Below are 115,343 nucleotides of genomic sequence, written 5' to 3' on the forward strand. Positions count from 1 at the left end.
CGCGCCGCCGACGCCTTGGCGGCGAGGGCCGGGAATCGTTTCTCCACGATTCCCGGCCCTCGTACGTTCCGGCTCAGCGGTCGAACAGCAACCGGTCGAAGTCGAGCCGGACGACCGGCCAGTCCCACGTGGTCAGCGCGTGCTCGGTGGCCAGTTTCCCGGCGTTGCGCCAGCTCTCGTCGGACGCCGTGAGCGACAGCACCCGCTCGACCGCGGCCTCGGGCGTCCCCACGATCCATTCGGCCGGGTAGAGGGTGCCCGCACCGTTCTCACGGCCCGCGAAGAACGGCCAGTCGCGGACCACCGGAACCGCGCCGCTGGCCGCACCCTCCATGAGGCCCACGTGGCAGCCCTCGCGTACCGACGTACTGAGGATGACGCCGACGTCCTCCAGCGCCCCGGGCACGTCGTCGGTGGAGCCGACCCGTACGACGGCGCCCGAGGCCACGAGCGGCTTGAGCGCCTTCTCCAGCTTGCGCGCGTACGCCTTGGCCGCGTTGCTCGGGCGGCCCATGTCCCCGCCGATCAGGAACAGGCGGTACCGCTCGTCCCGTTCCCGGAGCTGCTTGAGGACCTTCAGGGCCCACAGCGGGTCCTTCGCCACCTGGCCGATGCCGACGAGCCCGAGGTTGAAGCGGGTGGCCGGGTCCTTCGTACGCCGGAAGTTGGCGAGGTCCATGCCGTTGTCGATCACGTGCGTACGGGGGGCGTGCTCGCCGCCCAGTCCGGGGATCGACGCCACCGCCAGATCACGGATGTGATCGGCGACGAACACCACGTCGTCGACGCGCGAGAAGTCCATCATGTGCGGCCAGCGGGTGAACGTCTCGTAGCTGTGGAGCCGGACGACGATCCGGGTGTCTCCGGGGTCGACCACGGTGAACAGGGCGGCCGGAGCCACACACCAGTCCACGAACACGGTGTCGGCCCAGTCCAGATACGGCCGCAGCTGCTGCTCGACGCCGTGGGCGAAGAGCGGCTCCCCGCCCAGACGGTGCTCCATGTGACGCTGCGCGGCGCCGTTGAGCCGCTTCATGCCCGGGTGCTCCGCCATGTCGAGGAAGCGCAGCTCGACGTCGGGGTTGGCCTCGTAGTACGAGCGGATCAGGTGCAGGAAGTTCGCGTTGGAGGTCGTCGCGACGAGAAGCCGCAGCGGCCGGTCCCGGGGCGGGGCCGCGGCCGGGGTCAGCCGGCCCTTCGGCCGGACCAGGGCGGAGGCGGCCGTGGACTTCCGGAACGGGGCGATGAACTTGGCCGGATCCGCGGCCAGGGGGCTGTGGACCTGGTCGATGTGGACGACGCGGTGGAAGGCCAGCTTCGTGGCGTGCAGCAGGGCGTCGGCGGCGGCGGTCAGGTCACCGGCCGCGTGGCGCAGGTCGGCCAGGTCCAGATAGGCCGTGACCGCGTCGGTGAGGTTGGCAGGCGTCCGGCCGTTCCTGATGATCCTCGACGCCACGTTGTCCAGCAGCTGGGCCTTTATGGCCGGATCGGCGAGCTTCTCGGCGGCCGCACGGGCGGTGACGAGCGCCCCGGACTGTCGTCCGGCCAGCCACATTCCCTCGATGACCTGCTCGGTGGCCGTCATCCGCAGCGAGTCCGGCACACCCGGTGCCGAGACCGCGGCGCGCCAGGCGCGGGCTCCGACGCGGCTCCGCAGGGCGAGCGGCCCGGTGGCGTTGCGCAGCAGGGCGGCCGGCAGGGTCCGCACGCGGCGGCGCAGCCCGTCCGTGGCCACCGTGAGGGCGCCGGGGACGTGCTCGGGCTGTGCGGCGCCCGTCTCCAGCCGCTTCTCCAGGGCACGCAGCCCCGCGGCGAGCCCGAAGCACACCTCGGGCTGTCGCCTGAACTGCGCGATGCGCCACGCGCTGTACACAGCACGGTGGTCGAGAGCCACGACGAGGTCGGCGGAGCGGACGGCCGCCTGGGCCGTCCGGTCGCGCTCCAGGTGGAACCAGAGCCGCTCCGGGAAGCGCATCGCGTCCGTCTTGCGCTGCAGGTGCTTGCTCGCCGGGCCTCCGGCGGGCACCTTGCGCACGGTGGCCCAGCCCAGGTCGGCGTCGATGTCGGCTGCCTTGAAGTTGCCGACGAGGTGGACGCGGGCCCCGAGCTGCCGGAACTTGTCCACCGCCGCGGCCACCACGGTCGCCTTCGGGGTCGAACCCGCGATCATCAGTACATCGGTCATGACCCGGAACCTCCGGAAAGTGCGGGCTTCTGGCCGAGCACCAGAGCGGTCAGGCCCTCCACGGCGCTCGCCATCAGGGAATCACGGGCGTAGCCGGTGCCGTGGTCACGGGCGGCCGCGCGTTGCGCGGGGGTGGCCTCCACGACCATCCGTGCCGCCTCGCAGAACGCGTCCGCGAGCCGCTCCTCGTCCAGCCCCCGGGGGCCGGTCCAGAGCGGGCGGCCGTCCAGCAGACGCGAGGCGTCGTGGTCGGCGGCGTGCATGGAGACGATCGGCAGTCCGGTGGCCATGTACTCGTAGACCTTGCCGGAGGTCATGAACGGCCCGCCGATGATGACGAGCACGAGGGCGTCCCAGGCGCCGTACACGTCGGCGACCTCGGCCTTCGGAACCGCACCGCCCACCACGACGCCGTCGTCGGCCGCCGCGCGCAGGACCTCGACGTGCCGGTTGGCCTCGCGGTTGGAGCCCGCGCCGATGTGCCCGCGCACCTCGAACCGGGCGTCGGCGAGCAGCGGCTCCCGCTCCCGGGCGGTGCGCCAGGCGGCGAGGACCGACTCCAGCAGCTGGACGGAGAAACTGACCGTGCCGAGGTGGCCGAAGACGAGGTTCCGCCCGGCGGAGGGCCGGAGCTCGACCTCCGGCACGCTGTCCCGGTCGTAGCCGTTGCGCACCACGTGGATGCGGTCCGCGTGCTCCGGGTAGCGGGCGCGGTAGAAGTCGGCGATCTGGTCGTTGACCACCCAGAGCGACAGGGCGTGCTCCAGCAGGTCCGACTCCCAGCGGCCGGACTCGGAGTCCTTCGGGAAGGCCTCCACGCCGTCGATGACGTCCAGGGACCAGCCGTCGCGGAAGTCGACCGCGTACGGGGCCTTGTGCTCCTCCCAGAGCCTGCGGACGGCGGCGAGCTGGACGTACGGGACACAGCTGGCGAGGACGAGGTCGGCGGGCCGCTCCCGGTAGAGCTCCAGCGCGGCCGTCTCCAGGGCGCCCCGCCAGCCACCGAACACCGGCTCGGGGAAGCTCTTGAGCGTTTCGTTGCGGAAGCCGGTCAGCCACTTGACGGGGTCCAGCGCCCGTTCCTCGGAGTACAGCCGGATGTCCGTCTCCAGGTCGGCCCGGGACAGTGGCAGCTCCACGATCCTGATCCGCTCGTCGACGGACTCCGAGAGCGTGTGGTCCACGCCGGAGTCGCGGAGCCAGGACTCCTCCGCGATCGTGACGACGGTGACGTCCCAGCCCGCGGCGGCGAACTGGTTCGCGGTCTCCCGCATCCGGAAGGCGGAACTCTTCGCGGCGGGGGGGAACCCGATCGCGAAGTACAGCAGATGCGGACGCGGTCCGCTGCGCTCGTCCATGCCTGGCACTTCAGTCATTCCTGTTCTGCTGGGTTTCGGTGGTCGTTCTTCGTGACGCCCGGTGTCCGGGCCGGCCCGGGGCGCGGTGCCTCATTCCGAAGCCCGTGGCTCGTGCCGCAGGCGCCACCCCGCCCAGGCCGACTCGACCATGGTGCGTATGCCGTGCCGGGCCGACCAGTCCAGCTCCCCGGCGATGCGGTCCACGGAGGCGACCACCCGGGCCGGGTCTCCGGGGCGGCGGGCCCCGGTGACCGGGGGCGGGCCGGTGCGGCCGGTGACGTCGAGGATGATGCCGACCATCTCGGCGACGGAGGCCCCCTCGCCCCGACCGATGTTCAGGACCAGTGCGGCGGACGGGTCGCCGGCCAGTCGGCGGGCCGCGGCGACGTGTGCGGAGGCGATGTCCTCCACATGGACGTAGTCACGGACGCAGGTGCCGTCCGGAGTCGGGTAGTCGTCGCCGAAGATCCTGGGGGCCTCGTCGGCCTCCAGGCGTTCGAAGACCATCGGGACCAGGTTGAAGACGCCCTCGTCGGCCAGTTCCGCCGAAGCGGCCCCGGCCACGTTGAAGTAGCGCAGGGAGGCCGTGGCCATCGAGTGCGCCCGGCCGGCCGCGGCCACCAGCCACTCGCCCGCCAGTTTGGTCTCGCCGTACGGGCTGAGCGGCCGACACGGGGTGTCCTCGGTGACCAGGTCGACGTCGGGCATGCCGTAGACCGCCGCCGACGAGGAGAACAGGAAGCGGCGGACACCGGCCGAGGCCGCCGCCTCCAGCAGGGTGCGCAGGCCGTCGACGTTCTCGCGGTAGTAGTACAACGGTCGTTCGACGGACTCCGCCACCTGCTTCTTGCCCGCGATGTGCACGATGCCGGTCACCGCGTGGTCGGCCAGCACCCGGTCGAGCAGCTCCCGGTCCAGGACCGAGCCCACGACGAGCGGGACGCCTTCGGGGAGACGGTCCGCGCGCCCGGTGCTGAGGTCGTCGAGGACGACGAGGCGCTCCTCGCCCGCCATCTGCGCGACGACGTGGGATCCGATGTAGCCGGCCCCGCCGGTGATCAGCCAGGTCATCGTCAGCCGCCGATGACGACGCGGCGCACGCCGGCCCAGTTCGCCGGGTCCGTGGTGCGGCGGCCGTCGACCAGGACGCGGACGTCCGGAAGGTCGGCGGCGGACAGCTCGCGGTACTCGGCGTGGTCCGCCTGGAGGATCGCGGCGGTGACGGCCTGGTGGGCGTCGTGCGGGACGAGGCCGAGGGCGGTCAGCTCCTCGGGGGTGTACATCGGGTCCGAGACGAACGGCACCGCGCCCCGCGCCTTGAGGGCCTCGACGACACCGAAGACGCCGGAGAAGGCGGTCTCCTTGACGCCGCCGCGGTAGGCCGCGCCGAGCACCAGGACCCCGACGCCGTCCAGGTCGCCGTAGGCGGCGGCCAGCAGGTCGACGGCGTACGCGGGCATCGCGGCGTTGGCCTCGCGGGCCGAGCGCACGACGGTCGCCTCCGGGTCGTTCCACAGGTACATCCGCGGGTAAATCGGGATGCAGTGGCCGCCGACGGCGATGCCGGGCTGGTGGATGTGGCTGTAGGGCTGGCTGTTGCAGGCCTCGATGACCTTCTTGACGTCGATGCCGTTCTGGCCGGCGAACCGGGCGAACTGGTTGGCCAGGCCGATGTTGACGTCGCGGTAGGTGGTCTCGGCGAGCTTCGCCAGCTCGGAGGCCTCCGCCGTGCCGAGGTCCCAGACGCCGTTGGGGCGGGGCAGGTCCTCGCGCTCGTCGAAGTCGAGGACGGCCTCGTAGAAGGCGACGCCGCGCTCGGCGGACGCCTCGTCGATGCCGCCGACGAGCTTGGGGTAGCGGCGCAGGTCGGCGAAGACCCGGCCGGTGAGCACCCGCTCCGGGGAGAAGACCAGGTGGAAGTCCTCACCGGGGGTCAGGCCCGAGCCCTCGGCCAGCATCGGCGCCCAGCGGGTACGGGTGGTGCCGACCGGCAGCGTGGTCTCGTAGCTGACCAGGGTGCCGGGCTTCAGGCCGGCGGCGATGGCCTTGGTGGCGGAGTCCATCCAGCCGAAGTCGGGGGTGCCCTCGGCGTCCACGAAGAGCGGGACGACGACCACGACGGCGTCGGAGGCGGCGACCGCCGCCGTGGTGTCCGTCGTGGCGGAGAGCAGGCCGGCGCCGACGGTCTCCTTGAGCAGGCGGTCGAGGTCGTGCTCACCGGGGAACGGCTCGGTGGCCGCGTTGACGAGTTCGACGACCTTCTCGTTGACGTCCGCGCCGATGACCTTGTGGCCCTTGGCGGCGAACTGCACGGCGAGCGGAAGTCCGATCTTGCCGAGCGCGACTACACAGATATTCATCGGGTTACTTCCTCTTCGACCTGGACAGCGTGCGGCGCAGCCGTGCGCCCACGCCTGGCTTCGGTTCCCGCAGGGGGGCCGTCGTGATCACGAGCCGGCCCTTGGTGTTGGTGTTCGCCGCCACCCGGTGGGGGTCGGTGCTCCCCCAGCGGCGGGCCAGCGGCATCGGCTGCCCTTCGGTGCGGACCGGGATCTCGTACGGGGTGCCCGCCAGGTTCACGTAGAGGCGGGCGCCCCTCTTGGTGCGGGTGAGCGCCAGCGGGATACGGGCGGTCAGCAGGGTGCCGCCGTCCTTCGCCGCTTCGGCGGTGAGCGTGCCGGCACGCTCCGGGCGCGGGGCGTCCGCGGGCAGCTTGCGCGCGCCGGACTTGTCCGCGCTCTGGGGCATGGCGCCCTGGGCGAGGGCGACGACGGCCGAGGAGGTGTCGCCGGTGATGCCGGCGCGCAGCCGCAGGACGCAGGCCAGGTCCGTGCCCTCCTGCTCCCAGTCGGCCGACTCCAGGCGTGTGCCGGCGGAGAGGCGGCCGGCCACCGACTCGCCGAGCACCTCGTAGTACCGCTCGTCGAGGCCGACGGCCGCGTCGCGGAATCCGGGGTAGGAGGCGAAGGCCCGGTCGCCCTCCAGCAGGAAGGGCGGCGCCCCGTGCTCGGTCTCCTCCGCGATGGCGCGGGTGAGCTCGTCGACGGCACCGCTCCGGGCGAGGCCGAAGCGCACCCGGCGCTTGACCCCGGTGCCGTCGCGCAGGCCGTCGGTGAAGTGGGCGTCCACCAGGGAGCCGACGCCTTCGCACACCTGGCGACGGGTGTCGGCGTCGAGCGTGGGGAAGTCCTTCTGCAGGAGCTTGGTCAGCTCCCAGTCGAAATGCCGCTTGAACACGGCGTCACGCCGCGGGCCGGCGGGGATCAGGGCGGCTGTGTGCTCCATGATCCGCTGGACGCAGCGGAGCCGTGCCAGGTGGTTCGCCCGGTAGGTGATGTTGCTCGCGTCACCGCGCTTGACCGCGTAGTAGCAGGTGTAGTCGGAGATCACGGAGATCTTCCGGGCCCGGACGCACGCCTCGATGGTGAACGGCTGGTCGCTGCCGACCGGCATGTCCTCGGGGAAGCGGAGCCCGTGCCGCTCGACCAGTTCCCGGCGGAAGAGCTTGGTGTTGGCCAGGGTGTAGGGCAGCTCGGAGTCGTCGAGGGTGACGTCGCGGTTGCCCGTGTACAGCTTCTGGTGGACGTAACGCCCGTTCGTGCCGACCATCTTGCCGACGACCACGTCGGACTCGTTGGCGTCGGCGCAGGCGACCATCCGCTCCAGCGCCTCTTCGCCGAGGTGGTCGTCCGAGCCGATGAAGTACACGAAGCGACCGGTCGCCAGGTCGAGGGCGCGGTTGCTCGGAGCGGCCGGGCCGCCCGAGTTGGGCTGGTGGACGACGGTGAAGACGTCCGGGTACCGCTGGGCGTAGCGGTCGAGTTCCTTGCCGCTGTCGTCGGTCGAACCGTCGTCGACCGCCACGACCTGGAGCCGCTCGTGACCGATGCTCTGACCCACCAGCGAGTCGAGGCACTCGGTGAGGTAGGGCATCGTGTTGTAGACGGCCACGACCACCGTGACATCGGGTGCGGTCACCTCCTGGGCTCCTGCTCCTGATCCTGGTCCGCCGGGATCAGCACTGTGGTGCCGGTGGTGGCGGATTCCAGCACGGAGGCGGCCACCTCGACCGTACGGAGCCCCTGGCGCAGGGTGCAGATGTCGGCCGGCTTGCCCTGTACGGCGTCGCGGAACAGCTCGTGCTCGACGAGCAGCGGCTCTCGCTTGGGGATGGCGTAGCGGATCATGTCGCCCTCGGAGACCCCGCGGAAGGCGCGCAGCGCCTCCCACTCGGTGGTGACCGCGGCGTTGGAGTGGAAGGTGAGGTCGGCGGTGAGGGTGTCGGCGATGAAGCAGCCGCGCTCGCCGGTGACCGAGGTGAAGCGTTCCTTGAGCGGGCTCAGCCAGTTGACCAGGTGGTTGACCATCGTGCCGTCGGACAGCTGGCCCACGGCGGAGACCATGTCCTCGTGCGGGCGGCCGGACTTGGAGACGGTGTGGGCGGCGATCGAGGCGTACGTCCGGCCGGTGACCCAGCCCGTCAGGTCGATGTCGTGGGTGGCCAGGTCCTTGACCACGCCGACGTCGGCGATCCGGTGCGGGAACGGTCCCTGGCGGCGCGTGACCACCTGGTAGACGTCGCCCAGCTCGCCGGCCTCCAGGCGGGCGCGGAGCGAGAGGAGCGCCGGGTTGCACCGCTCGATGTGGCCGACGCCGGCCACCAGGCCGCGCGACTCGAACGCGTCGACGAGGCGGCGCGCGCCCTCGACGGTGTCGGCGAGCGGCTTCTCGATCAGGGCGCTGACTCCGGCGTCGGCGAGCTGGAGGCCCACCTCCTCGTGCAGCGCGGTCGGGCAGGCCACGACGGCGTAGTCGATGCCGAGGGCGATGAGCTCCTCGACGGTGGCGAGGACGGGGGCGCCCTGGGCCCAGCCGTTCTTGTCGCCCATCGGGTCGACGACGCCGACCAGGTCGACGCCCTCCAGGCTCGCGAGGACGCGGGCGTGGTGGCGGCCCATGGATCCGAGGCCGATGAGTCCGGCCTTCAGTACGGTGCTCACAGGTTCTCCCCCAGGGAGTTCACCGCGGCGGCGATCCGCTCCAGGTCGCCCTCGGTGAGCGAGGGGTGGACGGGCAGCGAGACGACCTCGGCGGCGGCCCGCTCGGTCTCGGGCAGGTCCCAGGTGCGGCCGGCCTTCTGGTCCGGCTCCCAGTAGGGCTTGAGCCGGTGGATCGGCGTCGGGTAGTAGACCGCGTTGCCGATGCCCGCCTCGGTGAGCTTCGCCATCGCGGCGTCCCGGTCACCGCTGATCCGCACGGTGTACTGGTGGTAGACGTGCCGTGCTCCCTCGGCCACCGGCGGCGTGGTGACGGCCGGCGCGGTGATGTGGGCGTCGAGGTACGCGGCGTTGGCGCGGCGCTGCTCGGTCCATGCCTCCACCTTGCCGAGCTGTACGCGGCCGACGGCGGCGGACACGTCGGTCATCCGCATGTTGGCGCCGACGATCTCGTTGGCGTACCGCTGCTCCATGCCCTGGTTGCGCAAGAGGCGCAGGGTACGGGCCAGTTCGGCGTCGGCCGTGGTGACCATGCCGCCCTCGAGGGAGTGCATGTTCTTGGTCGGGTAGAAGCTGAAGGTGCCGCCCGCGCCGAACGCGCCGACGGGGGTGCCGTTCAGCGCCGCTGCGTGGGCCTGGCAGGCGTCCTCGACGACGGCGAGCTTGTGCTTGTCGGCGATGGGCATGAGCTGGTCCATCGCGGCGGGGTGGCCGTAGAGGTGCACCGGCATGATCGCGGCGGTGCGCGGCGTGATCGCCGCTTCGACCGCCGCCGGGTCGAGGCCGAAGCTGCCCGGCTCGATGTCGGCGAACACCACGTCGGCGCCGACGAGGCGGACCGCGTTCGCGGAGGCGGCGAAGGAGAAGGAGGGGACGATCACCTCGTCGCCGGGGCCGATGCCCAGGGCCAGCAGCAGCAGGTGGAGGGCCGAGGTCCCCGAGTTGACGGCGACGCAGTGCCGGTCGTCGACCAGGCGGGAGAAGCCCTCCTCGAAGGCCGCGACCTCCGGGCCCTGCACGACGCGACCGCTGCGCAGCACGCGTACCGCGGCCTCGATCTCGTCTTCCCCGATGACCGGGCGGGCAGCAGGAATCGGCTGCTCGTTGATGCTCGTCATGAACGTCCTCCTTGAACACCGCAAGAGCTCGTTACCAGGCAGAGCTCCGAGGTGCGGGACGTCTTACCGAGGTCGCGCGTAACCCCACCGGCGCGATGCCGACGCCCTGCCGAGGAATCCGGCCCGGTCGGTAGGTTCGCCGGGCCTTGTCACCAACCGTAGTTTCCGTGAAGAACGCTCACACGCGTGGCAACCGCCGTCACATTATCAGGGATTTCTCAGCCCATTTCGGGCCCGTTAACCGGCTCCTGCATCAGTTCTGAAACAAAGCAGGTGTCCCGCCCCGATGTGCTCGGAGCGGGACACCTTTAGATGAACAACCGGTTACGGATTCATCAGCCGGCCGACGACTCGCCCTCCACGGAAGGCGTGGAAGCCGTTACGGACGGCGACGACTGCTCAGCGGCGACGGTCTTCTTCGTCGTCTTCTTCGCGGCCGTCTTGGCCGTCGTCTTCTTGGCGGCGGTCTTCTTCGCGACGGTCTTCTTGGCGGCGGCCTTCTTCGCCGGGGCCTTCTTCGCAGGCGCCTTCTTGGCCGCGGCCTTGCGGGCCGTCTTCTTCTCCGGGGCCGGTTCCGCGGACTCGGATTCGGATTCCGCCGTTCCGGATTCCGCGGCTCCCTGAGTGGCGCCCCGGTCCTCGGATTCCGGGGCCTTCGCCTCGGGCGCCGGAGCGACCACGACGACCTCCGCGTCGTCCGACCCGGTGGGCGAGCCCGCCGGTGCGGTGACCTTGCGGGTCACCCGGCGCCGGGCGCGCGGCGGGGCGGCCACGGGGGTCTCGGCCTCGGGGGCCTTCTCCTCCGGAGCCTCCGTAGCCTCGGGGGCCGGCGTCTCGACGGCGGGCGCCTCGACGACCGGGTCCTCGACCGCGACCGGGTCCGTGGTGGGCTCGGCCGGCCGGACCGGCTCCGCGGCCTCGGCCTGCTTCGGCGAACCCGCCGGGGCGGTCGCCTTACGGGTGGCCCGACGGCGCGGGCGCCCCTGGGGCGCGGCCTCGACCGGAGCCTCGGGGACCTCGGCGGTCTCCGGGGCCTCCACAGCGGCGGCCTCGGCGGCCGGGGTCTCGGCGGGCGTGTCGAGAACCGGCTCGGGCCGGGCCTCGACGACGGGAGCCTCGACGACCGGGGCGGGCGCCTCGGCCCTCGGGGCGCCGGCCGGGGCCGACGCCTTGCGGGAGGCCCGACGGCGGCCACGGCCGCGCGTGGCGGCGGCCTCGGCCTCGGCGGGGCTGCTGTAGAACTCCTCGTCGGCTGCCGGTTCCAGGTCCGCCAGGGACACCGGGGCGGCGACCTCCGCGGCCAGCTCGGACTCGGACTCGGACTCGGCCGCGTGCTCGTCGTGACCGTGCTCGTGGTCCAGGCCGTGCTCGTGGTCCTGACCCGCACCGCCGCGACCGCGCTTCTTGGACTTCTTGCCGCCACCACCGCCGCCGACGGACGTCGGCTGCTCCATGTGGACGATGACGCCGCGCCCGTTGCAGTGGACGCAGGTCTCGGAGAAGGACTCCAGCAGACCCTGGCCCACCCGCTTGCGGGTCATCTGGACCAGGCCCAGCGAGGTGACCTCGGCGACCTGGTGCTTGGTGCGGTCGCGGCCCAGGCACTCCAGGAGCCGCCGCAGCACCAGGTCCCGGTTGGACTCCAGCACCATGTCGATGAAGTCGACGACGACGATGCCGCCGAGGTCGCGCAGCCGCAGCTGACGCACGATCTCCTCGGCCGCCTCCAGGTTGTTCCTGGTGACGGTCTCCTCCAGGTTGCCGCCCTGGCCGGTGAACTTGCCGGTGTTGACGTCGACGACGATCATCGCCTCGGTCTTGTCGATCACCAGCGAGCCGCCGCTGGGCAGGTAGACCTTGCGGTCCAGCGCCTTCATCAGCTGCTCGTCGATGCGGTACGTCGCGAAGACGTCGACCTCGGAGGTCCAGCGGGAGAGCCGCTCGGTGAGGTCGGGCGCGACGTGCGAGACGTAACCGTGGATGGTCTCCCACGCCTCGTCGCCGCTGACGATGACCTTGGAGAAGTCCTCGTTGAAGATGTCGCGGACGACCCGGACGGTCATGTCCGGCTCGCCGTAGAGCAGCGTCGGCGCGTTGGAGCCGCTGGTGCCCTTCGCCTTCCGCTGGATTTCCTCCCACTGCCCCTGGAGCCGCTCGACGTCACGGCGCAGCTCGTCCTCGCTCGCGCCCTCGGCGGCGGTGCGCACGATGACGCCCGCGTCCTCGGGGACGATCTTCTTGAGGATGGTCTTGAGGCGGGAGCGCTCGGTGTCGGGCAGCTTGCGGCTGATCCCGGTCATCGAGCCCTCGGGCACGTAGACGAGGTAGCGGCCGGGCAGCGAGACCTGGCTGGTCAGACGCGCGCCCTTGTGGCCGATCGGGTCCTTGGTCACCTGGACCAGGACCGACTGGCCGGACTTGAGCGCGGTCTCGATGCGGCGCGGCCCGTGGGCCATGCCGAGCGCCTCGAAGTTGACCTCACCGGCGTACAGGACGGCGTTGCGGCCCTTGCCGATGTCGACGAAGGCGGCCTCCATGGACGGCAGCACGTTCTGGACCTTGCCCAGGTAGACGTTGCCGACGTAGCTGGTGGCCTGCTCCTTGTTGACGTAGTGCTCCACGAGCACGTTGTCCTCAAGGACGCCGATCTGGGTGCGCTCGCCGCTCTGGCGGACGACCATCACCCGCTCGACGGCCTCGCGGCGGGCGAGGAACTCCGCCTCGGTGATGATCGGGACCCGGCGGCGGCCCTGCTCGCGGCCCTCGCGGCGGCGCTGCTTCTTGGCCTCCATACGGGTCGAGCCCTTGATGGACTGGACCTCGTCGAAACCGGTGCCCGGCTCGCGCTCCTCCTTCTTGCGGGGCTCGCGGACCTTGACGACCGTACGCTCCGGGTCGTCGGGGGTGCCGTGGTCGGCCTCGGCCGCGGCGTCACCGCTGCGGCGGCGACGACGACGGCGACGGCGGCTGCTGCTCGACCCGGAGGCCGAGGAGTCGTCGTCCTCGTCCTGCTCGTCGGCGGCGTCCGCGACCTGGCCCCGGCCCCGGTCCTGCTCGTCCTCGGAGCGGGTCTCCTCGGCGCGGGACGGCGCGGGAGCGTCGTCAGTGTGCTGCTGCTCGTCGTCCGTGTCGTTGGCCTCGCCACGACGGCGGCGACGGCCGCCCCGACGGCGACGGCGCGAGGGGCGGTCGCCGTACTCGTCGGTGTCCTCGCCCTCGTGCTCGTCCGCCTCGGCCTCGGGGGCCTCGTCCGCGGGCTGCTCGGCAGGCGCCTCCACGGGAGCGGCGGGCTCGGCGGCCTGCTCGGTCACGTCGGCCTCGCCACGGCGGCGACGACGGCGGCGCGAGCCGCCCTGGGGCGCTGCCTCGGCGGGCGGGGCGCTCTGCTGGACCTCGGCGGTCTGCTGCTCCTCGACCTCGTCGGCCTCGTCGGGCGCCGAGGGGGAACCGGCCGCGGCAGCGGCGGCGGCCGCGGTCTCGGGGGTCTGGAACATCGGCTCGGCGAAGACCGGGGCCTGGAAGACGGCGACGGCGGGGCGCGTCGCGCGCCGGCCCTTGCGCGTCGGCTCCTCGGGCTTGGTGGTGAACTCGGGGCGGCCGGCGGCGGCGGTGGCCCGGCGGCGCTGGCGTCCGCGCGGTGCGGCCTCCTCGACCTCCTCCACCTCGGCGGCGAGCTCCTCGGCGACGGCGGCGGGCAGGCTCTCGCCGGCCTCGACGGGCTCCGCGGGGGTCTCGACGGGCTCGGCGGCCGGCTGCGGCGTACCGGCGGGCGCGGACGCCTTGCGGGACGCGCGGCGGCGGGTGCGCGGGGCCGGCGTCTCCTCGGCGGCCTCCGCCTCGGCCTCGAGGGTCTCGGCGGCGACGGGCGCCGGCTCGGTCACCGTCCGAGCGACGGGCGCGGCGGCGCCCGGCGTACCGGCGGGGGCCGAGGCACGGCGGCGGGCACGGCCGCGAGGGGCCTCGGCGGGCTCCGGCTCGACGACGGCGGCGGCGGGCTCGACCACGGCGGCGGGCTCGGCGGCGACGGCCGGCTCGACCACGACGGCGGCCTCGGCCGCTGCCGGGGCGCCCGCGGGGGCGGTGGCCTTGCGGGAGGCGCGACGGCGGCGGGGCGCCGGGGGCTCCTCGACGACCTCGACGACGGCCTCGTCCTCTTCCTCGGGCTCGGCCTCCTCGGCGGGCTCTGCCGGGGTCTCGACGACCGGGGCCACGGTCTCGGCGGCCTCCGGCGCACCGGCCGGGGCGGTCGCCTTGCGGACAGCGCGGCGGCGGGCGCGCGGCGCGGGTGCGGCGGGCTCCTCCTCGGCGGCGGCCGGTGCGGGGGCCTCGGCGACCGGGGCGGGCTCGGCGGCCGGGGCCGGCTCGGTGTTCTCCACCGGCTCCGGGGCTCCGGCGGGCGCGGTGGCCTTCCGCACGGCGCGACGGCGCGCACGGGCGGGCGGGGCGGTCTCGGCGACCGTTTCCCCGGGCGTGTCGTCCGCGGCGGGGGCGGCGGACGCGTCGGCCGGTATGGCCGGCGTGACGTCCTCGGCGGGGGCCACGGTCGCGCCGGGCGGGCCCGCCGGGCGGGAAGCGGCGCGGCGCCTGCGGCGCGGCGGCAGCTTGTCCCCGGGGGTGTTCTCTTCGTTGTTCCCGGTCGTGCCGGGTTCGTTCGGCTGAGGCATGCGGGCGGTTCTCCCGTCGTGCTCCCGGGCGCCGCGTCTGATTCCGGTCCGGCACGGTCCGCAGTGGTGCGATACCGCCGTCCGGGGCGCGGGCGCCGCACGGGAACTGATGTCTGGCTCGCCGGTTCCGTATGCGGTGTGCCTACGGCCTGGCGAAAGTCTTATGGGTCAGTGCGCGGCCCGACCCAGGTGGCTCCCGAGTCGGAGGGCTGCGCTACAACGACCGCCTTACGCGGAACCTGCACCTTCCGGCGCCGTCGCGACGGCTGCCCCGGCGACCGCGGGATGCGCGGTCGGGGCGGCCTCGCGGTCAGGCGCGAGAGGGTCGGTCACCGTGCCGGACTCCTCGTCGAAGAGCCCCTGCGCCAGCCGGGTCACCGCTGCGGGGACCGTTCCCCAAGCTCTCGGCTGCGCTCGAACAGGGGAGACCCCATCCGCCACGTCAGCCACAGCTCGGAGACCGGACAGGACGTCGTCGGGTCGCACGGCAGGTGTCACGTGCCGAACAACCAGGCGCAGTATCGCACAGGGCCGCTCGGCCGGCCTATCGGCCGGAGCGTCGACGACCCGGAGGTCGGCGACGGCGGCACGGGCGTCGAACGTCCTGATGCCGTTCTTCGCCTTGCGCTGGACCTCCACGGCCTCGGCGTCGTTGAACGCGGCCACGGCGGTGCGGACGTCCTCGGGATCGACGCCGTCCAGGCGCATCTCCCAGACGGACGCGGTGAGCCGCTCGGCCAGGCCCGACGTGCGGGCCTCCACCGCGTCGATGATGTCGAGGCCGTCCGGCATCGACGCGTCGAGCAGTCCGCGCAGGACCTCGGGGTCCCGCGCCTCGGTGAGGGCGATCTCCAGGAACTCCGCCTCACTGCCCGTGCCGGTGGGTGCGGCATTGGCGTAGGAGACCTTGGGGTGCGGGGTGAAGCCCGCCGAGTACGCCATCGGCACCTCGGAGCGGCGCAGTGCCCGCTCGAAGGCGCGCTGGAAGTCTCGGTGGCTGGTGAACCGGAGGCGGCCGCGCTTGGTGTAGCGCAGGCGGATGCGCTGCACTGCCGGTGCGGGCGGCGGGCCTTCGGGCTGTCGCTTGCCCAGTGGTTCTTCTCCTCGGTGCGGGGCGGGCGCGGTGGCGCGCCGCCCACGAGATTCGGGTGCCCCCCGGGCGCCGCTCCGGCTCACCCCCGCTTGACGAGTCTCTCGCCGAGCAGAGGGGTCTCGGACGCCTGCGCCGCGCTGGGGACAGTCGTTGTACTACCCAGAGTACGCGCAGGGATCCCCACCGGTTCCCGGGACCGTGCGCCGTCCGTGGAGCCGACCAGCGCCCGCCAGGCGTCGCGGCGCGCCTGACGCACGGTCTCCCGGGCGGACGTGAGGGCCGCGCGGGCGGTCCGGCGCACCTCGGCGGCGGCGCGGCGGGCCGGGGCCCACACGGAGTCGCGCAGGAAGTGGCCGACGGGGGTGCACAGGGTGCGGTACGCCCAGGAGACGGGCGCGCCGATCACGTACCAGGCGATCGTGGCGAGGGCCCGGCCGACGGCCCGGGAGACGTACCCGGCGATCCGCCAGGCGACCTCGAACGCGGCGGCGATCTCCCGGCCGACCGGGGCGAGGATGTGACGGTACGTCCAGGAGACGGGGGCGACGAGCAGCGTCATGACCAGCCAGGCGAGGGCGATGCCGAGCCCGCGTCCGATGGCCGCGATCCCCCGCCACACGTGGCCCAGCACCCAGGCGGTGCCGAGGCCGATGGGGGTGAGGACGACCTCGTACAGCCACACCACCGGGACGATCAGGCCGTAGCGGACCACGGGGACGAGAACGTACCTCCACACGGCCGCGACCGGCAGGACGAGCAGGGTGGCGAACAGCCAGGCCAGGCCTGTTCCGAGGCCGCGTGCCGCCGGGGCCAGCAGGGCGGTGCCGATCCAGCGCAGCCCGTGGCCCAGCGGGGTGAGGACGGCCCGGTACAGCCATGCCGCCGGCGCGGCGACCCCGTAGCGGGCGACGGGGACGATCACGTACCGCCATAGGCCGATCCAGGGCCACAGGAGGAGCGCGACGGCCAGCCAGGAGGCGGCCTTGCCGAGCGGTGTGAGGACCCAGGTGTACAGCCAGGTCAGCGGGGTCAGCACGAGGGTGTCCAGGAGCCACGCCAGGGCCCGGCCGAGCGGGCGCAGCAGGGCGCGGTCGGCGGCGTGCCAGAGGGCGGTGAGCGCGTCCCAGACCATGCGGACGGGCAGGACGAGCACGACGACCACGATCCGCACCGGGATCCTGATCAGCGTGGTCAGGACGCCTTCGCCTGGCTCGTGCCCCTGAGGAGCCCCCTGAGGGGCCTGGTGCTTGCCGTAGTCCATGCCGTCAAGGACGCGTCAGGCCCGGTCCGGGGTTGCCGGGCCGGGCCTGCGGTTCGTTCGGGGGCGCGCTACTTGTTGACGACGCTGAGCGGCAGGAGCTTCTTGCCGGTCGGGCCGATCTGGATGTCCAGGTCGAGCTGCGGGCAGACCCCGCAGTCGAAGCAGGGGGTCCAGCGGCAGTCCTCCACCTCGGTCTCGTCGAGCGCGTCCTGCCAGTCCTCCCAGAGCCAGTCCTTGTCCAGGCCGGAGTCGAGGTGGTCCCAGGGCAGGACCTCCTCGTAGGTGCGCTCGCGGGTGGTGTACCAGTCGACGTCGACCCCGAACTCGGGCAGCGTCTTCTCGGCACAGTTCATCCAGAGGTCGTAGCTGAAGTGCTCGCGCCAGCCGTCGAAGCGGCCGCCGGACTCGTAGACCGCGCGGATGACGGAGCCGACGCGGCGGTCGCCGCGCGAGAGGAGGCCCTCGACGATGCCGGGCTTGCCGTCGTGGTAGCGGAAGCCGATGGAGCGGCCGTACTTCTTGTCGCCGCGGATCTTGTCGCGGAGCTTCTTCAGCCGGGCGTCGGTGTCCTCGGCGCTGAGCTGCGGTGCCCACTGGAAGGGGGTGTGCGGCTTGGGTACGAAGCCGCCGATGGAGACCGTGGCGCGGATGTCGTTCTGGCCGGAGACCTCGCGGCCCTTGGCGATGACGTTGACCGCCATGTCGCCGATCTGGAGGACGTCCTCGTCGGTCTCGGTGGGCAGGCCGCACATGAAGTACAGCTTCACCTGGCGCCAGCCGTTGCCGTACGCGGTGGCGACCGTCCGGATCAGGTCCTCCTCCGAGACCATCTTGTTGATGACCTTGCGCATGCGCTCGGAGCCGCCCTCGGGGGCGAAGGTGAGGCCGGAGCGGCGGCCGTTGCGGGTCAGCTCGTTGGCCAGGTCGACGTTGAACGCGTCGACGCGGGTCGAGGGCAGCGAGAGGCCGACCTTGTCCTCGGTGTAGCGGTCGGCGAGGCCCTTGGCGATGTCGCCGATCTCGCTGTGGTCGGCGGAGGAGAGCGAGAGCAGGCCGACCTCCTCGAAGCCGGTCGCCTTGAGGCCCTTCTCGACCATCTCGCCGATGCCGGTGATGCTTCGCTCCCGCACGGGGCGCGTGATCATGCCGGCCTGGCAGAAACGGCAGCCGCGGGTGCAGCCGCGGAAGATCTCCACGGACATCCGCTCGTGCACGGTCTCCGCGAGCGGGACGAGCGGCTGCTTGGGGTAGGGCCACTCGTCGAGGTCCATCACGGTGTGCTTGGAGACCCGCCACGGCACGCCGGACCGGTTGGGCACGACGCGGCCGATGCGGCCGTCGGGGAGGTACTCGACGTCGTAGAACCGCGGGACGTAGACCCCGCCGGTCTTCGACAGCCGGAAGAGCACCTCGTCACGGCCGCCGGGGCGGCCCTCGGCCTTCCAGGCGCGGATGATCTCGGTGATCTCCAGGACGGCCTGCTCGCCGTCGCCGACGACCGCGCAGTCGATGAAGTCCGCGATCGGCTCGGGGTTGAACGCGGCGTGGCCGCCCGCGAGGACGATCGGGTGGTCGACGGTGCGGTCCTTGGACTCCAGCGGGATGCCCGCGAGGTCCAGGGCGGTGAGCATGTTGGTGTAGCCCAGCTCGGTGGAGAAGCTCAGCCCGAAGACGTCGAACGCGCCGACGGGGCGGTGGCTGTCCACGGTGAACTGCGGCACGTCGTGCTCGCGCATCAGCGCTTCGAGGTCGGGCCAGACGCTGTACGTGCGCTCGGCGAGGACGCCCTCGCGCTCGTTGAGCACCTCGTAGAGGATCATGACGCCCTGGTTGGGGAGTCCGACCTCGTAGGCGTCGGGGTACATGAGGGTCCAGCGGACGTCGCAGCTGTCCCACTCCTTGACGGTGGAGTTCAGCTCACCGCCGACGTACTGGATGGGCTTCTGCACATGCGGGAGCAGAGCTTCGAGCTGTGGGAAGACCGATGCGGCAGACATCTCGCGAACCTTCGTGAGCCGGCAGGGGTGACCATTCAGCGTACCCCGCTCCTCAGTTCCTCAGATCCGCGCGCAGTCCGGGGGCCGACGCGCTGGCCCAGACCTCGGGCAGTTCGCGCTCCCGGGCCTCGGCGGCGGCCTCCTCCTGGCCGTACAGGAGCCCCCAGGTGAACGCGGTCTCCCCCGCCGCGTGCGCCTGGATCGCGAGCGTGCGCAGGGCCTCGCGGGCGACGACGCTGTCCTGGTGGTCGCCGAGGACGCTCTGTACGGCCTTCACGCGCTTGGCGAAGCGCTTGGCGGGCTTGCCGAGCACGGGGCGGGCCGCCTCGCCGGCGTACCGGGCGCGCTTGGCGGCCTTGCGGGCCTCGTGCATCGCGGTGTCCCGCTCGGGGCCCGGCGGTTGCTCCAGCGCGCGGTCCATACGGCGCGCGAGCTTCTTGTAGTCCTTGAGCACCGCCTTGGGCAGGGCCTTGCGGGGCGCGCGGGCGGCGGCGGGGCGCAGGGGCGGGTCGGCGCTCAGCGCGTCGAGGGCGTCCAGGAGGTCCAGGTACCGCTTGCCGTCCAGTACGTCGATGATCCTGCGGCGCGATCCGGTGCGGCGGGCGGCCGACCAGGCGCGGAGGCGGCCGCGGACCGGGCCGAGGGCCAGGGGGGCGGGCAGGGCCTCCACGCGGGTGCCGAGGCGTTCGTCCAGGACCTCCTGGTCGCGGTCGAGGCCCAGTTCGGCGGCGAGCCACTTGAGCTCCGCGCCCAGGGGGTCGGTGACCTCGCGGTCGAGGAGGGCCCGGTGGGTCTTGAAGGTGCTGCGCAGCCTGCGGGTGGCGACGCGCATCTTGTGCACGGAGTCGGGCAGATCGCGGCGGACGGCGGGGTCGAGGCGGACGATCGCGGAGATCTGCTTCCGTACGTAGGCGAGGACGTGGTCGCCCGCGGTGTGCGGCGCGTCCTTCTCCCGCCCTTCCCCGTCCCGTACGGGGGCCGTCTCCGCCAGCGCCCGGGCGAGCTTCGAGGGGGACTCGGCAGGGTGCACCCCCGCCTTCCGCAGCCGCTTCTCGACGGCGTCCAGGATCGCGGGATCGCCGTCGTCGGCCAGCTCCACCTCGATCTCGGTCCAGGCGACCGTGGCGCCGCTCCCCTCCCCCGCGAGGCGCTCCGCGAGCACCTTGTCGACGCTGACCTCGGCGAGGAGGGTCCCGTCGGCGGCCAGCAGGTGGTGGACGTCGCGGGAGGAGAGCAGCCGGACGACGGGGACGATCTCGGAGTGGCGGACCCGGGAGCGGAGCAGGGCCGCCAGCGGGGTCGGCACCGCGTCGGAGAGCGGTTCGTGGATCTCGTCCCGAACGCCGACGGCGACGGGGAACTTCGCGTGCCAGCCCTCGTCCGCCCCGCCGGTCCTGCGGCGCAGGGTGAGGGAGTCGGCGGCGAGGCGGAGGTCGACGGTGTCGTAGTAGACGGCGTCGAGCTCGGTCAGGCCGCGGTGGACCGTCCGGTCGACCCCGGCCGCCCGGGTCAGGTCGGGCAGCCGGGTGTCGTCGGTGGCTTCGTACTTCCGCTCGATCTCGCGCTTGGTTTCCGCCATGTACGGACACCTACCCGGCGTGTGCCGGGTTCAGGCGGACATGGGCCGTTGCACCCGGATGGACTGCAACAGTCCGATCGCCACCCAGACGGCGAACATGGAGGATCCGCCGTAGGAGACGAAGGGCAGCGGCAGCCCGGCGACGGGCATGATGCCGAGCGTCATGCCGATGTTCTCGAAGGACTGGAAGGCGAACCAGGCGATGATCCCGGCGGCGACGACCGTGCCGTACAGCTCGGTGGTCTCGCGGGCGATCCGGCAGGCGCGCCACAGGACGACGCCCAGGAGCACGATGATCAGCCCCGCGCCGAGGAAGCCCAGCTCCTCGCCGGCGACGGTGAAGACGAAGTCGGTCTGCTGCTCGGGCACGAACTGGCCGGTGGTCTGGGTGCCTTCGAAGAGGCCGGTGCCGGTGAGTCCGCCGGAGCCGATCGCGATGCGGGCCTGGTTGGTGTTGTAGCCGACGCCCGCCGGGTCGAGCGCGGGGTTGGCGAAGGCGGCGAACCGGGCGATCTGGTAGTCGTCGAGCAGACCGAGCTGCCAGATGGCGACGGCCCCGCCCACACCTGCGCCGAGGAGGCCGAAGACCCAGCGGTTGGAGGCGCCGGAGGCCAGCAGGATGCCGAGGACGATGACGGCCATGACCATCACCGAACCGAGGTCCGGCATCAGCATGACGATGGCCATGGGGATGGCGGCGAGGCCCAGCGCCTTGGCGACGGTCCGGTGGTCGGGGTGGACCTGGTCGCCCGCGTCGACACGGGCCGCCAGCAGCATCGCCATCACGAGGATGATGGTGATCTTCGTGAACTCGGAGGGCTGGATCGAGAAGCCGGCGGGGAGCTTGATCCACGCGTGGGCGCCGTTGACGGTGGTGCCGAGCGGGGTGAGGACCGCCAGGACCAGCAGCACCGAGATGCCGTAGAGGACCGGGACGGCCCCGCGCAGCGTGCGGTGGCCGAGCCAGATCGTGCCGATCATCAGGGCGAGGCCGATGCCGGTGTTGAGGGCGTGCCTCAGGAGGAAGAAGTACGGGTCGCCCTGGGTGAGGTGGTCGCGGTTGCGGGTCGCGGACCACACGAGCAGCGCGCCGAGGAACGAGAGCGCGAGCGCCGCCCCGAGCAGCGGCCAGTCCAGCCGCCGTACGAGGGAGTCGCGGGCGGTCAGCTTGGCCCAGGAGCCCTGGTCGGGGCCGTAGCGGGAGACGGAGAATCCACCTGCCATCAGGGCTGCCTCCCGTTCGACGCCGGCGATCCGGTGAGTCCGGGCTGGCCTCCGGGCGGCAGGGGCAACTGGGGTTCCTGTCCGCCCGGCTGCTCCCCGGGCTCGGCCGGAGTGGGGTCGTAGGGCTTGACCTTGGGGGCGTAGATCGAGCCGTCGGGCTGGATCTTCGGCAGCGCCTTCTGGGGCTTCGGCAGCAGGGCCTTCTTCTTGTCCTGGTTGCCCTCGGCGTCGAGGCCGTAGAGCGCGTTGTAGATGTTGCGGACGGCGGGCCCGGCGGAGCCGGAGCCGGTGCCGCCCTGGGAGATCGTCATGACGATCGTGTAGTCGTCGGTGTAGGTCGCGAACCATCCGGTGGTCTGCTTGCCGTACACCTGGGCGGTACCGGTCTTGGCGCGCATCGGGATCTTGTCCTGCGGCCAGCCGCCGAACCGCCAGGCGGCGGTGCCGCCGGGCTCGACCACCGAGCGCAGCCCCTTGTCGAGGTCCTTGATGGTCTGGGCGTTGACCGGCAGTTTGCCGCCGGCCTTGGGCTTGATCTCCTGGACGGTCTTGCCGTCGGGGCTGATCACGGCCTTGCCGACGGTGGGCTCGTGGAGGGTGCCGCCGTTGCTGATGGCGGCGTAGGCGGTGGCCATCTGGATGGGCGTGACGAGCACGTCACCCTGGCCGATCGAGTAGTTGATGCTGTCGTAGGCCTTGAGCTGGTTGCCTTCGAGGCAGCTCTCGTACGCGATCTGCTGGACGTAGGTGCCGCCCTTCTTGCCCTCCTTGCACCAGGCGTCCTTGTTGGCCTCCCAGAAGTCCTGCTTCCACTGGCGGTCCGGGATGCGGCCCTTGACCTCGTTGGGCAGGTCGATGCCGGTCTCGGACCCGAGGCCGAAGTCACGGGCGGTGCGGTAGAACCAGTCCTTGGCGTCCTTCTTCGGCTTTATGCCGCCGTCACGCGCCCACTCCTCGTGGCCGAGGCGGTAGAAGACGGTGTTGCAGGAGTACTTGAGCGCGTCGCCGAGGGTGATGGGGCCGTGGCCCTGGGACTCGAAGTTGGCGAAGGTCTGGTTGCCCAGGCTGTAGGAGCTGCTGCACTGGTAGAGGTCGTCGAAGGCGTGGCCGGCGCGCACGGCGGCGCTGGCGGAGACCACCTTGAAGATCGAGCCGGCGGGGGCCTGGCCCTGGATGCCCCGGTTGAGCAGCGGGTAGTTGGACTTCTTGCTCGTGAGCTTGGCGTACTGCTTGCCGGAGATGCCGCCGACCCAGTCGTTGGGGTCGTAGTCGGGCTGGGAGGCCATCGAAACGACGCGGCCGGTCTTCGACTCCATGACGACGACGGCGCCGGAGTCGGCCTCGTACTTGCGGCCGGTGATCTTGTCGGTCTCCTGGCGGGCGGTCTTCATCGCCTGGGCCAGCTCGTACTCGGCGACCGCCTGGACGCGGGCGTCGAGGCTGGTGACGAGGGTGGAGCCGGAGACCGCCGGGTCGTTCTCCGCCTCGCCCATGACGCGGCCGAGGTTGTCGACCTCGTAGCGGGTGACGCCCGCCTTGCCGCGCAGCTCCTTGTCGTACGTGCGCTCCAGGCCGGAGCGGCCGACCTGGTCGGAGCGGAGGTAGGGCGAGGGGCCGTCCTGCGCCTTCTGGATCTCCTCGTCGGTGACGGGTGAGAGGTAGCCGAGGACCTGTGCGGTCTTCGCCTTGCCGGGTGCGGCGTAGCGGCGTACGGCGGTGGGTTCGGCGGTGATGCCGGGGAAGTCCTCGGCGCGCTCGCGGATCTGGAGGGCCTGCTGGGTGGTGGCCTCGTCGGTGACCGGGATCGGCTGGTACGGCGATCCGTTCCAGCAGGGCTGGGGGGTCTTGGAGTCGCAGAGGCGGACCTTGTCCCGGACGTCGCTCGCCTTCATGTCCAGGACGTCGGCGAGGCGGGTGAGTACCCCGACGCCGTCGTCCTTCATCTTCAGCAGCTCGGTGCGGCTCGCGGAGACGACGAGGCGGGTCTCGTTGTCGGCGAGCGGCACCCCGCGGGCGTCGAGGATCGAGCCGCGCACGGCGGGCTGGACGACCTGCTGCACACCGTTGCCCGCGGCTTCGGCGGTGTACTCGTCGCCGTTGCGGATCTGGAGGTACCACAGGCGCCCGCCGAGGGTGAGCAGCAGCGAGAAGACGAGGACCTGGATGACGATGAGCCGGATCTGGACCCGCTGGGTCCGCCCGGTCTCGGGAATGTTGCTCACGCGGTGCCCCCGGTGGTGGTCCTGCTGGGGGTACGGGGGTCGTCCCCCGGGAAACACGGCCTCACAGGCGCTTGACCCCCTTGATCCTGCCCGCGCGGGCGGCGCGGTTGCGAGCGGCCTTGACGCGCAGCCCGCCGCGCTGGTTGCCGATCCGCAGACCGGTGCCCGAGGCGAGCCAGCCGGCGGCGACGTCGTTGCCGCCGGACGAGGCCTCGGCGAGTGGATCGTTCTCGGTGCGTCTGGCCAGCGCCATGATGAGCGGCACGACGAAGGGCGCCAGCAGCAGGTCGTAGATCGCGGCCGTGAACAGCAGGCTGCCCAGGCCCACATGGCGGGCGGCGGTGTCGCCGACGAGGGCTCCGACGCCCGCGTACAGCAGGGTCGAGCCGATCGCGGCGGCGACGACCACGGCCATCGGGGCGAAGGCCGACTTCAGCTGGCCGTTCTCCGGCCGGGCCAGGCCCGCGAGGTAGCCGATGACGCAGAGCACCAGGGCGTAGCGTCCGGCGGCGTGGTCGGCGGGCGGGGCCAGGTCCGCGAGGAGGCCCGCGCCGAAGCCGATGAGGGAGCCGCTGACCGGCCCGTACACGAAGGCGAGGCCGAGGACGGTGAGGAGCAGCAGGTCGGGCACGGCCCCGGGGAGCTGGAGGCGGGCGAGGACGGAGACCTGGACGACGAGGGCGACGACGACCAGGACGATCGAGAGCAGAGTCCGGTTGATGCGCATGGGGATCAGCTCTACTCCTGGTCGTTGGCCGCGTTGTCGGGTTGGGCGTTGCCCTGCTGGTCGCCTGCCGCGTCACCGGCGGCGTCGCCGCCCGGCTGCTCGTTGGTGTTGCCGACGACCTTGCCCGAGCCGTCCACCAGGTCTCCGTTGGGCTGGACCGTGACGGTGACCGTGGGGGTCGGCTTCGGCTTCTTCTTGGCGGGCTGCTTGGGCAGGACCATGTCGCGCGGGTCCTCGCGGGGCGCCTGGACGACGACGCCGACGATGTCGAGCTTGGTGAACCCGACATACGGCTTCACGTAGACGGTCCGGGTCAGCGCTCCGCCGGAGGGGTCGACGCGGACGACCTCGCCGACCGGGACGCCGGGCACGAAGGGCTTGTCCTTGCTGGAGCCGAAGGTGACCAGCCGGTCACCGGCCTTCACCTTGGCCTTGCCGTTGAGGAACTGCACCGACAGCGGGCGGGAGCCCTGGCCGGTGGCGAAGCCGAGCTCGTCGGTCTTCTCCATCCGGGTGCCGACGGTGAAGTCGGGGTCGTTGGCGAGCAGGACCGTCGCGGTGGAGGGGCCGACGGTGGTGACCCGGCCGACCAGCCCCTCCCCGTTGAGGACGGTCATGTCGCGGCGGATGCCGTCGTCGGCGCCGGCGTCGATGGTGACCGTCCAGGAGAAGCCCTGGGCCGCTCCTATGGCGATGACCTCGGCGCCCTTGATGCCGTACTGTCCGGCGCCCGCGTTCTTCAGCATGGCGTCGAGCTGGCGGACCCGGCTGTTGGTGCGGTCGTCGCTGCCGAGCCTGGCCTTCAGCGCGGCGTTCTCCTGCTCCAGGGTGGAGATGCGGTCGTGCCGGTTGCCGGAGTCCCGTACCGCGCCTATGGCGTTGCCCACCGGGTCGACCGCTGCCGCCACGCCGTTCTCGACCGGCCCGAAGACGGTGGCCGCGGCCTGCCTCGCACCGTCGACCGGTGACTCCTCGCCGCCTCGGATATCCACCGTGATCAGGGCGAATGCGATGGCGATCAGCAGCACCAGGAGCAGCCGGCTCTCTCGTGTGTCCCTCACGTGCGGCGGCCGTGCCTTCCTCGTCGGAATGTTCGTGCCTGTGTGTACGTGCCTGTGTGTACGTCGCTGTGCCTGCGTCCGCCGCGTCGGTGTGTCTCCGCGTCGGAACAGGTACAGCAACGATCTATATCAACGATCCGGCGGGCGGAGCGTCAGCGTCCGCTCGCCGGATCGGGTGGTGTCCCCCGAGGGGCCGCCTCCCGAAGACGCGCTAGCGGCGGGGCTGGGCGTCCAGCACCTGCTGGAGCGCCTCGAACTCCTCGACGCACTTGCCGGAGCCGAGCGCCACCGAGTCCAGCGGGTCCTCGGCGATGTGGATCGGCATGCCCGTCTCGTGGCGCAGCCGCTCGTCCAGACCGCGCAGCAGCGCGCCGCCGCCGGTGAGGACGATGCCGCGGTCCATGATGTCGCCGGACAGCTCGGGCGGGCACTTGTCGAGCGTCGTCTTCACGGCGTCGACGATCGCGTTGACCGGTTCCTCGATGGCCTTGCGGACCTCGGCGGCCGAGATGACGACCGTCTTGGGCAGCCCGGACACCAGGTCGCGGCCGCGGATCTCGGTGTGCTCGTCCTTCTCCAGGTCGAACGCCGAACCGATGGTGATCTTGATCTGTTCCGCGGACCTCTCACCGAGGAGGAGTGAGTACTCCTTCTTGATGTGCTGGATGATCGCGTTGTCCAGCTCGTCACCGGCGGTACGGATCGACTGGGCGGTCACGATGCCGCCGAGCGAGATCACGGCGACCTCGGTGGTACCGCCGCCGATGTCGACGACCATGTTCCCGGTGGCCTCGTGGACCGGCAGACCGGAACCGATGGCCGCGGCCATGGGCTCCTCGATGATGTGCACCTGGCGCGCGCCGGCCTGCGTGGACGCCTCGATGACGGCGCGGCGCTCGACCCCGGTGATACCGGAGGGCACACAGACGACGACGCGGGGGCGGGCCAGGTAGCGACGCTTGTGGATCTTGAGGATGAAGTAGCGGAGCATCCGCTCGGTGATCTCGAAGTCGGCGATCACGCCGTCCTTCAGGGGCCGCACGGCAACGATGTTGCCCGGTGTGCGCCCGATCATCTTCTTGGCCTCGGAGCCGACCGCCAGAATTCCGCCGGTGTTGGTGTTGATGGCCACGACGGACGGCTCGTTCAGAACGATGCCGCGCCCCCTGACGTACACCAGCGTGTTGGCAGTCCCGAGGTCGATAGCCATGTCACGGCCGATGAACGACATTGAGTTCCCCTTGTTCCCCATGAGGATGCGTCGGGCCTTCCCAGGTAGCGGAGATGGCTGGTTCTGGTAGGCGAGGTTGGCGCTGCGGGCGTGGAAGCTTCCATCGTAGTGCCGTATGCACGGACACAGCGCGAGGGTCCTTCGCCAGTGTGAGCGGAACGGGTGCCCGTTCTACCCATGGTGACGTTACGTCGAAGGGATGCGTTCCCGCGATCCCAAACCCTATGCCGAGGGGCGACCGAATTACTTCGGTCGCCCCAGGCGTACAGCGCTGTTTGGCCGATCGGGTCAGGAAAGTCCCGGAAAGAAAAGCTTCAGTTCCCGCTCCGCGGACTCCTCGGAGTCCGAGGCGTGGATGAGGTTCTCGCGGGTGATCGTGCCGAAGTCACCACGGATGGACCCGGGCGCGGCGGCGATCGGGTCGGTGGGGCCGGCCAGGGTGCGGACACCCTCGATGACCCGCTCGCCTTCGGCCACCAGGGCGACGACGGGGCCGGACCGCATGAACTCCATGAGCGGCTCGTAGAACGGGCGGCCCTTGTGCTCGCCGTAGTGCTGCTCCAGCGTCTCGTGGTCCAGGGTGCGCAGCTCCAGCGCGGTGATCCGCCAGTCCGCCTTGCGCTCGATGCGGCCGACGATCTCGCCGATCAGGCCACGGCGGACCGCGTCGGGCTTGAGCAGGACGAGAGTGCGCTGAGTCATGTACGGCTCCTTGCAAGGCCAGGCATACGAGTGCGGTGAGGGCGAGATTACAGGGGTTCGGGGGCGGGTCTGCGCCCGGGTTCACCCAGGGTCACCTCCGGGCCCCGGGTTTCCGGGGGCCGAAGGGGCCGGCCGCGCGGGCCGACGGGCCCGGCACGATCCGGAGACCCGGACACGGAGAGGACCGGCCCGGGGCTCAAGATCTCAGGGCCCAAAGATCTCAGGGCCTCAAGGCCTCAGGCCGTGGCCTCAGGCCGTGGCCTCTTCGGCTTCCTGCCGGGCGGCCCAGTCGGCCTTGGCCTCGTCGATCTTGCGCCCGTAGTGGATCGAGGCCCACCACAGACCGCCGAAGGCCAGACCCAGGATGAACATCGTCGGGACCACGAACCCGCTCAGGACCAGGGCGACCTGGAGCGCCCAGCCCAGCTGGACACCGCCCGGCCGGGTGATCATGCCGCACAGCAGCACGGAGAGGAGCATGCCGGTGCCGCACACCGTCCAGACCACGGCCATGGAGGCGTCGTCCAGCTTCATCGCGACGAGACCGGCGAAACCGATCACGAAGAACTCACCGATCAGCGTCGAGGCGCAGAGCGTCCGCATCTTTCTCTCAGCCCCTTCCCAGCAGCAGCCGGGCTTCGCCGACCGTGATCACGGATCCGGTCACCAGCACCCCGGCGCCCGCGTACTCGTCCTCTTCCTCGGCCAGCGTGATCGCCGCCTCCAGCGCGTCGTCGAGACGCGGCTCCACCTGGACCCGGTCGTCGCCGAAGACCTCGACGGCGATCGCGGCCAGCTCGTCCGCGTCCATCGCGCGGGCGGTGGAGTTCTGCGTGACGACGATCTCCGCGAAGATCGGCTCGAAGGCCTCCAGGAGCCCGCGGGCGTCCTTGTCGCCGCTCGTGCCGACCACGCCGATCAGCCGGGAGAAGCTGAACGCCTCGGAGATCCCGTCCGCCGCCGCCTTGGCCCCCGCCGGGTTGTGCGCGGCGTCCAGCACGACGGTCGGGCTGGAGCGCACGACCTCCAGGCGGCCGGGCGAGAGCACCGAGGCGAACGCCTTGCGGATCGCGTCGATGTCGAGGGAGCGGGCCTGCTCGGCGCCGATGCCGAAGAACGCCTCGACGGCGGAGAGCGCCACCGCGGCGTTGTGCGCCTGGTGGGCCCCGTAGAGGGGAAGGAAGATGTCGGTGTACTCGCCACCGAGGCCGCGCAGCGTCAGGAGCTGTCCGCCGACCGCGATCTCGCGCGAGGTGACGCCGAACTCCATGCCCTCGCGGGCCACGGTGGCGTCGACCTCGACGGCCTTCTTGAGCATCACCTGCGCGGCGTCCACCGGCTGCTGCGCCAGGATGACCGTGGCGCCCTGCTTGATGACGCCGGACTTCTCGCCGGCGATCTCGGCCGGCGTGGTGCCGAGCCGGTCGGTGTGGTCCAGCGAGATGGGGGTGACGACGGCGACCGTGGAGTCGATGACGTTCGTCGCGTCCCAGGTGCCGCCCATGCCGACCTCGACGACCGCCACGTCGACGGGCGCGTCGGCGAAGGCCGCGTACGCCATGCCGGTGAGGACCTCGAAGAAGGAGAGCCGGTAGGGCTGCTGGGCGTCGACCATCTCGACGTACGGCTTGACGTCCTCGTACGTCTCGATGAACCGCTCGGGTGTGATCGGGGAGCCGTCGAGGCTGATCCGCTCGGTGATCGACTGGACGTGCGGGGAGGTGTAGCGGCCGGTGCGCAGCTCGAACGCGTTGAGCAGGGCCTCGATCATGCGGGCCGTGCTGGTCTTGCCGTTGGTGCCGGTGATGTGGATGGAGGGGTAGGCGCGCTGTGGCTCGCCGAGGACGTCCATCAGCGCGGCGATGCGCGTGACGGACGGCTCCAGCTTGGTCTCGCCCCAGCGTCCGGCGAGCTCCTGCTCCACCGCGCGCAGCGCCTTGTCGGTCTCGGGGTCGGCCGGGCGGGCCGGGACCGCTTCGCCCTGGGGCTGACCCGAGTGGGCGCGCAGTGTGCGGCTCCCGGCCTCGATCACCGCCAGGTCGGGGTCGCGCTGGGTCGCCTCGTCGACGATCTCCTCGAAGGTGTCGTCGGGATCGGGCGCGTCGTGCCGGTCTGAAGGGCGGGGCTCACTCACGCGCCCAGTCTACGGATGGGCGCCGACATCGCGCGCAGCGCCCGGCGGAGTGGGGACGGGCGGGGCACGGGGGGCGTACGGCGAAGCCCCCGCGCCCCGGTCGGTCGGGGTGGGCGGGGGCTTCGGCTTCAGGACATCAGCTCTGCGGGAGGGCCGCCAGCTGGGCGCCGATCCGCTCGATGTCGGCCTCGGCCTTGGAGAGCCGGCCGCGGATCTTGTCGACCACGTTGTCCGGGGCCTTGGCCAGGAAGGCCTCGTTGCCGAGCTTGCCCTCCGCCTGGGCCTTCTCCTTCTGCGCGGCCTCCAGGTCCTTCGTGAGGCGCTTGCGCTCGGCCGGCACGTCGATGGTGCCGGACAGGTCCAGGGCGACGGTGGCCCCGGCGACCGGGAGGGAGGCGGTGGCGCTGAAGCCCGTTCCGGCCGCTTCCAGGCGCAGCAGCTGGCGGATGGCCGCCTCGTGCGGGGCGAGCGCGGTACCGACGAGGGTCAGCTCCGCGGGGACCTTCTGCCCGGGCTTGAGCCCCTGGTCGCCCTTGAAGCGGCGGACCTCGGTGATGACCTGCTGGACCAGCTCGATCTCCTTCTCGGCCGCCTCGTCGCGGAAGCCGGAGTCCGCGGGCCAGTCGGCGATGACCACGGACTCGCCGCCGGTCAGCGTGGTCCACAGCGTCTCCGTGACGAACGGGACGATCGGGTGGAGCAGGCGCAGGGTGACGTCGAGGACCTCGCCGAGGACCCGGCCGGAGACCTTGGCCTGCTCGCCACCGGCGAAGAACGTCGTCTTGGACAGCTCGACGTACCAGTCGAAGACCTCGTCCCACGCGAAGTGGTACAGCGCGTCGGAGACCTTGGCGAACTGGAAGTCGTCGTAGTACCGGTCGACGTCGGCGACGGTCTCGTTGAGGCGCGACAGGATCCAGCGGTCGGTGGCCGTCATCGCGGAGGGGTCCGGGAGCGGTCCCTCGATCGTCGCGCCGTTCATCAGGGCGAAACGGGTGGCGTTCCAGATCTTGTTGGCGAAGTTGCGGGAGGCCTTGACCCAGTCCTCGCCGATCGGGACGTCGGCGCCCGGGTTGGCGCCGTTGGCCAGGGTGAACCGGACGGCGTCGGAGCCGTAGGCGTCCATCCACTCGATCGGGTCGACCGCGTTCGGGTTCGACTTCGACATCTTCTTGCCGAACTCGTCGCGGACCAGGCCGGTGAGGGCGACCGTCTTGAACGGCACCTCGCCGTCCATCGCGTACAGGCCGAACATCATCATCCGGACGACCCAGAAGAAGATGATGTCGTGGCCGGTGAGCAGGACGTCCGTGGAGTAGAACTTCTTCAGGTCCGGCGTCTGTTCCGGCCAGCCGAGCGTGGAGAAGGGCCACAGGCCCGAGGAGAACCAGGTGTCCAGGACGTCCTCGTCCTGGGTCCAGCCCTCGCCGGTGGGCGCCTCGTCGTCGGGGCCGACGCAGACGACCTCGCCGTTCGGCCCGTACCAGACGGGGATGCGGTGGCCCCACCAGAGCTGGCGCGAGATCGTCCAGTCGTGGAGGTTGTCGACCCAGTCGAAGTACCGCTTCTCCATGTCCTTGGGGTGCAGGGTGACCCGCTCGTCGCGGACCGCGTCACCGGCGGCCTTGGCGAGCGTCTCGACCTTGACCCACCACTGGAGGGAGAGCCTCGGCTCGATGGTGGTCTTGCAGCGGGAGCAGTGCCCGACGGAGTGGACGTACGGTCGCTTCTCCGCGACGACACGCCCCTGTTCGCGCAGCGCGGCGACGATGGCCGAGCGGGCTTCGAAGCGGTCGAGACCCTGGAAGGGGCCGGGCACGGTGATGACACCGCGCTCGTCCATGACCGTGAGGGACTCCAGGTCGTGGCGCTGGCCGATCGCGAAGTCGTTCGGGTCGTGCGCCGGGGTCACCTTGACGGCGCCGGTGCCGAACTCCGGGTCGACGTGGGTGTCGGCGACGACCGGGATGGTGCGGTCGGTGAGCGGCAGCTTGATGCGCTTGCCGATGAGGTGGGCGTAGCGCTCGTCGTCGGGGTGGACGGCGACGGCGGTGTCGCCGAGCATCGTCTCGACCCGGGTGGTGGCGACGACCAGGGTCTCGTCGTCCTCGCCGTACTTCAGGGAGACGAGCTCGCCGTCGTCCTCCTGGTAGTCCACCTCGATGTCCGAGATGGCGGTGAGGCAGCGCGGGCACCAGTTGATGATGCGCTCGGCGCGGTAGATCAGACCGTCGTCGTAGAGGTCCTTGAAGATCTTCTGGACGGCGCGGGAGAGGCCCTCGTCCATGGTGAACCGTTCGCGTGACCAGTCGAGGCCCGCGCCCAGGCGACGCAGCTGGCCGAGGATCCGGCCTCCGTACTCTTCCTTCCACTGCCAGACCCGCTCGACGAAGGCATCGCGGCCGATGTCGTGGCGGGACTTGCCCTCCTCGCCGAGCTGCTGCTCCACCTTGTTCTGCGTGGCGATGCCGGCGTGGTCCATGCCGGGCAGCCACAACGTCTCGAAGCCCTGCATCCGCTTGCGGCGGGTGAGGGCGTCCATCAGCGTGACCTGGAAAGCGTGTCCCAGGTGCAGGGCGCCGGTGACGTTGGGCGGCGGGATGACGATGGTGTACGGGGGCTTCTCGCTCTTGGCGTCGGCCTCGAAGTAACCGCGCTCCACCCAGCGCTCGTACAGCTTCCCCTCTACGTCGGCCGGCGTGTACGTGGTCGGCAGTTCGGGGTTGCTGGCTGGCTGCTGCGATGAGTTCTCGGTCACGGGAGACAGTTTAGGGCCGTCACAGCTCTGCACTGAAACGGATTGGTTCAGTAACGGTGTCCGACCCGATCCCCCATGTCAGGGCGGCTTCCGTCAGGATGTTGGCAACGTATAAGGAATTCTGGAGGGGACACCGCAATGAGCTACAACCAGCCGGGCCCGTACGGCGGGCAGCCGCCGCAGGGCCAGCCCGGGCCGTACGGACAGCAGCCGGGCCCGTACGGGGCCCCGCCGCCCCAGGGCCCCCCGCAGGGTCAGCCCGGCTACGGCTACCCGCAGCAGGCCCCGCAGGGCGTCCCTCCGCAGCAGCCGAACCCGTACGGGCAGCCGCAGCAGCCGCAGCAGGGCTACGGCTACCCGCAGGCCCAGCAGCCCGGCCCCTACGGCCAGCAGCCGCCGGCGCCTCCGTACGGCGGGCAGCCGGGGTACGACGGGCAGCAGCCGCAGCAGCCGAAGAAGAAGACCGGCCTGATCGTGGGCGTGGCCGTGGTGGCCCTGGCGGTCATCGCGGGCGGGGTGTACTTCCTGACCTCGGGCGGCGGCAGCGGTGACGTGGCGGACTCCACGAAGGGGTACAAGCTGACGCCCCCGGCGTCCGTGGAGGATTACACGAAGAATCCCTCCAAGCCCGCGGCATCCGGCCCGGTTACCGGTGAGGACAAGGCCGAGGCCGAGGCCATGGGCGTCAAGGACGCCAACAAGGCGGGGGCCCAGTACCAGAGCGGCAGCAAGGACAATCCGCTGGCGCAGAAGGTGCTCATCTTCGAGGGCGTCTGGGGCGAGATCTCGGACCCGGCGAAGACGCTCGACGGCGCGTTCGCCAAGGCCGAGAAGAACATGACGAAGGACACCGGCAGCGGCACCAAGGGCTCCTGGGTGGGCAGCCCCAAGGAGTTCAAGCCGGACGGCTTCGACGGTGCGCTGATGAAGTGCCAGGAACTCAAGGTGGACACCAGCCAGGGCAGCTCCGCCTCCACGAAGGGGCCGAAGAAGTTCGCCATGCCGGTCTGCATCTGGGCCGACTACAGCACGGTGGGCATCGTCGCCGGTCTCGACGTCGCCTCGGCGCTGACGGAGAAGTCGGTGCCGCAGGAGGAGATGGCCGACCTCGCCGCCAAGCTCTACGAAACCTCCCGCACCAAGGTCTGATCCGACCTGATCTGATCTGATCGCTCAACGCCGAAGGGGCGCCCGCCGGTTCGTCCGGTGGGCGCCCCTTCGGCGTGGTCAAGTCTTCTGCGGCTAGGCCGACTTCTCGTGCCGGCCGCCGTCGTTCTTGCCGATCGTGCGCGGCTCGCGCGGGACCAGCGTCGGGTTGACGTTGTTGCGGACGACGTCGGGAGTGATGACGACGCGGGCGACGTCCTTGCGGGACGGGACCTCGTACATCACGGACTGGAGGACTTCCTCCATGATCGCGCGCAGACCGCGTGCGCCGGTCTGGCGCAGGATCGCCTGGTCGGCGATGGCCTCCAGCGCCTCGCGCTCGAACTCCAGCTCCACACCGTCGAGTTCGAAGAGGCGCTCGTACTGCTTGACCAGGGCGTTGCGCGGCTCGATGAGGATCTGGAGCAGGGCCTCGCGGTCCAGGTTGTGGACCGAGGTCAGCACGGGGAGACGGCCGATGAACTCGGGGATCATCCCGAACTTCACCAGGTCCTCCGGCATGACCTCCTGGAACTGGTCGCTCGCCTGGATCTCCAGCTTGGAGCGGATCGTGGCGCCGAAGCCGATGCCCTTGGCACCGGCCCGGGACTCGATGATCTTCTCCAGGCCGGAGAACGCGCCGCCCACGATGAACAGCACGTTCGTCGTGTCGATCTGGATGAACTCCTGGTGCGGGTGCTTCCGTCCGCCCTGCGGCGGTACGGAGGCGGTGGTGCCCTCCAGGATCTTCAGCAGGGCCTGCTGTACGCCCTCGCCGGAGACATCGCGGGTGATCGACGGGTTCTCGCTCTTGCGGGCGACCTTGTCGATCTCGTCGATGTAGATGATCCCGGTCTCGGCCTTCTTGACGTCGTAGTCGGCCGCCTGGATCAGCTTGAGCAGGATGTTCTCGACGTCCTCGCCGACATAGCCGGCCTCCGTCAGCGCCGTCGCGTCCGCGATGGCGAACGGGACGTTGAGCATGCGGGCCAGCGTCTGCGCGAGCAGCGTCTTACCGGAACCCGTGGGGCCCAGCAGGAGGATGTTCGACTTGGCCAGCTCGATCGCGTCCTCGCGATTGCCGCCGCCGTTCTCCCCGGCCTGGACCCGCTTGTAGTGGTTGTACACCGCGACCGAGAGGGCCTTCTTCGCGGGCTCCTGCCCGACGACATACCCCTCCAGGAACTCGTAGATCTCGCGAGGCTTGGGAAGCTCCTCCCAGCGCACCTCGCTCGTCTCCGCGAGCTCCTCCTCGATGATCTCGTTGCAGAGATCGATGCACTCGTCGCAGATGTACACACCGGGTCCCGCGATGAGCTTCTTCACCTGCTTCTGGCTCTTTCCGCAGAACGAGCACTTGAGCAGGTCGCCGCCATCACCGATGCGTGCCACGAGGTGAATCCCCTTCGCCTGGGAGACGCCTGGTTCAGCGACTCCTGGTGCCTCTGTCCGACGGTACCTTGCCTGGGCCCCCGTACGGGCCCCCCTTGGCACGGTTCACACGGCCGTGGCCGTGCAAACGGAATGTGCCAAGGGGAAAGACCGACGTCAGAGCGATGCGCCCGCGGTGGTCTTGCGGGTGCTAACGATCTGGTCCACCAGACCGTACGCCAGGGCGTCCTCGGCCGTGAGGATCTTGTCGCGCTCGATGTCCTCGCTGATCTTCTCCAACGGGGTCGTCGAGTGCCGGGCCAGCATCTCCTCCAGCTGCGTGCGCATGCGAAGGATCTCGTTGGCCGCGATCTCCAGGTCGGAGAGCTGCTCGCGGCCCGTCTGCGAGGACGGCTGGTGGATGAGCACCCGGGCGTGCGGGAGCGCCATGCGCTTGCCCGGGGTGCCCGCGGCGAGCAGGACAGCGGCGGCGGAGGCCGCCTGGCCCATGCAGACCGTCTGGATGTCCGGCTTCACGAACTGCATCGTGTCGTAGATCGCGGTGAGCGCGGTGAACGAGCCGCCGGGGCTGTTGATGTAGATCGAGATGTCGCGGTCGGGGTCCATCGACTCCAGGCACAGCAGCTGCGCCATGACGTCGTTGGCCGAGGCGTCGTCGATCTGGACGCCCAGGAAGATCACGCGCTCCTCGAAGAGCTTCGCGTACGGGTCGTACTCGCGCACGCCCTGCGAGGTGCGCTCCACGAAGCGCGGGACGACGTAGCGGTTGTCCACCTGCGGGCCGGTGTAGAGGCCGCTCGCGGAGGCGCCGGAGAAGTTGTTCATGTGGGTGTTCACCATCCTGGTGGCGTTCTGTGGGCTGGAGGTCTCGGCGTGCGAGAGGCGTACGGGAGGTGGTGCGGCCGGTCCGGTGGGAGCCGGATCAGGCACCGGTGCCGCCGCCGCCCGGGATGCCCGACGCGACCGTGATGATCTCGTCGATGAGGCCGTAGTCCTTGGCCTCCTCCGCCGTGTACCAGCGGTCGCGGTCGCCGTCGCGGATGATCGTCTCGACGGTCTGGCCGGAGTGGCGGGCGGTGATCTCCGCCATCCGCGTCTTGGTGCGGAGCAGGTACTGGGCCTGGATCTTGATGTCCGAGGCCGTTCCGCCGATGCCGGCCGAACCCTGGTGCATGAGGATGTCGGTGTTCGGGAGCGCGAAGCGCTTGCCCGCGGCGCCGCCGGTGAGCAGGAACTGGCCCATGGAGGCGGCCATGCCCATGCCGATGGTGACGACGTCGTTCGGGATGTACTGCATGGTGTCGTAGACCGCCATGCCGGCCGTCACCGAACCACCGGGGCTGTTGATGTAGAGGTAGATGTCCTTGTCGGGCTCTGCGGCAAGGAGGAGAAGCTGTGCGGTGATCTTGTTGGCGATGTCATCGTCGACCTGCTGACCGAGGAAGATGATGCGCTCGCCGAGCAGTCGGCTGTAGACCTGGTCACCGAGGCCTCCACCGAGGGACGGCTCTCCGGCGGCGTAGGGCATCAGATTCGTCACGTATCCACCTGCTCGTCTCTGACGGCTCCGGCCGTCTCAGCGTCTTCGTACCGGGCGGGTGAAGTCACTGCCCCACCCTTCCTCTTCATGGACCCTAACGCGCAGGTGGGACAACGCCATCCCGCTTCCGCAACTGTTCGCTGGGAGCGCAAGGTCCGCAGTGGGCACAAGGGTTCCGGGGTTCGCACAGCGATACGGCGCGCTCCACGCCGCGATACGGCGACGGGCCCCGGACGCGTGGAGCGTCCGGGGCCCGTCGTACCGGGCGGCGCCAAGGCCGCCCTGGGGATCGGGACGAGGCTCAGGCCTCGTTCTTCTCCTCGGCCTTGTCCTCCGCCTTGTCCTCGGTGGCGGCCTCGGCGGGCGCCTCCGTGGTCTCGGCGGTGGCCTCGGCGGCCTCTTCCTCGTCCTCCAGGTCGACGACCTCACCGTTGGTGTCGACGACCTTGGCGGCCTCGACGACGACGGCGAGCGCCTTGCCGCGGGCGACCTCGCCGACGAGCATCGGCACCTGGCCACCCTCGACGACGGCCTGGGCGAACTGGTCGGGACTCATGCCGGAGGAGGCAGCGCGCCGCATGAGGTGCTCGGTGAGCTCCTCCTGGTTGACGTTCAGCTTCTCCTTGTTGACGAGCTCGTCAAGGATGAACTGGGTCTTGATGCCCTTGACGGCCTGCTCGGAGGTCTCGTTCTCGAACTCCTCCAGCGTCTTGCCCTGGATTTCGAGGTACTTCTCGAGGTCGAGACCCATCTGACCGAGCTGGTGGTGCTCCAGGTTGTGCTTGCGGGTCTGGACCTCGTCCGCGAGCAGCTTCTCCGGGATCGGGACCTCGGCGAGCTTCAGCAGCTCCTCCAGGACGCGCTCCTGGGCCTGCGTGGCCTGGTCGTACTGCTTGGTGGTCTCCAGGCGCTTGCGGCTGTCGGCCTTCAGCTCCTCCAGCGTGTCGAACTCGCTGGCCATCTGGGCGAAGTCGTCGTCCAGCTCGGGAAGCTCACGGGCGGCGACGGCGGTGACCTTGACGGTGACCTCCGCGGCCTTGCCCTCGGCGGAGCCGCCCTTCAGCTCGGAGGTGAAGGTGGCCTCGCCGCCGGCCTCCAGGCCGGTCACGGCCTCGTCGATGCCTTCGAGGAGCTCGCCGGAACCGATGGTGTACGAGACACCGTCGGCCACGCCGTCCTCCAGGACCTCGCCGTCGACCTTGGCCTCCAGGTCGATCGTGACGACGTCGCCGTCGGCGGCGGCGCGCTCGACCGGGTTGGTGGCGGCGAAGCGCTCACGGAGCTGCTCCACGGCCTTCTCGACCTCTTCGTCGGTGACCTCAAGGGCGTCGACGGTGACCTCGATGCCGGAGTAGTCCGGGATCTCGATCTCGGGGCGTACGTCAACCTCGGCGGTGAAGGCCAGCAGCTCGCCGTCCTTCAGCTCGGTGATGTCGACCTCGGGCTGGCCGAGGACGTTCAGCTCACCCTCGTTGACCGCCTCGGTGTAGAACTTCGGGAGGGCGTCGTTGACGGCCTCCTCCAGCACCGCACCGCGGCCGAACCGCTGGTCGATGACCCGGGCGGGGATCTTGCCCTTGCGGAAGCCCTTCACCGTGACCTGCTGGTTGATCTTCTTGTACGCCGCGTCGAGGCTGTCCTTGAGCTCCTCGAAGGGCACCTCAATGCTGAGCCGAACCCGGGTCGGGTTCAGGGTCTCCACGGCGCTCTTCACGGTTCGGTCTCCTTGGTGGCTGACTTCTTGGGGTTCTGCTGGGCCGCCGATTGGCGGCTTCGCGGACCGAGCCCGGTACATCAGACACACGGGCACGCATTTTGCATAGTAACGGCAAGGGGGATGACTCCCACAATGCGATCTTGCTGGTGGTCGGGGTGGCCGGATTCGAACCGACGACCTTCCGCTCCCAAAGCGGACGCGCTACCAAGCTGCGCCACACCCCGTCGGTGCGACACGTAGGGTACATGCCCCGGAGCCGTGGTTCCGCCGCTTTACGGAGCGGTGTCAGGGGGTCCGGTCCGGAAGCGGACCGGTGGTCGGCACAACCGGTGTGCGGGCACCGCCGCCGACCCGCTACGATGCTCTTCGTGCCGCGGTCCACGGACCTGCGGTGCGACGCTCGCGGGCGTAGCTCAATGGTAGAGCCCTAGTCTTCCAAACTAGCTACGCGGGTTCGATTCCCGTCGCCCGCTCCACGCAGTCGAGGGCCGGGCCGGAGGATGATCCTCCGGCCCGGCCCTCGTGCGTTGCCGTGCTTCGGCAGCCCGCCCGGGCCCCAGCAGCCGGCCCCGGCCTCAGAAGCTGATCTGGTTGATGGTGTCGGCTATCGAGTTCATGAACCTGTTGATCGACGGCGCCATGCCGGTCGACGCCAGGAAGAAGCCGAAGAGCACGGCGACGATCGCGGGACCGGCCTTGATGGAGCCACCACGGATCATTACCACCAGGATGACCGCGAACAGCAGCACCATAGACAGTGAAATAGCCACGTCTGATCACACCCTCGGTCGGTCCGCCTTGCCGGCCCGGAAGCGTGCACCACCGCGCGCCCCGTCGCCCCCATCGTGCCACCAACTCCCCCGTGGTTGCTGCCGGGTGACGGAACGGACTGACGGGATCCCGCCATCCTTCACGGGACGGCCACCGGACGGCGCCACGCCCGCGACGGACGCGGCAGGACGCCCGCCCCGCACCGTGGCGGGGAAGCGCCCGGGAGCCGCGGGACCCTCGCGCCATCTGTGCGCCGGCTGTGAAATTCCTTCGGCCGAATATCCACCACGTCGATCGTTTCCGCATCCCCACACTTCATTCACAGGCAATTGACCGCGTGGATGCGACGTAATTCACTTCACCCAACACCCTGCCGATATGCACCATTTAAGCGGGATCAAGCATGCCATAGCGGGCGGTGGTCGACGGTTTCACATTCGAATAGAGGGGAACACGCGATATCTCCCCGCAGTTTTACGCGAGACAATCGACCGGTCTAAGGTGCCTTAGATGTTCCAAGCTCCGAGCGTATTTCAGAGGGCCCCGCTCCCCCCGGCGACCCGGGAGTCGGAGCCCAGACACGAGCAGACGCTCACCGCCACCGCACCCCGGCCCGCCTCCGGGCCCAGCGCTCAGGACGCCGTCGCTCCGGCACCCGCGGCGGCGAGGAAGCGCGATCCCTACTTCGACAATGTGAAGTATCTGGCCATCGTTCTCGTCGCGGTGGCGCACGCCTGGGAACCCGTGATGGACGGCAGCCGCGCCACCCGGGCGCTGTACATGATCGTGTACACGTTCCACATGCCGGCCTTCATCCTCATCTCCGGCTATTTCTCCCGCTCGTTCGACATGACGCCGTCCAAGGTGCGGCGGCTGATCACCTCGGTCGCGGTGCCGTACGTGCTGTTCGAGACGGCCTATTCGCTCTTCAAGCGGTACGCGGACGATTCGCCGGACATGGCGATCAGTCTGATCGACCCGTTCTTCCTGACCTGGTTCCTGATCGCCCTCTTCATCTGGCGGGTGACCACGCCGATCTGGCGCACGCTGCGCCATCCGCTGCCGGTGGCGCTCGCCATCGCCGTGCTCGCCTCCGTATCCCCCGAGATCGGCGACGACCTCGACCTCCAGCGGGTGCTGCAGTTCCTGCCGTTCTTCGTGCTCGGTCTGCTGATGAAGCCCGAGCACTTCCAGCTGGTCAGGCGGCGCGAGGTGCGGCTGCTGTCCCTGCCGCTGTTCGCCGGTGCGCTGCTCTTCGCGTACTGGATGGCCCCGCGCATGGAGCTCGGCTGGTTCTACCGCGCCAACAGCGCGCAGGAGATGGACGCGCCGTGGTGGTCCGGCGCGGTGATGACGCTCGCGATGTTCGGCTGCGCCCTGGCGCTGACGGTCGGCTTCCTGGCCTGGGTACCCGGCCGGGCCCGGTGGTTCACGGCGCTCGGCGCCGGAACGATCTGCGGCTACCTGCTGCACGGCTTCCTGATCAAGGGGGCCGAGTACGCGGGCCTGTTCGACCGCCACACCTGGCTCTCCGACCCGGTCGGGCTGGTCGTCGTCTCGCTCACCGCGGCGGTGGCGGTGACGCTCATGTGCACCCCCTGGGTGGGGCGCGCCCTGAAGTGGGCCACCGAGCCGGAGCTGAAGTGGGCGTTCCGGAAGGACCCCGCGGGGCGCTGAGCCCCCCTGGCGGACCGGCCGTTCACGGAACGGCCGACGCCCCCCTCGCCGCTCTCCCTGATCCACCCGCCGGCCCGGCCGCGGGTGGATCAGTGCGTCTCCGGGTTGGCCGGATTCTTTCGGTCGGGGGGTGATGCGTCGCCGGTCAGCCCCAACAGCTCGCGTACCTGCGCATACTTCGCCGCCAGTCGGGTACGGGTCGCCGCGTCCAGGACCGCGAGGCGCTCGGGATCCGCGTTGTGGGCGAGGTCCGCCTCCTTGACGAGCAGCGCGCCCGGAGTGGCCAGGATCCGCGCGGCGTACGAGGACAGCTCCTCGCCCGGCCGCTTGGTCACCGCCAGGACCATGTCCTTCACCTCCTGCGGGAGGGCCGCGGCAGCCAGCCACTCCGCCGGGAGCGCGGCGTCCTCGATCGCGTCGTGCAGCCAGGCCGCCGCGATCTGCCCGTCGTCGCCACCGCGCACCCGCACTCCTTCGGCCACCGCCGCCAGGTGCTCGGCGTACGGACGGCCCGCCTTGTCGGTCTGCCGCGCATGGGCCTCGCGGGCGATGGCCTCCACGTCGGCGACGCTCAGATCGTGTCCAGTCATGGGCCGACCCTACGGCCGCGCACGGCAGGACAGCCGGGGCCGTGTCCGAGCCGGTTCCGGGGCCGAAACCGAACTCGTCTCGTCCGCCGGGCTGTTGGTGTCGCCCCCCGACGGTCCCCATAGCGGAAGCTGGACGACAAATGATGACAATCCGGCAGACCCATAGTTGCAGAGTCAATCGTTCGGTAAACTAATTACTGATGGATTCTTAATGCCCCCTTGACCAGCTCTTGACCGACCCCGAAGGATCAGGCTCATCGGACACGCAGACACCCTTCTCGCCATGGGCGGCGCCTTCCTCGCCGCTGCCGTCCTCGCCCGCCTCGGCGGCCGCATCGGGCTGCCGACGATTCCCTTGTTCATCCTGGCCGGGATCCTCCTGGGCCCGCACACCCCCGGCTACACGCTCCTGAAGAACCCGCACGACCTGGAGATGCTCTCCGCGCTGGGACTCGTCCTCCTGCTCTTCTACCTGGGGCTCGAGTTCCACATGGACGACCTCAAGACGGGCGGCCGGAAGATGGCCATCGCCGGCGGGACGTATCTCCTGCTGAACGTCGGCGCCGGTCTCGCCTTCGGCTTCGCGCTGGGCTGGGGCACGGCGGAGGCGCTGGTCCTCGCCGGTGTCCTCGGCATCTCCTCGTCCGCGATCGTCACCAAGATCCTGGTGGACCTCGGGCGCATCGGGAATCCGGAGACCCGGCCGATCCTCGGCATCATCGTCGTCGAGGACATCTTCCTCGCCCTGTACCTCGCCGCGCTCCAGCCGATCCTGTCCGGTGCGGACAGCCTCTCGGCCGCGCTGCTCGACGGCGGCAAGGCCTTCGGCTTCCTGCTGCTGCTCGCCCTGGCGGCCCGGTTCGGCACGAAGCTCATCGGCAAGCTCATGAACACCAAGGACGACGAGCTGCTCGTCATCTCCTTCCTGGGTGTGGCCGTCTTCGTCGCCGGTGTCTCCGAGATGTTCGGCGTCGCCGACGCGATCGGTGCGTTCATGGTCGGCCTGATGCTCGGCTCCACCTCGTCCGCCGACCGCATCCTGAAGCTCGTCCACCCGCTCCGCGACGCGTTCGGGGCGATCTTCTTCTTCGCCTTCGGCCTCTCCATCGACCCGGGCGACCTTCCGAGCGTTCTGTGGCCGGTGCTGGCCGCCGTCGTGCTGACGCTCGCCATGAACATCGCGGCCGGGCTGGCGGCGGCGAGGGTGTACTCCTTCGGCGCGCAGGCCACGTCCAACATCGCCACCACCCTGGTCGCCCGCGGTGAGTTCGCGCTCATCCTGGCCACGATGGCGGCGGCCGCCGGACTGGACGAGCGGCTCTCGCCGTTCATCGCCGGCTACGTCCTCCTGCTCGCCGTCCTCGCGCCGCTGGCCGCCGGACGCTCCCACTGGCTGGCCCGCTTCCTGCCGGGCGGCCGCAGGAAGGACGACGACCAGGACCAGAAACAGGTGCCCGTGTCGGTCTGAGCGGCAGCGAACGGCGGAGAGGCGCCCTGATACCCGGTCTCCGGGTGACGGGCGCCTCTCCGCCGTTCGGCGTCCGGTGTCGGACGCCTCTCCGCCCTCTTCGCTGTTCCGCGCCCGGTGCCCGGTGCCGGTGTCCCGGCCGAAGGGCGCTCAGGCCCGGCGGGAGAGGAGGAGCAGGGCCCGGTCGTCGTTGACGTCCTTGGCGCAGGCCTCGATCAGATGCCAGGCCGCGCCCTCGAAGCCGGTGGAGACATAGCGGTCGGCCTCGCCCGTCAGCAGGTCGATGCCCTCGGACATGTCCCGGTCGGAGGCCTCCACCAGACCGTCGGTGAACAGCATCAGGACGTCGCCCGGCGCGAGCGATCCCTTCACCGCGTCGAACTCGGCCCCGTCGTAGACCCCGAGCAGGGGCCCCTCCCCGGACTTCTCCTCCCACTGGCCCGTGCCCGCGTGCAGTTGGAGGGCGGGCGGATGACCTGCGGAGAAGATCTCGTAGTCGCCCGATTCCAGGTCCAGCACCAGATGGATCGAGGTGGCGAAGCCCTCGTCCCAGTCCTGGCGCAGCAGATAGCCGTTGGCGGCGGGCAGGAAGGCGTGCGGGGGCAGCGAGCCGAGCAGTCCGCCGAAGGCGCCGGACAGCAGCAGGGCCCGGGAGCCCGCGTCCATGCCCTTGCCAGAGACGTCGGTGAGGACGGCCTCCAGGGTGCGGCCCCCGTGGGTGCGGGCCGCGACGACGAAGTCCCCGGAGAACGACTGGCCGCCGGCCGGGCGCAGGGCCATCTCGCGGTGCCAGCCCTGGGGCAGCCGCGGCAGGGCGCTCTGGACCCGGATGCGTTCGCGCAGGTCGAAGAGCATCGTGCCGCCGCGCCGCCAGGGCACGCCGACCCGGGCCCGGAACTGGGCCAGGATCAGCCCGAAGAAGCCGCAGGCCGCGACGACGAGCACCGTGCCGGGAGTGACCCGGGCGGGGCCGTCCAGGTACGGGCCGAGGGTGAGCGCCTCGACGATCAGTGCGCCGGCGGCCGTCGCGTAGAGGCCCAGCAGGCTGGCGGGGCGCAGCAGGAGGCCGCCCGCCACGATGGGCAGGGAGAGGGCGGCCGGGTCGATCCAGACCGGGCTCGCGACGGTGGCGAGGGTGATGGCCGGAATCGTAAGCAGCAGGCCGGCGAGGGCGATCCAGTCGGAGCCGTCGCCGCGGAAGTAGTCGACCCCGGATTTGCGCAGGCCGATGCGGGCCCGGTGCAGGTTTCTGCGCCACCGGGCCCCGAAGTCGTCTACTCCTCCGCTACGGGCCATTGCCGGGACCTTATCGACCCGAACGCCTCCGGTGCAGGGGGACCCCGGTGACAATGTGCTCGAAAGGGGATCGTCCGCGCGCCGGGAACCGATTTCGCGTGGCATATGACACGGGTGCGCGGGCCCGGGGCGTCAGTCGCCGGAGGGTCCCGAGGGCTGGCACCGGGGGCACCAGAAGAGGTTGCGGGAGACCAGGTCCGCGGTGCGGATCTCCGTGCGGCAGATGTGGCAGGGGAGGTTCGCGCGGCGGTAGACGTAGACCTCGCCGCCGTGGTCGTCCTTGCGGGGCGGGCGGCCCATGGCCTCGGGGAGGTGTTCGGGGCGGACGGTGTCGATCCGGTTGTTCCGCACGCCTTCGCGCATCAGCTCCCCCAGGTCCGCCCAGATCGTGTCCCACTCGGCGCGGGTGAGGTCCCTGCCCGTGCGGTACGGGTCGATGCCGTGGCGGAAGAGGACCTCGGCGCGGTACACGTTGCCGACGCCCGCGATGACCTTCTGGTCCATCAGCAGGGCGGCGACGGTGGTCCGGCTGCGGGAGATCCGCTGCCAGGCGCGCTCGCCGTCCTCGTCGCCGCGCAACGGATCCGGGCCCAGGCGCTCGTGTATCGCGCGCTTCTCGGGCTCGGTGATCAGGGCGCAGGTGGTGGGGCCGCGCAGATCCGCGTGGTGGCCGGCGTTGACCAGCCGGAGTCGGACCGTGTCGGTGGGCGGCGGGGGCGGGGCGGCGCCGAAGCCGAGCTTGCCGAAGAGGCCGAGGTGGATGTGGACCCAGCCGGTGTCGCCGAAGCCGAGGAAGAGGTGCTTGCCGTGGGCGTCGGTGGCGGTGAGGGTCCGCCCGTCGAGCAGGGCCGCGCTGTCGGCGAACTTGCCCTGCGGGCTGCTCACCCGTACCGGCGCGCCCGCGAACCGTTCGGCGTGGTCGTCGGCGAGGCGGCGGATGGTGTGTCCCTCGGGCACGGCGGGGCTCCTGCTGGAAGGGCGGGCGGCGGTAGGGGTGTGGCGGGCGGCGGTAGGGGTGTGTGCCGGGCGGCGGCATGGCCGTGCCGCCGGGTTCGGGACCCGGCGGCACGAGGGGAGAGAGGGGTGCGGATCAGCCCTGCTGCGGGTGGTGGGCGGGGATCGGGGGGAGCTCGCCGGTGGTCTCGTACACCGCGAGCATCTCGATGCGGCGCGTGTGGCGCTCCTCGTTCGAGTACGGCGTGTTGAGGAAGATCTCGACGAACTTCGTGGACTCCTCGACCGTGTGCATCCGGCCGCCGATGGCGACGACGTTGGCGTCGTTGTGCTCGCGGCCGAGGGCGGCGGTCTGCTCGCTCCAGGCCAGTGCGGCGCGGACGCCCTTGACCTTGTTGGCGGCGATCTGCTCGCCGTTGCCGGAGCCGCCGATCACGATGCCGAGGCTGTCCGGGTCGGCGGCCGTCTTCTCCGCGGCGCGCAGGCAGAACGGCGGGTAGTCGTCCTGGGCGTCGTAGATGTGGGGGCCGCAGTCGACGGCCTCGTGGCCGTGGGCGCCGAGCCACTCGACGAGGTGGTTCTTGAGTTCGTAGCCGGCATGGTCGGATCCGAGGTACACGCGCATGGTGCGAAGTGTGGCACGAACTTCGCGGAGTGACCGTCAGCGGGGTCGGGGCCGCCCGCCTCGTTCGATGTGGTCAACACCACTCGGGCAACGATCAGGCAAACGATCCGAAAGAGGGGGTTCCGCTTCCGTCTCTTTCCGGGCTTGAATGCGTGGCCTTGTCTTCGCACCACCCCACGGCGGAGCAGGGCGCACCCTCACGCACCAAACGTAAGGATTCCCCCCATGACGTCGCAGACGACGCTGGCGAAGCCGGGCCAGGAGCCCGGTGAGCCGGACCGGCCGGACTCGTCGGGCGGGCTTCAGGCAGGCCTGAAGAACCGCCACCTCTCGATGATCGCGATCGGCGGTGTGATCGGCGCCGGGCTCTTCGTGGGTTCCAGCGCGGGCATCGCGGCCGCGGGCCCGGCGATTCTGCTGTCGTACGCGATGGTCGGCCTGATGGTCGTCCTCGTGATGCGGATGCTCGGCGAGATGGCCGCCGCCCGGCCGAGCTCCGGCTCCTTCTCCGCCTATGCCGACCAGGCGCTCGGCCGTTGGGCCGGTTTCTCCATCGGCTGGCTCTACTGGTTCTTCTGGGTCGTGGTGCTCGCCGTCGAGGCCACGGCGGGCGCGAAGATCCTGGAGAGCTGGATCCCGGGGGTCCCCCAGTGGGCCTGGGCGCTGATCGTGATGGTCGTGCTGACCGCCACCAACCTGGTCTCGGTGGGCAGTTACGGCGAGTTCGAGTTCTGGTTCGCCGGGATCAAGGTCGTGGCGATCGGCGCGTTCGTGGTCATCGGCTTCCTCGCGGTCTTCGGCTTCCTGCCCGGGTCGGACCACGCGGGATCGGGTCTGGCGCATCTGACGGACAGCGGCGGGTTCTTCCCCGAGGGACCCGGCGCGATCCTGACCGGTGTGCTGATGGTCGTCTTCTCGTTCATGGGCAGTGAGATCGTGACGCTGGCCGCCGGGGAGTCGTCGGACCCGCAGCGGGCCGTCTCCAAGGCCACCAACAGCGTGATCTGGCGTATCGCCGTCTTCTACCTCGGCTCGATCTTCGTGGTGCTGACGCTGCTGCCGTGGAACGACCCGTCGATCGTCGAGAAGGGCAGCTACGTCGCCGCCCTCGACGTGATCGGGATCCCGCACGCCGGGCAGGTCATGGACTTCATCGTGCTGACGGCCGTGCTGTCCTGCCTCAACTCCGGCCTCTACACCGCCTCCCGGATGGCGTTCTCGCTCGGCGAGCGGGGCGACGCGCCGAAGGCCTTCGCCAAGGTCAACAAGCGCGGTGTGCCGCAGGCGGCGATCCTGTCCTCGGTCGTCTTCGGCTTCGTGGCGGTGTTCTTCAACTACCAGTGGCCCGACACGGTGTTCCAGTTCCTGCTGAACTCCTCCGGCGCGGTCGCGCTCTTCGTGTGGCTGGTCATCTGCTTCACCCAGCTGCGGATGCGCGGGATCATCCTGCGCGAGACCCCCGGCAAGCTGGTCGTACGGATGTGGCTCTTCCCGTACCTCACCTGGGCGACGATCGCGATGATCTCCTTCGTCCTGGTCTACATGCTGACCGACGACGCCGCCCGCGAGCAGGTCGTGCTGTCGTTGCTGGTCGCGGCCCTGGTGGTGGGCATCTCGCTGTTCCGGGAGATGCGCGGCCGCAAGGCCGTCGCCAAGTGATCCGCACGTGATCCGCACGTGATCCGCACGTGATCCGCAGGTGATCCGCAGGTGATCCGCACCCGTTCGACCGATACCTGACAGAGGTTGTCAGGTAACCCGGGGAGGCTCTTCCTCGCACCGCCGAAACGCGAGCGAAGGAGAGCCTCCCCCATGTCGTACCGGCCCAGTGGATCCGCACCCGCCACCTTCCAGACCGGCTTCCCGATCCGGCCCGACCGGCTGGTCGGGGCTGCCACGCCCGACGACGTACGGGAGGCCGTGGCGTACGCCGCCGCGCGCGGGCTTCCCGTCGCCGCGCACGCCACCGGCCACGGGCTGCCCGGGGCGGTCGAGGGCGGCGTCCTCGTCGTCACCCGCGCCCTGGACTCCGTCGCCGTCGACCCGGTCCGCCGCACCGCCAGGATCGGCGCGGGCGCGACCTGGGGCGCGGTGACCGCGGCGGCGACTCCGTACGGGCTGGCCCCGCTGAACGGCTCGTCGCCCTCGGTGGGCGCGGTCTCGTACACGCTGGGCGGCGGTCTTGGCATCCTGGCCCGGGAGTTCGGGTACGCCGCCGACCATGTGCGGGCGCTGGAGGTGGTGACCGCCGACGGGGTTCTGCGCCGGGTCACGCCGGAGCGCGAGCCGGAGCTGTTCTGGGGGCTGCGCGGCGGCGGGCACCGGCTGGGGGTGGTGACGGCCCTGGAGATCGGCCTGGTGGCGGTGGGGCGGCTGTACGGGGGCTCGATCGCGTTCGCCGGGGAGCGGGCGGCCGAGGTGGCGGACCGCTATCTGGAGTGGACCCGGACCGTGCCGGATTCCCTGACGTCGTCGCTGGCCGCGCTCGTCCACCCGGATCTGCCGCAGCTGCCCGAGGAGTCGCGCGGGCGGTACGTCGTCTCGGTGCGGGTCGCCTTCACGGGGGACGCGGCCGAGGGCGAGCGGCTGGTGGCCCCGCTGCGGGGCATCGGGCCGGTGCTCGCGGACTCGTTGCGGGAGATGCCGTACGCCGAGAGCCCCACCATCCACAGCGACCCGCCGTTCCCGCACGCGTACTACGGGGAGGGGCTGATGCTCCGGGAACTGGACTCGGGGCGGGCGGCGCGAGTGCTGGAGCTGACCGGGCCCAGGGCCCCGATGATGACGGTGGTGCAGCTCAACCATCTCGGCGGGGCATTGGCCGGGCGGCCGGAGGTGGCCGACGCGGTGCCCCACCGGGACGCGGGTTTCCTGCTGCGGCTGCTGTCGCCGCTGGGCGGGACGGACGTGGCGGCGGTGCGCTCGCTGTACGGGGAGGTGTCCGGGGTGCTGGGGCCGCTCGTTCGGGGGCGGTCGCTGAACTTCGCCTTCGGCGGCGGGGACCGTACCGCCGGTTTCCACGAGCCGGAAACGGCGAAGAGGCTCGCCGGCCTGGTCTCCCAGTTCGATCCGGCGGGCCTCTTCGGGGGGCCTTACGAGGGCTGAACAGAGGTCAGCCGCGGTGGCCGAGGAGCTTCCAGGTGGTCGGCAGGAGGCCCATGGCCAGCGCCGCCTTGAGGGCGTCGCCGATCAGGAAGGGGACCAGGCCGGCGGCGACGGCGGCGCTCAGCGACATCCCGGTGGACAGCGCGAGGTAGGGCACGCCGATGGCGTAGATGATCGCGGAGCCGAGGACCATCGTGCCCGCGGTGCGCAGCACGGAACGGTCGCCGCCGCGCCGGGCGAGGGCGCCGACGACGGTGGCGGCCAGGAGCATGCCGAAGACGTAGCCCAGGGACGGTATCGACCAGCCCGAGGAGGCCTCGGCGAACCACGGCATGCCGGCCATGCCGACGAGCGCGTACAGCGCGAGGGAGAGGAAGCCGCGGCGGGCGCCCAGCGCGGTGCCGATGAGGAGCGCGGCGAAGGTCTGGCCGGTGACCGGGACCGGGGAGCCGGGGACCGGGACGGCGATCTGGGCCGCGATGCCGGTCAGGGCGGCGCCGCCGAGGACGAGGGCCGCGTCCACGGCGTAGCGGTGCCGGGCTGCGGGCAGCAGGTCGGCGAGGACCGCTCCGGAGCGGACGGGGGCGGCAGCAGTGCTCATCGGGACTCCGCGGGTGAGGGCAGGTGGGCCGGGACGGGCCCCCGCCGGGCAGGGTGGGGTCGGGCTCCCGCCGACGTTAGCCCACGGGTTAACGCTCGATCACCATCAGCCGCCCACAAAGCGGCGGTTGATGCCTTGGTGGGATTCGCACAAAGACCGGGCCGTAATCACTCTGCCGCGTGACGCTCGTCACGGAGGTGAGGGGCGCGTGGGCGCATTTTGGCGGGGAGGGCGGAGATCGGCGAGACTGTAGCTTCCCCATAAACGATCAGCTCGCTCTGATCGGCCCCCGAACGACGTGCTACGGCCCGCCGCCATCCGGCACGACCCGCCGCGACCCGACCCGACCCGCCACGGCTCGCTGATCCGAGAGTGACCCCTCCCCCCATGCACGAGGCCCCTCCCCCCACCCCGGCTTCCACTCCCGCGTCCACCGCCGTTCCGGCCGAGCCGCTGTCGCACGGGCTCAAGCAGCGTCATCTGACGATGCTGGGGCTCGGCGGGGTGATCGGGGCGGGGCTGTTCGTGGGCTCCGGCGCGGGGATCGCGGTGGCGGGGCCCGCCATCGTCGTCTCGTATCTGATCGCGGGGGCGCTCGCGATGCTGGTGATGCGGATGCTGGGCGAGATGTCCGCCGCGATGCCCGCCTCCGGTTCGTTCTCCGTGCACGCCGAGCGGGCGCTCGGGCGGTGGGCCGGGTTCAGTGTCGGCTGGCTGTACTGGTTCCTGCTGGTGGTGGTCCTCGCCGTGGAGGCGACGGCGGCCGCGCAGATCGCCCATGGCTGGGTGCCGGGCGTCGAACCATGGGCGTGGGTGCTGCTGTTCATGGTGGTGTTCACCGCGGCGAACCTGACGGCGGTGAAGAACTTCGGCGAGTTCGAGTTCTGGTTCGCCTCCCTGAAGGTCGGCGCGATCGTGGTCTTCCTGGTGCTCGGGCTGCTGGCCGTCCTCGGGTGGCTCCCGGACACCGATCCGGTCGGGATGACCAACCTGACCGGCCAGGGCGGCTTCCTGCCCAACGGCTGGAGCGGGGTCGTCTCCGGCGTGCTGACCGTGGTCTTCGCCTTCGGCGGTCTTGAGGTCGTCACCATCGCCGCCGCCGAGACGGACGACCCGGCGCGCGCCGTGGGGCGTGCGGTGCGCAGTGCGGTGGTCCGCATCCTCTTCTTCTACGTCGGCTCGATGCTGGTGATCGTGACCGTGCTGCCGTGGACCGCGCAGCAGGCGGGGCTGAGCCCGTATGTGAAGGTGCTGGACGCGATCGGGGTGCCGTCGGCCGGGCAGATCATGAACATCGTGGTGTTCGTGGCGCTGCTCTCGGCGCTCAACGCCAATCTGTACGGCTCCTCCCGCATGATCTTCTCGCTGGCGGAGCGCGGGGAGGCCCCGCGCGGGCTGCTGAAGGTCTCGGGCGCCCCCGGGGCGGGCGGGGGCTCACGGGAGGCGGCGGGCGGGGGCTCTCGTAGAACGGCGGGCGGGGGCTCTCGTAAAACGGCGGGCGGTGTGCCGCGCCGGGCGGTGCTGGCCTCGGTCGCCTTCGGCTTCGTCTCCGTGCTGCTCAACCTGCTGTGGCCGGACACGGTGTTCCTCTACATGCTCAACTCGGTCGGCGCGGTGCTGCTGTTCGTGTGGGCGCTGATCGCCGCCTCCCAGCTGCGGCTGCGCGCCCGGCTGGAGCAGGAGGCCCCCGAGGCGCTCACGCTGCGGATGTGGTGCTTCCCGTATCTCACCTGGGTGACGCTGGCCGGGCTGTTCGGGGTGCTGGTGCTGATGGTGACCGACGCGGCGGCGCGCCCGCAGGTGCTGTGGTCGGCCGGGGCGACGGCGTTGGTGCTCCTGGTGGCGGTGGGACGGCAGCGGCGGGAGTAGCGGCAGCGGCGGGAGCAGCGCGGAAAGCCGACCATTACCGGCCGGTAGGCGGGTGTACACCTTGTGTGAGCCTGGTGACCGTATAGCGGACACCTGTTCCCTGTGAGCGGTGGGGATGCTCAGACTGTGGGTTCGCCCCCTGTCTCAGCTACCGAACAGAGCCCGTCCATGCCTCGGACCTCCGCGTCTCCCCCCACCGCTGACTCCGCGGCCCCCGCCGGCCCCTCGGCGGACTCCGCGCTCACTCACGGACTCAAACAGCGTCACCTCTCGATGATCGCCCTCGGCGGGGTGATCGGCGCCGGGCTGTTCGTCGGCTCGGGCGCCGGGATCGCCGCCGCGGGGCCCTCGATCATCGTCGCGTACGCCATCTCCGGGCTGCTCGTCATGATGGTGATGCGCATGCTCGGCGAGATGTCGGCCGCCAATCCGGCGTCCGGTTCGTTCTCCGTGCACGCCGAGCGGGCGATCGGCCCCTGGGCCGGGTTCACCGCGGGCTGGTCCTTCTGGTTCCTGCTCTGCGTCGCCGTGGGCCTGGAGGGCATCGGGGCCGCGCAGATCGTCAGCGGCTGGCTGCCGGGGACGCCGGAGTGGGCGTGGGTCGCCCTGTTCATGGTGATCTTCCTCGGGACGAACCTGGCCGCCGTGAAGAACTTCGGCGAGTTCGAGTTCTGGTTCGCCGCGCTCAAGGTCATCGCGATCACGCTGTTCCTGGTGCTCGGCCTGCTGGCGATCCTCGGCGTGCTGCCCGACACGGAGGCGCCCGGCCTGTCCAACCTCACGGGGGACGGCGGGTTCCTCCCCCAGGGCATGGACGGGTTCATCATCGGGCTCCTCGCCTCCGTCTTCGCGTACGGCGGTCTGGAGACGGTCACCATCGCGGCGGCCGAGTCGGAGAACCCGGTGCAGGGCGTCGCGAAGGCCGTCCGTACGGCGATGTGGCGCATCGCGGTGTTCTACATCGGGTCGATGGCGGTCATCGTCACGCTGGTCCCCTGGGACGACCCGAAGGTCGCCGAGGTCGGCCCGTTCTACGCGATGCTCGACCACCTGGGCATCGGGTCCGCCGCGCAGATCATGAACGTGGTCATCCTCGTCGCCCTGCTCTCCGCGATGAACGCCAACATCTACGGCGCGTCCCGCATGGCCCGGTCGCTGGTCGCCCGGGGCCAGGGTCCCACCGTCCTCGGGAAGATCTCCTCCGGGGTGCCGCGCAACGCCGTGCTGTTCTCCTCGGTCTTCGGCTTCGCGTGCGTGCTGCTCAGCTACTGGCGGCCGGACGACGTCTTCCCGTGGCTGCTGAACATGATCGGCGCGGTGATCCTGGTGGTGTGGATCTTCATCGCCGCCTCCCAGCTGATCCTGCGCGGCCGCACGGAGCGGGAGGCGCCCGAGAAGCTGGTCGTGCGGATGTGGTTCTTCCCCGTCGGCACGATCGTCGCCCTGGCGGCCATGGCGGGCATCTTCCTGCTGATGCTGCGCCAGCCGGACACCCGGGACCAGCTGCTGGCCACGGGAGCGCTGACCGTGGTGCTGATCGGCATCGGCCTCGTACGCCAGCGGCGACGGGGCGGCGACGGTGGGAGCAGCGCCGACGGCGGCGACGACACTGCCGCGGTCCCGGCGCAGCGGAAGTAGCCCCCGCTCCCGACCGCCTCGCGGTACCGGCCCCCGACCGCCTCGCGGCAGCGGGTTCCCGCCCGCCCTCTACGAACGCCGGGCTCCTCCTCGTACGATCGGGGCGGAGCCCGGCGTTTCGGCGTCCGGCGTTCCGGGGTGTGGTTCCGGCGCCGCGCGCACCCGTGGCCAACAGGACATCGCAGGGCCGGGTACCGTACGCCGGGCCGTCATCCGCCCTCGCTTCCGTGGTGGCTCCACCCACCCGAGGAGCCGTCATGTCCGTTGCCCCCAGGCGTCGTTCGATCCTCCTGGCCACCGCCGCCGTCACCGCCGCGGCCACTGCCCCGGCCATCGCCGCCCCCGCCCCCGCCCCCGCCGGCCGGGGCCCCCACCGCCCGTCGGGCCCCCTGGTCATCGGCCATCGCGGGGCGGCGGGCTGGCGGCCCGAGCACACCGCCGACGCGTACACCTATGCCGTACGGGCCGGGGCCGACTGGATCGAGCCGGACCTCGTGCCGACGAAGGACCACGTCCTGGTGGTGCGGCACGAGAACGAGATCGGCGGGACGACGGACGTCGCCGACCGCCCCGAGTTCGCGGACCGCCGCACCACGAAGACCGTCGACGGCAAGGCGGTGACCGGCTGGTTCACCGAGGACTTCACCCTGCGCGAGCTGCGGACGCTGCGCACGGTGGAACGGCTTCCGCTGGTCCGCGACCGCAACACGGTCTTCGACGGGCGGGGCTCGGTGCTGACCTTCCAGGAGGTGATCGACCTGGCCCGGCGGCTGTCCCGGGAGTCGGGCCGGCGGATCGCGGTGTTCCCGGAGACGAAGCACCCGGCGTACTTCCGCTCGATCGGGCTGCCGCTGGAGGAGGAGCTGATCCGGGTGATCCGCCGGAACCGGCTGACCGCCCGGGACTGCGTCGTCCAGTCCTTCGATCCCGCGAGCCTGCGCCGGGTGGCCGCGGCCCGCCTCCGACTCCCCCTGTGGCAGGCGCTGGGCACGAGCGGCGGCCCGTACGGCCACGGGACCTCCTACCGGGACATGATGACCCCGGCCGGGCTCCGCGAGATCGCCTCGTACGCGCAGTGGATCGGCCCGGACAAGTCCTCGCTCGTCCCCCCGAGCACCCTGCTGGCGGACGCCCACGCGGCGGGCCTGAAGGTCGGCGCGTACACCTTCCGGGCGGAGAACCAGTACCTCCCGGCCGCGTACCGCCGGGGCAGTGCGCCCACCGCCTTCGGTGACGCGTTCGCCGAGTACGCCTTCCACTACGGGCAGGGCGTGGACGCGGTGGTGACGGACTTCCCGGACCTCGCGGCGCAGGCCAGGGACGATCTTCGGGCGTAACCCCCGCCGGGCGGGGGGCGGATGTGGAAACGTTCCGGCGACAGCGCTTCCCGCTCCCCGGAAGGGACCTCGCCATGACCGCCCCGCCCGCCTTCCCCCTGGAGCCCACCCCGATCCAGGTGGCCGACCAGGTTCTCGACGACCTGCGCGCCCGTCTCGCACGGACCCGACCGCCACTGGACGAGGGGAACGAGGACGGGTCCTACGGCGTTCCGGACGCCTATCTGCGTGAGCTGGTCGCCCACTGGCGGGACGGCTACGACTGGCGCGCGGCCGAGGCCGCCATCAACGCCCACGAGCAGTACCGGGTGAGCGTCGACGGCGTCCCCGTGCACTTCATGCGTGAGCCCGGCCGCGGCCCCCGCCCGATCCCGCTGATCCTCACCCACGGCTGGCCGTGGACGTTCTGGCACTGGTCGAAGGTGATCGGCCCCCTCGCCGACCCGGTGGCGCACGGCGGTGACCCGGCCGACGCGTTCGACGTCATCGTGCCGTCCCTGCCGGGCTTCGGTTTCCCCGGCCCGCTCACCGGCTTCCCGGACGTCAACTTCTGGAAGGTGGCCGACCTCTGGCACACCCTGATGACCGAGACGCTGGGATACGAGAAGTACGCCGCCGGGGGCTGCGACATCGGCGGGATCGTCTCCAGCCAGCTCGGCCACAAGTACGCCGACGAGCTGTACGGCATCCACATCGGCTCGGGGCTGCCGCTCGACTTCTTCAACGGCCCCCGCGCCTGGGACTTCGCCCTGAACCGGCCCCTCACCGACGACCAGCCCGCCGACGTCCGCGCGCGCATCGTCGAACAGGACCGCCGCTTCGCGCCGCACCTGGCCGTGCACATGCTCGACGGCGCCACCCTGGCTCACGGCCTCAGCGACTCCCCCGCCGGGCTGCTCGCCTGGCTGCTGGAACGCTGGAACGCCTGGAGCGACAACGGCGGCGACCTCGCGTCCGTCTTCAGCAAGGACGACCTGCTCACCCACGCCACGATCTACTGGGTCAACAACTCCATCGCCACGTCGATGCGTTACTACGCCAACGCCAACCGCTATCCGTGGACCCCGGCCCACGACCGCACCCCGGTCGTGCAAGCCCCCGTCGGGCTCACCTTCGTCACCTACGAGAACCCGCCCGGGGTCCACACCGCCGACGAGCGCGTCCGGGCCTTCGAGAACGGCCCGCAGGCGGAGTGGTTCAACCACGTCAACGTCAACGCTCACGACCACGGCGGCCACTTCATCCCCTGGGAGAACCCCGACGCGTGGGTGAGCGACCTGCGCCGCACCTTCCGCGGCCGCAGGCCCTGAACGATCCCGTCCAGGGCCGCCGGGCCACCGGGCCTCCTCAGCGGGTGGTGCGCCTGCTCGCCGTGGTCTTCTTCACCGCCTTCTTGGCGGTCTTCTTCGCCGGGGCGGGCAGCGCCGTCTTCTTGGCAGGGGTGCGCTTGGCGGAGGCCCGCTTCGGCGACGCGGCCTCGGCCGCCTCCTCCTCGGTGTCGGCGTCGGCGTTCGACAGGGTGCCGGAGCCGGACTCCAGGTGGGCCCGGACGAACCACTGGAACTGCTCCAGGCCACGCAGGTGCTCGATGAGCAGATCCTCGGTGACGGGGTCGATCTCGCCGGCCTTCTCGACGGCCTCACGATGGCTCTCGATGACGCCCGTGTAGACGAGGTCCAGGGCGCCGAGGTGGGCGATGGCGTCGGCACGCCCGACGCTGTAGTCGTCCCACGTGCGTTCCCTGACCAGGGCGCCCGGGGTGCCGTTCGGCTCGCCGCCGAGGGCGGAGATGCGCTCGGCGGCGGCGTCGGCCATGTCGCGTACGGCGGCGGTCTGCGGGTCGAGCATCTCGTGGACGGCGATGAAGTGCGGGCCGACGACGTTCCAGTGGATGTGCTTGAGGGTGAGCGCGAGGTCGTTGAGCGCGTGCAGGCGCAGCGTCAGGAGGTCGATGACCTGTCGCCCTTCGTCGACGCCGAGGCCGGGAACGGTGTAGCGGGGGGTGCGTGCGGGGGACATGGGGCTCCTCTGCGGGGTGAAAAGGGTGATGGTGTGGGTGGTGATGGGTGGTGGTCGGTGGTGGTGGGGGGAGCGTGAGGTCGCTCAGCCGACGTCTCCGGTGCCGCCCTCGGTCGGGGCCGCGCCGGGGCGCTCCCCGCCGGGCCGGACGGGTCCAACCGCTGCCGCGCGGATGCTCTCCCGTGCGGCGTCGGCGACCGCGCGGGGCGTGATGCCGAACTCCTCGTACAGGCGCTCGTAGGCGGCGGACGCGCCGAAGTGCTCCAGGCTCACCATGCGGCCCGCGTCGCCCACCACGTCCCGCCAGCCCTGGGCGACGGCGGCCTCGACGCTGACCCGGGCCCGTACATCGGGCGGCAGGACCGCGTCCTGGTAGGGGTGGGGCTGCTCGGCGAACCACTCACGGCAGGGCATGGAGACCACGCGCGCGTCGTGTCCCTCGGCGGCCAGCAGATCGCGGGCCGCCAGGGCGACGTGCACCTCTGATCCGGTCGCGACGAGGATCACGTCCGGCGCCCCCTCACGGCAGTCGGCGAGTACGTACCCGCCCCGGGCGGCCCCGGAGGCGGCCGCGTAACCCCGGTCCCCCCGCTCCAGGACAGGCAGCGGCTGCCGGGTCAGGGCGAGACCGGCGGGCCGGTCGTGGTGCTCCAGGACGGTGCGCCAGCACACGGCCGTCTCGTTCGCGTCGGCGGGCCGTACGACGTCGAGGCCGGGGATCGAGCGGAGGGCGGCGAGCTGCTCGACGGGCTGGTGGGTGGGGCCGTCCTCGCCCAGGCCGATGGAGTCATGGGTCCAGACGTAGGTGACCGGGAGCTTCATCAGGGCGGCGAGCCGGACGGCCGGGCGCATGTAGTCGCTGAAGATCAGGAACGTACCGCCGTAGGGGCGGGTGAGGCTCTGGAGGGCGACGCCGTTGAGGATCGCGCCCATGGCGTGCTCGCGGATGCCGAAGTGGAGCGTGCGGCCGTAGGGGTTGCCGGGGAACTCGCCGGTCTGCTTGGACTCCGGCACGAAGGACGGCTCGCCCTCCATGGTGGTGTTGTTGCTCCCCGCGAGGTCGGCCGAGCCGCCCCACAGCTCGGGCAGCACGGGTGCCAGCGCGGTGAGCACATCACCGGACGCCTTGCGGGTGGCGATGCCCTTGGGGTCGGCGTCGAAGACGGGGAGACTGTCGGCCCAGCCCTCGGGGAGCTTCTGCTCCCGCAGCCGGTCGAGGAGTTCGGCGCGCTCGGGGTGGGCGGAGCGCCACACCTGATAGCCGGGCTCCCAGGCGCGGTGGGCGTCGGCCCCGCGCTCGACGACCGCGCGGGCGTGCTTCAGCACGTCGTCCTCGACGGCGAAGTCGGCGTCCGGGTCGAAGCCGAGCAGCTTCTTGGTGGCGGCGACCTCGTCGTCACCGAGCGCCGAGCCGTGGGCCTTGCCGGTGTTCTGCTTGGTGGGCGCGGGCCAGCCGATGATCGTGCGCAGCAGGATCAGGGAGGGCCGGCCGCGTTCGCTCTTCGCGGCTTCGACGGCGGCGAGCAGGGCGTCGACATCCTCGACGTAGTCGCCGGTCCGGGTGAAGTCGACCGTCTGGACCTGCCAGCCGTACGCGGCGTAGCGGGCGGTGACGTCCTCGCTGAAGGAGATGTCGGTGTCGTCCTCGATGGAGATGTGGTTGGAGTCGTAGAAGACGATCAGGTTTCCGAGCTCCTGGTGTCCCGCCAGTGAACTGGCCTCGGACGTCACGCCCTCCATCAGGTCGCCGTCGGAGGCGACGACGTACACGTGGTGGTCGAAGGGGCTCGTGCCGGCCGGCGCGTCGGGGTCGAGGAGGCCGCGCTCACGGCGGGCCGCCATGGCCATGCCGACGGCGGAGGCCAACCCCTGCCCCAGCGGCCCGGTGGTGATCTCGACGCCCCGGGTGTGCTGGTACTCCGGGTGACCGGGCGTGGCGGAACCCCAGGTGCGCAACGCCTCCAGGTCCGTCAGCTCCATGCCGTAGCCGCTCAGGTACAGCTGGATGTAGAGCGTGAGGCTGGAGTGGCCGCAGGACAGCACGAAGCGGTCCCGGCCGAGCCACTGGTCGTCGGCCGGGTCGTGCCGCATCACCTGCTGGAACAGCAGATACGCCAGCGGGGCCAGGCTCATCGCGGTGCCCGGGTGACCGTGGCCCGCCTTCTGCACCGCGTCGGCGGCCAGGATCCGCACGGTGTCGACGGCCCGGACGTCGAGCGGCCCCCAGCCCGCCGCGTCGGCGAGGGGCGGGGCAAGGCGCGGATCGCGACCGTCGTTCGGGCCGTTCGGCGTTTCGGCGGGTGCCATCAAGTCCTCCTGATCAGCGGGGCGGGCGGGCAGCGGACGACGCGACCGCGGTCCCGGCCCCGGGCCGCCCGGCTGTTGGGCCGGGTCCCCCGGAACGACGGGACCAAACGCGCGACGGTGGGCGCAGCACGGAATAAGGAGCAAATCACCTTTGACTGGCAAACGGGAGGAAGAGGGCGAGAGGGGACGGTCAGCGCCGTCAGTCCTAGGCCGAAGGGCTGATCACTTCGGAGCACTCCTGCTGTTAGCCTGCTCTTGCATATAACTTGCAATAACAACTGGACGGCATTCCCAGCAGTCGGAGGGCTCGCATCATGGCCACGTACACGCTCCCGGAACTCCCGTACGACTACGCGGCGCTCGAACCGGTCATCAACCCGCAGATCATCGAGCTGCACCACGACAAGCACCACGCCGCGTACGTCAAGGGTGCGAACGACACCCTGGAGCAGCTGGAAGAGGCCCGCGACAAGGAGGCCTGGGGTGCGATCAACGGCCTTCAGAAGAACCTCGCGTTTCACCTCTCCGGCCACATCCTGCACTCGATCTACTGGCACAACATGACCGGCGACGGCGGCGGCGAGCCCCTCGCGGCGGACGGCGTGGGCGACCTCGCCGACGCGATCACCGAGTCCTTCGGCTCCTACGCGGGCTTCAAGTCCCAGCTGACGAAGGCCGCGGCGACCACCCAGGGTTCCGGCTGGGGCGTGCTCGCGTACGAGCCCGTGAGCGGGAAGCTGATCGTCGAGCAGGTCTACGACCACCAGGGCAACGTCGGCCAGGGCTCGGTCCCGGTCCTCGTGTTCGACGCCTGGGAGCACGCCTTCTACCTGCAGTACAAGAACCAGAAGGTGGACTTCATCGAGGCGATGTGGCGGGTCGTCAACTGGCAGGACGTGGCGAAGCGTTACGCCGCCGCCAAGGAGCGTGCGGACGTGCTGCTGCTCGCCCCCTGACCGGCGACCGGCGCACCGCACCACCACGGACGTCCTGCCTCGTGATCGTCTTCTCAACCTTCACCACGGCAGGCGGATGAACGGAGAGCCCTCGCGAGGACCTGACTCGCGGGGGCTTTCCCATGGCAGCTACTTAGCTGTTTAGCTCATGTACTAAACATGCACACATGGAATCACCCGCCATTCCGGCCGACGAAGAGGCGAGCGCCTTCCGCGCGCTCGCCGACCCCACCCGCCGCCAGATCCTGGAGGATCTGCGGGGCGGCGAGCTGGCCGCCGGCGAGATCGCGAGCCGGTTCCCGATCAGCGCCCCGTCCATCTCGCGCCACCTGGGTGTGCTCAAGGGGGCCGGGCTCGTCACGGAGCGCCGGGACGCCAACCGCATCCTCTACTCCCTCGCCGAGGAACGGCTGGCCCTGTGCGTGGGGCGCTTCCTCAGCGCCGTGTGCCCCGAGCAGATCGTGCTCCGCAACACCAAGTGGCGCTCCGCGCCGGAAGGCGACGCCTCATGATCCGGCCCCGGCTCTCCAGTGTCATCGAACGCCGCCTCCTGGTGAACTACCGGGTCGACCGTCACGTCGCGGCGGCCCTGCTGCCCGCGCCGCTGCGGCCCCAACTGGTGCGCGGTCAGGCGGTTGCCGGGATCTGCCTGCTGCGTATCGGTGGCGTCCGTCCCGCCTGGGCCCCTGCCGCGACCGGGCTGACCAGTGAGAACGCGGCGCACCGGATCGCCGTGGAGTGGGACGGGCCGGACGGCGTCGAGCGCGGCGTCTACATCCCGCGCCGCGACACCGCCTCCCGCCTCAACGCCTTCGCGGGCGGGCGGATCTACCCGGGCGAGCACGGCCGCGCGGACTTCACGGTGCGGGAGGACGCCGACTCCGTACGGGTGGCCTTCGCGACCCGGGACGGCGAGGTGGAGGTGGACGCGACCGTGGAGCCCGCCGACGAACTGCGCGGCAGCGGGCTGTTCACGGACCTGGCGGAGGCGTCGGAGTTCTTCCGCCTCGGCAGCCGGGGCCTCTCCCCCAACACCGGCGGGGACCACCTGGACGTCCTCGAACTGTCCACGGACGCCTGGAAGGTGACGGCGGGCCGGCCCCGTTCCGTACGGTCCTCGTTCTTCGAGGACCTGGACCGCTTCCCGCCGGGCAGCGCGGTGCTGGACAGCGCGCTGGTGATGCGGGGCGTGGCGGCGGACTGGTCGCAGGGGGAGCCGTTCCGGCTGGGGTGCGGGGCGGGGGCGGGGGCCGCGTAAGGGCGGCTGTGCAGGGGGCCGCGCACGGGGGCCGAGCAGGGGGCGGCGGGCCGTCCCGGCCGGGCGGGAAATTGCGCGCACCCCGCCGGGCCCGGATGCCACGATGATCTACGCCCGTCCGCCCGTACCTCCTCTCCCTCCCCGGAAGCGACCTCATGACTTCTGCCCCCGCGCCCGTCCCTGCCGACCCCACCGTCCTGCACCCGATGCCCGGCCAGCCGCGCGTGGTGCAGCTGAAGCCCCTGGTCACCTCACCGCTGATCGAGGCCGGGGAGTACTCGTACTACGACGACCCCGAGCACGCCACGGAGTTCGAGACCCGCAACGTGCTCTACCACTACGGGCCGGAGCGCCTGGTGATCGGGAAGTTCTGCGCGTTCGGCACAGGGGTGCGGTTCATCATGAACGGCTCCAACCACCGTATGGACGGACCGTCCACATTCCCGTTCCCGACGCTGGGCGGCTCCTGGTCGGACCACTTCGACCTGCTGACGGGTCTCCCCAACCGGGGTGACACCGTGATCGGCAACGACGTCTGGATCGGCTACGAGGCCGTGATCATGCCGGGGGTCCGCATCGGGCACGGCGCGATCATCAGCTCGCGGTCCGTGGTGGTCTCGGACGTCCCGGACTACGGCATCGTCGGCGGCAACCCGGCCCGCCTGATCCGCACCCGGTACGAGGAGGCGGACATCGCGCGCCTGCTGGCGGTGGCCTGGTGGGACTGGCCGGCGGACCACCTGACGCGCCATATCCGTACGGTGATGTCGGGCACGGTGACGGAGCTGGAGGCGGCGGCGCCGGGGGCGCCTCGGGCCTGAACGGTTCCGGGCCGGCCCCGTCGGCGGGGCCTTACCGGCGGGGCTCCGGCACCGCCCGTGCGGGGTGCGTCGAGCCTCTTCTGCATCACGCGGAGACTCTGCCAGGCTCTGTGCGGTGAGGTGCCCTTCGTGCGGCCGCACCGGACGTCACGGCACGTCCGAGCGCGCTGCCCCGACCCCCGTCTCCGGGCCGATCCGTCAGCCGCCGAAGGTGCCCGCCTTCACGCCGTCAATGAACGCGGCCCAGTGGCCGGGGCCGAAGAACTGGAGCCCGGCGGCCGGGTCCTTGCTGTCGCGGACGGCGCGGCCGCCGTTGGCGGTGTGGGCGACCTCGACGCACTCGTTGGCCGATCCGCCGCCGGAGAACGACGATTTGGCGAAAGGGCTGACGACTTCCTGGCTGGTCACGATTCCTCATTCTCCGCAGTGATGCCGCTCATGATCTTCCGGATAAAGGCGATGCTCTGATCCGGAGTGAGAGCCGCAGACCTGAGCGCGTCAAATGCGTGGACGTACCCCGCCATGTCTCCATGATCTTCCAGAATCACGCTGTTGACCAGTGTGTCCTGCACGATGGCTTCGGGCGACGCCTCATACGCGTAGGACAGCGCCACGAACGCGGGAGCGGCCCTGGCTGCCGCCCACTCGCTCTGGGGCAGCACTTGAATGGTCATGTTGGGCTGCTTGGCCATCTTGATGAGGTGTGCCAGCTGATCTCGGTGAACGGTCGCCGAAGGCATCGGGCCAGCGATCGCCGGCTCCCATATGACAGCGGCGAACCGTGCACCCGACTCCTCGAAGACTCGTCGCCGCTCCTGCCGCACCTTGACGACGTCGTCGGCCGCTTCATCGCTGATGACCTCAGGGTTGGCCTCGGTCAAAGCCCTTGTGTAGTCCGGCGTCTGGAGCAGCCCAGGGATGAACACCGGCTGCCAGGCTCGGATGTACGTCGCGTCCGTCTCCAACGACAGAAAGTCACCCAGCCGCTGGAGCGTAGGCGACTGAAAGGGGAAGTTGAGCCACCAGCCGCGCTTGTTGCTGTCGCGCGCCAGCTTCTCCAGCCGCCTGCGCTCGACCTCATCCTCGACCCCATAGAGGTCAAGGAGCACACGAACGTCCCCGATACGTGCACTAACCGTGCCGGACTCGATTCTGCTGATCTTGGCAGTAGAACAATCGACCGCTTCAGCGGCATGCTCCTGATCGAGCCGTGCGTTGAGCCGTAGCCGCTTGAGCGTGGACCCCAACCTCCGACTGCGCACTGTGGGCTTCCCACCTGCGGGCATAGCTCCCCCTCTCCCTTCCGGCCAGTCTGCCTGGCAACCGTTCGCTCTCGCTAGCGAGTTGCCTCGGACGAGTGAATGCAAGCTTGCACTACAGATTTGCTTGCCTTGCGTCTCACTCGACCCCTAGCGTGGATTGCGTCACACCGAGTGCTGATTCCAGCACACTTGGTGATCTTGGTTCCGCCTGCCCACGACCTTGGGGGACGTATGTCCGGGCGCACAGACAGCAAGAGGTTCCGAGTCCGCAGGGACTCCGTCTCCGCCGCTCGACGGCACGTCAGAACAGTCCTGATCGGGTGGAAACTCGGCGGACTCGCCGACGACGCGACGCTGATCACCAGCGAGTTGGCCACCAACGTCATCGCCCACGCCAAAGGCACCGGCGACTACTTCGAGTTGGGTTTACGGCGTCGGAACGGCGTACTGATCCTGGAGGTCGCCGACTCCTACCAGTGGCTGATGCCGGAGCTCCGCAAGCCCAGCGACGACGAGACGTCCGGCCGGGGCCTGCTCATCGTCGACGCGCTCGCCGAGCGGTGGGGCGTACGACCGCGCAACCCCGGAAAGACCGTCTGGGTCCACCTGCCCGTCCGGACCCGCCTCCTGTGAAGTCCCCCCTGCGCCGCCCACCTGCGTCGCCTCCGCCCTCGCCCTTCGCCGAGCGCGTACGCATCGAGGCCGATCCCGCGTACCGGGACCGGTACTTCCCCGGACTGAGCGCCGCAATCGCGCAGCGGGGCCACTGGCGCTCGGCCGAGGTGGACGCGCTGGTCCGGCGGCTGAGGTCGCCGCCGTAGGAGCCGCGCGGCAGACGTCAGCAGGAGAGCAACCGGCCAGCACCAGCACCAGCACCAGCACCAGCACCAGCACGGAGGTACACGAAGATGAGCACGATGACGCACACGCCCGCACCGTGGGGCACGAGCCGAATGGGACCGTACGAGGACACCGTCGCCGTCCCGCAGTTCGCCCCCGTACTCGACACCGATACGCAGATCGCCCTGGTCGTCGATGAGAACGGCCGCGCGGTCGAGATGGGCGGCCACGGCACCAGCACCAGCGGGCTGACGCCGACCCACACCACCCCGGGCGACTGTTTCTCGTCCCCGACACGCTGATCACCCATGTCGTACGGGATGCGCGGGAGTTCACCGCGCAGCACAGAGGCGGAGTTGTCTACAAGCCCGTGTGGAACACGCCCTACCGCGTGGCCGGCCAACCTCACAGCGTCTGGGTCCGCGAAGTGCGTGAGCAGGAGATCACCGACGCCGTGGCCATCTGTCCCCACCTCTTCCAGGCCCGGGTGGACAAGGCGTTCGACGTGCGGGTCACCTGCGTCGGGCCGTGGCTGTCCGGGGTGAGGATCGACAGTCACGATCTGGACTGGCGGCGTCGGCAGGATCTGATGCGGTGCGGACCCGTGGACGTACCCGAAGCGGTGGGAAAGTCCGTCCACGCCTACCTCGCCCACTTCCGTCTGGTCTACGGGGCGTTCGACTTCGCCGTAGCCCGGGACGGGACCTGGTACTTCCTCGAATGCAACCCCAACGGGCAGTGGGCCTGGCAGCCGCCCGAAACCACCCATGGCATCGCCCACGCGCTTGCCGATCAGCTGGAGAAAGGCTCCGACGCATGAGTAGCTCCGCTCACCTGCGTACCGTCCTCGCGGACGCGCTCACCGAGGACGGGGCGCTCACCGACCCCGCATGGCGCGATGCCGCCCTGGCAGTTCCCCGGGAGCTGTTCCTCAGCTCCTACTTCGTACAGCTCCCCGACAGCGTCCCTACCAGCTACCGGCCCGTTCACCAGGGTGAGGACGGGTGGCTGGAAGGGATCTACACCGACCGGACGCTCATCACCCAGCTCGACGGCCGTGTCCGGCCCGGCGATGTGACGGACGGCGGCGGCGTCACGGGCGATCCGACGTCGTCGTCGACCCTGCCGTCGCTCGTGCTGCGTATGTGGCAGCAGCTCGAAGTGGAGTCCGGACAACGCGTGTTGGAGGTCGGCACGGGGACCGGCTACTCAACCGCCCTCGGCGCGCACCGCCTCGGCGACGACCGGCTGACCAGCGTCGAGTACGACCCCGTGGTCGGCCGGGCCGCAGCCTCCGGCCTCAAGGAAGCCGGGTACGCGCCGCGCCTGGTCGTCGGGGACGGTCTGCGGGGCGACCCGGACGCGGGCCCGAGCACGTACGACCGCCTGATCGCCACGTGCTCGGTCCGGTACGTCCCCCTGGCCTGGCTGCACCAGGTGAAGCCGGGCGGGAAGATCCTGGTCACCCTCTCCGGCTGGGGCTACGCGTCCGGGCTGGCACTCCTCACCGTGACCGGGCCCGGGAGCGCGACGGGACGGTTCCTGCCCGGGTTCACCAGCTTCATGATCGCCCGCCCGGACGACCGGCCGCCGCGCCCGGCCCTGGCCCTGCTGCCCGGCGAAAAGCGGCCGAGCCGGATCGATCCGGCGGTGATCGGGACGTGGACGGGCAGCTGGGTTGCCCAGCTCGCCGCTCCGGCTGCGGAACGCATGGGGGCGGGTGCGGAGCAGATCCTCTGGGACGTCTCCACCGGATCGCAGGCGCGGACGGCGCTCGGACCCGACGGCGGGTGGACGGTCGTACAGCGCGGTCCCGTACGCCTGTGGGACCGGGTCGAGACCGCGATCCGGCTCTGGCAGGCAGCGGGAGAGCCGCACCAGGAGGGCTTCGGCATCACGGTCTCGGCTGACCGGCAGCGGGTGTGGATCGGCTCCGAGGACGGTACGGGGTGGAACCTGCCGATGTGAGACCGTGCCCCGCCCCCCGCACTTTCCGGAGGCCACGGGCGGAGCTTCGTGCCGCCCGTGGCCTCCGGGAGGAGAACAGAAGAGACCTGTCCCGTGCTGCAATGCACCGCCGTCACCGACGTACCGTTCTACGAGGCGCTCCTCGCGCTCGCCACCATGGAAGGCGGTCCCGAGCACCCGCCCGACGTCCTCGCCCAGGACGACTTCGTCCTCTGCGAACTGGGCGAGCACGACGAGGCCGCCGAGCACGCCGCCCACGTCTGGACCGCCGATGTCCCCGACGACGACCGGGACCTGTGGCTCCTGTGGACCGGCACCGGCGCCCACCGTGTCTACCGGTTCGACACTCTGCCCCTGTGCCCCGCCCTCCTCCGCGACCTGGTCGCTCGCGCCGTCACCTCGTGCGCGTACCTCGACCACCACCCCGGCCCGCACTCCTGGGCCGTGACCGACCCGCTCGGCGACCTCATCACCGAGCACATCCACCGCGAAGTCCGGCGGCTCACGGCCGGGGAAGGCTCCACCGAAACCGGTACCGACGCGGACACCGACGCCGACCGCCCCTGACCGCCCGCTCAGGCCGGCCTCAGGCTGACCCCTTCGCGCCCGCCGGCCACCACCGCGCACGCCTCCTCGTCGGTCACGCCGTCCTCCGCCGTCAGCTCGATCAGCGCGTCCAGCCGGTCGCGGGCGGCCAGGAGGGCGGCGGCTGCCTCGTCGATGCGGGCGCGTTCGCGGTGCAGGTCGGGGAGCATGCTGGAGCAGGCGGGCTCCAGGATGCGGCCCTCGTCGACCATGCAGGGCAGCAGCTCCGCGATGACGGCCGTGTTGAGACCTGCGGCCAGCAGCATGCGGATGCCCCGTACGGTCACGACGTCCGCTTCCTCGTACTCGCGGTAGCCGCTCGGGCGACGGGCCGGGCGCAGCAGGCCCTGCTCCTCGTAGTAGCGCAGCAAACGCTGACTGACGCCCGTCCGTCGGGAGAACTCCCCCATGCGCATATGACGACCACCACATTCGGTTGACTCTCACACCGGTGTGAGACAGCAGCCTATTGCGCATGACACATCAGTCTTCAACACGCCCGCAGGACAACCCCGTTACCGTCGTCGGTCTCGGCCCCATGGGGATCGCCCTCGCCGGAGCCCTTCTGAAGAACGGCCATCCCACCACCGTCTGGAACCGCACCCCGGACAAGGCCAGGGATCTCGTCGCCCGGGGCGCGCGGCTCGCGGCGTCCGTGGCCGACGCCGTGGCCGCCGGCCCTCTCACCGTCGTCTGCCTCAAGGACTACGCGACGCTGTACGAGGTGCTCGACCCCGCCGGAGGCGCGGCGGCGGGTCGGACCTTGGTCAACCTCAACTCCGGTACGCCGAACGAGGCGCACGCGGCGGCCTCGTGGGCGGCCGAGCGAGACGTCACCTACCTGGACGGGGCGGTCATGGTGCCGCCGCCCCTCGTCGGGGACCCCGGATCCGTCTTTCTCTTCAGCGGTCCGCGCGAGGTCTTCGACGCCCACCGGGCCACACTGGCAAGCCTGGGCGCCCCCCGGTACCTCGGCTCCGATCCCGGGCTCGCGGTGCTCCACAACGCGGCGCTGCTCGGCCTGATGTACGCGACGATGAACGGCTTCCTGCACGCCACCGCGCTCGTCGGCTCGGCGGGCGTCCCGGCCGCGGAGTTCGCCGATCTCGCGGTGAACTGGTTCCTGCCCACGGTGGTGGACGCGACCCTCGTCGAGCAGGCGCCGGATCTGGACGCGGGCCACTACCCGGGCGATTTCGGCACCATGCACATGAACCTGAACGCGCTGGAGCACATCGCCCTCACCTGCGAGGAGCAGGGCGTGCACGCGGGGCAGCCGCGGCTGATGCGGGAGATCGCGGCACAGGCCATCGAGGAGGGCCACGGCGGGTCGAACTACCTGGCCGTTTACGAGGTGTTCAAAAAGGCGGCGGAGCCGGGCGCGCGGTAGCGGCGGTGGGGCCCGGCGGGTCCCAGGAACCCTGCCGGGCTGTCCCGCTGTTGCCGGCGCGGCAGCCCTCAGGTCAGTGGCTTCCGGCGTCGGAGAGGCAGAACTCGTTGCCCTCCGGATCCCTGAGGACCGTCCAGGACATTCCCTGCATCGACTGCTCGCCGACGACGGTCGCGCCCAGCTTCGCCAGGCGCTCCACGTCGGCCGGGCGGTCGGGCGAGGAGAAGTCGACGTGGACCCGGTTCTTGGCGGCCTTGGGCTCGGGCACCCGCTGGAAGCCGAGGACCAGCGGGGTCGCCGCGAGGACGACGAACGCGTCGTAGTCCTGCGGCGGCTCCTCGACGCCCAGCGCCTCGGCCCACCAGGCGGCCAAGGTCTGGGGGTCGGCACAGTCGATCGTGATCATTTCCGGTGAGATACGCATGCCTCTCACCGTACGGCGCACCGCTGACAACGGGCCGGAAGTCGGCCTCCGGCCCGTTGTCGGCCCGCCTCAGGCCGGCGCGATCTCCAGCAGCGGGAGTTCGCGGCCCGGGATGGAGCCGGACGGGGTGACGCCGATCCGGACCGCGCCCATGGCCCGGTAGAAGCGCTCCGCGTTCGGGTCGGCGTCGATGGTGAGGCGGGTGAAGCCGAGGCGGCGGGCCTCGTCCATCGTGTGGGCGAACAGCCGTCGCCCGACCCCCCTGCCGATGGTGTCCGGCTCGACGAACATCATCCCGAGCGCGCCCCTCGGCGGCTCCCCGTCCAGGGTGGTGAAGCCCAGGATCCGGCCGTCCTCCTCGGCCACCGCCGTCCGCCGGGCCGCCACGTCCGCCGGGCGGACGGTCAACTCCTCGCGGCAGGCGGCCAGGAACTCCGCGTCGTACCCCCAGTGGCCCTTCGACCGGAGGGCCAGCTCGGTCAGTGCGGCGGCTTCGGCCGCCTCGCCAGCGCGTATCCGCATGGGGTCATCGTCCCCCGTGCGGATACGCACGGCCACGGATTTACGCGGATGCGGACCTGCGCGGACACGCGCGGCCATGGGCCGGCACGGCCACGGATTCGCCCGCGGCTACGGGCGACCATGGACCTGCGCGGACACGCGCGGCGACGGACCCGGCCGACGTCAGTCGAAGATCGGGTCCTGCGTCCGGGTCCGCTTGATCTCGTAGAAGCCCGGGATCGAGGCGACCAGCAGCGTGCCGTCCCAGAGCTTCGCCGCCTCCTCGCCCTTGGGGGCGGGGGTGACGACCGGGCCGAAGAAGGCGATCTGCTCGCCGTCCGCGCCGGGAACGGCGATGACCGGGGTGCCGACCTCCTGGCCGACCTTGTCGATGCCCTCCTTGTGGGAGGCGCGCAGCTCGGTGTCGTACCGGTCGGAGTCGGCGTAGTCCGCGAGGTCGGCGGGGAGGCCGACGTCCTTCAGCGCGGCGGCCACCGCCTCGCGGGTGGGGCCCTCGCCGTTGTTGTGGAAGCGGGTGCCGAGTGCGGTGTAGAGGGGGCCGACGACCGCGTCGCCGTGGAGCTGCCGGGCGGCGACGACGACCCGGACCGGGCCCCAGGCCTTGTTCTCCAGGAGGTCGCGGTACTCCTCGGGCAGCTCGTCCAGCTTGTCCTCGTTCAGGACGGCCAGGCTCATCACGTGCCAGCGGACCTCCACATCGCGGACCTTCTCCACTTCCAGCATCCAGCGCGAGGTCATCCACGCCCAGGGGCAGAGGGGGTCGAACCAGAAGTCGACCGGGGTCTTGCCGTTGGCCGGGGTGTTCTCGGACATGTCTCTCCTCAGAAGGGCGTGTGACATCTGCGGGCGAGAACGCCTCCGGACGGACGGCCATTCCCTGCATGCGGCCCCGAGAAGGCGCGTGCAAGGATCAATGGGTTCGAACACGACACATTGACGCGCGTCACGAAGGAGTGCCCGTGCCCGGTGAAAACCTGTCCCGCGACGAGGCCCAGAAGAGGGCCGAGCTGCTGACCGTCGACGGATACGAGGTCGAACTCGACCTGCGGTCCGCCGTCGGCGAGCCCGAGGGGGCCGACGGGGGCGACGGGGAGTCCGGTCCGCGGACGTTCCGGTCGCTCACCACGATCCGGTTCCGCTCCGCCCGGGCGGGCGCCTCGACCTTCGCCGACCTGGTGGCCCCGGGTGTGGACGCGGTGACGCTGAACGGGACGGCCCTCGACCCGGCCGTCGTGTTCGACGGGACCCGGGTGGCGCTCGACGGGCTCGTCGAGGGCGAGAACGTCCTCGTGGTCGACGCCCGCTGCGCGTACAGCCGGACCGGCGAGGGCATGCACCGCTTCGTCGACCCGGAGGACGGCGAGGTCTACCTCTACACGCAGTACGAGCCGGCCGACGCCCGCCGGGTCTTCGCCAACTTCGAGCAGCCCGACCTGAAGGCCCCCTACCGCTTCCGGGTGGCGGCCCCCGCCGGCTGGCGGGTCTGGTCCAACGGGGCCGAGGAGTCGGAGAAGGACGGGGTGTGGGCCTTCGCCGAGACGAAGCCGATCTCCACGTACATCACGGCCGTCGTCGCCGGCCCGTACCACTACGTCAGCGATCACTACAGCCGTACGTTCGACGACGGCACCACGCTGGAGATCCCGCTCGGCGCGATGTGCCGCAAGGGGCTCGCGAAGCACTTCGACGCGGACGACGTCTTCCTGATCACCAAGCAGGGCCTGGACTTCTTCCACGACCACTTCGACTACCCGTACCCCTTCGGGAAGTACGACCAGGCGTTCGTGCCCGAGTACAACCTCGGCGCCATGGAGAACCCGGGGATGGTCACCTTCCGCGAGGAGTACATCTACCGGGGCAAGGTCACCTCGGCCGCCTACGAGCGGCGTGCCAACGTCATCCTGCACGAGATGGCGCACATGTGGTTCGGCGACCTGGTCACCATGGAGTGGTGGGACGACCTGTGGCTGAAGGAGTCCTTCGCGGACTTCATGGGCTCCTTCTCGATGGTCGAGGCGACCCGCTTCACCAACGGCTGGATCACCTTCGCCAACAACCGCAAGGCGTGGGCCTACCGCGCCGACCAGCTGCCCTCCACGCACCCCATCACGGCGGACATCCGTGACCTGGAGGACGCCAAGCTGAACTTCGACGGGATCACGTACGCCAAGGGCGCCTCCGTGCTCAAGCAGCTGGTGGCGTACGTGGGGCGGGACGCGTTCCTCGAAGGCGCCCGGCGCTACTTCAAGAGCCACGCCTACGGCAACACGCGCCTGGGCGACCTGCTGTCGGTGCTGGCCGAGACGTCCGGCCGCGACATGACGGCCTGGTCGCGCTCGTGGCTCCAGACGGCGGGCGTCAACGTGCTCACCCCCGTGCCGACGTACGACGCGGACGGAAGGCTGGCCGAACTGACCGTCGTCCAGGAGGCCGCCGCCTCGCACCCGGAGCTGCGACCGCACCGCGTCGCGGTCGGCCTGTACCGGCGTACGCCGGAGGGCGAGCTGACGCGTTACGCGCGCGCCGAGGTGGACGTGGCCGGCGAGCGGAGCGTGGTGGAGGCCCTGGCCGGCTCCGAGCGGCCCGATCTGATCCTGGTCAACGACGACGACCTCACGTACTGCAAGGTCCGCTTCGACGAGGGGTCGCTGGCCACGCTGCGCGACCACCTGGGCGCGATCACGGACCCGCTGGCCCGTGCCCTGTGCTGGTCGGCCCTGTGGAACCTGACCCGGGACGCATCGATGCCGGCCCGCGACTTCGTCGCGCTGGTGCTGGCACACGCCGGGCGCGAGAGCGACATCGGCGTCCTCCAGATGCTGCACGCCTGGGCGCAGTCCGCGCTGGTCAACTACGCGGCCCCCGACTGGCGCGAGGAAGGCGGCCGGGCGCTGGCCGACGGCGCGCTGCGCGAGCTGCGGAGCGCCGAGCCGGGCAGCCAGCACCAGCTGACCTGGGCCCGCTTCTTCGCGGCGGTCTCCTCGTCCGAGGAGGACTACCTGCTGCTGGGCGGGCTGCTGGAGGGCACGGCCCGGATCGACGGTCTCGACGTCGACCAGGAGCTGCGCTGGTCCTTCCTCTCCCCGCTGGCCTCGCACGGCGTGGCGAACGAGACGGCGATCGACGCCGAGCTGGCCCGCGACGACACCGCCTCCGGCAAGCGCCACCACGTACGGTGCCTGGCCTCGCGCCCCTCGGAGGCGGTCAAGGCGCAGGCGTGGGCGGCGGTCGTGGAGTCGGACAAGCTGTCCAACGCGCTGGTCGAGGCGACGATCGCCGGCTTCGGGCAGCCCTCCCAGCGGGAGCTGCTCGCCCCGTACGCGCACCGCTACTTCGAGGTGATCGAGCGGATCTGGGCGGAGCGGTCCATCCAGATCGGCATGCACGTGGTGCGGGGGATGTTCCCCGGCCTCCAGGACAGCCCCGCGACCCTCGCGGCGGCCGACGCCTGGCTGGGTGAGCACGAGGACGCCGCCCCGGCGCTGCGGCGTCTGGTGCTGGAGGCCCGGGACGATCTCGCGCGGGCGCTGCGCGGCCAGGAGTGCGACCGGGCCGCCGCCTGAGCCGGTACGGATGAGGGGGCGCTCGGGCGGGGCGTGCGTGCGGCGTGAAAGCGGCGCTCGTACACCCGCCCGAGACGCCCCTCCCCCGATTCCCGGCGCGACGGCCCTTTTCGGTTGTCGAACGTCCGTACTTTAGGACGGCGTTGTCCGGGATTGTCGACGGGCGTGTAACAGGGGTTAGGGCCCCCTCCACGGGCGGGAAACCCCGGGACATGACCCAGAACGCCCCGCTCTCCCCCCGTCTCCCCGGCCTCTCCCTCCACCCCGAGGACGTCACGCACCGTGTCCTGTCCGCCGCCCAGTTGAGGGCGCGGGGTGTGTCCGCCGCGCAGACGTCCGCCCAGTGCCTGCCCGGTGGCCCCTGGCAGCACCTGCTGCCGGGCGTCTATCTGCTGCACCCGGGCCCGCCCACCGGCCGGGAGCGGCTGCGCGGGGCGCTGCTCTACGCGGGGCGTCCGCCGGCCTCCGCGCGGCGCGCTCCGGCGGGCCCCTCGGACGCGGGGTACGGCGAGTCGATGCTCACCGGGGTGGCCGCGCTCGCGCTGCACGGCTTCGACGCGGCCGGGGACGTGGAGGCGCTGCACCGGATCGACGTGCTGGTCCCGCGCACCCGGCGGCTGCGGTCCACCCGGTTCGTGGAGGTGCTGCGGACCGCCTCGATGCCGGACCCGGTGCGGGTGGGCGAGGTGCCCGTCGCCCCGGTGGAGCGGGCCCTGGCGGACGCGGTCGCGGCCACGGCCGACGCGGCCGTCGTCCGGCGGCTGCTGACCGAGGCGGTACGCGAAGGGCACTGCGAACCGGCCGCCGTGGTACGCGAGTTGAGCGAGGCGAGGCTGCTGGGGCGGCCCGCCGTGGTGGGCGCGGTCGATGCGCTGCTGGCCGAGGGGCGGGCGGCGGCGGAGGCGATGCTGTACGCGATGGTGCGTGAGCACGGGCTCCCGGAGCCGCTGTGGAACGTGGAGCTGCGGCTGCCGGGCGGGCCCCGGCTCGGCGGGGTCGACGCCTACTGGCCCGACCAGGCCGTGGCGGTGGAGCTGGACGCCCGCGCACCCCGGTACGGCGTGCCGGGACGGAGGAGCCGGGCGGAGGCGGACCCGCAATGGTCCGCGTACGCCGCGAAGCGGGAGCATCTGGAACGGCTCGGGATCACGGTCGTCCGCCTCTCGCCGAGGAAGCTGCGCGAGGCGGCGGACCAGCAGGCGACGGTGGTGCGGACGGCGCTGATGGCGGCGGCGGACCGGGAGCCGGCGGCGTACGTGATGGTGCTGCCGCGCTGAGAGGGGCCCCCGGACCCACGGCTGTTCCCGGCCACCGACGCGTACGCCGTCGGCCACCGACCCGTACGCCGTCGGCCACCGACCCGTACGCCGTCGGCCACCGACCCGCCCGGCCTCAGCCACCGACCCGTACGCAGTCGGCCACCAACCCGCCCTGTCTCGGCCACCGACGCGTCTGGTCCGGACCACAGCCGCCGCCACCCGCGTCGCCAGGCGTCACGGACGCACCGTTTGGCCTCATTCATCCCGCGTGGCACATCGCGCCCCGTGGCGGATCTGTGCCATGTCCCTGACTCGCCTCCGTCAACTCTCCACAAACCCCTGTCATTTACGACAGGCTGAGCGGTCATCCGGTACCGAATTCCGGACTCTCTCTTTCAATTACAGGGATGCTGATGACCAAGGAATCCCCCAGCTCCATACCCGGGGCCAGACGCGCGGCGCGAATCGCGGCCGCTGCCGGACTGGCGGCCGCACTCGCCGCCTCCGGCGCCGCTCCGGCGTTCGCCGCCGAGGACCCGGCACCGGCACCCGTCAAACCGGCCGCCACGAGCGACCGGGGCGACAAGCTCGGCAAGGCCGACGCCGATGTCCTGGCGAAGGCCGAGGCCAAGGGCGAGAAGAGCGTCACCATGATGGTCGCCACCACCCCGGGGGCGACCGAGCAGGTCAGCAAGCAGCTGGACGCCGTCGAGGGCTCCGTGCTCGGCCAGACCTACGACAAGCTCGGCTACGTCCGGGCCACGGTTCCGACGAAGAGCGCCGAGTCCACCATCAAGGCGGCCTCCAAGCTCTCCTCCGTCCTCGGCATCGATCTCAAGCAGGAGATCAAGCTGGACGACCCGACGCCCAAGGGCGACCGGGCCGCCGGAGCGAAGCAGCCGAAGGCCACGGGCAGTTACGCGGCGCCGAACAAGAAGACCCCGGCGAAGAACCCGTACAACCCGTCGTTCGAGACGGGCGCGGTCGACTTCGTCGAGAAGCACCCGACGGCCGACGGCCGCGGGATCACCATCGGCGTCCTGGACTCCGGCGTCGACCTCGGTCACCCGGCCCTGAGGAAGACCACCACCGGCGAGCGCAAGATCGTCGACTGGGTGACCGCGACCGACCCGGTGAGCGACGGCGACGGCACCTGGCTGGAGATGTCCGGGTCGGTGGCCGGCCCGACGTTCACGTCCGGCGGGAAGACCTACTCGGCGCCGGCGGGCAGCTACAAGTTCGCCACGTTCGCCGAGGCGGCCACCACCGGCGGCGAGATGGCGGGCGACCTCAACCGCGACGGTGACACCACCGACGTCTGGGGCGTGCTGTACGACCCGGTCACCGGCACCACCCGGGTCGACCTGAACGACAACGCGGACTTCTCCGACGACAAGGTCCTCAAGCCGTACAAGGAGAAGTTCCAGGTCTCCTACTTCGGTGAGGACGACCCGCGCACCCAGGTCGTCGAGCGCATCCCGTTCGTCGTCGAGACCCGTAAAAACGTCGTCCTCGACTCCTCGGGCGCGAAGGCCGACTTCGTCAACATCGGCGTCATCGAGGGCTCGCACGGCACCCACGTCGCGGGCATCACCGCGGCCAACGGGCTGTTCGGCGGCGAGATGAACGGCGCCGCTCCCGGCGCCAAGATCGTCTCCTCGCGTGCCTGCACCTGGTCCGGCGGCTGCACCAACATCGCGCTGACCGAGGGCATGATCGACCTCGTCGTCAACCGCGGCGTCGACATCGTCAACATGTCGATCGGCGGCCTGCCGCCGCTGAACGACGGCAACAACGCGCGCGCCGAGCTGTACAAGCGGCTCGTCGACATCTACGGCGTCCAGCTGGTCATCTCGGCCGGCAACAGCGGCCCGGGGCTCAACACCATCGGTGACCCGTCGCTCGCCGACCACGTGATCTCGGTCGGCGCGTCGATCTCCAAGGAGACGTGGGCGGCCAACTACGGCTCCAACGTCACCAAGAAGTACGACATGCTGCCCTTCTCCTCGCGCGGTCCGCGTGAGGACGGCGGCTTCACGCCGATCATCTCGGCGCCGGGCGCGTCCATCAACACCACCCAGACCTGGGCACCGGGCGGTCCGGTCAAGGAGGCGGGTTACGACCTGCCGGCCGGCTACTCCATGCTCCAGGGCACCTCGATGGCCTCCCCGCAGGCGGCGGGCGCCGCCGCGCTGCTGCTGTCGGCCGCGAAGCAGAAGGACATCGAGCTTCCCCCGGCCGATCTGCGCTCCGCGCTGACCAGCACCGCGGGCCACATCAAGGACGTGCCCGCGCACGTCCAGGGCTCCGGTCTGATCAACATCGTCAAGGCGTGGAAGCAGATCGCCAAGCAGGGCAAGCCCGCCCACGAGTTCTCGGTGAAGGCCCCGGTCGACACCGCGATCGACTTCGCGCTCAAGGACCCGGGCTTCGGCACCGGCCTCTACGACCGCGAGGGCGGCCTGAAGGCCGGCGAGACCAAGGTCTACGACGTCGTCGTCACCCGTACCACGGGCCCGGACCGCAACGTCCAGCACAAGCTGTCCTGGAAGAACAACGACGGCACCTTCGAGCTCAGCAGCCCCCGGTACGTCTCGCTGCCGCTCGACACGCCGGTCAAGCTCAAGGTCAAGGCGAAGGCGAAGTCCGCCGGCGTCCACAGCGCCATCCTGCGGGTCGACGACAAGAAGACCTCCGGCGTGGACCACCAGATCATGACCACGGTCGTCGTCGCCCACGAGCTCCAGCAGCCCGGTTACGCCTACAAGGCGTCCGGCTCGGTCCAGCGCAACGGCACCACGTCGTACTTCGTCAACGTGCCGGAGGGCGCGAAGACCCTGGAGGTCGCCCTCAGCGCCCTGCGCTCGGGCAGCCAGACCCGGTTCGTCTCCCTGCACCCGTACGGGACGCCGGTCGACCCGACCTCCACGGTCAACTGCTACCCGAACTACGAGAACCCGGCCAACACCTGCCGCCCGGACGCGCGTTCCTACAAGGACCCGCAGCCCGGCGTGTGGGAGATCGAGGTCGAGGCGCGTCGTACGTCGCCGCTGCTGGACAACCCGTTCAAGCTGGACGTCTCGCTGCTCGGCGCGACCTTCGACCCGGCGGTGCGGACCATCGCCGAGGCGAAGGTCGGCGCTCCCGCCGCGGTGAACTGGACGGTCACCAACGGCGCCGCCGACCTCCAGGGCAAGCTCCAGGGCGGTTCGCTGGGCTCGGCCAAGGTGGACAAGCCGTCGATCTCGACGGGCCAGACCCGTGAGACCACGGTCACCATCGGCGCGGGCGTCGAGAAGCTCGACATCGCCATCGGCGGCACGTCGGACGCCAACGCCGACCTCGACCTGTACGTCTTCCGGGGCGCCACGCAGGTCGGCAGCGCGACCACCGCCGGTTCCGAGGAGGCCGTCAGCCTGGTGAAGCCCGCCGCGGGCACGTACACCGTCGTCATCGACGGCTACTCGGTCCCGGCCGGGTCGACCACGTACGACTACCGCGACGTGTACTACTCGGCGTCGCTCGGCACGATCAAGGTCGACTCCACCAAGGCGGTGAACCTGGCCAACGGCGCGTCGGCCCAGGTCGGCGCCGAGGTCGTGGTCGCCGGGGCGGCTCCCGAGGGGCGTCAGTTCTTCGGCGAGGTCAGGCTGGTCAACCCGCGCGGCACCGCCGCGGGCACCGGCAGCGTCGTGATCGAGAAGGTCACGCCGTAACGGACAAGGGCACGCCGTAACGGATCCGGCAACGGGCCCCACGGGGCCCTGACCGACCCCATCGGCACGACGGCGGGGCGGGCGCTCTCACGAGCACCCGCCCCGCTGTGCGTGTTCCTCGTCACACCCCCCGCGGCCCGCCGCAGATGTTTCCCCCCCGTACGCGCCGACGTTGCAGAATCTGCGGTCCTCGCGCGAAGAGTCCGCAGGTCGGACAATGGATTGGACAAGGCGGGCCAGGACATACGCATCATGGAGCGGCAAACGGGCCGCACAGCCGCACGGGCGGGCAGCCGCCGGACGTGCAGAACAGAGGAGTCCTCGTGAAGGTCGGAATCGTCGGCGCCACCGGTCAGGTCGGCACAGTCATGCTCAGGATCCTGGCCGAGCGGGACTTCCCGGTCGACGAGCTGCGGCTGTTCGCCTCGGCCCGGTCCGCGGGCTCCACGATCGACTTCAAGGGCTCCGGCGTCACCGTCGAGGACGCCTCCGCGGCCGACTACACGGGCCTGGACATCGTGCTGTTCTCCGCCGGCGGCGCGACCTCGAAGGCGCTGGCCGAGAAGGTCGCCGCCCAGGGCGCCGTGGTGATCGACAACTCCTCCGCCTGGCGCAAGGACCCCGAGGTCCCCCTCGTCGTCTCCGAGGTCAACCCGCACGCGGCCAAGGTCCGCCCGAAGGGGATCATCGCCAACCCGAACTGCACGACGATGGCCGCGATGCCCGTGCTGCGCCCGCTGCACGACGAGGCCGGTCTCGAAGCGCTGACCGTCGCCACCTACCAGGCCGTGTCCGGCTCCGGCGTCGCCGGTGTGGCCGAGCTGCACGGCCAGGCGGCCAAGGTCGTCGCCGAGGCCGAGAAGCTGGCCCACGACGGCGAGGCCGTGGACTTCCCCGAGCCGGCCGTCTACAAGCGCCCGATCGCCTTCAACGTGCTGCCGCTGGCGGGCTCCATCGTGGACGACGGTTCGTTCGAGACGGACGAGGAGCAGAAGCTCCGCAACGAGTCCCGCAAGATCCTGGAGATCCCGGAGCTGAAGGTGTCCGGCACCTGCGTCCGGGTCCCGGTCTTCTCCGGCCACTCGCTCCAGATCAACGCCCGCTTCGCCCGTCCGATCGGCGTCGAGCGCGCCCTGGAGCTGCTGAAGGACGCCGAGGGCGTCGAGCTCTCGGAGATCCCGACCCCGCTCCAGGCAGCCGGCAAGGACGCCTCCTTCGTGGGCCGCGTCCGGGTCGACGAGACGGTGGACAACGGCCTCGCGCTGTTCGTCTCCAACGACAACCTCCGCAAGGGCGCGGCGCTGAACGCCGTGCAGATCGCGGAGCTGGTGGCGGCCGAGCTGAAGGGCTGACCCGCGGCGTCACGCGTACGCGGAAGGGGCGGCCACCGGTGATCGGTGGCCGCCCCTTCGCCTGCTCGGGCTCAGAGCGCGAGATGCCGACGCAGGGCCGCGTCGATCTCGGCCATGCGCTGGCGGGGTACCTCACCGATGCGCTTCAGTACCCGATCGGGGGAGACTGCCCGGATCTGTTCGCACTGGACCTTGGAGTTCTGCGGAAGGTGGCTCTCTTTCGCTGCGAGAAGCACCTGGAAGCTGAGGATCCGCGAGGTGTTCGAGGTCAGGGGGACCACGGCGACAACGCCCCTGCCGGTCAGCTCGACCGACCGGTTGGCGGCGTTGTTGGAAACGATCACTGCCGGGCGCACCTTGTTGGCTTCGCTCCCCCGTGCAGGTTCCAGGTCCACGAGGTGGATGTCGCCCCTACGCATCGGTGAGCCCATCTGCCACGGTGCGGTCCCAGAGAGCGGCGTCCTCGCTCGCGTCCCACTCCTGGAACGCCTCTGTGTACTCGTCTTCGAGACCTGCGGTGCGCAACAGCTCGATGGCGGCGTGTATGACGGCGGACCGGGAATCCGCTTCGGTCTTCGTCGCGTACTCGTCGACGAAGGCGACATCCTCCTGCGGCAGACTCACGCTAATCTTCATACCGCCGATGCTACCGGAGTAGGAAGAAGAGCGCTACCTATCGTCGGGCAAGGCCGGACATGGAAGGATGATCCGAAACGTCACTATCGAAGGAGATGCCGCGTGCCTGGCACAAATCTGACCCGCGAAGAGGCACAGGAGCGGGCGCGCCTGCTGACCGTGGACGCGTACGAGATCGATCTCGACCTCTCCGGAGCGCAGGAGGGCGGCACCTACCGGTCCGTGACCACCGTGCGCTTCGACTGCGCGGAGGCGGGTGCGGAGTCGTTCATCGACCTGGTCGCCCCGGCCGTCCACGACGTGGTGCTGAACGGCAAGGACCTGGACGTGGCCGCCGTGTTCCGCGACGCGCGGATCGCCCTGCCGCATCTGCGGGAGGGGGCCAACGAACTGAAGGTCGTCGCCGACTGCTCGTACACCAACACCGGTGAGGGCCTGCACCGGTTCGTCGACCCGGTCGACGAACAGGCTTATCTGTACACGCAGTTCGAGGTTCCGGACGCGCGCCGCGTCTTCGCCTCGTTCGAGCAGCCCGACCTGAAGGCGACCTTCGCGTTCACCGTGAAGGCCCCGTCCGGCTGGACGGTCATCTCGAACTCCCCGACGCCGGAGCCTGCGGGCGACGTCTGGACCTTCGAGCCGACGCCGCGCATCTCCACGTACATCACGGCTCTCATCGTGGGCCCGTACCACGCGGTGCACAGCAGCTACGAGAAGGACGGCCAGTCCGTCCCGCTCGGCATCTACTGCCGCCCCTCGCTGGCGGAGTACCTGGACGCGGAGGACATCTTCGCCGTCACCCGGCAGGGCTTCGAGTGGTTCCAGGAGAAGTTCGACTACGCGTACCCGTTCGCCAAGTACGACCAGCTCTTCGTCCCCGAGTTCAACGCGGGCGCGATGGAGAACGCGGGCGCGGTCACCATCCGCGACCAGTACGTCTTCCGCTCCAAGGTGACGGACGCGGCGTACGAGGTGCGGGCCGAGACCATCCTGCACGAGCTGGCCCACATGTGGTTCGGCGACCTCGTGACGATGGAGTGGTGGAACGACCTCTGGCTGAACGAGTCGTTCGCCACCTACACCTCGATCGCCTGCCAGGCGGACGCGGCGGGCTCGAAGTGGCCGCACTCCTGGACCACGTTCGCCAACTCCATGAAGACCTGGGCGTACCGGCAGGACCAACTGCCCTCCACGCACCCGATCATGGCGGACATCCAGGACCTGGACGACGTCCTCGTCAACTTCGACGGGATCACGTACGCCAAGGGCGCGTCCGTGCTCAAGCAGCTCGTGGCGTACGTCGGCAAGGACGCGTTCTTCCAGGGCGTGCAGGCGTACTTCAAGGCGCACGCCTTCGGCAACACCCGCCTCTCCGACCTGCTGGGCGCCCTGGAGAAGACCTCCGGCCGCGACCTGAGGACCTGGTCGAAGGCGTGGCTGGAGACGGCGGGCATCAACATCCTGCGCCCGGAGATCGAGACCGACGCCGACGGCCGCGTCACCTCGTTCACCGTGCTCCAGGAGGCCCCCGCGCTGCCGGCCGGCGCGAAGGGTGAGCCGACGCTGCGCCCGCACCGGATCGCCATCGGCGCCTACGACCTCGACGCGGACGGCAAGCTGGTGCGCACCGACCGGATCGAGCTGGACGTCGACGGCGAGCGGACCGACGTGCCCGCCCTGGTGGGCAAGGCCCGCCCGGCGGTCGTCCTGCTCAACGACGACGACCTCTCGTACGCGAAGGTCCGCCTCGACGCCGAGTCGCTGCGGGTCGTCACCGAGCACCTGGGCGACTTCACCGAGTCTCTGCCGCGCGCCCTGAGCTGGGCCTCGGCCTGGGACATGACGCGCGACGGCGAGCTGGCCACCCGCGACTACCTCGCCCTGGTGCTCTCGGGCATCGGCAAGGAGTCGGACATCGGCGTCGTGCAGTCGCTGCACCGCCAGGTGAAGCTGGCACTCGACCTGTACGCGGCGCCGGAGGCCCGTGAGGCCGCGCTGATCCAGTGGACCGACGCGACGCTGGCGCACCTGCACGCGGCGGAGCCGGGCAGCGATCACCAGCTGGCCTGGGCCCGCGCCTTCGCGGCCACCGCCCGCAACCCGCAGCAGCTGGACCTGCTCCGGTCGCTGCTGGACGGCACGGAGACCATCGAGGGCCTGGCCGTCGACACGGAGCTGCGGTGGGCGTTCGTGCAGCGGCTGGCGGCGTCCGGGCTGCTGGACGAGGAGGAGATCGCCGCCGAGTACGAGCGTGACAGGACGGCGGCGGGCGAGCGCCACGCGGCCTCCGCGCGGGCGGCCCAGCCCACCCAGGAGGCCAAGGCGGAGGCGTGGGCCTCGGTCGTGGAGTCCGGCGAGCTGCCCAACTCGCTCCAGGAAGCGGTCATCAGCGGCTTCGTCCAGACGGACCAGCGCGAGCTGCTGGCCCCGTACACGGAGAAGTACTTCGCCTCGGTGAAGGACATCTCGGAGTCGCGCAGCCACGAGATGGCCCAGCAGATCATCGTGGGCCTCTACCCGGCCCTCCAGGTCTCCCAGGAGACGCTGGACGCCACCGACGCCTGGCTGGCCTCGGCCGAGCCGAGCGCGGCCCTGCGCCGGCTGATGTCGGAGTCGCGGTCCGGTGTGGAGCGCGCTCTGAAGGCGCAGGCGGCTGACGCGGCGGCGGCCACCGCGTAGCGGCACGTACGGCCCTGGGGGCGTCCCTCTTCGTCGCGGCGGATACGTCGCGGCGGAGGGGGCGCCCCTTTCCCGTGCGCCGACGCCGGGGCACGCACGCCCGTCGGAGCGTGCCGCAGCCGTCAGAGCGCGTCGCGCCCGTCAGAGCGTGCCGCGGTCGTCCTCGCGGCGCGGGTCGGGAAGGTGATGCGTCATGAAGGGTCTGCTGGTGATGAACTCCTTCAGACGCAGGGCGGCTTCGGAGAAGTAGGCGCCGCGGTTCCACACCAGGGTGAGCACCCGGTGGCAGTCGGGCGCGTCCATGCGCACCCAGGCGACCGGGGCGTGCGTGCCGACCTGGCGGGATGTCGCCGGGATGAAGCCGATGCCGAGGCCGGCGCTGATCATGTCCTGGCTGGCGCCCGGCTCGTCACCCTCGCAGGACAGCAGCGGCGTCAGCCGTTCGGCTGCGAACAGCCGGTCGAGAAGCGCACGTTGCCAGTTGCCCACGCGCGTGGTGACGAAGGGCTCGTCGGCGATCTCGGGGATCGTCACACTCTCCCGCCCGTCGAGCCGGTGGCCGGGGGGAACGGCGAGCAGTACCTCCTCGCGGGCCAGCTCGACCGATTCGAGGTTCGTACCGGCCAGCGGCTGTGAGGCCACGCAGAAGTCGACCTCGCCGGAGCGCAGCCGGCGGCTCATCCCGTCCGCGTCCGACTGGAACAGCCGGACGTCCGCGCGCGGGTGCGTGGCGCGGAAGCTGCCCAGCAGCGGAGTGATCGTCAGCAGGGTCTCGGAGGCGACGCCGACCCGGCCGAGCCCCGTGTCGCGGGCCTCACGCACGGCCCTGCTGCCGTCGGCGAGCTCGCTCAGGGCGCGGTCGACGTGGCGGAGGAACATCGCACCGTACTGGTTGAGCCGGATGCGGCGGCCGTGACGGTCGAAGAGCGGGGAGCCCAGCTCGGTCTCCAGGCGGGAGATGGTGCGGCTGAGCGAGGGCTGGGCGACGCGCAGCTCCTCCGCGGCGCGACTCATGTGCTCGTAACGGGCGACGACCTGGAAGTACCGCAACTGCAGAAGATCCACATTCCACCTCTACTCATAGCTCCACAGCTATGTTCACATGACGAAATCGGTCTTGGAGTACATAAGCAATTCTTCCTACGGTCTTCGGCAGGGGCGCCGCACAGGTCCCCCACCCCCCAGGAAGGACGCTCATGAGCGCTGCGGATCTGGCACGCCTCCAGTTCGCGGCCACGACCGGCATCCACTGGCTGTTCGTGATCCTCACCATGGGGGTCGTCCCCCTGGTCGCGATCATGCACACCCGGGCCGCGTTCACCCGTGATCCCGCCGAACGAGCCGTCCGGGAGCGCATGACGCGCTTCTGGGGACAGCTCTACGTCATCAACTACGCGGTCGGCATCGTCACCGGCCTGGTCATGGAGTTCCAGTTCGGGCTCAGCTGGAGCGGCCTGAGCAAGTTCGCGGGCAACGTCTTCGGCGTCCCGCTGGCCCTCGAAACCCTCATCGCCTTCTTCGCCGAGTCCACCTTCCTCGGCATGTGGATCTTCGGCTGGGGCCGGCTGCGCAGAGGTGTGCACGTCACACTCATCTGGCTGGTCGCCCTGACCGCGTACGCCTCCGCGTACTGGATCCTGATCGCCAACGGCTTCATGCAGAACCCCGTCGGCTTCGAGGTGCGCGACGGCGTAGCCCACCTCACCGACTTCGGCGCGCTGCTCACCAACACCAGCGCCCTGATGGCGCTCGCCCACGTCACGCTCGCCGCGCTGATGACGGGCAGCGTGTTCGTCCTGGGCATCAGCGCGTACCACCTCGCCCGGGGCACGGAGGAGACCGGGCTGTTCCGGGGCTCCCTGCGCCTGGCTCTCCTGGTGGCCACGCCCACCAGCTGGTTCGTCGCCACTGTGGGCGAGATGCAGCTGCCACAGATCGAGCGGTCCCAGCCCATGAAGACGGCGATCCTGGAGAACGGCGACCTCGACCGGGTCCAGGCGCGGCTCGTCGAGCGGTACGGGCCCGGCGACTACACACCGCCGGAGGAGTGGCTGCGCTTCTCGATGGACCTCATGACGGTCATCGGTTACAGCGTCTCCACGGTCACCATCATCGCCGTCGTCCTGCTGCGGAAGGACCGGCTGATCCGCTGGCGCCCCTTCGCCCACCTGATGACCGCGATGATCCCGTTCCCGTTCATCGCCTCCGTGAGCGGCTGGGTCCTGCGGGAGGTCGGGCGTCAGCCCTGGATCGTCTACGGCCAGTTGAAGGTCGAGGACGCGCTCTCCTCGGTGAGCAGGACCTCGCTGGCCGTCTCCTGCGTCGTGTTCGTCGCCGTCTTCCTCGCGCTGGCGGTGACGAACTGGACGCTGATCACCCGCTTCGCCCTCCGGGGTCCGGACGCCACGCAGCTCGGCGCCACCGAACCGCTGGACGACGACGTGCCCGGGGGCGGCACCCCGGACAGACAGACGAGCCCGGCCTTCTGATCCGCGTCAAGGGAAAAGCGAGAGAGGTGAGAGAGATGAGTCTGGAGACCGTCTGGCTGGTCCTGCTGGGCCTGCTTCTCGCCGGGTACTTCGTGCTCGGCGGCTACGACTACGGCGCACAGATGCTGCACCCCCTGCTCGGCGGCCGGGACGGGGGCGGCGAGGACAGTCAGGAGAGCCGGGACGGCCAGGAGAGCCAGGACGGTCAGGACGGTCAGGAAGGGCGGGACTGCCAGGGCGGTCAGGCGGCCGGGCGCACCGGCGGGAACGCCGCCCTCGACGCCATCGCGCCGTTCTTTCTCGGCAACGAGGTCTGGCTGGTCGCGTTCACCGGTGTCCTGTTCGGGGCCTTCCCGTACCTGGAGGGCAGCCTGTTGTCCGGGCTGTACCCACTGATCGTGGCGATCCTCGTCGGCCTGGTCATCGGCAACGCCGCGGTCCAGCTGGGCGGCCGCGCCCGGAGCGTCCGCGCCCGCCGTCGGTGGAACGCCCTGATCGTGTTCGGCGGCGTGGTGCCCGCCGTGTGCTGGGGACTCGTCGTGGGCCTGCTGCTGCACGGTGTGCCCCGGCGGGCCGACGGAAGCTTCCACATCGGGTTCGGTGACGTGTTCTCACCGTTCGTCCTGGCCTGCGGCGTGACCACCACGCTGCTCTTCGCGGCGCACGGGGCCGCCTTCGTCGCGCTGCGCTCGGCACCCGGGGTCGCCTCCGAGGCGCGGCGGCTGGGTACGGCCCTGCTGCGGGCGGCCGGCGCCGCCGGCGCCCTTCCCCCGCTGCTGACGCTCTTCGGCGCGGGTGCCTCGATGGAGAACCGTGCGACCTCGGCGATCACCGTCGCCCTGTTCGCGGCGGCGCTCGCCACTGCCTGGTGGCACCTCTCCCGCGGGCACCACCGCCGGGCGTTCGCCGCGACCTGCGCCGCGACCGTGCTGCCCGTGGTGCTCGTGGGGGCGGGCCACTACCCGTACGTCCTGATCAGCTCGTCCGGGCCGGGGATGACCCTCCAGCAGGCTGCCGCGGACACCGCGTCGTTGAAGATCCTGATCGCGTTCGGGGTCGTGCTCATCCCGGTGATCCTCGCGTACCAGACGTGGAGCTGGTGGGCCTTCCGGGGGCGGACGGGCCGCCGTCACCCCAGCTACTTCTGAGCCGCGGCAGCGAGGAGAGGGACACCCGATGAAGCCCGTGGAACGTCGCCTGATGCGCGAACTCCCCGTACTGCGACGCCATATGACGTACTCCACGGCACTCGCGCTGCTGGGCGCCGGGATCATCGTGGCCCAGGCGGTCCTGCTGGCGACGGTTCTCGCCGACGGCTTCGCCGGGCGCCCGTTCCGGAGCGCGCCCCTGGTCGCCCTCGGCGCGGTCATGGCGCTGCGCGCGCTGCTGGCCTGGGCCCGCGGCGCCCTCGCCCAGCTCGCCGCGGCCGACGCCAAGCGCACGCTGCGGGACCGGATCACCGAACGGCTGCGGCAGACCGGCCCGCAGGAGCTGGCGGACCGCCGCCACGGCGAGACGGTCACCCTGCTCACGCGCGGTCTCAACGCGCTGGACCCGTATGCCGTCGGCTATCTGCCCACGAAGGCGGCTGTCGCGGTGGTGCCCCCGGCGGTGGTCGGCTGGCTGTTGTGGACCGACTGGTCCTCTGCGCTGATCATCATCGTGACGCTGCCGCTGATCCCCGTGTTCGGCGCGCTGGTCGGCATGCACACCGCCCGGCGCACCGCCCGGCAGTGGCGGTTGCTGGCCACCCTGGGCGGTCACTTCATGGATGTGGTGGCCGGACTGCCGACGCTCCGCGCGTTCGGCCGCGAGCGGCATCAGAGCCGGGTCGTGGGCGAGATGGCGGACGCCCACCGGCGGGCCACCATGCGCACGCTGCGCGTGGCGTTCCTCTCCTCGCTCGTGCTGGAGACGGTCGCCACCCTCTCCGTGGCCCTGGTGGCCGTCCCGGTCGGCCTGCGGCTGCTGGCCGGCGGGACGGACCTCCGTACGGCGCTGATCGTCCTGTTCCTCGCCCCCGAGGCCTACCTCCCGCTGCGGGCGGCGGGCGCGGCCTTCCACGACAGCGCCGAGGGCGTCACGGTGGCCGAGCGGGTGTTCGCGATCCTCGACGAGGACGGGACGCGTCCGGCGCGCACGGCCGTGCGGGTCCCGACGCGCTCCGCCGTGCGGGCCCAGGCGCCCGACGCCCGCGCGGCACACCTACGTGGGACGCGTCCGACGCACTCCGCCGAGCGGGCCCCGACGCACTCCGCCGTGCGGGCCCCGGCGCCCGACGCCCGCGCGGCGCACCTGCGCCTCGACCGGGTCACGGTCCACTACGCGGACCGCGCCGAACCCGCCCTCCGGGACCTGTCCCTCTCCGTGGCCCCTGGCGAGCACGTGGCCCTCGTGGGCCCCAGCGGCGCCGGCAAGTCCACGCTCCTGGCCCTGCTCCTGGGCTTCGTGCGCCCCGACGCGGGCCGGGTCACCGTCGACGGGGCCGACCTCGCGGACCTCGACCCCGACGGCTGGCACGCCCAGGTGGCCTGGGTTCCCCAGCGACCTCACCTGTTCGCGGCGTCCGTCGCGGAGAACATCCGCCTCGGGCGCCCGGACGCGAGCGACGCCGAGGTACGACGGGCGGCCCGCGCCGCGTCGGCCGACCTCTTCGTGGAAGAACTGCCGCTGGGGTACGACACGCCGCTGGGCGAGCACGGCGCAGGACTCTCCGCGGGCCAGCGTCAACGGATCGCCCTGGCCCGCGCGTTCCTCAAGGACGCTCCCGTGCTGCTCCTCGACGAACCGACGGCCCACCTGGACTCCGGTAGCGAGGCCGCCGTCACCCGGGCCACGGCCCGCCTGATGCGCGGCCGGACCTCGATCGTGGTCGCCCACCGCACCGGTCTGCTGCCCCACGCCGACCGGATCGTGACGGTACGGGCGGGCAGCCTCGCGCCGACCCGGCCGGCCCCGGCAGAAGGAGCCTTGGCCCCATGACCTCCCCCGTCGGGACCGTCGCCCGCGCCCGTGCGCGCGGCCCCCGCCCCACCGTCCGGCTGCTGCGCCACCTCCTGCCGTACTGGCGCAGGCTGCTGCCGGCCGCCCTCGCCGCCGCCGGCAGCGAGCTCGCCGCCGCCACGCTGATGGCCACCGCCGCCTGGCTGATCACCCGCGCCGCCGAACAGCCGCCGCTCGCCTCCGTGAGCCTCGCGATCGTCGCCGTGCGCGCCCTGGCCCTGGGACGCGGAGCGCTGCGCTACGCCGACCGGCTCCTCGGCCACGACGGTGTGCTGCGGGCCGTCGCGGGCTTCCGCACCCGGGTGTACGAGGCCCTCGTGCCGCTCGCCCCCGCGGGCACCCCGGCCTTTCGCAGCGGGGACCTGCTGACCCGCCTCGTCGACGACGTCGACGCCGCCCAGGACCTGTTGCTGCGGGTGCTGATCCCGGTCGCGGCCGCCGCCGCGGTCGCGCTGGCCGCCACCGCGACGGCCACGGTGCTCCTGCCACGGGCGGGGATCCTGCTCGGGCTGCTCCTGACGGTGGCGGGGTTCCTCGTCCCCGCCCTGGTGCTCATGGTGTCCGGCCGGGCCGGCCGCGCGGAGAAGGCCGCGCGCGCCGAACTCGCGGCGCTCACCGTGGACGTGACCCGGGGTGCGGCGGATCTCGCCGCGTACGGTGCCCGGGGCCGCGCCCACGAGCGGGTCCGCGACGCGTCCGCCCGGATCGCCGCCCTGGAGCGCCACCGGGCCCTGACCACCTCGCTCGCCTCCGCCGTGGTGCTGCTGCTCCAGGGCGGGGCGACGGTCGGCGTCACCTGGGCCGCGCTGGGCGCCCACGCCTCGGGGGCGCTGCCGGCCGTCCACCTCACCGTCATCGCGGTCCTCGCCCTGGTCTCCTTCGAGGCCCTGACGCCCCTGCCGGCCGCCGCCCGCTCCCTCGTCGGCGTGCGTTCCTCCGCGCGCAGGCTGGCCGATCTCCTCGACACCCCGCCGCCGGTCGCCGATCCGTCCGCGCCCGTCCCGCTCGTCACCGGTGAACCGCTCGGCGTGGACATCACCTGCCTGCGGGTGCGCCACCACCCCGAGGGCCCGCCGGCTCTGGACGGGGTGAACCTCCGGCTGTCGCCCGGCCACCGGACCGTGCTCCTCGGCGCCAGCGGGTCCGGCAAGTCGACGCTGATCGCCGCGCTCATGCGGTTCGTGCCGTACGAGGCCGGGAGCATCCGCGTCGGCGGGTGCGAACTGCGCGACCATTCGGGTGCCGACGTACGCCGCGCGATCACCGGCATGACCCAGGACGCGCACGTCTTCCACACCACGATCCGCGCCAACCTGCTCCTCGCCCGCCCCGCCGCCACCGACGCCGAGCTGCGTGAAGCGGCCCGCAGGGCCCGGCTCCTGGACTGGATCGAGTCGCTGCCCGATCGCTGGGACACCCCGCTCGGCGGGGACGGCTCGACCGTGTCGGGCGGTCAGCGCCAACGTCTTCTCCTGGCCCGCGCCCTGCTCGCCGACCCACCGGTGCTGGTCCTGGACGAGCCGACCGAGGGGCTCGACCCGGACACCGCGGCCGCCGTGCTCGCCGACGTCCTCGACGCCACCCGCGGCCGCACCACGCTGCTGGTCACCCACGAGCAGGCGGGGCTCACGGCCGCCGACCGGATCGTTGTTCTCGACGGGGGCCGGATCCGTCCCGTCACCCCGGCCTGAAGGCCCTGGCCGCGCGTTCGCCCGCAATACCGGCGGGTGCCGGCGAAGACGCTGCTCTTCTCCGCGTACGCCGCCTGAGCCGCCGCCCGGTGTGGAAACCGCCCGGCGGGCGGGCGCGGAAGCGCAACCGTCCGCCGGGCGGGAACTGGGGGGGCGGCCCGGGGGTTACGGGGTCACGCGCCCGACTCCTCGTAGCGGCGGGTCAGCTCGGCAGCGCCGGACTCCGTGAGCGTGCCGTGCAGACGCATCCGGGCCACGCCGCCGTCGGGGAAGGCGTCGAGGCGGACGTGGGTGACGACGGCCTGGGCGCGCAGCACGAAGCGGTGGAGGGTGTCGGGCTGGAGGCGGGTGCGCGGGACGATCTCGAACCACTCGCCGGTGTCGCCGTTGCGGCCCTGGAGGGCGATCCAGCCGGCGGAGTTGCCCTTGAGGTAGGCGGTGTCGATCTCGATCGCGCGGACCGCGCCCTGGGCGGGGAGGCGGAAGCGGACCCAGTCGTTGGTGTCGCGGACCCGGCGGCGGCGGTTCTCCCAGCCGTCGTCCATCTTGCGGGAGGTGCCCGGCAGGATGATCTGGGTGGGCGAGGAGTAGAAGCGGTCGGAGGCGTCCTCGTACGTACCGCCGTTGAGCACCGAGATCAGGTCGATGGTGCCGAGCGCGGCGAGCCACGCCGGGTCCGGGACGACCTCGCCGTGCACGCGGAGGCGGGCGATGCCGCCGTCGGGGTGCTGGCAGAGGCGCAGGTGGGTGTAGCGCCGGCCGCCGGTGATCTCGAAGGCGTTGGCCGCGTGGCCGCGTACGGGAGTGGGCGGGAGGATCTCCTCCCACTTCACGTCGTCGGCGAGCAGCTGCTCGGGGCTCGGGGCGCCCTCGACGGAGGTGGCCTGCACGGATACGCGCTGCGGGTAGTTGCCGCGGAAGTGGGCGGTGTCGACGATCAGGCCGCGGACGATGCCGGGCGCGCCGAGGCGGACGATGGCCCAGTCGTGGTCCCCGGGGGCCGGGAAGGGGGTCGCGGCGTCCGCGCCCCTGCGGCGGCGGGTCTCCCAGCCGTCCATGATCTTGCCCTTGTGCCCGAAGTGCTCGGGGTCGAAGACGGCGCGCTCACGGATCAGGAGGTTCTCGCGCTCGGCGAAGAACTCGTCGTTGGCGGCGATCACGCCCGCGCCGAGGCGGCGGTCGGCGAGATCGACCAGCTCGGTGAAGGGGAGGTCTCCCGCTTCGCGGTAGTCGGCGTAGGGGTCGCCGCCGCCGTAGGGCGCGGCGTCATTGGCGTGGGGGTCGGTGTCGGGGTCCTGGAATGTGGTCTCGCTCGCGTCGAAGGTCATGGCTCCTACCTTCGCGCCACCGAACCCATCAGGTCCATCGAAAGTTTTCGCAGGTATCATTCAGCTCAGCTGAATGATGCGGCTGCCTGGGTGAGCGCCGCGAGGACGCGGGCCACCGCCGGCCCGCTCTCCGCCCCGTGCCGGACCGCCGCCACCACGTGGCGGTGCGGCCGGTCCGCCTCCAGCACCCGCATCACCACGCCCTCGCGACGCTCCCGGGCCGCCATCCGGGGAACCAGCGCGACGCCCATGCCCGCCTCGACCAGGGCGAGGATCGCGGTCCATCCGGCGGCGCTGTGGGCCTGCTCGGGGACGAAGCCCGCCGCCTCGCAGGCGGCGGTGGTGATCTCGGACCAGGGTCCCGAGCCGCCGAAGATCCAGCGGTCGGCGGCCAGGTCCGCGAGCCGCAGGGCGGGGGCTCCGGCCAGCGGGTGGCCGACGGGGAGCGCCACGTCCAGCGGGTCGGCGAGCAGCGGGAAGAGGCTGAAGCGGGGGTCGCGGGCGGTGGGCGCGTGGGCGGCCAGCGACAGGGCCAGGTCCACCTCGCCCGCGGTGAGCAGCTCGTACGCCTGAGCGGCCTCGGCCTCCCGTACGCGTACGTCGGGCCCCGGGCGGTCCTCGGCGCGCAGCAGCCGGACGGCGGGGACCACGAGGGCGGGCACGGCGGTGGAGAACGCGGCCACCCTGACCTCGCCCGCCTCGCCGCGCAGATAGCCGGTCAGTTCGGCCTCGGCCCGCTCCAGCTGGGCGAAGACCGTCTCCGCGTGGCGCAGGACGAGGTGGGCGGCGTCGGTGAGACGGACGCGGCGGCCCTGGGCCTCCAGGAGGTCCACGCCGAGCTGCTTGGCCAGGTTGGTGAGCTGCTGGGAGACGGCGGAGGGGGTCATCAGGAGCGCCTCGGCGGTCGCCGTCACCGTGCCCCGGTCGCGCAGGGTGCGCAGGATGCGGAGCTTCTTGACGTCCCACTCGGTCATGGACGCAACCTACCGGCCGGGGGCGGGCCGTGTTCCCGCCGCCGGGCCGTGCCCGTGTCGGCCCCCGGGCCGTGTCCGTGTCGACCCCGGGCCGTGCAGGCGTCGGTGGTCCGGGGCCGGACGCACGTCGGTGTCCGGGGCCGGACGCACGAATGCGCCGCGCGGTGGTGCCCACCGGCGGCGCATCCTTCGTGCAGGGCGTACGTGTGCGGGTCAGACCTGCTTCTTGGACTTGTCCAGGACCATGACCAGGCCCGTGATCACCACGAACAGGGCGATGGGCGCGACGACGTAGAGACCGATGGTCTCGACCGCGCTCAGGCGGGGAGCCGGGTCGTCGCCGTCGTCGGGCGTGAGCGCGAGCGCCGGGCTCGACATGAGCAGCATCATCAGCGTCGTCCCGGCCGCAACGACGCCGGCGCGCATAGCGTTCATCTTTTCCACGGTGCCAACGTAGCGAACGGCTGGGGACGGCGCTCGCCCGGGGGTGCCGTATGAGGCTTTCGGGGCCTCAGGACGTCCATCAGCGCGTGCAGCCGGGGCGAGGCGGTGATCTCCTCCAGGGTGACCGGACGCCCCTCGGCGTCGGCGATCGGGAGGCGCCAGTTGGGGTACTGGTCCCAGGTGCCGGGGAGATTCTGCGGGCGGCGGTCGCCGACGGTGTCGGGGAGCCAGACGCCGGTCATCCGGGCGGGGGTACGCAGCAGGAAGCGGTGGACGGCCCGGACGGCGGCCTCCTCGTCGCCGTCGCCCTCGGGGAGCATCCGCAGCCGGGCGAGGAGGGCCAGCCACTCGGCGGTGTCGGTGGCGTCCTCGGTCAGCTCCTCCTCCAGGGAGCGGGTGAGCAGGCCGAGGCGGTGGCGCAGCGTCACATGGTCGCCGGTCAGCCGGGCGGCGGTGGAGGGCAGGTCGTGGGTGGTGGCGGTGGCCAGGCAGTCCCGGCGCCATTCCTCCGGGGCGAGCGGCCGTCCGTCGCCGTCCCAGTCACGCTCGAACCAGAGCACCGAGGTGCCGAGCACGCCGCGCCGGGCGAGCGCCTCGCGGACCCCGGGCTCGACGGTGCCGAGGTCCTCGCCGACGACGACGGTGCCGGCCCGGTGGGCCTCCAGGACGAGGACGGCGAGCATCGCCTCGGCGTCCTGGGCGACGTACGTGCCGTCGGTGGGCGGGCGCCCCTCGGGAACCCACCAGAGCCGGAACAGGCCCATGACGTGGTCGATGCGCAGGGCCCCGGCGTGGGCCAGCAGGCCGCGCAGCAGGCCCCGGTAGGCGGCGTAACCGGTGGCGGCGAGGACGTCGGGGCGCCAGGGCGGCAGGCCCCAGTCCTGGCCGCGCGCGTTGAAGGCGTCGGGGGGCGCGCCGACGGACATGCCGTGGGCGAAGGCCTCCTGCTGGGCCCAGGTGTCGGCGCCGGCCGGGTGGACGCCGACGGCGAGGTCGTGGACGATCCCGACGCCCATCCCCGCGTCCTCGGCGGCCCGCTGGGCGTCGGCGAGCTGGGTGGCGGTCAGCCAGGCGAGGCGGCAGTGGAAGTCGACCCGGTCCAGCAGCTCGGTCCGGGCGCGGGCGGTTCCCGGGGAGCTGGGGTCGCGCAGGGCCTCGGGCCAGGCGTGCCAGTCGGGGCCGTGCACCTCGGCGAGCGCGCACCACAGGGCGTGGTCCTCCAGCGCCTGCCCCTGCTCGGCCAGGAAGTCGCAGTAGGCGGCGCGGCGGCCGGGGGTGAGCGGCACCTCGACGACCAGCTCCAGGGCCTGGCGCTTCAGCTCCCAGACGGCGTCCCGGTCGATCAGCGCGCCCTTGTTCAGCACGGCCTCGCTGAGCGCGGCGGCCTCCTGCCGGAGGTCGTCCAGGGCGGCCCGGTCGCGGACGTGGCCGTATTCGGGGATCGACTCGACGCGCAGGTGCACCGGGTCGGGGAAGCGGCGTGAGGAGGGGCGGTACGGGGACGGGTCGGTGGGGTGCCCGGGTACGGCGGCGTGCAACGGGTTGACCTGGACGAACCCGGAGCCGAGGGTCCGTCCGGACCAGGCGGCGAGGTCGGCCAGGTCACCGAGGTCGCCCATGCCCCAGGAGCGGGCGGAGAGCAGGGAGTAGAGCTGGACCAGGAAGCCGTGGGAGCGCTCGGGCGGCTGCGGGACGCGGGCCGGGGCGACGACGAGGGTGGCCGTGGCGCGGCGGTGATCCGGTGTCACGACGTGGACCCGGTGGACGCCGGGGGGCGGCGGGACCCACCAGGCGGGGACGGCGGCCGGCGCGCCGGGCTCCCCGTCGACGCGGTGCGGGTGCGGCGCGGAGGCGGTGGCGGAGGCGGTGGCGGTGGCGGTGGCGGACGCGAAGGCGGTGGCAGTGCCTGCGGGAGCTGCGGGAGGCGTCACGGCCGGGGCGGAGTCCGCACCCCCCGGCGGCGGCACGGGCGGCGCGGCGGCGCCGGGGGCGACGAGCGGGGCGGCGGCGTCAGGAGCGACGAGCGGCGGAGTGGCGGACCCGGCAACGCCCCCCGCAGGCGTCAGAGGCGCGGCAGCAACGCCCGGCGACGGCACGGGCGGGGCGGCGGCCGTCGCCCGGGTCCGCATGTTCAGCGGGGCCGGCGGGTGGCCCGAGGGGGGTCCCGCGGTCTCGGCCGGCTCCGGCTCGACGGTGACGGTCGAGCCGGGGGGCAGCCCGGCAAGGGCGGGCGGCAGGGGCTCGCCGGCCCAGACCACCACGGTCGGCGGCAGCAGGCACGAGCGGGACTCGGCGACGACGAGGCACTTCCGTACGTCCGCCGGAGTGCCGGCGTCGACGCCCAGCGCGGCGAGCACGGCGATGACCGTGTCGTCGGGGACGGACACCGTGACATCCGGCGACGGGGAGTAGGAGGTGGCGACACCGTGCAGAGCGGCGAGCCGGGACAAGCCCATTCAGACTCCTGGGAACTCCATGCCCCCTGCGGTGCCGGGTGCGGTCGGCTCGCTGGTCAGAGGGGCGACGGCGGCGAGCGGCGGCTCGCTCGTGAGAGGGGTGGCATCGGCGAGCGGCGGCTCGCTGGTCAGCGGCGCGGAATCGGCGAAGGAGGATTCGCCGAGCAGGAGGGAGACATCGGCGAGCGGCGGCCCGCTGATCAGGTGGACGACGTCGGCAAGGGGGAGTTCGCTGGTCAGCGGGGCGGATTCGGGCTGCGTGGATACCTGTTTGGAGAGGGCGGAGAGCAGAAGCTGCGCGGCAGCGGGCATGGTGGCCTCCTGGCCATGGAGAACAGGACACAGCAGGCCTACCCAGGCCTCGCCGTGGCAGACGTGGACGTGATGCAGGCGTTATGAACAACGAGCCCAACGTGCTCTGGGTCACACTCCGTTCCCCCGAACGGCAGGTATGGGTCGTTTTCAGCCACTCCCGGCCGCCACACCAGCCCCAGAGGGCTCGAAGGTGTCGTTATTCCCGGCAAATACGGCAGAACGGCCATGCGCATTGACACCCTCGCGCCCGGGTGGTGGGCTCGGAGCCCGCCGGGGCGACCGCCCGCGGTCCGAGGGATCGGCACGGCGGCGGTCCATCGCCGGCAGTTGGTCGTTACGAAGGGAAGCGCGACGTGCGGATCGGGCGCAGAAGGCAGGCAACGGCCGTGGCCGCCGCCGTGATCGGCGGACTCCTCGGATCCGTCTCCGTCGCCCCGGCCGCGACGGCCGCTCCCGCCGATCCCGGCAGGCCCGCGGTCGGCTCCCCCGACCGCGCCGACAGCGCGCGGACCCCGTCCGTCTGGCCCCGGCCGCAGAGCCTGAAGACCACCGGGCCCGCCGTGCCGCTGGGCTCCGAGGCCACGCTCGTCGCCGCGCCGGACGCCGATCGTCACGCCGTCGAGCAGGCGCGCGCCCTGCTGCGCGGGGCGGGCGTGCGGACCCTGCACGAGAGCCTGCCGGGCGGCGGTCCCGTGGTCCGCGTCGGCGGCAGTGGAGCCGCCGAGGCACTGCGGGCGCTACGCGCCCCCGAACGGGCCGATCTGCCGTCGGGCGGCTACCGGATCGCGGTCGGCCAGGTCTCCGGACGCGCCACCGTCGCGCTGGACGGGCTCGGCGCGGACGGCCTCTTCCACGCCGTCCAGACCCTGCGCCAACTGATCGCCGACGGCTCGGTGGCCGGCGTGACGGTACGGGACTGGCCGGGAACCGCCGTACGCGGCATGGCCGAGGGGTTCTACGGAGAGCCGTGGACACGCGAGGAGCGGCTCGCCCAGATCTCCTTCATGGGCCGCACCAAGCAGAACCGCTATCTCTACGCGGCGGGTGACGACCCCTACCGGCTGGCGCGCTGGCGCGAGCCGTACCCGGCCGAGAAGCGGGCCGAGTTCCGGGCGATCGCCGAGCGGGCGCGCGCCGAGCACGTCACGCTCGGCTGGGCGGTCTCTCCCGGCCAGGCGATGTGCATGGCCTCGGAGAGGGACGTCCGGGCGCTGACGAAGAAGATCGACGCCATGTGGGCGCTGGGCATCCGGGTCTTCCAGCTCCAGTTCCAGGACGTCAGTTACAGCGAGTGGCACTGCGACCTGGACGCGGAGACCTTCGGCAACGGCCCGAAGGCGGCGGCCCGCGCGCAGGCCCGGGTCGCGGGCGCCCTCGCCCGGCATCTGGAGGAACGGCACCCGGACGCGGCCCCCCTGTCGGTGCTGCCGACGGAGTTCTACCAGGACGGGGCCACCGACTACCGCACCGCGCTGGCGGCCGAGCTGGACGACCGGGTGCAGGTGGCCTGGACCGGTGTCGGGGTGGTGCCGAAGAAGATCACCGGCGGTGAACTGGCCGGGGCCCGCGCCGCGTTCCGCCACCCGCTGGTGACGATGGACAACTACCCGGTCAACGACTACGCCCAGGACCGCATCTTCCTCGGCCCGTACACCGGCCGGGACCCGGCGGTGGCGAGCGGTTCGGCGGCGCTGCTGGCCAACGCGATGGAGCAGGCGTCCGCCTCGCGGATCCCGCTGTTCACCGCCGCCGACTTCGCCTGGAACCCGAAGGGGTACCGCCCGGACGAGTCGTGGCGGGCGGCCGTCGAGGATCTGGCGGGCGGGGACGCGGGCGCCCGGGAGGCGCTGCTCGCGCTGGCCGGGAACAGCGCGGGCTCGGTGCTCGGCGCGGAGGAGTCCGCCTACCTCCAGCCCCTGTTCGACGCGTTCTGGAACACCCGCGCGGACGCTCCCCGCCGCGACCGGGCTGCGGCCGAGCTGCGCGCGGCCTTCTCCGTGATGCGCGGGGCCCCCGAGCGGCTGAAGACCCCCGCCGACGGCCGGCTGACGGAAGAGGTGCGCCCCTGGACGGAGCAGCTGGCCCGCTACGGCCGGGCCGGTGAGCTCGCGGTGGACCTGCTCCAGGCGCAGGCCGCCGGGGACGGGGCCGCCGCCTGGCGCGTCCAACTGGCACTGGAGCCGCTGCGCGAGGAGATCGAGGCGAGCCGGGCCACGGTCGGCGAGGGTGTGCTGGACCCGTTCCTGGACAGGGCGGCGAAGGTGTCGGCCGGATGGAACGGCGTCGACCGCGCCTCGGGCCGGGTCACGAAGGACGCGCACAGCTATACGGTCCGGCTGGCCGGGCCCCGCCCGGTGGAGGCCGTCACGGCGCTCGCCGAGCCCGGGTCCGCCCTCGCCGGCGCGGTCGTGGAGGCCCACGTGCCCGGTGAGGGGTGGCGGGGGCTCGGGAAGCTCTCGCCGAGCGGCTGGACCCAGACCGCCGCGAAGGGGCTGCGCGCGGACGCCGTACGGGTCACGGTGCCGGAGGCCGCCCGTACCGCCCCGACCTCGTATCTCAGCCCCACCCTGCCTTCCTCCCCCTCCCCCGCCGTCGTGGCGGGGTCCCCGCAGGTGCGCGCCCTGGTGCCGTGGTTCGGCGACGAGCCCGCCGCCACGCTCGACCTGACGCGGGGCGCGACGGATGCCGAGATCGGCGGCGACCCCCAGCGGGTCGAGGCCCGGCTGGCCGGGCGGCGTCCGGTCGAGGTGAAGGGCAAGCTCACCGCGGAGGCCCCCGAGGGCATCGAGGTGCGGGTCCCGAAACAGACGACCGTGCCGCGCGGATCGCGTACGGAGGTGCCCGTGGACATCACCGTCCCGGCGGACACCCCGGCGGGCGAGTACGAGGTTCCGCTGGCCTTCGGCGGTCAGGAGTCCACGCTGACCGTGCGGGCCTTCCCGCGCACGGGCGGCCCGGATCTGGCGCGTACGGCGAAGGCCTCGTCGTCCGGCGACGAGACCCCGGACTTTCCCGCGTCGGCGGCCTCCGACGGCGATCCGGAGACCCGGTGGTCCTCGCCGGTGGAGGACGGGGCCTGGTGGGGGGCCGAGCTGCCCGAGCCGGTGCGCCTGGGCCAGGTGGTGCTGAACTGGCAGGACGCGTACGCCTCCCGCTACCGGATACAGGTCTCCGCCGACGGCCGCGTCTGGCGCACCGCCGCGACGGTGACGGAGGGCCGGGGCGGGCGCGAGTCGGTCCGGATGGACGCGAAGGACACCCGGTTCATCCGGGTGCAGGGGGACGGCCGGGCGACGGAGTACGGCTACTCGCTCTGGTCGGTGGAGGCGTACGCGGTCGTGGACGACTGACCGCGCACGTCCAGCCGGACCCCGTACGTACAGCTAACCCTGTTCGTACAGCTGACCGCGTACGTCCAGTTGACCCTGTTCGTACGTACGGACCGGCCCCGCACGAACAGGGGAGACGGCGAAGACCCGGACCTCAGGCGGACACGCCGTCGATCCGGGCCATCACGTCGTCCGCGCCGAACGGTTGCAAGTACGGCAGCCAGCGCGGGTCGCGGTGTCCGGTCCCGATGATCCGCCAGGCCAGGCCGGTCGGCGGGGCGGGCTGGTGGCGCAGCCGCCAGCCGAGCTCGGGCAGATGGCGGTCGGCCTTGACGTGGTTGCAGCGGCGGCAGGCCGCCACCACGTTGTCCCAGGCGTGCTGGCCGCCTCGGCTGCGCGGGATGACGTGGTCGACGCTGGTCGCGGCGGCCCCGCAGTACATGCAGCGCCCGCCGTCCCGGGCGAACAGCGCCCGCCGCGTCAGGGGGACGGGGCCCCGGTAGGGGACCCGGACGAAGCGCTTGAGCCGGACCACACTGGGTGCGGGCACGGCACGGGTGGCACTGTGCAGAAAGGAGCCGGACTCTTCAAGGCAGATGGCCTTGTTCTCCAGGACGAGGACGAGCGCGCGGCGGAGCGGTACGACGCCGAGCGGCTCGTACGACGCGTTGAGAACCAGGACGTGCGGCACGGTGGATGCCTCCTTGTACGCCGGCGGCGCGTGGCTCGCGCCGGGACGATCCGATCTCAGTCTCTCCTCATGCCTGGTCAAAGCGCCACCACGTACGGGTAACGGGCCGGGAGGATTTTTCTCACTCCGGGCTCCACGCACCGTTCGGCGGGGCCGAACAGGTGTTTCACCTGGGCGGGCGTCCGCACTGTGCGATCGGCCACAGCGGAGGTGTTCCCGGTGAGACCTCTCTCTCTTCCCGCGACGGCAACGATCCACTCCCCCGGCTTCGTTAGTGTTACGACCAACCGTCGTCCCCCTGGAGGTCCCTGCCGTGTCGCTGTCCGTCCTCCTGGCCGCAGCCCCGTCTCCCGAGCCGGGTGGCTCGCTGGGCGAAGCCGCCGAACAGGCCGGGAACGCCGCGGGCTGGGTCGAGGAGAACTGGTCCACCTGGCTGAACACCGGCTTGCGCATCCTGCTGATCGTGGCGGTCGCGATCACGCTGCGTTATCTGATCCGGCGCGCCCTGACCAATCTGATCGAGCGGATGAACCGCGGCGCCCAGGCGGTGGAGGGCACGGCGCTGGGCGGGCTGCTGGTGAACGCCGAGCGCAGACGCCAGCGCTCGGAGGCGATCGGCTCGGTGCTGCGGTCGGTGGCCTCGTTCGTGATCATGGGCACGGCCGCCCTGATGGTCCTGGGCGCCTTCAAGATCAACCTGGCTCCACTCCTCGCCTCCGCCGGTGTCGCGGGCGTGGCACTCGGCTTCGGCGCCCGCAACCTGGTCACGGACTTCCTCTCCGGCGTCTTCATGATCCTTGAGGACCAGTACGGGGTCGGCGACACCGTCGACGCGGGCGTCGCCTCCGGCGAGGTCATCGAGGTGGGGCTGCGCGTCACCAAGCTGCGCGGCGACAACGGCGAGATCTGGTACGTCCGCAACGGCGAGGTGAAGCGGATAGGCAACCTCAGCCAGGGCTGGTCCACGGCCGGGGTCGACGTCACGGTGCGTCCGACGGAGAAGCTGGAGCACGTGCGCGAGGCGATCGCCGCGGCCGCCGAGACGATGACGAAGGAAGAACCCTGGTCGGAGCGGCTGTGGGGCCCGGTGGAGGTGCTCGGCCTGGATGAGGTCCTGCTGGACTCCATGACCGTCCGCGTCACCGCCAAGACGATGCCGGGCAAGGCGCTCGGCGTGGAGCGCGAGCTGCGCTGGCGCATCAAGCAGGCGCTGGACGACGCGGGCATCCGGATGGTCGGCACGGTGCCGCTCCAGCCGGAGGGCGCGTCCACGGCGGACCCGACGGCCGCGATGGCGGCCCCCTCGGCGTACGCCTCGGCCGTCTCCCCGCAGTCGTTGGCGGCGACGCCGATACCGCCGCCGACGAACCTGAGCAAGTAGCCGTCGAACCTGGACAAGCAACCCCTGCCGCAGCGCCCCCGGCCACCTCCTGGACCTCAGGGTGGCGACCGGGGGCGTCGCCCTGCCGGGTAACACTTTGATTGCCGGACGGGGGTCACCCATTGACGCCCCGGTGACCTGCGCCCTACCGTCCTCCTAACCAAATAGGAAACTTTCCTAACAGAGTCACGGGCGCGAGCCCCTGGCAGAGGGCGGTGCATCCACGATGGCGGGACCCACTCCCGGCGCACCCGGCACCCCGGGCACACCACGGGTGCTGCGGGCCATGAACGACCGGGCCGCCCTCGATCTGCTGCTGGAGCACGGGCCGCTCTCCCGGACCCGGATCGGGAAGCTGACCGGCCTCTCCAAGCCCACCGCGTCCCAGCTGCTGGCCCGGCTGGAGGCGGCGGGACTGGTCGTCGCCACGGGGACCAGCGAGGGGCGCCCCGGGCCCAACGCGCAGCTCTACACGGTGAACGCGCGGGCCGCCCATGTGGCCGGGCTCGACGTGAACGGCCGGCGCATCGTCGCCGCCGTCGCGGACGTGACCGGTCGGACCGTCGGGGAGTTCGAGCTGTCGACCCCGGGCCGGCGCGCCGACAGCGTGGTGCGCCAGGTCGCCGACGCGCTGGACGGGGCGGTGAAGGACGCCGGGCTCACCCGCGCCGACGTCCACCGGGTCGTCATCGGCACGCCGGGCGCCTTCGACCCGGGCACCGGGCGGCTGCGGTACGCCTCGCACCTGCCCGGCTGGCACTCCCCCACCCTGCTGGACGAGCTGGCCGCGTTCCTGCCGATGCCGGTGGAGTACGAGAACGACGTCAATCTGGTCGCCGTCGCCGAGCAGCGCCTGGGCGCGGCCCGCGGCCACGAGGACTTCGTCCTGCTGTGGAACGAGGAGGGCCTCGGCGCCGCCCTCGTCATCAACGGCCGGCTGCACCGCGGCTTCACCGGCGGCGCGGGCGAGGTCGGCTTCCTCCCGGTGCCGGGCACCCCGCTCGTGCGCCAGGTCGTCAAGGCCAACAGCGGCGGCTTCCAGGAGCTGGCGGGCGCCCAGGCGGTGCCCCGGCTCGCGAAGGCGCTGGGCGTCGACACCCCGCAACAGCCGTACGCGAAGGTCGCCGCGGACCTGCTGGCGCGGGCGGCCGACGCGTACGAACAGGACGAGGCGCTCACCGAGCTGCTGCGCCAGTACGCCCAGCGGCTCGCCACCGGCCTCGCCTCCGTCACCGCCGTCCTGGACCCCGGGCTGATCGTGCTCTCCGGCCGAGCGGTCGCGGCGGGCGGCGAGATCCTGCGCTCCCTGATCCAGTCCGAGCTGGCCGAGCTCGCCGCCTCCCGGCCGCGGCTCGTGGTCGGCGAGATCGACCGCACCCCCGTACTGCGCGGCGCCCTGGAGAGGGCGCTCGCCGATACCCGCGACGAAGTGTTCGACACCTCGCGCTGAACCATGCCCGTCCCCCGTTCCCCGTCGTCTGCCTCTTCCCCGTCCCTGGGAGTTTTGTCATGCGCACAAGCCGTCTCACCACCACCGCTGTCGCCGTCGCCGCGATATCGGTGCTCGCCACCGCGTGTACGGGCCAGTCCGAGGCCGGCGCCTCCGACGACCCGGACGCGAAGACCACGATCAACTTCTGGCACGGCTGGAGCGCGCCCGCCGAGGTGAAGGCGGTCGAGGACAACATCGACCGGTTCGAGAAGGCCCACCCGAACATCACGGTGAAGGTCTCCGGCAACATCAACGACGACAAGCTCAACCAGGCGCTGCGCGCGGGCGGTTCGAACGGGCCCGACGTGGTCTCGTCCTTCACCACCGCCAACGTCGGCAAGTTCTGCTCGTCCGGCGCGTTCGCGGACCTGAAGCCGTTCATCGAGAAGTCGAAGCTCGACCTGGAGAAGACCTTCCCGAAGGTGCTCCTCGACTACACCCAGTTCGAGGGCAAGCGCTGCGCCCTGCCGCTCCTCACCGACGCCTATGGCCTCTACTACAACAAGGACGCCTTCGAGAAGGCCGGCATCACCGCGCCGCCGAAGACCATGTCGGAGCTGGCGAGCGTCGCGAAGAAGCTGACGGTGGAGAAGGGCGACAGCTACGAACAGCTCGGCTTCATGCCGACCTTCCACGGCTACGAGACCGTCGCCGACCACTACATGTCCTCGTGGGACCACACGTACTTCGACGAGAACGGCAAGTCCAACATCGCCAAGGACCCGGCGTTCGCGGAGATGTTCACGTACCAGAAGAAGCTCGTCGAGGACCTCGGCGGCTACGACAAGCTGGAGAAGTACCGGGGCACCTTCGGCGACGAGTGGGGCGCCAAGCACCCGTTCCACACCGGGCAGGTAGCCATGCAGCTGGACGGCGAGTGGCGGCTCGGCATGGCCGAGGACACCAAGCCCGGCTTCGAGATCGGCGTCGCGCCGATGCCCGTCGCCGACGACGAGGCCGACAGCTACGGCAAGGGCTTCCTCTCCGGCACCATCGTGGGCATCGCCCCGGCCAGCAAGAAGCAGAACGCCGCCTGGGAGCTGGTCAAGTACATGACCAGCGACACGGAGGCAGTCGTGGGCTTCGCCAACGGCATCCGCAACGTGCCCTCCACCTTCGAGGCGCTGAAGTCCCCCGACCTGAAGTTCGACCCGCGGTTCAAGACCTTCCTGGACATCGCGCAGCACCCGAAGTCCAACACCCCCGACGGGGCCGTCAACGGCTCGACGTACCAGCAGACGATCCAGGACTTCGGCTACCAGTACGAGAAGGGCGCGGTGAAGGACCTGAAGGCCGGTCTGGAGAAGACCGCGCGGCAGATCGACACCGACATCGCCAAGGCCAAGTAGCCCGACGATGACGACGCACACGCTCCGCTCCAAGCGTCGCAGGTCGGCGCTGCGCACGGTGGCCTTCATGTCGCCGTGGCTGATCGGGTTCTCGGTCTTCTTCGCGTATCCGATGATCTCGACCGTCTACTTCTCCTTCACCCAGTACGACGGCTTCGGGGCTCCGGTCTTCAACGGGCTGACCAACTGGACCTACGTCTTCAGCGACTACCCGATGTTCTGGCCGTCGCTGCGCAACACCCTGTGGCTGGTCCTCGTCATGGTCACCTGCCGGGTCGTCTTCGGCCTCGGCATCGGCATGCTGATCACGAGGATCAAGACGGGGACCGGGGTCTTCAGGACCCTGTTCTACCTGCCCTATCTGGCCCCTCCGGTCGCCGCGACGCTCGCCTTCGTCTTTCTGCTCAACCCCGGCACCGGGCCCGTCAACGCGATCCTCGGGGACCTGGGGCTGCCGACGCCGGGCTGGTTCAACGACGCCACCTGGTCCAAGCCGGCGCTCACCATGCTCGCGGTGTGGGGCATCGGGGACCTGATGGTCATCTTCATGGCGTCGCTGCTGGACGTGCCGACCGAGCAGTACGAGGCGGCCGAGCTGGACGGCGCGTCCGCCTGGCAGAAGTTCCGCTTCGTGACCCTGCCGAACATCTCGCCGATCGTGCTGTTCGCCGTGGTGACGGGCGTCATCCAGGCGATGCAGTACTACACGCAGCCGCTCGTCGCCGGAAAGGTCGCGTCCGGTGTCATCGGCGGCTCCGGGCAGGCCTTCGAACCCGGCTATCCCGACAAGTCGACACTGACGCTCCCGCAGCTCGTCTACAACCTGGGCTTCCAGCGCTTCGACTACGGCGCCGCCTGCGTCGTCGCCCTCGTCCTGTTCGCCCTGGCCATGGCCTTCACCGCGCTGCTGATGCGGGGCCGCAACAACCTGATATCGGCCGGTGACTGAGCCATGACCCAACTCCTCGACGCCGTCGACAAGACCACCACCGCCTCGCCGAAGAACTCCCCGCTGACCCCCGCCGCGCGCACCGCCCGCCGCAAGGCGCTGCTGCACTGGATCGCCGTGCACTCGCTCGGGATCGCCGCCGCGCTCTTCTTCGTGCTGCCGTTCGTCTTCGTGGTGCTGACCTCGCTGATGAGCGACCAGCAGGCGCTGACCCGCGACCTCACCCCGAACACCTGGGAGTGGGGCAACTACGAGCGGGTCTTCAACACCCCCGGCTTCCTGACCTGGTGGCGCAACACCCTGCTGTACGCGGGCGTCGGCACCGTCCTCACCGTCGTCTCGTCCGTCCCGGTGGCGTACGCGCTGGCGAAGTTCCGCTTCCGGGGCCGCAAGCTGTCGCTGATGCTCGTCATCTCGATGATGATGCTGCCGCCGCAGGTCATCATCATCCCGATGTACCTGTTCTGGGCGAAGCAGATGGACCTGTCCGGCACGTTGTGGCCGCTGATCATCCCGATGGCCTTCGGCGACGCGTTCTCCATCTTCCTGCTGCGGCAGTTCCTGCTGACCATCCCGAACGAGTACCTGGACGCGGCCAAGGTCGACGGCTGCGGTGAGTTCCGTACGCTGATGAAGGTCGTCCTGCCGATGGCCAAGCCCGGCATCGCGGCCATCGCCCTCTTCCAGTTCTTCGCCGCCTGGAACGACTACTTCGGACCACAGATCTACGCCTCCGAGAACCCGGCCGCCTGGACGCTCAGTTACGGCCTCGAATCCTTCAAGGGCGCACACCACACCGACTGGAACCTGACCATGGCCGCGACCGTTTTGGTCATGGCCCCCGTGATCGCCGTCTTCTTCTTTGCCCAGAAGGCATTCGTCGAGGGCGTCACACTGACCGGAGTAAAGGGCTGACTATGAAGCTCGCAGTAGTGGGTGGCGGGTCCACCTACACCCCCGAACTGATCGACGGATTCGCCCGGCTGCGGGACACGCTGCCGATCGAGGAGCTGGTGCTCGTCGATCCGGCGGCCGACCGCCTGGACCTGGTGGGAGGTCTCGCCCGGCGGATCTTCGCCAAGCAGGACCACGCCGGGAGGATCACGACCACCACCGACATCGACGCGGGCGTCGCCGACGCGGACGCGGTCCTGCTCCAGCTGCGCGTCGGCGGACAGGCCGCGCGCGGCAAGGACGAGACCTGGCCGCTGGAGTGCGGCTGCGTGGGCCAGGAGACCACCGGCGCCGGCGGCCTCGCCAAGGCCCTGCGCACCGTGCCGGTCGTCCTGGACATCGCCGAGCGGGTCCGCCGCGCCAACCCGGACGCCTGGATCATCGACTTCACCAACCCGGTCGGCATCGTCACCCGAGCCCTGCTCCAGGCCGGGCACAAGGCCGTCGGCCTGTGCAACGTGGCGATCGGCTTCCAGCGGAAGTTCGCCCGGCTGCTGGACGTGAACCCCTCCGAGGTGCACCTCGACCACGTCGGGCTCAACCACCTGACCTGGGAGCTGGGCGTCCGCCTCGGCGGCCCGGACGGCGAGAACATCCTGCCGAAGCTGCTCGCCGAGCACGGCGACGCCATCGCCGACGACCTCCACATGCCCCGGCAGGTCGTCGACCGGCTCGGCGTCGTCCCCTCCTACTACCTGCGCTACTTCTACTCCCACGACGAGGTGGTCAGGGAGCTCGGCACCAAGCCGTCCCGGGCCGCCGAGGTCGCGGCGATGGAGAAGGAACTGCTCGCGATGTACGGCGACCCGACACTGGACGAGAAGCCCGAACTGCTCGCCAAGCGCGGCGGCGCGTTCTACTCCGAGGCGGCCGTGGACCTGGCGGCGTCCCTGCTGGGCAACGGCGGCTCCCCGGTCCAGGTGGTCAACACGTACAACAACGGGACCCTGCCTTTCCTCCCGGACGACGCGGTGATCGAGGTCCAGGCCCGGGTCGGGCACGACGGCGCGACACCGCTGGCCGTCTCCGCGCTGGACCCGCTGTACGCCGGGCTGATCGCCAACGTGACGGCGTACGAGGACCTCGCCCTGGAAGCCGCGCTGCGGGGCGGCCGGGACCGGGTCTTCAAGGCGCTCCTCGCCCACCCGCTGATCGGTCAGTACGAGTACGCCGAGGGGCTCACCGACCGGCTGATCGCGCACAACCGGGAGCACCTTTCGTGGGCGTGAACGTGTCGGTCGTCGCCATCGACGCGGGCAACAGCAAGACCGACGTGGCACTGATCGGCGAGGACGGCACCGTGCTGTCCACGGCACGCGGCGGCGGCTTCCAGCCGCCCGTGGTCGGGGTGGAGGCGGCGATCGACGGGCTGGCCGCCGCGCTGGAGCGGGCCGTCGCGGAGCTGCCGGACGCCGGTGGCCCGTCCGGCGCGTACACCCATGTCTCCGCGTGCCTGGCCAACGCCGATCTGCCGGTCGAGGAGGCCGAGTTGGCAGCGGCCCTGCAGGCCCGTGGCTGGGGCTCCTCGGTGGAGGTGCGCAACGACACCTTCGCGATCCTGCGCGCCGGGGTGGACGAGCCCCGGGGCGTCGCGGTGGTGTGCGGGGCCGGGATCAACTGCGTGGGCATGACCCCGGACGGGCGGACCGCCCGCTTCCCCGCGATCGGGCGGCTGTCCGGTGACTGGGGTGGCGGTTCGGGGCTCGCGGAGGGGGCGCTGTGGTTCGCCGCGCGTGCCGAGGACGGGCGCGGCGAACCGTCCGAGCTGGCCCGTGCGTTGCCCGCCCACTTCGGGCTCGCCTCGATGTACGCGCTGATCGAGGCGCTGCACCGGGGCGGGATCCCGTCGGCGCGGCGGCACGAGCTGACACCGGTGCTGTTCGCGACCGCCGCGGGCGGGGACCCGGTGGCCCTCGCGCTGGTGGAGCGGCAGGCCGAGGAGGTAGTGGCGATGGCCTCGGTCGCGCTGGAGCGGCTCGGTCTGCTGGCGGAGGAGGCTCCGGTGCTGCTGGGCGGCAGCGTGCTGGCCGCGCGCCATCCGCAGCTGAACGACCGGATCACCGCGCTCCTCGCGGCACGCGCCCCGAAGGCCGAGGTGCGCGTCGTGTCCGAGCCGCCGGTGCTGGGCGCGGCGCTGCTGGGCCTGGACCGTACGGGCGCAGCGCCGGAGGTCCACCGGAGGCTGCGCGCGCAGTACGTCTGAGCGCCTCCGCGGTACGCCGTACGTCAGGGAGCGTCCCTTCACGCGATGTGCGTGGGGGGACGTTCCTCGTACGGGTGAACGCCGGGCACGCGCGGGGCGCGAGGGAACCGATCGGACCTCCGGAACGTGTACCTGATGGGGAGTCTGTTCGTCGCAGTCCGTTCGTCGCAGTCCGTACGCCGAAGTCCGTTCGCTTATAGGGATGTATCCGGGCACGTTGCGCCGCTTGCCTTGATCGGTCGCGCCCGCCCTGATCGAATGCGGGGGCCGGTCAGGGGACTTGCCGTCAGTGACCGAGGGGGAGGTCGAGTGACACACCCGCCGAGCGGCGGCACGCAGACGCTGCGCACGCCGGACCCGGTGTCCGCGCACGCCGGCACGGACGCACCGCGCCGCACCACGTGGGCCGCGCAGACCGAGCGCCTGCGCGCCGTGGCGACGACCGAGCCCGGCCGGCTCCAGATCATCGGGGCCGTCCTGGCCCTGCTGGTCGTGGCGTTCGGCGCGGTGACCACCCTGGAGACCTCGTCGCGGGCGTCGTCGGCCGACGACGTGGTCAGCCGCAGTCAGCCGCTCAGCGCCGACGCGGCGGACATCTACCGCTTCCTGGCGGACGCGGACACGACGGCGGCCAGTGGGTTCCTCGCGGGTGCGCAGGAGCCCGAGGCCGTGCACGAGCAGTATCGGAAGGACATCGAGGAGGCGGCCCGGCTGCTGGTGAAGGCGTCGGGGAGCACCGACTCCGACAGCGCGTCCAGCCGTGAGATAGCCACCCTCAACAAGCTGCTCCCGGTCTACACGGGCCTGATCGAGCGCGCCCGCGCCAACAACCGCCAGGGTCTGCCGCTGGGCGGCGCCTATCTCCGGTACGCGAACCAGAAGATGACCGGTGAGATGCTGCCGGCCGCCGAGCGGCTGTACGCGGCCGAGACGGGCCGGCTGGAGACGGACTCCGCCGACGCCCGGCAGTGGCCGCTCCTGTCACTGGGCGCCGGGATCCTGGTGCTCGGCGCGCTGGGGTGGATGCAGCGGCGCACCTACCGCCGGACGAACCGGGTGCTGAACCACGGGCTGCTGGCGGCGACGGCCGCCGCCTCGGTGGTGGTGCTCTGGCTGGCCGTGGGGCACGCGGTGGCCCGTACGGAGCTGCGGTCGGCGATGGTGCACGGCCAGGCGTCCCTGGATGTGCTCAACGACGCGCGGATCAACTCCCTGAAGGCGCGCGCCAACGAGAACCTCACCCTGGTGGCGCGCGGTGCTGTGCTGACCCCCGACGGCTCGGCCGACCAGTACGAGGCGGACTACGGCACGGGGATGAAGGCGGTGAAGGACCGGTTGGAGAAGGCCGGCCGGCTCGCGGACGACGAGAGCGGGAACGCGCCGGTCCTCGACGCGACCAAGGGCGTGGCCGAGTGGGGGGCCCGCCACCGCGAGGCCCGTGCCACGGACGACCGCGGCGACTACGACGGCGCCCTGGAGCAGATCATCGGGACCGAGGGCTCCACCGGGCAGTCCTTCCAGCGGGTGGACGCCGCGCTGGAGAAGGCGCTCGCGCATGAGCAGGACGAGTTCACCGCGGCGGCGGAGGACGGGCGGGGCGCCCTGCGGGGCCTGCCGATCGGCGCCGCGGCGCTGGCGGTCCTGGGGGCCGCCGCCGTGATCGTCGGGGTCAACCGCAGGCTCGCGGAGTACCGGTGAGAGGGGCAGCGATGCGCAGGTCGAAGGAGCGTTCCGCACGCGGCGGCCTGCGCGGATGGGGCGGCGTGGCGGGGATGGCGGGCGCGTGCGCGGTCACCGCGGCGCTCACCCTGCTGCCGCTGGCCCACCACAGCGGCGGGGCGGCCGGAGCGGACGCCCCGGGCGGCGGAGCGGTGACGGCCGACCGGGCACGGGCCGAGGAGTGCACCGAGCCGGAGGCGAGCCTGCCCGCGTCGAGCGCCGACGGGCCCAGCATCGAGAAGATCAAGAAGCGCGGCAAGCTGATCGCGGGCGTCGACCAGAACAGCTTCCGCTGGGGCTACCGCAATCCGGAGGCCCGGGAGCTGGAAGGGTTCGACATCGATCTGGTGCGGGCCATCGCCAAGGACGTCCTGGGCGACCCGGACGCGGTGATCTTCCGCGCGATCCCCACCAACCAGCGCATCGCCGCCCTGGAGAACGACCGGGTCGACGTCGTCGTGCGGACGATGACGATCAACTGCAAGCGGCTGGAGCAGGTCTCCTTCTCCACCGCCTACTTCCAGGCCGGGCAGCAGGTGCTCGCCCCGAAGGGGTCGACGATCACCGGCTACGACCCGTCGCTGAAGGGCAAGCGGGTCTGCTCGGCCGAGGGCTCCACGGCGTACGAGGCGCTGGAGAAGAAGTCGTTCGGCGCGCTCTACAAGGACGACTTCGACGGCACCGAGCGCGACCGGGACCTGCTGACCGTGCCCAACCAGCTGGACTGCCTGGTGCGGCTCCAGCTCGGCGAGGTCGACGCCATCGTCACGGACAACGCCCTGGCGGCCGGTCAGGCGGCGCAGGACCCGGCGGTGGAGCTCAAGGGGAACGCCCCGTTCACCACGGAGTACTACGGCGTCGCGACGAAGAAGGGCGCCGACGATCTGGTGGCCCGGGTGAACAAGGTCCTCGTCGACTACCGGGCGGGCGGTGACAACAGCCCCTGGATGACGTCGTACCGCAAGTGGCTGTCGGCCGGACTGCCCGGCATAGCGGGCCCGCCCGCGCCCAAGTACCGCGGCGACTGACCCGGAGCGCACCCACGCGCACGGACCGGGGCGGGCAGGCCGGAACAGGATCAGCAGACCGGGGCGGGCAGGCCGGGACAGGGTCAGCAGACCGAGACAGATCGATCCCGCCGGGCCCACCGGCCCGGCGGGGAGAGCGGAGAGGTGATCGATGGGCGTCGCGGGATCCTTCCCCGGCTTCGCGGGGAGGCCCCCCGGCCCGGTCATGGACCGGGAGGAGGCGGACCGTGCGCTGGCCCGGCTCGGTGCGGAGCACGAGGCCATCGAGACCTCGCTCCTCGCGCTCCAGGACCATGCCGGCCGCCGGCTCCTGGAGGGCGCCGAGCTGACCGGCGTCACCCGGGAGCGCTGGGCCGTGACCGAGCAGTCGATCACCCTGCTGTGGGGCTATTTCGACGCGTACGCCGGCGCCCTGTCCGAGGCCCGGGAGATCCGTGCGCGGCGGCGTCATCCGAACCGGGAGGACCTCACCGCGCTGACCGGGCTCCTGCGCGGCGATGCCGTCACCGTCGCCAACCAGGGGGCCGTGCCGCCGCCTTCGGTCGCGGGTCCGGCCAGGCTCTCCGAGCGGTTCTCCCTCCAGGAGCTCGTCTCCCGGATGAACGAGCTGTACGCCAGGTCCCTGGACATGGTCGTCTCCTCCGACTCCGTGTGGTCGGCGCTGCCCGCCCGGATCGATCTGCTCGCCGCCGAGCTGCACCGGACGCGTTCGCTGGCGCACTCCGTGGGAGTGCGGCCCGGTGAGCATCCGGCGGGGGACGACCTGGCGGAGATCACCGAGGAGCTGGCCACCCTGCGGGTGCAGGTGATCTCCGACCCGCTGGCGTTCTGGCTGCCGGGGCCCGGCAGCGCCGCGCCGGGCGGCGGCCGGCCCGACACCTCGCGCTACGACCGGGCGGCCCGCGCCCTGGAGGACGTACGGCGGGAGATCGAGGCGGTGCTCGCGGTCCGGCAGGACGCCGAGGCGCGGCTGGTGCGGCTGCGGGACGTGCTCTCGCGGGCCGACCGCACCCTGACGGAGGCACGGGCGGCACGCGGCGAGGTACTGGCCAAGATCGCCGCCTCCGAGGTGCCCGCGGTCAGCGGCCCGCCGACCGCCCTCCAGGAGCGGCTGGCGGCGGCGGCGGACCACCGCAGGTACGCCCAGTGGCACCGGCTGTCGCCGCTGCTGGAGTCGCTGGAGCAGGAGGCCGAGGACGAACTGCTCCGCGCCCGGGAGTCGCTGACCTCGGTGACGGCCCCGCTGGCGGTCCGCGCGGAGCTGCGCGGCCGGCTCGACGCGTACAAGGCGAAGGTGGCCCGGCACGGCCTGGCGGAGGATCCGGTGCTGATCGAGCGGTACGACGCGGCGCGCCGCATGCTGTGGAGCGCGCCGTGCGATCTGCGGGTCGCCGAGCAGGCCGTCCTGCGCTACCAGCACGCGGTCGCGGAGATGCTGACGCCGAGCCGGCCCGACGGACCGCAGGACCGGCGGTCCACGGGCGCGGCCACCGGCACGGGCACCGGCGAAGAGGGGGAGACACGATGAGTACGCAGTGCCAGCGCCCCGCGTGCGAGGGGAACTACGAGGACATGGGCGGCGGTGAGCTGTACTGCGACACCTGCGGTCTGGCTCCGGTCGTCTCACCGACGGGCATGGTCTCCTCGCCGCCGACCGGGATCGCCGGAGGCGGCCGGGCGAGCAGCCGGGACAGCTCCTCGGCGCGGTCCGGCTCCCGCGCCTCCGGGCGTGCCTCGTCCCGTTCGTCGACCTCGCGCCGCTCGGTCTCCGGCCGGCTGTCGCGCTCGCTGTCCGGGGCGGCCACCTCCCGTTCGGTCTCGGTGCGTTCCTCCGGCTCGACGTCGGCGGCCTCGGCCCGGGGGCGGCTCGGCGTCGGTCTGGTGGACGTCCCGGACGTGCCCCGGCCCGATCCGCGCACGGCGGTGATGGAGAACCCGGAGGTGCCCGAGCGCAAGCGGTTCTGCTCCCGTTCGGACTGCGGGGCGCCGGTGGGCCGTTCGCGCGGTGAGCGGCCGGGCCGCACCGAGGGGTTCTGCACCAAGTGCGGCCACCCGTACTCCTTCGTGCCGAAGCTGACCGGCGGCGACATCGTGCACGGCCAGTACGAGGTCGTGGGCTGTCTGGCGCACGGCGGGCTCGGCTGGGTCTATCTGGCGGTGGACCGGGCCGTCTCGGACCGCTGGGTGGTCCTCAAGGGCCTGTTGGACACCGGCGACCAGGACGCGATGGCCGCCGCGATCTCCGAGCGCCGCTTCCTCGCCGAGATCGAGCACTCCAACATCGTCCGGATTTACAACTTCGTCGAGCACCTGGACCAGCGGACCGGTTCGCTCGACGGCTACATCGTGATGGAGTACGTCGGCGGCAAGGCGCTCAAGGAGATCGCCAACGAGCGCCGCACCCCGGCCGGGAAGCGCGACCCGCTGCCGGTCGAGCAGGCCTGCGCGTACGGGATCGAGGCCCTGGAGGCGCTCGGCCATCTGCACAGCCGCAACCTCCTCTACTGCGACTTCAAGGTCGACAACGCGATCCAGACCGAGGACCAGCTGAAGCTGATCGACATGGGCGCGGTGCGCCGGATGGACGACGAGGAGTCGGCGATCTACGGAACGGTCGGCTACCAGGCCCCCGAGGTCGCGGAGGTGGGCCCGTCGGTCGCCTCCGACCTCTACACGGTGGCCCGGACGCTGGCGGTCCTCACCTTCGACTTCCAGGGGTACACGAACGTCTTCGTGGACTCGCTGCCGGACCCGGACAACATCGAGGTGTTCCGCGCCTACGAGTCGTTCTACCGGCTGCTGGTGCGCGCCACGGACCCGGACCCAGCCCGCCGGTTCGCCTCCGCCGCGGAGATGGCCGAGCAGCTGACGGGGGTGTTGCGGGAGGTCGTGGCGCTCCAGACGGGCCGGCCGCGCCCTGCTCTGTCGACGCTGTTCGGCGCGGAACTGCGCGTGATCGACACCGAGTTGTTCGCCCGGCAGACGGACGACGTCTCGCGGCTGGGCGGCCGGGAGACCGGCTCCGGGCGTGGCGGGCTCCGGGGCCGCCGCAAGGGCCGCGGCAGCCCGCCGTCCGGAGTTCCGGCGCAGGGCGGCACGTGGCAGCCCCACGGCGGCGCGGCTCCGGTCGCGCCGGGGGCCGTGACGTCAGCGGTGGCCGGGGCGCTGCCGGTGGGGGCCCAGCCGCCCGGCCCGGCGGGTGCCCATCCGCCGGGTCCGGCGGGGGCCTCCGCGCTGGCGGCGCCGCCGACCCATGTCCGGGGCTCGGCGCAGGGCGGCGCCCCGCTCGCTTACGCTCCCCCGGCGCAGGCTCCGGTCCCGGCGCCCCGGGCGGCCGAGCCGGCCCCGGCCGCCTCCGGGCCGTACGTCGCGACCGGACCGTACGGCCCCTTCGGGGCGACCTCCGGGGGCGTCCTGCTCGCCCTGTTCGACACGCGGGCCACGGCACTGGCGCTGCCGGTCCCCCGGGTCGACGCGATGGACCCGAACGCCGGTTTCCTCGCCGGCCTCATGGCCTCCGCCCCGGCCGAGCTGATCACCGCCCTGCGCACGGTCCCGGCCCCCTCGCTGGAGACCCGGCTGCGGGAGCTGCGGGCCCGGCTGGAGATGCGGGAGCTGGACTCGGCCGCCCGTGCGCTGACCACCCTGGAGGGTGAACACCCGGACGACTGGCGGGTCGTCTGGTATCGGGGCGTCACCTCGCTGGTCACCGGTGACCACGAGTCGGCGGCGCTCTCCTTCGACGCGGTCTACGACGCGTTCCCCGGGGAGATGGCGCCCAAGCTGGCGCTCGGGATCTGTGCGGAGGTGCTGGGCCAGCTGGACAACGCCGCCGAGTACTACCGCCTGGTGTGGGCGACCGACCCGGGGTTCGTCAGCGCCGCGTTCGGCCTGGCCCGGGTGCAGATCGCCGCCGGTGAGCGGGGAGGGGCGGTGAGCACCCTGGAGTCGGTGCCGGAGGCCTCGATCCACTACACGGCGGCCCGGGTAGCCGCAGTCCGGGCGCGGCTGCGCGAGCGCTCGCACGGGGAGCCGCTGCTGGCCGACCTGACGGCCGCCGGCGTCCAGGTGGCGGCGCTGGCCGCCTTCGGTCTGGACCCGGTGCGTCACGAGCAGCTGTCGACCGAGGTACTGGGCAAGGCGCTCGACTGGGTACTCTCCGGTAGTCCCGGTGTCCCGGGGCCGGGCGGACCGGCCGCCGGTTCGTCCGGGGCAGGCAAGCTGCTCGGCGCCGAACTGAACGAGCGGGGGCTGCGGTTCGGGCTGGAACGCTCGTACCGGATGCTCGCCCGGCTCGCGCAGCGGGGCGACGAGAGGATCGAACTGGTGGAGCGGGCCAACCGTTTCCGCCCCCGGACGTGGGTGTGAAGATGTCACAGAGCCACCAGCAGCCCGCCCTGCCGAAGTGCCCGGGCTGCGAGGAACCGCCGGCTGCGGGCGATCTGTTCTGCGGGGTGTGCGGCTACGACCTCTCGGCCGTTCCGGCGCGCCCCGACGACCGGCCCACGATGGTCATCACCGTGCCTCCGGCGGCTCCGGCGGCCGGTGCGGTGCGGTGGCCCGCCGCCGAGGAGACCGACAGCTCGGACGTGCCCGCGCCCGTGGTCCGTCCGGCGGACGTGCCCGGGACGGACTCGGGCGGCAGGCCCCTGACGGGGCCGGACACGCCGGACGCGGTGTCCGGCCGGGGCGCGGCGTCGCCGCCCGAGCCGGTGCGGGCGGGCGGGCCGGAGACCGCGGCCGTCCAGGTGCGCCACGACGACCGGGCGGGCCCGGGCGGTGCGGAGGCCTCCGGTGACTTCGCGCTGGCCGCGCCCGATCCCCGGACGGCGGAGCACGCCGCCGCGCCCGCGGCCGTTCCCGCCCCCGGGGCAAAGGTCTGTGCGGCCTGCCGCTCCGGCCGGGTGGACCCCGACGGCTACTGCGAGAACTGCGGGCACGCCCAGCCCCGTGAGCGCGACCACATGGAGCAGGAGCTCGACGCGGTGGCCGCCGTCAGCGACCGGGGCCTGCGCCACCACCGCAACGAGGACTCCTTCGCGGTGTCGTCCACCGCGCTGCCGGACGGCTCGCCCGCCGTCGTCGCGATCGTCTGCGACGGCGTCTCCTCGGCGAGCCGTCCCGACGAGGCCTCGGCTGCCGCGGCGAGCGCCGCCAACGAGGCGCTGCTGGAGTCCCTGCCGCGCGGCACGCATCCGCAGACGGCGATGCACGAGGCGATCGTCGCCGCGTCCGAGGCGGTCAACGCCCTGGCGCAGGAACCGGCCGGGGCGAGGGAGCACGACGCGCACCGCCACCAGAACGCCCCGGCCTGCACCCTGGTCGGCGCGATCATGGCGGGCGGTCTGCTGATCGTCGGCTGGGTCGGCGACAGCCGGGTCTACTGGGTGCCGGAGGACCGGACCCGGCCGACCGCCCGGCTCACCGAGGACGACTCCTGGGCCGCGCAGATGGTGGCGGCCGGCCTGATGAACGAGGCGGAGGCGTACGCGGACGAGCGCGCCCACGCCATCACGGGCTGGCTCGGCGCCGACGCGTACGAACTGGAGCCGCACACCGCCGCGTTCCAACCGGACCGGCCCGGCCTGGTCGTCGTGTGCACGGACGGCCTGTGGAACTACGCGGAATCCGCCGAGGAGATGGCGGCCGCCGTCCCGGCCGACGCCCGGGAACAGCCGCTGCGCGCGGCCCAGACGCTCGTGGGGCACGCTCTCGACGGCGGGGGCCACGACAACGTAACAGTGGCGCTTCTGCCGTTCGCCGTACGGCCGCAGGGGGCAGGATCGGCCTGCGACACCGTTTGAGCCGGTTCTCCGTCCTTGCCCCGACCCCGTGTCAGCCGCCCGCGTCCCCTCTTCGCCTGATCGCCTGTGGAGCCTCAAGGAGCCGACCAGATGGCCAACTTCTCCAAGTCGAACGTGCCGCAGTTCTCCGTCGAGGTGTACCAGAACGCG

The 115,343-nt window shown here is 71.6% G+C and carries 91 protein-coding genes and 2 tRNA genes (1 of these 93 running past the window's edge); 44 read left to right on the top strand and 49 right to left on the bottom strand.

What is annotated here, in order from left to right; all coding sequences use genetic code 11:
- Nucleotides 1-73 precede the first annotated feature (73 nt).
- From D581_RS0121000 to D581_RS0121100, 21 genes are all read right to left on the bottom strand, one after another.
- A complete protein-coding gene (locus D581_RS0121000; RefSeq protein ID WP_018959171.1) occupies nt 74-2,185 on the bottom strand; it encodes a glycosyltransferase in 2,112 nt (703 codons plus the stop codon).
- Complete coding sequence (locus D581_RS0121005; protein WP_018959172.1) at nt 2,182-3,543, bottom strand: glycosyltransferase; 1,362 nt, start codon at nt 3,541-3,543, stop codon at nt 2,182-2,184. The genes D581_RS0121000 and D581_RS0121005 overlap by 4 nt, the downstream gene beginning before the upstream one ends.
- Nucleotides 3,544-3,633: 90 nt before the next feature.
- Entirely contained in the window at nt 3,634-4,614 is a 981-nt protein-coding gene (gene galE / locus D581_RS0121010) for a UDP-glucose 4-epimerase GalE (protein WP_018959173.1), read from the bottom strand.
- 2 nt (nt 4,615-4,616) lie between these two features.
- The gene (locus D581_RS0121015) at nt 4,617-5,903 is read right to left on the bottom strand and encodes a nucleotide sugar dehydrogenase (protein WP_018959174.1); all 1,287 of its coding nucleotides are present in this window, start codon (nt 5,901-5,903) and stop codon (nt 4,617-4,619) included.
- A 4-nt stretch (nt 5,904-5,907) separates the two neighbouring features.
- Nucleotides 5,908-7,521: a glycosyltransferase family 2 protein gene (locus D581_RS0121020; RefSeq protein WP_018959175.1), complete on the bottom strand. Its 1,614-nt coding sequence runs from the start codon at nt 7,519-7,521 to the stop codon at nt 5,908-5,910.
- On the bottom strand, nt 7,518-8,543 hold the full coding sequence (locus tag D581_RS0121025; RefSeq protein ID WP_018959176.1) for a Gfo/Idh/MocA family protein: 1,026 nt from the start codon (nt 8,541-8,543) through the stop codon (nt 7,518-7,520). The genes D581_RS0121020 and D581_RS0121025 overlap by 4 nt, the downstream gene beginning before the upstream one ends.
- On the bottom strand, nt 8,540-9,658 hold the full coding sequence (locus tag D581_RS0121030; RefSeq protein WP_018959177.1) for a DegT/DnrJ/EryC1/StrS family aminotransferase: 1,119 nt from the start codon (nt 9,656-9,658) through the stop codon (nt 8,540-8,542). Before D581_RS0121030 ends, D581_RS0121025 begins: the two co-directional genes overlap by 4 nt.
- A 335-nt stretch (nt 9,659-9,993) precedes the next feature.
- Nucleotides 9,994-14,322 (bottom strand): ribonuclease E/G, encoded by a 4,329-nt coding sequence (locus tag D581_RS0121035; protein ID WP_018959178.1) that lies wholly within the window; start codon nt 14,320-14,322, stop codon nt 9,994-9,996.
- Nucleotides 14,323-14,550: 228 nt separating this feature from the next.
- Nucleotides 14,551-15,372 (bottom strand): TIGR03936 family radical SAM-associated protein, encoded by an 822-nt coding sequence (locus tag D581_RS0121040; protein ID WP_018959179.1) that lies wholly within the window; start codon nt 15,370-15,372, stop codon nt 14,551-14,553.
- A gap of 122 nt (nt 15,373-15,494) precedes the next feature.
- A complete protein-coding gene (locus D581_RS0121045; protein WP_018959180.1) occupies nt 15,495-16,676 on the bottom strand; it encodes a hypothetical protein in 1,182 nt (393 codons plus the stop codon).
- 68 nt (nt 16,677-16,744) lie between these two features.
- The gene (locus D581_RS0121050; RefSeq protein WP_018959181.1) at nt 16,745-18,673 is read right to left on the bottom strand and encodes a TIGR03960 family B12-binding radical SAM protein; all 1,929 of its coding nucleotides are present in this window, start codon (nt 18,671-18,673) and stop codon (nt 16,745-16,747) included.
- Between the two features lie 52 nt (nt 18,674-18,725).
- Entirely contained in the window at nt 18,726-20,252 is a 1,527-nt protein-coding gene (locus tag D581_RS0121055; RefSeq protein ID WP_018959182.1) for a CYTH and CHAD domain-containing protein, read from the bottom strand.
- Nucleotides 20,253-20,282: 30 nt separating this feature from the next.
- Nucleotides 20,283-21,476 (bottom strand): rod shape-determining protein RodA, encoded by a 1,194-nt coding sequence (gene rodA / locus D581_RS0121060; protein WP_018959183.1) that lies wholly within the window; start codon nt 21,474-21,476, stop codon nt 20,283-20,285.
- Nucleotides 21,476-23,698, bottom strand: a complete 2,223-nt coding sequence (mrdA, locus tag D581_RS0121065) for a penicillin-binding protein 2 (protein WP_018959184.1) — start codon at nt 23,696-23,698, stop codon at nt 21,476-21,478. The genes rodA and mrdA overlap by 1 nt, the downstream gene beginning before the upstream one ends.
- 61 nt (nt 23,699-23,759) lie before the next feature.
- Nucleotides 23,760-24,425: a rod shape-determining protein MreD gene (gene mreD / locus D581_RS0121070; RefSeq protein ID WP_018959185.1), complete on the bottom strand. Its 666-nt coding sequence runs from the start codon at nt 24,423-24,425 to the stop codon at nt 23,760-23,762.
- Nucleotides 24,426-24,436: 11 nt separating this feature from the next.
- Nucleotides 24,437-25,486 carry a rod shape-determining protein MreC gene (gene mreC / locus D581_RS0121075; protein WP_018959186.1) on the bottom strand — a complete coding sequence of 350 codons (1,050 nt, stop codon included), beginning with the start codon at nt 25,484-25,486 and terminating at the stop codon, nt 24,437-24,439.
- 211 nt (nt 25,487-25,697) lie between these two features.
- Complete coding sequence (locus D581_RS0121080; protein ID WP_018959187.1) at nt 25,698-26,717, bottom strand: rod shape-determining protein; 1,020 nt, start codon at nt 26,715-26,717, stop codon at nt 25,698-25,700.
- Nucleotides 26,718-27,005: 288 nt separating this feature from the next.
- Nucleotides 27,006-27,419: a nucleoside-diphosphate kinase gene (gene ndk, locus D581_RS0121085; protein ID WP_018959188.1), complete on the bottom strand. Its 414-nt coding sequence runs from the start codon at nt 27,417-27,419 to the stop codon at nt 27,006-27,008.
- 249 nt (nt 27,420-27,668) lie between these two features.
- Nucleotides 27,669-28,022, bottom strand: a complete 354-nt coding sequence (locus tag D581_RS0121090; protein WP_018959189.1) for a DUF4233 domain-containing protein — start codon at nt 28,020-28,022, stop codon at nt 27,669-27,671.
- A 7-nt stretch (nt 28,023-28,029) separates the two neighbouring features.
- Nucleotides 28,030-29,553 (bottom strand): bifunctional tetrahydrofolate synthase/dihydrofolate synthase, encoded by a 1,524-nt coding sequence (gene folC / locus D581_RS0121095; RefSeq protein ID WP_018959190.1) that lies wholly within the window; start codon nt 29,551-29,553, stop codon nt 28,030-28,032.
- Nucleotides 29,554-29,689: 136 nt separating this feature from the next.
- Nucleotides 29,690-32,311, bottom strand: coding sequence for a valine--tRNA ligase (locus D581_RS0121100; protein WP_018959191.1), 2,622 nt, complete (start codon nt 32,309-32,311; stop codon nt 29,690-29,692).
- 138 nt (nt 32,312-32,449) lie between these two features.
- Between D581_RS0121100 and D581_RS0121105 the strand changes: the two genes are divergently transcribed.
- A complete protein-coding gene (locus D581_RS0121105; protein ID WP_018959192.1) occupies nt 32,450-33,460 on the top strand; it encodes a hypothetical protein in 1,011 nt (336 codons plus the stop codon).
- Nucleotides 33,461-33,553: 93 nt separating this feature from the next.
- On the opposite strand, the gene clpX is transcribed toward D581_RS0121105, so the two are convergent.
- The 5 genes from clpX to D581_RS0121130 all read right to left on the bottom strand — a co-directional run bounded on the left by clpX (nt 33,554) and on the right by D581_RS0121130 (nt 38,330).
- Nucleotides 33,554-34,849, bottom strand: a complete 1,296-nt coding sequence (clpX, locus tag D581_RS0121110) for an ATP-dependent Clp protease ATP-binding subunit ClpX (protein WP_018959193.1) — start codon at nt 34,847-34,849, stop codon at nt 33,554-33,556.
- Between the two features lie 156 nt (nt 34,850-35,005).
- Nucleotides 35,006-35,689 carry an ATP-dependent Clp protease proteolytic subunit gene (locus tag D581_RS0121115; RefSeq protein WP_006124415.1) on the bottom strand — a complete coding sequence of 228 codons (684 nt, stop codon included), beginning with the start codon at nt 35,687-35,689 and terminating at the stop codon, nt 35,006-35,008.
- Nucleotides 35,690-35,771: 82 nt separating this feature from the next.
- On the bottom strand, nt 35,772-36,377 hold the full coding sequence (locus tag D581_RS0121120) for an ATP-dependent Clp protease proteolytic subunit (RefSeq protein WP_169808568.1): 606 nt from the start codon (nt 36,375-36,377) through the stop codon (nt 35,772-35,774).
- 313 nt (nt 36,378-36,690) lie between these two features.
- Nucleotides 36,691-38,103 (bottom strand): trigger factor, encoded by a 1,413-nt coding sequence (gene tig, locus D581_RS0121125; protein WP_018959194.1) that lies wholly within the window; start codon nt 38,101-38,103, stop codon nt 36,691-36,693.
- Nucleotides 38,104-38,253: 150 nt separating this feature from the next.
- A tRNA-Pro gene (locus D581_RS0121130) sits at nt 38,254-38,330 on the bottom strand.
- A gap of 178 nt (nt 38,331-38,508) precedes the next feature.
- On the opposite strand from D581_RS0121130, the gene D581_RS0121135 reads away from it, so the two are divergent.
- Nucleotides 38,509-38,582 (top strand) — tRNA-Gly (locus tag D581_RS0121135).
- A gap of 99 nt (nt 38,583-38,681) precedes the next feature.
- Here the strand turns inward: D581_RS0121135 and D581_RS0121140 are convergent.
- Entirely contained in the window at nt 38,682-38,876 is a 195-nt protein-coding gene (locus tag D581_RS0121140) for a hypothetical protein (RefSeq protein ID WP_026290750.1), read from the bottom strand.
- 511 nt (nt 38,877-39,387) lie between these two features.
- Here D581_RS0121140 and D581_RS0121145 point away from each other — a divergent pair.
- Nucleotides 39,388-40,554: an acyltransferase family protein gene (locus D581_RS0121145; RefSeq protein ID WP_026290751.1), complete on the top strand. Its 1,167-nt coding sequence runs from the start codon at nt 39,388-39,390 to the stop codon at nt 40,552-40,554.
- An 89-nt stretch (nt 40,555-40,643) separates the two neighbouring features.
- Here D581_RS0121145 and D581_RS0121150 read toward each other — a convergent pair whose 3' ends face one another.
- A complete protein-coding gene (locus D581_RS0121150) occupies nt 40,644-41,144 on the bottom strand; it encodes an HD domain-containing protein (protein WP_018959197.1) in 501 nt (166 codons plus the stop codon).
- Nucleotides 41,145-41,427: 283 nt separating this feature from the next.
- On the opposite strand from D581_RS0121150, the gene D581_RS0121155 reads away from it, so the two are divergent.
- Entirely contained in the window at nt 41,428-42,612 is a 1,185-nt protein-coding gene (locus D581_RS0121155; RefSeq protein ID WP_018959198.1) for a cation:proton antiporter, read from the top strand.
- 150 nt (nt 42,613-42,762) lie between these two features.
- Here the strand turns inward: D581_RS0121155 and D581_RS0121160 are convergent, their stop codons facing one another.
- The 3 genes from D581_RS0121160 to D581_RS0121170 form a co-directional block, all read right to left on the bottom strand.
- The gene (locus tag D581_RS0121160) at nt 42,763-43,908 is read right to left on the bottom strand and encodes a PP2C family protein-serine/threonine phosphatase (protein WP_018959199.1); all 1,146 of its coding nucleotides are present in this window, start codon (nt 43,906-43,908) and stop codon (nt 42,763-42,765) included.
- Nucleotides 43,909-44,040: 132 nt separating this feature from the next.
- Nucleotides 44,041-44,865: a DNA-formamidopyrimidine glycosylase family protein gene (locus tag D581_RS0121165; protein WP_018959200.1), complete on the bottom strand. Its 825-nt coding sequence runs from the start codon at nt 44,863-44,865 to the stop codon at nt 44,041-44,043.
- Between the two features lie 133 nt (nt 44,866-44,998).
- Nucleotides 44,999-45,487 carry a ribose-5-phosphate isomerase gene (locus tag D581_RS0121170; protein WP_018959201.1) on the bottom strand — a complete coding sequence of 163 codons (489 nt, stop codon included), beginning with the start codon at nt 45,485-45,487 and terminating at the stop codon, nt 44,999-45,001.
- A gap of 225 nt (nt 45,488-45,712) precedes the next feature.
- Between D581_RS0121170 and D581_RS0121175 the strand changes: the two genes are divergently transcribed.
- The gene (locus D581_RS0121175) at nt 45,713-47,146 is read left to right on the top strand and encodes an amino acid permease (RefSeq protein WP_018959202.1); all 1,434 of its coding nucleotides are present in this window, start codon (nt 45,713-45,715) and stop codon (nt 47,144-47,146) included.
- Between the two features lie 153 nt (nt 47,147-47,299).
- On the top strand, nt 47,300-48,592 hold the full coding sequence (locus D581_RS0121180) for an FAD-binding oxidoreductase (protein ID WP_018959203.1): 1,293 nt from the start codon (nt 47,300-47,302) through the stop codon (nt 48,590-48,592).
- Between the two features lie 7 nt (nt 48,593-48,599).
- On the opposite strand, the gene D581_RS0121185 is transcribed toward D581_RS0121180, so the two are convergent.
- On the bottom strand, nt 48,600-49,193 hold the full coding sequence (locus D581_RS0121185) for a biotin transporter BioY (RefSeq protein WP_018959204.1): 594 nt from the start codon (nt 49,191-49,193) through the stop codon (nt 48,600-48,602).
- Between the two features lie 387 nt (nt 49,194-49,580).
- On the opposite strand from D581_RS0121185, the gene D581_RS0121190 reads away from it, so the two are divergent.
- From D581_RS0121190 to D581_RS0121205, 4 genes are all read left to right on the top strand, one after another.
- Nucleotides 49,581-51,062, top strand: a complete 1,482-nt coding sequence (locus D581_RS0121190; RefSeq protein WP_018959205.1) for an amino acid permease — start codon at nt 49,581-49,583, stop codon at nt 51,060-51,062.
- Between the two features lie 168 nt (nt 51,063-51,230).
- Entirely contained in the window at nt 51,231-52,700 is a 1,470-nt protein-coding gene (locus D581_RS0121195) for an amino acid permease (protein WP_026290752.1), read from the top strand.
- 257 nt (nt 52,701-52,957) lie between these two features.
- Complete coding sequence (locus D581_RS0121200; protein ID WP_018959207.1) at nt 52,958-54,037, top strand: glycerophosphodiester phosphodiesterase family protein; 1,080 nt, start codon at nt 52,958-52,960, stop codon at nt 54,035-54,037.
- Between the two features lie 74 nt (nt 54,038-54,111).
- Nucleotides 54,112-55,347: an epoxide hydrolase gene (locus tag D581_RS0121205; protein ID WP_018959208.1), complete on the top strand. Its 1,236-nt coding sequence runs from the start codon at nt 54,112-54,114 to the stop codon at nt 55,345-55,347.
- Nucleotides 55,348-55,384: 37 nt separating this feature from the next.
- Here D581_RS0121205 and D581_RS0121210 read toward each other — a convergent pair whose 3' ends face one another.
- Entirely contained in the window at nt 55,385-56,056 is a 672-nt protein-coding gene (locus tag D581_RS0121210) for a Dps family protein (protein WP_018959209.1), read from the bottom strand.
- 84 nt (nt 56,057-56,140) lie between these two features.
- Nucleotides 56,141-58,363: a transketolase gene (gene tkt / locus D581_RS0121215; RefSeq protein ID WP_018959210.1), complete on the bottom strand. Its 2,223-nt coding sequence runs from the start codon at nt 58,361-58,363 to the stop codon at nt 56,141-56,143.
- Between the two features lie 314 nt (nt 58,364-58,677).
- Between tkt and D581_RS0121220 the strand changes: the two genes are divergently transcribed.
- The 4 genes from D581_RS0121220 to D581_RS0121235 all read left to right on the top strand — a co-directional run bounded on the left by D581_RS0121220 (nt 58,678) and on the right by D581_RS0121235 (nt 61,398).
- Nucleotides 58,678-59,319 (top strand): superoxide dismutase, encoded by a 642-nt coding sequence (locus D581_RS0121220; RefSeq protein ID WP_018959211.1) that lies wholly within the window; start codon nt 58,678-58,680, stop codon nt 59,317-59,319.
- A 167-nt stretch (nt 59,320-59,486) separates the two neighbouring features.
- Nucleotides 59,487-59,831: a metalloregulator ArsR/SmtB family transcription factor gene (locus tag D581_RS0121225; RefSeq protein WP_018959212.1), complete on the top strand. Its 345-nt coding sequence runs from the start codon at nt 59,487-59,489 to the stop codon at nt 59,829-59,831.
- Nucleotides 59,828-60,577, top strand: coding sequence for a DUF2071 domain-containing protein (locus D581_RS0121230; protein WP_018959213.1), 750 nt, complete (start codon nt 59,828-59,830; stop codon nt 60,575-60,577). The genes D581_RS0121225 and D581_RS0121230 overlap by 4 nt, the downstream gene beginning before the upstream one ends.
- 155 nt (nt 60,578-60,732) lie before the next feature.
- A complete protein-coding gene (locus D581_RS0121235; RefSeq protein WP_018959214.1) occupies nt 60,733-61,398 on the top strand; it encodes a CatB-related O-acetyltransferase in 666 nt (221 codons plus the stop codon).
- A gap of 198 nt (nt 61,399-61,596) precedes the next feature.
- On the opposite strand, the gene D581_RS0121240 is transcribed toward D581_RS0121235, so the two are convergent.
- Together D581_RS0121240 and D581_RS0121245 are read right to left on the bottom strand one after the other, a co-directional pair.
- Nucleotides 61,597-61,806 carry a DUF397 domain-containing protein gene (locus D581_RS0121240; protein WP_018959215.1) on the bottom strand — a complete coding sequence of 70 codons (210 nt, stop codon included), beginning with the start codon at nt 61,804-61,806 and terminating at the stop codon, nt 61,597-61,599.
- Nucleotides 61,803-62,684 carry a helix-turn-helix domain-containing protein gene (locus D581_RS0121245; protein ID WP_026290753.1) on the bottom strand — a complete coding sequence of 294 codons (882 nt, stop codon included), beginning with the start codon at nt 62,682-62,684 and terminating at the stop codon, nt 61,803-61,805. The genes D581_RS0121240 and D581_RS0121245 overlap by 4 nt, the downstream gene beginning before the upstream one ends.
- 207 nt (nt 62,685-62,891) lie before the next feature.
- On the opposite strand from D581_RS0121245, the gene D581_RS01000000137510 reads away from it, so the two are divergent.
- The 6 genes from D581_RS01000000137510 (at nt 62,892) to D581_RS0121275 (ending at nt 66,035) form a co-directional block, all read left to right on the top strand.
- The gene (locus D581_RS01000000137510) at nt 62,892-63,293 is read left to right on the top strand and encodes an ATP-binding protein (RefSeq protein WP_018959217.1); all 402 of its coding nucleotides are present in this window, start codon (nt 62,892-62,894) and stop codon (nt 63,291-63,293) included.
- Nucleotides 63,290-63,481, top strand: a complete 192-nt coding sequence (locus tag D581_RS0121255) for a hypothetical protein (RefSeq protein WP_018959218.1) — start codon at nt 63,290-63,292, stop codon at nt 63,479-63,481. The genes D581_RS01000000137510 and D581_RS0121255 overlap by 4 nt, the downstream gene beginning before the upstream one ends.
- Nucleotides 63,482-63,568: 87 nt before the next feature.
- On the top strand, nt 63,569-63,802 hold the full coding sequence (tgmA, locus tag D581_RS0121260) for a putative ATP-grasp-modified RiPP (protein WP_486585866.1): 234 nt from the start codon (nt 63,569-63,571) through the stop codon (nt 63,800-63,802).
- Nucleotides 63,803-63,891: 89 nt separating this feature from the next.
- Nucleotides 63,892-64,320: an MvdC/MvdD family ATP grasp protein gene (locus tag D581_RS01000000137515; RefSeq protein WP_486585867.1), complete on the top strand. Its 429-nt coding sequence runs from the start codon at nt 63,892-63,894 to the stop codon at nt 64,318-64,320.
- Nucleotides 64,317-65,468, top strand: coding sequence for an ATP-grasp peptide maturase system methyltransferase (tgmC, locus tag D581_RS0121270; protein WP_018959221.1), 1,152 nt, complete (start codon nt 64,317-64,319; stop codon nt 65,466-65,468). Before D581_RS01000000137515 ends, tgmC begins: the two co-directional genes overlap by 4 nt.
- A 93-nt stretch (nt 65,469-65,561) precedes the next feature.
- Complete coding sequence (locus D581_RS0121275) at nt 65,562-66,035, top strand: hypothetical protein (protein ID WP_018959222.1); 474 nt, start codon at nt 65,562-65,564, stop codon at nt 66,033-66,035.
- Between the two features lie 8 nt (nt 66,036-66,043).
- Here D581_RS0121275 and D581_RS0121280 read toward each other — a convergent pair whose 3' ends face one another.
- A complete protein-coding gene (locus D581_RS0121280) occupies nt 66,044-66,469 on the bottom strand; it encodes a MerR family transcriptional regulator (protein ID WP_020679227.1) in 426 nt (141 codons plus the stop codon).
- Between the two features lie 59 nt (nt 66,470-66,528).
- Between D581_RS0121280 and D581_RS0121285 the strand changes: the two genes are divergently transcribed.
- The gene (locus tag D581_RS0121285) at nt 66,529-67,443 is read left to right on the top strand and encodes an NAD(P)-dependent oxidoreductase (protein ID WP_026290755.1); all 915 of its coding nucleotides are present in this window, start codon (nt 66,529-66,531) and stop codon (nt 67,441-67,443) included.
- A 73-nt stretch (nt 67,444-67,516) separates the two neighbouring features.
- On the opposite strand, the gene D581_RS0121290 is transcribed toward D581_RS0121285, so the two are convergent.
- From D581_RS0121290 to D581_RS0121300, 3 genes are all read right to left on the bottom strand, one after another.
- On the bottom strand, nt 67,517-67,867 hold the full coding sequence (locus D581_RS0121290; protein ID WP_026290756.1) for a VOC family protein: 351 nt from the start codon (nt 67,865-67,867) through the stop codon (nt 67,517-67,519).
- Between the two features lie 69 nt (nt 67,868-67,936).
- Nucleotides 67,937-68,389, bottom strand: coding sequence for a GNAT family N-acetyltransferase (locus D581_RS0121295; RefSeq protein WP_018959226.1), 453 nt, complete (start codon nt 68,387-68,389; stop codon nt 67,937-67,939).
- Between the two features lie 162 nt (nt 68,390-68,551).
- Complete coding sequence (locus tag D581_RS0121300) at nt 68,552-69,202, bottom strand: mycothiol-dependent nitroreductase Rv2466c family protein (protein ID WP_018959227.1); 651 nt, start codon at nt 69,200-69,202, stop codon at nt 68,552-68,554.
- 146 nt (nt 69,203-69,348) lie between these two features.
- Here D581_RS0121300 and pepN (D581_RS0121305) point away from each other — a divergent pair, with 146 nt between their 5' ends.
- The 4 genes from pepN (D581_RS0121305) (at nt 69,349) to D581_RS0121320 (ending at nt 78,279) form a co-directional block, all read left to right on the top strand.
- Nucleotides 69,349-71,952, top strand: coding sequence for an aminopeptidase N (pepN, locus tag D581_RS0121305; protein WP_018959228.1), 2,604 nt, complete (start codon nt 69,349-69,351; stop codon nt 71,950-71,952).
- A gap of 212 nt (nt 71,953-72,164) precedes the next feature.
- The gene (locus D581_RS0121310; RefSeq protein WP_018959229.1) at nt 72,165-73,229 is read left to right on the top strand and encodes a hypothetical protein; all 1,065 of its coding nucleotides are present in this window, start codon (nt 72,165-72,167) and stop codon (nt 73,227-73,229) included.
- Nucleotides 73,230-73,618: 389 nt separating this feature from the next.
- On the top strand, nt 73,619-76,927 hold the full coding sequence (locus tag D581_RS0121315; RefSeq protein WP_018959230.1) for a S8 family serine peptidase: 3,309 nt from the start codon (nt 73,619-73,621) through the stop codon (nt 76,925-76,927).
- Nucleotides 76,928-77,250: 323 nt separating this feature from the next.
- On the top strand, nt 77,251-78,279 hold the full coding sequence (locus D581_RS0121320) for an aspartate-semialdehyde dehydrogenase (protein ID WP_018959231.1): 1,029 nt from the start codon (nt 77,251-77,253) through the stop codon (nt 78,277-78,279).
- Between the two features lie 71 nt (nt 78,280-78,350).
- Here D581_RS0121320 and D581_RS0121325 read toward each other — a convergent pair whose 3' ends face one another.
- Both D581_RS0121325 and D581_RS0121330 read right to left on the bottom strand, forming a co-directional pair.
- Nucleotides 78,351-78,674 carry a type II toxin-antitoxin system PemK/MazF family toxin gene (locus D581_RS0121325; protein WP_469219887.1) on the bottom strand — a complete coding sequence of 108 codons (324 nt, stop codon included), beginning with the start codon at nt 78,672-78,674 and terminating at the stop codon, nt 78,351-78,353.
- A 16-nt stretch (nt 78,675-78,690) separates the two neighbouring features.
- Nucleotides 78,691-78,915: a ribbon-helix-helix domain-containing protein gene (locus D581_RS0121330; RefSeq protein ID WP_018959233.1), complete on the bottom strand. Its 225-nt coding sequence runs from the start codon at nt 78,913-78,915 to the stop codon at nt 78,691-78,693.
- A 102-nt stretch (nt 78,916-79,017) separates the two neighbouring features.
- Here D581_RS0121330 and pepN (D581_RS0121335) point away from each other — a divergent pair, with 102 nt between their 5' ends.
- Nucleotides 79,018-81,594, top strand: coding sequence for an aminopeptidase N (gene pepN, locus D581_RS0121335; protein WP_018959234.1), 2,577 nt, complete (start codon nt 79,018-79,020; stop codon nt 81,592-81,594).
- Nucleotides 81,595-81,735: 141 nt separating this feature from the next.
- Here pepN (D581_RS0121335) and D581_RS0121340 read toward each other — a convergent pair whose 3' ends face one another.
- Complete coding sequence (locus D581_RS0121340; protein WP_018959235.1) at nt 81,736-82,659, bottom strand: LysR substrate-binding domain-containing protein; 924 nt, start codon at nt 82,657-82,659, stop codon at nt 81,736-81,738.
- A gap of 131 nt (nt 82,660-82,790) precedes the next feature.
- Between D581_RS0121340 and D581_RS0121345 the strand changes: the two genes are divergently transcribed.
- From D581_RS0121345 to cydC, 4 genes are read left to right on the top strand one after another with little or no spacing between them, the layout of a single operon-like run.
- Complete coding sequence (locus tag D581_RS0121345) at nt 82,791-84,083, top strand: cytochrome ubiquinol oxidase subunit I (protein WP_018959236.1); 1,293 nt, start codon at nt 82,791-82,793, stop codon at nt 84,081-84,083.
- 35 nt (nt 84,084-84,118) lie between these two features.
- Complete coding sequence (locus D581_RS0121350) at nt 84,119-85,231, top strand: cytochrome d ubiquinol oxidase subunit II (RefSeq protein WP_018959237.1); 1,113 nt, start codon at nt 84,119-84,121, stop codon at nt 85,229-85,231.
- A 28-nt stretch (nt 85,232-85,259) separates the two neighbouring features.
- Nucleotides 85,260-87,065: a thiol reductant ABC exporter subunit CydD gene (cydD, locus tag D581_RS0121355; RefSeq protein ID WP_018959238.1), complete on the top strand. Its 1,806-nt coding sequence runs from the start codon at nt 85,260-85,262 to the stop codon at nt 87,063-87,065.
- A complete protein-coding gene (gene cydC / locus D581_RS0121360; RefSeq protein WP_018959239.1) occupies nt 87,062-88,777 on the top strand; it encodes a thiol reductant ABC exporter subunit CydC in 1,716 nt (571 codons plus the stop codon). Before cydD ends, cydC begins: the two co-directional genes overlap by 4 nt.
- Nucleotides 88,778-88,950: 173 nt before the next feature.
- Here the strand turns inward: cydC and alc are convergent, their stop codons facing one another.
- From alc to D581_RS0121385, 5 genes are all read right to left on the bottom strand, one after another.
- Nucleotides 88,951-90,105: an allantoicase gene (alc, locus tag D581_RS0121365; RefSeq protein ID WP_018959240.1), complete on the bottom strand. Its 1,155-nt coding sequence runs from the start codon at nt 90,103-90,105 to the stop codon at nt 88,951-88,953.
- A gap of 65 nt (nt 90,106-90,170) precedes the next feature.
- A complete protein-coding gene (locus tag D581_RS0121370; RefSeq protein WP_018959241.1) occupies nt 90,171-91,079 on the bottom strand; it encodes a LysR family transcriptional regulator in 909 nt (302 codons plus the stop codon).
- A gap of 213 nt (nt 91,080-91,292) precedes the next feature.
- Complete coding sequence (locus D581_RS0121375; RefSeq protein ID WP_018959242.1) at nt 91,293-91,505, bottom strand: hypothetical protein; 213 nt, start codon at nt 91,503-91,505, stop codon at nt 91,293-91,295.
- Nucleotides 91,506-91,510: 5 nt separating this feature from the next.
- Entirely contained in the window at nt 91,511-93,979 is a 2,469-nt protein-coding gene (malQ, locus tag D581_RS0121380) for a 4-alpha-glucanotransferase (protein ID WP_018959243.1), read from the bottom strand.
- Nucleotides 93,980-94,291, bottom strand: a complete 312-nt coding sequence (locus tag D581_RS0121385; RefSeq protein WP_018959244.1) for a hypothetical protein — start codon at nt 94,289-94,291, stop codon at nt 93,980-93,982.
- A 356-nt stretch (nt 94,292-94,647) separates the two neighbouring features.
- On the opposite strand from D581_RS0121385, the gene D581_RS0121390 reads away from it, so the two are divergent.
- A complete protein-coding gene (locus D581_RS0121390) occupies nt 94,648-97,644 on the top strand; it encodes a beta-N-acetylglucosaminidase domain-containing protein (protein WP_026290758.1) in 2,997 nt (998 codons plus the stop codon).
- Nucleotides 97,645-97,777: 133 nt separating this feature from the next.
- Here D581_RS0121390 and D581_RS0121395 read toward each other — a convergent pair whose 3' ends face one another.
- On the bottom strand, nt 97,778-98,314 hold the full coding sequence (locus D581_RS0121395; protein WP_003969129.1) for an HNH endonuclease: 537 nt from the start codon (nt 98,312-98,314) through the stop codon (nt 97,778-97,780).
- A 313-nt stretch (nt 98,315-98,627) separates the two neighbouring features.
- Between D581_RS0121395 and D581_RS0121400 the strand changes: the two genes are divergently transcribed.
- From D581_RS0121400 to D581_RS0121465, 13 genes are all read left to right on the top strand, one after another.
- A complete protein-coding gene (locus D581_RS0121400; protein WP_018959246.1) occupies nt 98,628-99,695 on the top strand; it encodes a mechanosensitive ion channel family protein in 1,068 nt (355 codons plus the stop codon).
- Nucleotides 99,696-99,921: 226 nt separating this feature from the next.
- Entirely contained in the window at nt 99,922-101,145 is a 1,224-nt protein-coding gene (locus D581_RS0121405) for an ROK family transcriptional regulator (protein ID WP_026290759.1), read from the top strand.
- A gap of 59 nt (nt 101,146-101,204) precedes the next feature.
- Nucleotides 101,205-102,536, top strand: coding sequence for an ABC transporter substrate-binding protein (locus D581_RS0121410; RefSeq protein ID WP_018959248.1), 1,332 nt, complete (start codon nt 101,205-101,207; stop codon nt 102,534-102,536).
- A gap of 7 nt (nt 102,537-102,543) precedes the next feature.
- Entirely contained in the window at nt 102,544-103,485 is a 942-nt protein-coding gene (locus D581_RS0121415; RefSeq protein WP_018959249.1) for a carbohydrate ABC transporter permease, read from the top strand.
- Nucleotides 103,486-103,488: 3 nt separating this feature from the next.
- A complete protein-coding gene (locus D581_RS0121420; protein ID WP_018959250.1) occupies nt 103,489-104,400 on the top strand; it encodes a carbohydrate ABC transporter permease in 912 nt (303 codons plus the stop codon).
- 2 nt (nt 104,401-104,402) lie between these two features.
- Nucleotides 104,403-105,668 carry a 6-phospho-beta-glucosidase gene (locus D581_RS0121425; protein WP_026290760.1) on the top strand — a complete coding sequence of 422 codons (1,266 nt, stop codon included), beginning with the start codon at nt 104,403-104,405 and terminating at the stop codon, nt 105,666-105,668.
- A complete protein-coding gene (locus tag D581_RS0121430) occupies nt 105,659-106,642 on the top strand; it encodes a BadF/BadG/BcrA/BcrD ATPase family protein (protein ID WP_018959252.1) in 984 nt (327 codons plus the stop codon). The genes D581_RS0121425 and D581_RS0121430 overlap by 10 nt, the downstream gene beginning before the upstream one ends.
- 309 nt (nt 106,643-106,951) lie before the next feature.
- The gene (locus D581_RS0121435) at nt 106,952-108,340 is read left to right on the top strand and encodes a hypothetical protein (RefSeq protein ID WP_018959253.1); all 1,389 of its coding nucleotides are present in this window, start codon (nt 106,952-106,954) and stop codon (nt 108,338-108,340) included.
- 11 nt (nt 108,341-108,351) lie between these two features.
- Complete coding sequence (locus D581_RS0121440; RefSeq protein WP_018959254.1) at nt 108,352-109,389, top strand: glutamate ABC transporter substrate-binding protein; 1,038 nt, start codon at nt 108,352-108,354, stop codon at nt 109,387-109,389.
- Nucleotides 109,390-109,540: 151 nt separating this feature from the next.
- The gene (locus tag D581_RS0121445; RefSeq protein WP_018959255.1) at nt 109,541-110,917 is read left to right on the top strand and encodes a hypothetical protein; all 1,377 of its coding nucleotides are present in this window, start codon (nt 109,541-109,543) and stop codon (nt 110,915-110,917) included.
- The gene (locus tag D581_RS0121455) at nt 110,914-113,757 is read left to right on the top strand and encodes a tetratricopeptide repeat protein (protein WP_078625896.1); all 2,844 of its coding nucleotides are present in this window, start codon (nt 110,914-110,916) and stop codon (nt 113,755-113,757) included. The genes D581_RS0121445 and D581_RS0121455 overlap by 4 nt, the downstream gene beginning before the upstream one ends.
- A 2-nt stretch (nt 113,758-113,759) precedes the next feature.
- Entirely contained in the window at nt 113,760-115,193 is a 1,434-nt protein-coding gene (locus D581_RS0121460; RefSeq protein WP_026290762.1) for a PP2C family protein-serine/threonine phosphatase, read from the top strand.
- A gap of 90 nt (nt 115,194-115,283) precedes the next feature.
- Nucleotides 115,284-115,343 carry the start of a VWA domain-containing protein gene (locus D581_RS0121465; RefSeq protein ID WP_018959259.1) on the top strand. 1,302 nt of this gene lie beyond the right edge of the window, so the window shows 60 of its 1,362 coding nt (coding positions 1-60); its start codon is at nt 115,284-115,286; the stop codon falls past the right edge of the window.

This window comes from Streptomyces sp. CNB091, assembly GCF_000377965.1.

Bases quoted from the DNA above. Each gene is read 5' to 3' on its own strand.
- D581_RS0121190 (WP_018959205.1), top strand. From the start codon at position 49,581: ATGCACGAGGCCCCTCCCCCCACCCCGGCTTCCACTCCCGCGTCCACC.
- tkt (WP_018959210.1), bottom strand. From the start codon at position 58,363: ATGGCACCCGCCGAAACGCCGAACGGCCCGAACGACGGTCGCGATCCG.
- D581_RS0121000 (WP_018959171.1), bottom strand. From the start codon at position 2,185: ATGACCGATGTACTGATGATCGCGGGTTCGACCCCGAAGGCGACCGTG.
- D581_RS0121050 (WP_018959181.1), bottom strand. From the start codon at position 18,673: ATGTCTGCCGCATCGGTCTTCCCACAGCTCGAAGCTCTGCTCCCGCAT.
- D581_RS0121080 (WP_018959187.1), bottom strand. From the start codon at position 26,717: ATGTCGTTCATCGGCCGTGACATGGCTATCGACCTCGGGACTGCCAAC.
- D581_RS0121120 (WP_169808568.1), bottom strand. From the start codon at position 36,377: ATGCCCTACGCCGCCGGAGAGCCGTCCCTCGGTGGAGGCCTCGGTGAC.
- D581_RS0121105 (WP_018959192.1), top strand. From the start codon at position 32,450: ATGAGCTACAACCAGCCGGGCCCGTACGGCGGGCAGCCGCCGCAGGGC.
- D581_RS0121160 (WP_018959199.1), bottom strand. From the start codon at position 43,908: ATGGCCCGTAGCGGAGGAGTAGACGACTTCGGGGCCCGGTGGCGCAGA.
- D581_RS0121425 (WP_026290760.1), top strand. From the start codon at position 104,403: ATGAAGCTCGCAGTAGTGGGTGGCGGGTCCACCTACACCCCCGAACTG.
- D581_RS0121330 (WP_018959233.1), bottom strand. From the start codon at position 78,915: ATGAAGATTAGCGTGAGTCTGCCGCAGGAGGATGTCGCCTTCGTCGAC.
- D581_RS0121035 (WP_018959178.1), bottom strand. From the start codon at position 14,322: ATGCCTCAGCCGAACGAACCCGGCACGACCGGGAACAACGAAGAGAAC.
- tgmA (WP_486585866.1), top strand. From the start codon at position 63,569: ATGAGCACGATGACGCACACGCCCGCACCGTGGGGCACGAGCCGAATG.
- ndk (WP_018959188.1), bottom strand. From the start codon at position 27,419: ATGACTCAGCGCACTCTCGTCCTGCTCAAGCCCGACGCGGTCCGCCGT.
- D581_RS0121090 (WP_018959189.1), bottom strand. From the start codon at position 28,022: ATGCGGACGCTCTGCGCCTCGACGCTGATCGGTGAGTTCTTCGTGATC.
- D581_RS0121300 (WP_018959227.1), bottom strand. From the start codon at position 69,202: ATGTCCGAGAACACCCCGGCCAACGGCAAGACCCCGGTCGACTTCTGG.
- D581_RS0121350 (WP_018959237.1), top strand. From the start codon at position 84,119: ATGAGTCTGGAGACCGTCTGGCTGGTCCTGCTGGGCCTGCTTCTCGCC.
- D581_RS0121280 (WP_020679227.1), bottom strand. From the start codon at position 66,469: ATGCGCATGGGGGAGTTCTCCCGACGGACGGGCGTCAGTCAGCGTTTG.
- D581_RS0121295 (WP_018959226.1), bottom strand. From the start codon at position 68,389: ATGCGGATACGCGCTGGCGAGGCGGCCGAAGCCGCCGCACTGACCGAG.
- D581_RS0121385 (WP_018959244.1), bottom strand. From the start codon at position 94,291: ATGCCCGCTGCCGCGCAGCTTCTGCTCTCCGCCCTCTCCAAACAGGTA.
- galE (WP_018959173.1), bottom strand. From the start codon at position 4,614: ATGACCTGGCTGATCACCGGCGGGGCCGGCTACATCGGATCCCACGTC.
- D581_RS0121145 (WP_026290751.1), top strand. From the start codon at position 39,388: ATGTTCCAAGCTCCGAGCGTATTTCAGAGGGCCCCGCTCCCCCCGGCG.
- D581_RS0121200 (WP_018959207.1), top strand. From the start codon at position 52,958: ATGTCCGTTGCCCCCAGGCGTCGTTCGATCCTCCTGGCCACCGCCGCC.
- D581_RS0121115 (WP_006124415.1), bottom strand. From the start codon at position 35,689: ATGGTGAACACCCACATGAACAACTTCTCCGGCGCCTCCGCGAGCGGC.
- D581_RS0121175 (WP_018959202.1), top strand. From the start codon at position 45,713: ATGACGTCGCAGACGACGCTGGCGAAGCCGGGCCAGGAGCCCGGTGAG.
- D581_RS0121225 (WP_018959212.1), top strand. From the start codon at position 59,487: ATGGAATCACCCGCCATTCCGGCCGACGAAGAGGCGAGCGCCTTCCGC.
- malQ (WP_018959243.1), bottom strand. From the start codon at position 93,979: ATGGGCTTGTCCCGGCTCGCCGCTCTGCACGGTGTCGCCACCTCCTAC.
- D581_RS0121170 (WP_018959201.1), bottom strand. From the start codon at position 45,487: ATGCGCGTGTACCTCGGATCCGACCATGCCGGCTACGAACTCAAGAAC.
- alc (WP_018959240.1), bottom strand. From the start codon at position 90,105: ATGACCTTCGACGCGAGCGAGACCACATTCCAGGACCCCGACACCGAC.
- D581_RS0121370 (WP_018959241.1), bottom strand. From the start codon at position 91,079: ATGACCGAGTGGGACGTCAAGAAGCTCCGCATCCTGCGCACCCTGCGC.
- D581_RS0121210 (WP_018959209.1), bottom strand. From the start codon at position 56,056: ATGTCCCCCGCACGCACCCCCCGCTACACCGTTCCCGGCCTCGGCGTC.
- D581_RS0121445 (WP_018959255.1), top strand. From the start codon at position 109,541: ATGGGCGTCGCGGGATCCTTCCCCGGCTTCGCGGGGAGGCCCCCCGGC.
- D581_RS0121285 (WP_026290755.1), top strand. From the start codon at position 66,529: ATGACACATCAGTCTTCAACACGCCCGCAGGACAACCCCGTTACCGTC.
- D581_RS0121440 (WP_018959254.1), top strand. From the start codon at position 108,352: ATGCGCAGGTCGAAGGAGCGTTCCGCACGCGGCGGCCTGCGCGGATGG.
- D581_RS0121460 (WP_026290762.1), top strand. From the start codon at position 113,760: ATGTCACAGAGCCACCAGCAGCCCGCCCTGCCGAAGTGCCCGGGCTGC.
- D581_RS0121230 (WP_018959213.1), top strand. From the start codon at position 59,828: ATGATCCGGCCCCGGCTCTCCAGTGTCATCGAACGCCGCCTCCTGGTG.
- D581_RS0121290 (WP_026290756.1), bottom strand. From the start codon at position 67,867: ATGCGTATCTCACCGGAAATGATCACGATCGACTGTGCCGACCCCCAG.
- cydD (WP_018959238.1), top strand. From the start codon at position 85,260: ATGAAGCCCGTGGAACGTCGCCTGATGCGCGAACTCCCCGTACTGCGA.
- D581_RS0121220 (WP_018959211.1), top strand. From the start codon at position 58,678: ATGGCCACGTACACGCTCCCGGAACTCCCGTACGACTACGCGGCGCTC.
- D581_RS0121045 (WP_018959180.1), bottom strand. From the start codon at position 16,676: ATGGACTACGGCAAGCACCAGGCCCCTCAGGGGGCTCCTCAGGGGCAC.
- D581_RS0121195 (WP_026290752.1), top strand. From the start codon at position 51,231: ATGCCTCGGACCTCCGCGTCTCCCCCCACCGCTGACTCCGCGGCCCCC.
- D581_RS0121030 (WP_018959177.1), bottom strand. From the start codon at position 9,658: ATGACGAGCATCAACGAGCAGCCGATTCCTGCTGCCCGCCCGGTCATC.
- D581_RS0121245 (WP_026290753.1), bottom strand. From the start codon at position 62,684: ATGCCCGCAGGTGGGAAGCCCACAGTGCGCAGTCGGAGGTTGGGGTCC.
- tgmC (WP_018959221.1), top strand. From the start codon at position 64,317: ATGAGTAGCTCCGCTCACCTGCGTACCGTCCTCGCGGACGCGCTCACC.
- cydC (WP_018959239.1), top strand. From the start codon at position 87,062: ATGACCTCCCCCGTCGGGACCGTCGCCCGCGCCCGTGCGCGCGGCCCC.
- D581_RS0121015 (WP_018959174.1), bottom strand. From the start codon at position 5,903: ATGAATATCTGTGTAGTCGCGCTCGGCAAGATCGGACTTCCGCTCGCC.
- D581_RS0121455 (WP_078625896.1), top strand. From the start codon at position 110,914: ATGAGTACGCAGTGCCAGCGCCCCGCGTGCGAGGGGAACTACGAGGAC.
- D581_RS0121345 (WP_018959236.1), top strand. From the start codon at position 82,791: ATGAGCGCTGCGGATCTGGCACGCCTCCAGTTCGCGGCCACGACCGGC.
- D581_RS0121205 (WP_018959208.1), top strand. From the start codon at position 54,112: ATGACCGCCCCGCCCGCCTTCCCCCTGGAGCCCACCCCGATCCAGGTG.
- D581_RS0121415 (WP_018959249.1), top strand. From the start codon at position 102,544: ATGACGACGCACACGCTCCGCTCCAAGCGTCGCAGGTCGGCGCTGCGC.
- D581_RS0121315 (WP_018959230.1), top strand. From the start codon at position 73,619: ATGCTGATGACCAAGGAATCCCCCAGCTCCATACCCGGGGCCAGACGC.
- rodA (WP_018959183.1), bottom strand. From the start codon at position 21,476: ATGGCAGGTGGATTCTCCGTCTCCCGCTACGGCCCCGACCAGGGCTCC.
- D581_RS0121185 (WP_018959204.1), bottom strand. From the start codon at position 49,193: ATGAGCACTGCTGCCGCCCCCGTCCGCTCCGGAGCGGTCCTCGCCGAC.
- D581_RS0121005 (WP_018959172.1), bottom strand. From the start codon at position 3,543: ATGGACGAGCGCAGCGGACCGCGTCCGCATCTGCTGTACTTCGCGATC.
- D581_RS0121405 (WP_026290759.1), top strand. From the start codon at position 99,922: ATGGCGGGACCCACTCCCGGCGCACCCGGCACCCCGGGCACACCACGG.
- D581_RS0121375 (WP_018959242.1), bottom strand. From the start codon at position 91,505: ATGCGCGCCGGCGTCGTTGCGGCCGGGACGACGCTGATGATGCTGCTC.
- D581_RS0121180 (WP_018959203.1), top strand. From the start codon at position 47,300: ATGTCGTACCGGCCCAGTGGATCCGCACCCGCCACCTTCCAGACCGGC.
- D581_RS0121055 (WP_018959182.1), bottom strand. From the start codon at position 20,252: ATGGCGGAAACCAAGCGCGAGATCGAGCGGAAGTACGAAGCCACCGAC.
- D581_RS0121420 (WP_018959250.1), top strand. From the start codon at position 103,489: ATGACCCAACTCCTCGACGCCGTCGACAAGACCACCACCGCCTCGCCG.
- D581_RS0121150 (WP_018959197.1), bottom strand. From the start codon at position 41,144: ATGACTGGACACGATCTGAGCGTCGCCGACGTGGAGGCCATCGCCCGC.
- D581_RS0121235 (WP_018959214.1), top strand. From the start codon at position 60,733: ATGACTTCTGCCCCCGCGCCCGTCCCTGCCGACCCCACCGTCCTGCAC.
- D581_RS0121310 (WP_018959229.1), top strand. From the start codon at position 72,165: ATGACCCAGAACGCCCCGCTCTCCCCCCGTCTCCCCGGCCTCTCCCTC.
- D581_RS01000000137510 (WP_018959217.1), top strand. From the start codon at position 62,892: ATGTCCGGGCGCACAGACAGCAAGAGGTTCCGAGTCCGCAGGGACTCC.
- D581_RS0121155 (WP_018959198.1), top strand. From the start codon at position 41,428: ATGGGCGGCGCCTTCCTCGCCGCTGCCGTCCTCGCCCGCCTCGGCGGC.
- mreD (WP_018959185.1), bottom strand. From the start codon at position 24,425: ATGCGCATCAACCGGACTCTGCTCTCGATCGTCCTGGTCGTCGTCGCC.
- D581_RS0121410 (WP_018959248.1), top strand. From the start codon at position 101,205: ATGCGCACAAGCCGTCTCACCACCACCGCTGTCGCCGTCGCCGCGATA.